Raw genomic sequence first — 108,140 nt, 5'->3', positions numbered from 1 at the left:
AGAAGCGCAGCTGCTTTTTGCATCCGGCGGCTGGCGTCCGGGCCTTTGCCGTCGGTCGCATGACTGCCGCTGTCGCTGCCGCCTGACCAGGCATGGCAGGCGCCGTGCATGCCACGTCCAGATCCGTGCTTAGCTGACGGTCTTGAAGAAGCGCAGCTGCTTTTTGCATCCGGCGGCTGGCGTCCGGGCCTTTGCCGTCGGTCGCATGACTGCCGCTGTCGCTACCGCCTGACCAGGCATGGCTGGCGCCGTGCATGCCACGTCCAGATCAGTGCTTAGCTGACGGTCTTGAAGAAGCGCAGCTGCTTTTTGCATCCGGCGGCTGGCGTCCGGGCCTTTGCCGTCGGTCGCATGACTGCCGCTGTCGCTGCCGCCTGACCAGGCATGGCTGGCGCCGTGCATGCCACGTCCAGATCAGTGCTTAGCTGACGGTCTTGAAGAAGCGCAGCATCTCGCGGCTGGCGTCCGGTCCCTTGCCGTCGGTATAACTGCCACTGTCGCTGCCGCCGGACCAGGCGTGGCCGGCGCCGTGGATGACCCAGTATTCCCCCAGGGGCGAGCCATCCGCCTGGCTGTGCGTGGTGCGCGTGTAGCGGTGGCCATTCGGCACGCTGCCGTCGACGGAGTCGGCCTTGGCAGCCTTGCCGCCCGCCTGGCTGCGCACGCCCTGGGCGATCAGTTCATCGCCATTGCGCAGGTTGACGGTGGTGTCGCGGTCGCCGTGGAAGACGATGATGGGCACGCCGCCGGCAGGCGCCTGGCGCTTCGGATTGGGCATGGCGCCGCCCTTCATGGCCGCCAGCGCCGACGGCAAGTCCTGCGCCGAGGCGAAGGGCAGGCCCGAATGCACGCCCACGGCGGCAAACAGTTCCGGGTACAGGGTGCCGACGATGACGGCCATGGCGCCGCCCGCCGACAGGCCGGCGACGAACACTTCGCGTTCATTGACCGGGTATTCGTCGATGACTTGCTGGGCGATGCCGGCGATCAGCGACGGCTCTCCCTGGTCGCGCTGCTGGTCGAGGGCATTGAACCAGTTCCAGCAGCGCGAGCTGTTGGCACCCTGCGTTTGCGCCGGGTAGACGACAAAACACTCTTTTTCTTCGGCCAGCGCATTCATCTGCGTGCCGGCGGCGAAATCGTCCGGGTTTTGCGTGCAGCCGTGCAGCATGACGACCAGCGGCATGGCCTGGCCATGGTAGCTGCTGGGGATATACAGCTTGTACGCGCGCGTGCCCGCATGGTTACGGTACACGCCGTCGATGAACTGCGCACCGGCCGGTATGTCCACCGGCGTGGCGGCCGGCGTATTGAAGCCGGGCGGGTGGAAGTTCGGCAGTTCGAAGCTGGGCATGTCGAAGCTGTGCTGGCCCAGGCCGGCTGGCACGCCCAGGCGCGCCATGAAATCCTGCGCAAATTCCTGCGCCGCCTGCGCCGGCGTGGCGGGCGTTTCTGGCGCGGCGGCCGGCTGCGGCTGCGCTCCCGCTGCTGGCGGTGGATTAATGTCGCGCATGGGTGGCGGTTGCGTGGCCGCGGCTGGCGGCGTCAGGCCGGCGGCGGAGAGTGCCTGCTGAATGGCTTCGGTGGCGGCGGCAGGACCGCTGCCCATCAGATTACGGGTTGCGGCGCGCATCTGCGCCAACATGTCTTGAGCTAGTTTCATGACCATCCTTAACGGTGCCGCGCATCGGCCGGGTCATCGCCGCGAACCGGTGCGCTAGTGAATTCGCCCTGCGAGCGCCGTCTTGACGACGGTGCTGGCGTGCAGGGCACCTAATACGAAGATCGACTCGATGGTGGCCAGTGCCAGTTCCACGGAGACGTCGCTGGCGATGCTGGCCAGTCCCAGTACCTGGATCTGCAGGCGCTGGCCGGCTGCCTGGATCGCTTCCAGGTCGGCGCGCGAATAATGCTGCATCCCCAATACCAGGCTTTTACGGGCGACGGTTTGTTTCACCACGTCGGCGTGCGTATTGAGTTGATTGCGTATGGCCGTACGGATCAGATCCGTGCGGTTGGAATAAAATCCTTCCTGGACCAGCAGATCGATCTGCCCCAGGTCGATCAAGCCCAGATTGATCGTGATTTTTTCTGATTCCCCAATTTTGGGCTTGTTGTCTTGCTTGGCCATAAGTCTCCAAAAACTCCATGTGGCATCCAATTGCCATCTACATGGATGGTAGTATAGTTCTGAAACATCCCAAGTCAAGCAAGAATTGGCCTGATCAGGCTGTAGGAGGGGCACCCGCAGAATGAAAACGCGGCCTAAAATAAATTTGCGGCAAATGCTTTTTTCATCATATTTTTTATTAAAAAATATAGCTAAAGAAATATTGCAGGGCGATGCGATCGACGCGCCGGCGTCGTTTCGCGGCATAATGCATGCCTGTACAGTCACTGTTGCCGCTCCATGATGGTCGATACCTCGCCTGCTGTTCCCCTTCCCTTGCCGTCGCAGGTACCGTCGCCGTGCGTCAGTCTGTGCAAGATGAACCGCAACAGCGGCTTGTGCGAAGGCTGCCTGCGCACGCTCGACGAGATCATCGCCTGGAGCAAGGCCGACGACGACTTCAAGCGCGCCGTCTGGGCCGAATTGCCGGGCCGCGAATCCCTGCTCGATTTCGAACCCGATTATTGAGGAAGCCCATGCCGCGATCGCCAGCGCTGTTCCCCGATGCGGTCCAGGTATTCGAGCGCGGCTGGCTGTCGTCGAATAACATCCTGTTTCAGGGCCGGGATGACACGGCGCTGATCGACAGCGGTTATGTCACGCACGCGCCGCAAACCCTGGCCCTGTTGCGCCACAGCCTGGCCGGCCGTCCGCTGGACCGCCTCTTCAACACCCATCTGCATTCGGACCATTGCGGCGGCAACGCGCTGCTGCAGGCTACATACGGCTGCCGCACGGCCATTCCCGTCTCGGAAGCGCAGAAGGTGCGCGCCTGGGACGTGGACGCGCTCAGCTTCCAGGCCACGGGCCAGCAATGCCCGCGCTTCGGCTTCGACGCCACCGTCTCGCCTGGCGACACGTTGACGCTGGGCGACATGGCCTGGCAGGCGCTGGGCGCACCGGGCCATGACCCGCACTCGCTGATTTTTTACTGCGCCGAAGAGGGCATCCTCATTTCCGCCGACGCCCTGTGGGAAAACGGCTTCGGCGTGATCTTCCCCGAACTCGATGGCGGTTCGGGCTTTCCTGAAGCGCGCGCCACCCTGGACCTGATCGCCAGCCTCGACGTGCGCGTCGTCATTCCCGGCCATGGGCGGCCATTCGAGGATGCCGCCGGTGCCCTGCAGCGCGCCTATTCGCGCCTCGATTACCTGTCGTCCGACCCCGTGCGCAATGCGCAGAATGCGGTGAAAGTGCTGCTGAAGTTCCTGCTGCTGGAACGCCAGCGCATCGCCGTCGTCGAGGTGCCGGCCCTGCTGCGCGGCATGCCCATCTTCGAGGAAGCCAACCGGCGCTTCCTGCGCCAGGAAGCGGCCGCGCTGGCCGAGTGGGCCATTTCCCAATTGATAAGGGCCACAGCCGCACGTGTCGAGGGTGAGTACTTGCTGAATGAAGGTTGACGCAGCGCCGGATTAAATTCAGCACGATCGTACTTTTTCTGCACTATAATCAGCGTTCAGTGTTTTTTACGTCCGATCAACTTTCCAGCGAGTCCGCCATGGCATTGCCTGTTGCGTTGCAAAACCTTTCCTTACCCGTTATCGCGTCGCCGATGTTCATCGCCAGCGGCCCGGCCCTCGTCGCGGCGCAGTGCAAGGCCGGCATCGTCGGTTCCTTCCCGGCCCTGAATGCGCGTCCCGCCGAGCTGCTTGACACCTGGCTCACCGAGCTACAGGCCGAGCTGGCCGCCTTCCAGGCCGCCAATCCCGATAAAAAAGTGGGGCCGATCGCCGTCAACCAGATCGTGCATCAGTCGAATGACCGCCTGGCGCACGACGTGGCCGTGTGCGTGAAACACCAGATTCCCATCATTATTTCCTCGCTGCGCGCGCCGCCGAAGGAAATGCTCGACGCTATCCACAGCTATGGCGGCATCGTGCTGCATGACGTGATTTCGATCCGCCACGCGAAAAAGGCGCTGGAAGCGGGCGTCGATGGCCTGATCCTGGTAGCCACGGGCGCCGGTGGCCATGCGGGTACCCTGTCGCCGTTCGCGCTGGTGGGCGAAGTGCGCAAATTCTTCGACGGTCCGCTGGCGCTGTCCGGTTCCATCGCCACGGGCGACGCCGTGCTGGCCGCGCAAGCCATGGGCGCGGACTTCGCCTATATCGGCTCGCGCTGGCTGGCGACCAAGGAATCGAACGTCAGCGACGGCTACCGCGACGCCATCGTCGAATCCGCGGCCTCGGACATCGTCTACACCAACCTGTTTACTGGCGTGCACGGCAATTATCTGAAGAAATCGATCGTCGCGGCCGGACTCGATCCGGAAGCCTTGCCCGAAGCGGACAAGAGTTCGATGAATTTCGGCTCGGGCAGCGCCAAGGCCTGGCGCGACATATGGGGTGCGGGCCAGGGCGTGGGCTTGATGGATGACGTGCCGAGCGTGGCAGAGATGGTGGCGCGCCTGAAGGCCGAATATGAGGCGGCGCGCGCGCGCCTGAAGCTGTAAACGTAAATGCCGGGGTCTGGCCCCGGCATGTCGTTATCACTCCTGCTTCAGATCCTCGGGCTTGATGGCCCATAGGCCCGGCAGGTTGCGCCAGTAGCCATAGGCGTCCATGCCGAAGCCGACGACGAAGCGGTTCGGGATGACCAAACCGACGATATCGGCTTGTACAGGTTTCTTCTTGCCGATGGCCTTGTCCGCAAACACGGCCAGGATCACTTCGGAGGCGCCCATGTCCAGCAGGCGCTGCTTGACGTGCGCCAGGGTTTCGCCTTCGTCCAGGATATCGTCGAGCACGATCACGGTGCGGCCCGATACATTCGAGCGGGGGATGACTTTCCACACCACTTCGCCGCCCTTGTCGTCGTCGCCGTAGCGGCTGACGTGGATGTAGTCGAATTCGAGCGGGAAGCTCAGTTGCGGCAGCAGGTTGCCCGTAAACACGACGGCGCCGCCCATCACGCCCAGCACCAGCGGGAACTCTTTCGAGTCGTCGGCGTTGAAGCGCGTGTTGAGCACATCGGCCATGCGCGTGATCGACGCCTGCACGGTATCTTGGTCGAACAGCAGCTCCGCGTTCTTGATCAGGTCACGGGCACGGTTGTGATGAAATTCTTGCATGGACTCTTGCATGGCGATGAATGGGGCTGATGATGAATGCGGGTATTATCCCGCAAATCGGCCTTATTTGTAATCGCGCATGTCGTCGATGATTTTCCCATCCTGCGCCAGGCTGCCCACGGCCACCAGCACGACGTCTCCCCGCAGCTTGGTCAGTTCGCGTATCGACCCGATGATGGCCTCCGTGCCGCTGGCGTCATGGGGATCGTCGACTTCGCAATGCAAAGTCATCTCGTCGTTGGCCATGCGCCCGGACACCACCAGCCGTGCCTTCCTGATCTGCGGATGGCGGCGCGCGATCTCATGTACCTGCGACGGGTGCACGAACATGGCGCGCACCTTGGTGGTCTGGTCGGCGCGCCCCATCCAGCCCTTGATGCGCGTATTCGTACGCCCGCATGGCGAATCCGGCGCGCCCGTCAGCACGGCCGACAAGTCTCCCGTGGCAAAGCGGATCAGCGGATAGTCGGCATTGAAGACAGTGACGACGACCTCGCCCACTTCGCCCGGCGCGACGGGCGTGCCGCTGCCCGGATGGACGATTTCCAGCAGCACGTTCTCGTCGATGACCATGCCCGGATTGAGCTTGCCATTGCTCGCCGTTTCATAGGCGATGCTGCCGATGTCGGCCGAGGCATAGGTTTGGAACACATGCGGCACGCCGTTCTCGGCAAACCAGTTGCGCAGGGATTCAGGCAAGGCTTCGGCGCCCATCACGGCCTTGGTGACGCTGCTGATGTCGGCGCCCATCTCGCGCGCCTTCTCGATGATCAGTTTCAGGAATGACGGCGTGCCGATATACGTGTCCGGCTTCAGATCCATCATCGCTTGCACCTGCATTTCCGTCTGGCCGATGCCGGCCGGGATGACGGTACAGCCGATGCGCGCGGCACCGCCTTCGACCATGAAGGCGGCCGGCGTGAAGTGGTAAGAAAAACAGTTTTGCAGCAGGCCGCCGGCGCGCACGCCGGCGGCGTACATGGGTCGCGCGAAGCGCCACCAGTCGGGCCCTCGGCCTTCCGGGTCGAAGATGGGACCGGGCGAAACAAACACGCGCGACAGGGCGTTCTTCGGCGTCGTGTTCAAACCGCCGAACGGCAGGGCATCGTGCTGCAATTGCTTGAGGTCGGACTTGCGCGTCACGGGCAGTTGCGCCAGCGCCGCGCGGCTGGTGATGCTGGCCGCGTCGATGCCATCGAGGATGCGGGCCCAGCCCGGCGCACTTTTCGCGCGCGCGATCAGCTGCGGCAGGGCGGCCATCAATTCGCGTTCGCGTGCATCGGGGGCGCGCGTTTCCAGACTGTCGAGCGTATCGGTCATGTCAGTCATTCTCCAATTGTCAGTGCATGTTGATTCGCACGCCTGGCCATCAGGACCGCCGGGCGCGTTGCTGCCAAGGGTTTTGATGGATCAGGCCAGCCAGCGCTTGCGGCGGCGGTAGAACTTCATGTCGCGGAAGCTCTTGCGCCCGGCGCTGGACACGCCCAGGTAAAACTCCTTGACGTCTTCATTGCTGGCCAGTTCCTGGGCTTGCCCTTCCATCACGACCCGTCCGTTTTCCAGGATGTAGCCGAAGTCGGCGTAGCGCAGGGCCACGTTGGTGTTCTGCTCGGCCAGCAGGAACGACACGTTTTCCTTGTGGTTCAGGTCCTTGACGATGCCGAAGATCTCTTCGACGATCTGCGGCGCGATGCCCATCGACGGTTCGTCAAGCAGGATCATCGAGGGCTTGGCCATCAGCGCGCGGCCGATGGCGCACATCTGCTGCTCGCCGCCCGAGGTATAGCCGGCCTGGCTGCTGCGCCGCGTCTTGAGGCGCGGGAAATAGTGGTACACCTTCTCCAGCGCCTCCTTCAATTCGCCACGCGACAGGCTGCGCGTGTAGGCGCCCGTCAGCAGATTTTCCTCGATCGTCAGGTGGCCGAAGCAGTGGCGTCCCTCCATCACCTGCGACAGGCCCCGCTTCACCAGCTCATTCGGCGTTAATTGGTCCACGCGCTCGCCCTTGAACTGGACTTCGCCCTTGGTGACGTCGCCCCGTTCGCCGCGCAGCAGGGTCGAGATGGTCTTCAGGGTGGTCGACTTGCCGGCGCCGTTCGCGCCCAAGAGGGCCACGATCTTGCCCTGCGGCACTTGCAGCGACACGCCTTTCAGGACCAGGATCACGTGGTCGTAGATGACTTCGATATTGTTCACCGACAGGTAGGGCGGCGGTGCCTCCGCCCGGGGTGGCGATTGCGTGGCAGTGTGGGTCATGGCTGCTTCTTAAAAATGTTCAATACGGGACCGGCGCGTGGCGCCGGTCCGGTTCTTCCCGCCTAAGGCATTACTTCATGCATGCCGGCGTGATCTTCTTCTCTTCCGCGTATTTGTTCGACGATTCCTCGACGAGCTTGCGTACCAGGGCCTTGTCGCCGACGATCCACTTCGGCGTGATGGCGGTCCACTTCTTGCCATCCCACTGCTGCACCTTCACGGCGCCCGAACCTTCATGGTCGTCGCAACTGGTTTTCACGGTGGGGAACATGCCCAGCGCGCCCACGGCCTTCTGGCGCGCATCGTCGACGTTCAGGTTTTCCAGGCCCCAGCGCATCTGTTCGCCCGTGATCGGCTTGCCCTTGCCGAATTTTTCCTGCGCCGTGCGGATCGCTTCCACCCACAGGATGCCGGCCGTCACGCCACGCATGTGGTAGACGGAACCGATGCGCGACTGGTCGGCCAGGTTGCCCTTGCCGGATGCGTAGAGCTTCTTGCGGATATCGTCCAGCACGGGGTAGTTGCCCGGCGTGTTGAACGTCATCGCCGTGTAGCCCTTGGCCGCGTCGCCCGATGGAATCGTGTCTTCCTCGGAGCCGGCCCACCAGACGCCCAGCATCTTGTCGCGCGGGAAGCCGTTGCGCTGCGCCGTCTTGATGGCCACGGAATTCATCACGCCCCAGCCCCACAGGATCACGTGGTCCGGCTTGGCCTGGCGGATCTGCAGCCATTGCGACTGCTGTTCGCTGCCTGGCGGCGCGACGGGAATTTTCACCAGTTCAAAGCCGTACTGTTTCGACAGCGCTTCGAGCACGGGCAGCGGCTCCTTGCCGAAGGCCGAATCGTGGTACAGGTGGACGATTTTTTTCCCTTTCAGCTTGTCCATGCCGCCATCCTTGTCGCCCAGGTACTTGATCATGGCGGCGGCCTGGCTCCAGTAGCTGGAGATCAGCGGATAGACATACGGGAAGACCTTGCCGTTGGCGGCGTCCGAGCGGCCGTAGCCGATCATCGTCATGGGGATCTTGTCCTGTGCCACGCGGTCGAGGATGCCGTAGGCGACGCCCGTGGACAGGGTTTCCACCAGGGTGGCGCCGCCCTGCTTGGTTTTCAGGCGCTCATAGCACTCGACGCCGCGCGACGGGTTGTACTCGGTTTCGCACTCTTCCCAGCTGATCTTCACGCCATTCACGCCGCCGGCCTGGTTGACCAGGTTGAAGTAGTCGATGATGCCGCCGTAGAAGCCGGAACCGCCGGCCGCGTACGGGCCCACGCGGTAGGACGGCAGGGCGATGTACTGTTCCTTGTCCTGCGCTTGCGCGCTGCCGGCCATGGTGAGTGCGGCACTGGCGATGGCGGCGGCCAGCATGAGCGATTGGATGTGTTTCATTGTGTCTCCTCTTGTTTTATTTGGTTTTCAACAGAACCGACATCTGACTGCAAGGTACAAATTCTTAATGCGGGAAAGGCCACAAACGCAGTTTCTCTTTCGCGATCTGCCACAGCCTGGCCAGGCCATGCGGCTCGACGATCAGGAAGAAGATGATCAGCGCGCCGAACACCATCAATTCCAGGTTCGACGCCACGCTGGTGGGCAGTGCCAGGCCATGCGCGATGGTGTTCAGGAAGACGGGCAGCAGCACGATGAAGGCCGCGCCGAGGAAGGAACCGAGGATCGAACCGACGCCGCCGATGATGATCATGAACAGGATGCGGAAGGACAGGTCCAGGTTGTACGCTTCCGGTTCCACCGTGCCCAGGTAGGCGTACGCATACAGGGCGCCGGCCACGCCGCAGTAGAACGAGCTGACGGCAAACGCCAGCAGCTTGGTGCGCATCAGGCGGAAACCGATCACCTCGGCCGCCATGTCCATGTCGCGCACGGCCATCCACGAGCGGCCCACGTTCGAGCGGATCATGTTCTTGGCCAGCAGCGCCATGCCGGCCACGATGGCCAGCACCAGCAGGTATTTGCTTTGCGGCGTGTCGAACTGATAGCCGAGGATGCTCATCTTCTGCACCGTGATCACGCCCGAGGAACTGTGGTTGGTCAGGTAGGGGATCTTGGTCAGGCACCAGACGACGAAGAACTGCGTCGCCAGCGTGGACGCGGCCAGGTAGAAGCCGCGGATGCGCAATGACGGCAGGCCGAAGGCGATGCCCACCATGGCCGCGCACAGGCCGCAGAGGATGAATGACACGAGCAGCGGCAAGCCGGGCAGGCGCGCCATGAAGTTATACGAAGCGAACGCGCCGACGGCCATGAAGGCGGCCGTGCCCAGCGACAGCTGGCCCGCGTAGCCCGTCAGGATGTTCAGGCCCAGCGCCGCCAGGGCGAAGATCAGGAAGGGAATCAGGATCGCCGACAGCATGTAGGGCGAGGCGAAAGATGGCAGGAGGAAGACGGCGACGAGCAGCGTGGCCGTCAGCGCCAGGCGGTCTTGCCGGATCGGGAAGATCTGGTTGTCACCCTGGTAGCTGGTCTTGAATTGTCCTGCTTCACGGTAAATCATGGCGTGTCCTTTGCGGTGGAGCGATTGCGTTGTGCGTGGTATGCGTAGTGCGGCGCGGCGTCAGATGCGCCGGATGATGCGTTCGCCGAACAGGCCCTCCGGGCGCACCAGCAGGAACAGCAGGGCCAGCACGTACGGGAACCAGCCTTCGATGCCGCCGCCCACCATCGGGCCGAGGTAGACTTCGGCCAGCTTTTCCGACGCGCCGATGATCAGGCCACCGACGATGGCGCCGGGCACCGAGGTAAAGCCGCCGAGGATCAGCACGGGCAGCGCTTTCAAGGCGATGAAGGTGAGGGCGAACTGCACCCCGTTGCGCGCGCCCCACAGCAGGCCGGCCACCATGGCCACCAGGCCCGCCACGCCCCACACCACGGCCCAGATGCGCTGCAGCGGAATGCCCACGGCCAGCGCCGCCTGGTGGTCGTCGGCGACGGCGCGCAGGGCGCGCCCCACCTTGGTCTTCGAGAACAGCAGGGCCAGGCAAATCACCAGCAGGGCGCAGATGCCGGCCGCCACCACGTCGAACTGCGAGACGATGATGTTGAAATGGTCCATCAGGAAGGGCATCGGCACGTCTTCGATGGGCAGGTCCAGCTTGTGCACCTGCGAGCCCCACATCAGCTGCGCCAGGCCTTCGATGAAGAAGGTCAGGCCGATGGTGGCCATGAAGAGCGTGATCTCGGGCTGGTTGACGAGGGGCCGCAGGACCACTTTTTCAATCGCCATGCCCAGAACGATCATGGTGACCATCGTCAGCGGGATGGCCAGCCACAAGGACAGGCCGAATTTGTCCATGATGCCGACGCAGGTGAGGGCGGCGAAGAACACCATCGCGCCCTGCGCGAAGTTGAACACGCCCGAGGCCTTGTAGATCAGGACGAAGCCGATCGCCACCAGCGCGTACATGACACCCGACAGCAGGCCGCCGATCAGCACTTCAAAGAAAAAATTGATATTCATTACTATCCCTTGTCTGGTGCTAGTGCGCGACACCCAAATACGCGTTGATGACATCCTGGTTGCTGCGCACCTCGTCGGGCGTGCCGTCGCCGATCTTCCTGCCGTAGTCGAGCACCACCACGCGGTCGGAGATATCCATCACCACGCCCATGTCGTGCTCGATCAGCACGATGGTCGTGCCCAGTTGGTCGTTGACGTCGAGGATGAAGCGGCACATGTCCTGTTTTTCTTCCACGTTCATGCCGGCCATCGGTTCGTCCAGCAGCAGGATTTCCGGTTCGGCCGCCAGCGCGCGACCCAGCTCCACGCGCTTTTGCAAGCCGTAGGGCAGGCGTCCCACGGGCGTCTTGCGGATGGCCTGGATTTCCAGGAAGTCGATGATTTCCTCGGCCTTCTTGCGGTGTTCGATTTCCTCGCGCCGCGCGGGTCCCCAGTACAGGGCCTGCAGCAGGAAATTCGACTTCATTTTGAGGTTGCGCCCCGTCATGATGTTGTCGAGCACCGTCATGCCCTTGAACAGGGCGATGTTCTGGAAGGTGCGCGCGATGCCGGACTTGGCGGCCGCGTAGCAATCCATGCCGCGCCGGTGTTCGCCCCGATAGATGATTTCGCCCTGCTGCGGGTGGTACACGCCGTTGATCACGTTGAGCATCGAGCTTTTGCCCGCGCCGTTCGGGCCGATGATGGCGCGGATCTCATGCTGTTTGACGTCAAAGGAGATATCGGTCAGCGCCTTCACGCCGCCGAACGAGAGCGAGATGTTCTTCAGGTCGAGGATCACGGGGCCGGTCTTGCGCGCCGTGCCGAAATGGGCGTCGGGTTCGTTCATTTGCATCGTGCTGTGCTCCATCATGCGGCCAGGCCCAGGGCCGGATACGTTTTGCTGTCCCAGATCTGCAGGTCGGCGCTGGTCGAACCTATGCGGCCATCCTCGAACTTCACCTGGGTCTCGATGTACTGCGTTGCCTTGCCCTCATACAGGGCGGCAATGAGCACCGCGTACTTTTCGGCGATGAATTTGCGGCGCACCTTGCGCGTGCGCGTCAGTTCATCGTCATCGGGATCGAGTTCCTTGTGCAGTACCAGGAAGCGGTGCACCTGCGTGCGGTCCATCAGCGGGTCGGCCGCCAGTTCCGCGTTCATTTGCTCGATGCAGTCGCGGATCAGGCCATACGTTTCGGCGCGGGCGGCCAGGTCGGTGTAGCCGGAATAGGCGATGCCGCGCCGTTCGGACCAGTTGCCCACGGCTTCGATGTCGATGTTGATGAAGGCGCACACCTGGTCGCGTGCATGGCCGAAGGCCACCACCTCCTTGATGAAGGGGAAGAACTTGAGCTTGTTTTCGATGTAGTTGGGCGCGAAGATGGCGCCGCAATTCATCTTGCCAACATCGGCCGCGCGGTCGATGATTTTCAGGTGGCCTTCGCCGTCGAACACCCCGGCGTCGCCCGTATGGAAATAGCCGTCGCTGTCGATCACTTCGGCGGTGGCATCGGGACGCTTGAAGTAGCCGCTCATGGTGGCCGGCGACTTCACCAGCACTTCGCCATTGGCCGCCAGCTTGACTTCCACGCCCGGCGCGGGCAAGCCTACGCTGTCGAACTTGATATTGCCGTCCGGTTGCAGGCACACATAGGCGCAGGTTTCGGTGGAGCCGTACAGCTGCTTGAGGTTGACGCCGATGGAACGGTAGAAGCGGAACAGGTCGGGGCCGATGGCGGCACCGGCCGTGTAGGCGACGCGCACGCGCGTCAGCCCCAGCACGTTTTTCAAGGGACCGTAGACGAGGACTTCACCGAGCTTGTAGCTGAGGCGATCGGCCAGCGGCACGGGCTTGCCATCCAAGATTTGCGCGCCGCAGCGCTTGGCCACGTCCATGAAATGGCTGAACATGCGGCGCTTGATGCTGCTCGCGTCTTCCATGCGTATCATCACGCTGGTGAGCATGTTCTCGAACACGCGTGGCGGCGCAAAGTAGCAGGTGGGGCCGATTTCGCGCATGTCGATCATCACGGTGTCGCCCGATTCGGGGCAGTTGACGGTGAAGCCGGCCACCATGGCCTGCGCCAGCGAAAACAGGCAGTCGCCTACCCACGCCATGGGCAGGTAGGAGAGGATGTCTTCATCGTCGGTGAGCTTGTCGAAGGCAACGCAGCCTTCGCCCGCGGCCAGCAGCGCCGCGTGGCTCTGGCACACGCCCTTCGGCTTGCCCGTGGTGCCCGAGGTGTACAGGATGACGGCCGAATCGCTGCCTAGGCCAGCCTCCACGGACGCCTCAAAAAAACCGGGGTGTTCGCGGTCGTAGCTGCGGCCCAGCGCCTGCAGGGCGGCGAAGGACAGCAGTTCCGGCTGGCGGTAGTGGCGCATGCCACGCTCGTCGTCATAGGCGATATGGGCCATGTGCGGATACAGCGCTTTCAGTTCGAGCAGCTTGTCGACCTGCTCCTGGTCTTCGACGATGGCGTACTGGATCTGCGCATCCTGCAGCACGTAGGCCATGTCGGCGGCCGGCGCGTCCTGGTACAGCGGCACGGGCACGCCGCCCAGGCTTTGCGCGGCCAGCATGGCCCAGTACAAGCGGGGGCGGTTGTCGCCGATGATGGCCAGGTTCATGCCGCGCCGAAAGCCGATGGCGGCCAGGCCGCAGGCCAGTGCGCGCACTTCGTCATTCACCTCGGACCAGGTCCAGGTCTGCCAGATACCCAGGTATTTTTCGCGAAAGGCGGGCTTGTCTGATCGTACTGTCCCGTGTTGCAATAAGCGCCGCGGAAAAGTCGGCATTGCTGCTGTGGTATGTGTCTGCACCAGTGTCTCCCTGTTGCTTGTCTCAGGCCCCACCTCGTTGGATGGCGCTCTGTGTTTTTTATGTGTAAGGCGTTTGTGCAATGATAGTAGCTTGCGTTAGTTTGCCGAGTTGTCTTTTCGGGGACATTTACCCACTTTTCGATGGTGCATCGCACAATGACCAACCCTGATATCAGCCTCAAGGATGCCGTGCGCGCGGCCCACTGGGCGCAGCTGCTCGACCCCGTTCAACTGGCGCGGGTCGAGGCGGATGTGTTTGAAACCTTCGTGCCGAAAGGCGGCTTTGTCTGCCGCAAGGGCGAGCCGGTGGACAACTGGATCGGCGTCATCAGCGGCATGGTGAAAATGAATAATTTTTCCGCCTCCGGCAAGGCCATGACCTTCATCGGCGTGCCGCCCGGCAGCTGGTTCGGCGAAGGTTCATTGCTGAAGAATGAAATCCGCAAATACGACACCATGGCCCTGCGCGACACGCGCGTGGCGCGCCTGCCCGGCGCGACCTTCCACTGGCTGCTGGAAACGAGCTTGCCATTCACGCGCTTTTTGCTGATGCAGCTCAACGAGCGCCTGGGCCAGTTCATCGGCATGGTGGAAAACGAGCGCCTGCTGGACTTGAACACGCGCGTGGCGCGCTGCCTGGCGTCGATGTTCAACTCGCATCTGTACCCGGGCGTGGACACGCTGGTGCAGCTGTCGCAGGAGGAGATCGGCCTGCTGTCCGGCTCTTCGCGCCAGCGCGCCAACCAGGCCTTGCAGGTGCTGGAAAAGAAGGGCTTGCTGCGCCTCGATTACGGCGGCATCCGCGTGCTGGACCTCGATGGCTTGCGCCGCTATGAAGCCGATGATGGCGAATGAGGCCGCGCCGCCGGAACGCCCTGCAAGCGCCGGGCTAATCGCGGTATCATAGGCGCTTCCCAGCACCGCACCTTTTCGCCGCCATGCAGACATCCGTTCAGAGTACCCCCGCCTCCCGTTTGACCGAGCTGCGCGCCGCCATGCGCGCGCAGAGGATCGATGCGCTGATCGTGCCTTCGGCCGACCCGCACCTGTCCGAATACCTGCCGGCGCGCTGGCAGGGCCGCCAGTGGCTGTCCGGCTTCACGGGTTCCGTCGGCACCCTGGTCGTCACGCAGGATTTCGCCGGCGTATGGACCGATGGCCGCTACTGGGAACAGGCGGAAGACGAACTGACCGGCAGCGGCATCGTGCTGAAGAAAATCCCGTCCGGCGCCAGCGTGCTGTATATCGACTGGCTGGGCGAGACCATGCAGCCGGGGCAGACGGTGGCCGTCGACGGCACCGTGCTGGGCCTGGCCAATGCGCGCCTGCTGCAGCAGGCGCTGGGCGCGCAAGTGACTCTGCGCACGGACCTCGACGTGCTGCACGCCGTGTGGCCGGAGCGTCCGGCCATGCCTGCCGCGCCCGTGTACGAGCACGCGGCCGCGTATCCGGCCCTGTCGCGTACGCAGAAACTGGCGGCCCTGCGCGCCAGCATGGCGGGCCACGGCGCCAGCCACCACGTCATTTCCACGCTCGACGACATCGCGTATCTGTTCAACCTGCGCGGTGCCGACGTGCATTACAACCCCGTTTTCCTCGCGCATGCGCTGGTGGGGCCCGAGCGTACTACTTTATTCGTCGCCGACGGTAAAGTGCCTGCGGCCCTGCGCGCCACCCTGGAAGAGCAGGGCGTGGACGTGGCCGCGTATGACCGCGCGGCCGCCGCGCTGGCCGCCTTGCCGGCCGGCGCCACCTTGCTGCTCGACCCGCGCCGCATCACCTTTGGCACGCGCCAGGCCGTGGCCGACGGCGTGCGCGTGGTGGAAGCCATCAATCCCACCACGTTTGCCAAGTCGCGCAAGACGGACAGCGAAGCGGCCCATGTGCGCGCCGCCATGGAGCAGGATGGCGCCGCCCTGTGCGAATTTTTCAGCTGGCTCGATGCCACCCTGGCCGACCCGCAGCGGGCGCCGCTGACGGAAATCGGCGTCGACGAGCACCTGACGGCCGCGCGCGCGCGGCGCAGCGGCTTTGTCAGCCCCAGTTTCGGCACCATCGCCGGCTTCAATGCGCATGGCGCCATCATGCATTACCACGCCCATGCGGGCAGCGAGGCGACCATCGAGGGCGACGGCCTGCTGCTGATCGATTCCGGCGGCCAGTACCTGGGCGGCACCACGGACATCACGCGCGTGGTCCCCGTCGGCACGATCACGGCCGAACACCGGCGCGATTTCACGCTGGTCCTGCGCAGCATGATCGCCCTGTCGCGCGCGCAGTTCCCGCGCGGCGTGAAGTCGCCCATGCTGGACTCGATTGCCCGCGCGCCGCTGTGGGCCGAAGGCATCGACTTTGGCCATGGCACGGGGCACGGCGTGGGCTTCTTTTTGAACGTGCATGAAGGTCCGCAGTCGATTTCGCAGTCCGCCATGCCGGAGCCGCAGACGGCGATGGAGATCGGCATGATCACTTCCGTCGAGCCGGGCATCTACCGCCCGGGACAGTGGGGCATCCGCATCGAGAACCTGGTGCTGAACGTGCCGGCGGAGACGACGCCATTCGGCGAATTTTTGCGCTTCGAGACCTTGACCCTGTGCCCGATCGACACGCGCTGTGTCGAGCGCAGCCTGCTGCGCGACGACGAGGCGGCCTGGCTGAACGAATATCACGCCACCGTGCACGCGCGCCTGGCGCCGCTGCTTTCCGGCGACGCGCTGGCGTGGCTGGAACAGCGCACGGGAGCCATCTGATGCGCTCAACCCGCGCCACCTCCGCCATCGAGCGGCTCAAGGAACGCACCGGCAACCGCCTCTACACGATGGCGCGCACGGGCGATGAACTGTTCTTCCTCACGGAAGGTCCCGGTTTGCCGCCTCTGTGCCCGCCGCTGGAGCTGGACGCCTTCGTCGCGTTCGTGAACGGCCTGGGGCCGCAAAAGGCGCGCCGCGTCAGCAAGCTCGATGTGGCGTTTGAAAAGCAGCTGACGAAAAAGCCCCAGGACTAAATGCCGACCATTGACTTCCTGCGCGCCTACTGGTCGCCGTCCGAGCTGGCGACGAATGGCGTGATCCTGCTGAACCTGCTGGGCGCGCTGTTGCTGGGGCTCTTGGTGGGCTACGAGCGCTCGTACCATGGGCGCGCGGCCGGCATGCGTACCTACAGCCTCGTCTGCATGGCCTCGGCCGCGCTGACGGTGCTGGGTGGTTATCCCGAATTCTGGTACGGCGGCCACGGCGCCGTCGTCGGCGGCGACCCCACGCGCATCGTGCAGGGCATCGTCACCGGGGTCGGCTTCCTCGGCGCCGGCGTCATCATGCGCGAGGGGTTCAACATCAGCGGCTTGACGACGGCCGCCTCGATCTGGGCCTCTTCCGTGATCGGCATCATGGTGGGCATCGGCTTCTATCTGTCGGCCATGGGCCTGGCCTTCCTGTGCGCGATGGCGATGATTTTTCTGTCAAAATTGGAAAACTGGCTGCCGTCGCGCCACGCCGTGGCCATCACCATGCGTTTCAAGCGCGACTTCATCCCCCGTGAAGATGCGCTGCGGCGCATGGCGGCCAAGCGCGGCTACGATATCGCCAGCGGTTCGCTGACCATCGGCAGCACGGACGGCATGCAGGAATGGCGCTTCGTCGCCATCGCGCACGGCAAGAACACGGGCGCCAGCCTGTCGGCCATGTCGGCCGAACTGGCCGCCTTCGACGGCATCGCCGGCTTCCAGCTGTCGCATGCCCGCAATTAACCGGACGTCAACAGAATGAACATGGATGCGCAGGCCCAAGACGTACTCGATTTCTGGTTTCTGCCGCCGGATCACCCCGGCCATGGCCAGGCGCGCGCAGCGTGGTTTCGCAAGGACGACGCTTTCGACGCGCAGATACGCGAGCGCTTCGGCGCGCTGATCGATGCCGCCATCGCTGGCGGCTTGCGCGCATGGGAGGCGACGCCGCCTGGCGCGCTGGCGCGCATCATCGTGCTCGATCAATTCACGCGCAATGTGTATCGCGGCACACCGCGCGCGTTTGCCGGCGACAGCCAGGCGCTGGCGCTGGCCGTGTCCATGACTGCGCAAGGTCTTGACCGGCAACTGCCGCCGATGCTGCGCGCTTTCGTGTGCCTGCCGTTCGAGCACGCGGAAGACCTGGCCATGCAGGCGCGCGCCGTCGAGCTGTTCCAGCTGCTGTCGCAGGCGCAGCCCGGTTTCGAGAGCATGCTCGACTACGCCCAGCGCCACCAGGAAGTGATCGCCCGCTTCGGCCGCTTCCCCCACCGTAACGCCATCCTGGGCCGCGCTTCCTCGCCACAAGAGGTGGAATTCCTGCGCCAGCCGGGTTCGAGCTTCTAGCGCATCGCCATGCATGTGACCTTGAATATCATCGGCGCCGGCCACGTGGGCCGCGTGCTGGGACGCCTGTTCGCGCAGCTGGACGGCACGAACGGTGGCCGTATCCTGGTGCAGGATGTGCTGACGCGCTCGATGGCGTCGGCGCGCTTGGCCGTGGACTTTATCGGCGCCGGCACGCCCGTCGACAGCTACGCGGCCTTGCGCCATGCCGACGTCACCATGCTGGCCGTCTCCGACGACCAGATCGGCCCCGCTTGCGCGGCGCTGGTGGCCGAAGGACGCCAGGCGGGCGCCATCGTCTTCCACTGCAGCGGCGCGCTGGCGTCGAACGTGCTGCTGGCGGCCACGCAGGCGGGCGCCTCGGTGGCCAGTGCGCATCCGATCCGCAGCTTCGCCGACCCGGCCCAGGTGGCGGCTACGTTCGACGGCACCTTTTGCGGCGTCGAAGGCGATCCGCTGGCGCTGGCCTTCCTGACGCCAGCCTTGATCGCCATCGGCGCGCGCCCCGTACCCATCGATCCGGCCGCCAAGACGCTGTATCACGCGGCCGCCGTGTTCGCCAGCAATTACCTGGTGACGGTGCTCGATGCGGCCCTGCGCGCCTACCAGGCGGCGGGTATTCCCGAGCCCGTGGCGCGCCAACTGGCGCAGCCGCTGGTGACGGAAGCGGTGGCGAACGTGTTTCGCCTGGGCGCCGCGCCGGCGCTGTCCGGCCCCATCGCGCGTGGCGACGATGCTACCGTGCAACGCCAGTTGCAAGCGGTGCAGCAGTGGGATGCCGCCACGGGTGAACTCTACCGTTCCCTGGTGGCGCCCACGCAGGACCTGGCCCGGCGCAAGCGCGGGGAATGACTCAGGCGGCGTGCACGCCGTTGCGGCCGCCTTGTTTGGCCTGGTACAGGGCGCTGTCGGCGCGGGAAAAGAACGCCGATTCGCTTTCGTCGGGCCGGTATTCGGCTACGCCCAGGCTGATCGTCACGGGCAGCTGCGGCTCGGGCAAGCTGAAATCGTGGCGTTCGACGGCGGCGCGCAGGTTTTCAGCGACTTCCACGGCCTGTGCCAGGTTGCAGTTGTTCAGCAGCACGAGGTATTCCTCGCCGCCCCAGCGCGTGATGACGTCGCTCTCGCGCACGGTGGCGCGCGCCACGTCGGCCACGCCGCAAATGACCTTGTCGCCCCACAGATGGCCATGGGTATCGTTCACGCGCTTGAAGAAATCGATGTCGAAGAGGATGGCTGACATGGGCTGCGCATTGCGTTTGGACAATAACATGGCGCGCTGGAACAGCAGTTCCAGCGATTGGCGGTTCAACAGGCCCGTCAGCGCATCCGTCGAGGCGATGCGCTCGATGCGGCGCTGGTAGCGGTTCACCGTCAGCAGGGTCAGCAGCAACACCAGCAGGGTGACGCCGAAGCTGATGGCCAGGTTCAGGATGAACACGCCCTGCAGCGACTTGACCTCGTCGCTGACGTTCTGTTCGACGACGAGGTACCAGCCCAGCTCGGGAATGAAACGCGAGTTGACGAGGATTTGCGCGCGCCCCAGCTGGTAGGACAGATGCGTCGGCTCGCTTTGGTGGTTGACGATCTGGTCGGCGATGGAATTGACGCCAGGCAACTGATGGATGTTGCCGTGACCGTCGCGCATGGTCTTGCCCGATAGCACCAGGGTACCGGCGGCATCGACAAAATAAATGTTGCGGTGGAAACGCGCCTGGTAGCGGTCGATGATGCGGCTCATGGTGTCCAGGGTCAGGCCGATGCCCGTGGCGCCGATGAACTGGCCGTCGTAGTCGACCACGCGGTGGTTGATGAAAATGGTCATGCTGTCGCGGTTGGCCATGTCCACGTCGACATTCGTTTCGTAGTCGCTGTTTTCCATGGCGCGCACACGGTAGTACCAGATGTCGCGCGTCGCCTCCGGGCTGACGGATTTCAGCGTGCCTTCGGCGTAATAATATTTGCCGCTCTTGTCCGAGACGAGAAAGCTGGTGATGGCACCGTATTTCTTCTTCACTTCGGCCAGGTAGCGCACGATCTGCGCCGGGCTGCCTTCCCCGGCGAGTATCCAGTCGCGCACGAAGGTGTCGTGCGCCATCAGCGAGGAGATGAAGACGGGACGCAGCATGTCCTTCTGGATCTCGGAATAGATGTTGTCGCCCGTCAGGGGCAAGGTCTGGTCGGCGATGCCGTGCTCGATGGCCTTGCGCGACGCCAGGTAGCTGGCCAGGCTGGTGGCCATGAAGCCCGCCCCGAGGATCAGGGTCAGGAGAATGAGCAGGCGGTACTTGATCGACAGAAGACGCATGGGGACGAGGGTAGGCGGGCCAGGGGCGCGCGGATCCTGGCCCAGGCCGCCAAGCCGGGGACAATCTCTGCGCAAGCCAAAAGTATGCAGCAGGGTTGATATTGATGCAATGATAACTAGCTTTCCTGGCAATTTATGCTGGCGGACGCGACAAGATAACCACGACTTACCAAATAACAGCGCCGATTTGTCGACAAAGATGCAAATTAGCAATAAGATTTGACGAGGGGAATCATCGCGCATCCCCCTGTCTTGCTGCCCGTTTCCGGCGCAGGACGCCACGCGCAAGGAGTGTTGCATGTTATTTTTAAAGAGTACGTCCGTCAGCAAGGCGCCCGGCATCTATGAAGTCGATATCGCCGCCAAGCCACCCGGCAAGACCTTCGGCGTGTTCCTCGCCACCGACCCCGACCACCCGCCGCATGCCTTGCTGGGCCAGCTGAAGGCACTCGGCTACGAGAACACCTACAGCTCGCCGTATCTGCACAAGGACCAGGGCAAGGTGCTGGACCTGCATTTCCAGAAAGACGGCACGGATATCTTCAAGGGCTGGAAGACGGACGAATGCACGCACAACCTGGCGGCCATCACGGCCCTGTTCCAGGAGCACGGCATTGCCATCGCCCCGCGCGTCATGTCGATGGCGGAAGCCTACGCCTGAGCGTCGATCAAAACCTGCCGCGCGTCGGTATAGGCGGCCTGCGATGCTCGCCGCCTCGGCGGCCCCGTACAACGTTCGGTTGCGCTTCCCAGCCACCTCTCCCTTGCACTCGCTACGGTGTTGTTTGGCGTTTCAAGTAGCGTCAACCCGTTTCCACGCCGATGTGGTACAGCGCCCACGGGCAACTGGCGAACCGTTCGGCCAGGGGCAGGGCGGCGGTGGCCGCCATGCGGTCCGCATCGTAGATCGCCCATAGCGGACCCAGGCCGCCGAGCGCCATCGGCTGGCCGTCGAGGTGGGTGGCGACAATGACATGTTGCGCACGCGCCTGTGCCACGGTCAGCGCCGCCGCATAGCCGTCCACGGCGCGCAGCAGCAGGCGCGTCGCCCCGTCCTCCGGCGCGCCGGCCGCCTTCAGCACGTCTTCCAGCAACGGCCCGCGCAGCGCATGCGCCTTGCCGTCATATTCCAGGGTGGGCCGGATGGTGCGCGCCGGCAAGGCCGTCAGCGCCGCGAAGTCGAACGCCCGCGCCCGCTCAAAGCTGACCTTTTGCTTGTGCATCATCTGGTCGCGCACGGCATCGAATGGACCACGGTTGGGCTTGGCTATGCTGCCCGTGACGGTCAGCAGGGCCGGTCCGCGCAGGGCCGCCGGCGCCGCGCGGGCGATGGCCGGCAGCGTGGCCGCCGTCACGGCAGCGGCAAGAAACTGGCGTTTGTGCATGCACTTCTCCTCGTCGGCTGACTAGCCTTAATTCCCTTAAGTCTATCTTAAGTTCGCTCAACAGGGCGCATCTTGTGGTTATTGTCAGTTTGGAATGTCGACTTACATCTTGTCACAGTTCTTACGGAATGGAGAAAGACGTAGCTTTTTGTGGCTGTTATTGTGTAGTCATCGCACTTCGCTGAACTGCGAATCACGGCACTTCAACTAATTGAAAGAGAGAACATGATGAAAAAGAAAATCCTGTTTGCAATGATCGCTTCCGTTACCGCATTGACCGGCATGAGCGCCGCGCACGCTGAAGGCGCCTACGTGGGTGCCGGCATTACCGGCAACCGCTACAATTTTGATGTTCCTGGCGCCACCAGCGCCGACAACCACAGCGGCTACAAGGCTGGCGGCAAGGTGTTCGCCGGCTATGACTTCGACAAGACCTGGGCAGTCGAAGGCGGCTACGCTGATTTCGGCAGCAAGGATTACAGCTATGTCACCGGCGCCGGCAACGGTTCCGTGAAAAGCGATTCGCACGGCTACTACCTGGCCGGCAAGGCCACCATGCCCGTGACCGACAAGGTGGGCGTGTTCGGCAAGCTGGGCGTGGCCCGCGTCGACAATAGCCTGAGCGGCACGGGCCTGTCGAGCGGCGTAACGGGCGAGAACAAGACGGGCGTGTACGCCTCCCTCGGCGCCCAGTATGCGATCAACGAGAAAGTCTCGCTGACGGCGGAAGTGGAACACTTCGGCAAGAGCGCCGACCAGGGCCACAAGGCGACCGGCATCGCGCTGGGCGCACGCTACAACTTCTAAAAACCTACTGCCCGGCACGCTTTGCGGCCTCCGATGCTCACTGCCTCGGCGGCCCCGTGCTATAGCACAGCTCCGCTTCTCAGCCACAATTCGTTGCCGCTCGCTACGGTTTTAAAAACTGGAAGTGTGCTGAAAAAAAAGGCAGTCACCGCGAGGTGACTGCCTTTTTGCATTGCCGGACCTATATTACGTGGTCAGCGGCTTGTAGCGGATGCGCTTCGGCTTGGCGCCTTCTTCACCCAGGCGTTTCTTCTTGTCGGCTTCGTATTCCTGATAGTTGCCGTCAAAGAAGGTCACTTGCGAGTTGCCTTCGAAAGCGAGGATGTGCGTGGCGATACGGTCGAGGAACCAGCGGTCATGGGAAATGACCATGACGCTGCCGGCAAATTCCAGCAGGGCGTCTTCCAGCGCGCGCAGGGTTTCCACGTCCAGATCGTTCGACGGTTCATCAAGCAGCAGGACGTTGCCGCCCATCAACAGGGTTTTCGCCAGGTGCAAGCGGCCGCGTTCACCGCCGGACAGGTTGCCCACCTGCTTCTGCTGGTCCGAACCCTTGAAGTTGAAGCGGCCCAGGTAGGCGCGCGACGGCATTTCGAAACGGCCCACCGTCAGCATGTCGGCGCCGCCGGACACGTCTTCAAAGACGGTCTTGTTGTCAGCGAGGCTATCGCGGTTCTGGTCGACGATGGACACGCGTGCCGTCTGGCCGATGGCCACTTCGCCGCTGTCCGGCGTTTCCTTGCCCGTGATCATCTTGAACAGGGTCGATTTACCGGCGCCGTTGGGGCCGATGATGCCGACGATGGCGCCCGGCGGCACGGTAAAGCTCAGGTTATCGATCAGCAAGCGGTCGCCGAACGCCTTCGACACGTTCTTGAACTCGATGACTTCATTGCCCAGGCGTTCGGCCACGGGAATGAAGATCTCCTGCGTTTCGTTGCGCTTCTGGTATTCGTGCTCGGACAGCTCGTTGAAGCGGGCCAGGCGGGCTTTCGACTTGGCCTGGCGCGCTTTCGGGTTCTGGCGCGACCACTCCAGTTCCTTCTGCAGCGCTTTCTGGCGCGCCGATTCCGTCGCCTCTTCCTGCTTCAGGCGCGCTTGCTTCTGGTCCAGCCAGGTCGAGTAGTTGCCCTTCCATGGAATGCCGTGGCCGCGGTCCAGTTCCAGGATCCACTCGGCCGCGTTGTCGAGGAAGTAGCGGTCATGGGTGATGGCCACGACGGTGCCGGGGAAGCGCAGCAGGAATTGTTCCAGCCAGTCCACCGATTCCGCATCCAGATGGTTGGTCGGCTCGTCGAGCAGCAGCATGTCCGGTTTCGAGAGCAGCAGCTTGCACAGCGCCACGCGGCGCTTTTCACCGCCGGACAGCACGCCGATCTTGGCGTCCCATGGCGGCAGGCGCAGCGCGTCGGCGGCCATTTCCAGCTGCAAATTCAGATTGCCGCCGTCGGAGGTCGAGATGATCGCTTCCAGGCGCGCCTGTTCCGTGGCCAGGGCGTCGAAATCGGCGTCTTCCTCGGCATACGCGGCGTACACGGCTTCCAGCTTGGCTTGCGCTTCAAATACTTCGCCCAGGCCCGATTCGACTTCCTGGCGCACGGTCTTTTCCGGGTCCAGCTGCGGTTCCTGCGGCAGGTAGCCGATGTTCAGGCCCGGCATCGGCACGGCTTCGCCCTGGATGTCGGTGTCGATGCCTGCCATGATTTTCAGCAGGGTCGATTTGCCGGAGCCGTTCAGGCCCAGCACGCCGATCTTCGCGCCTGGGAAGAAGGACAGGGAAATATCTTTCAGAATCTGGCGCTTGGGCGGGACGATTTTGCCCACGCGATTCATGGTGTAGACGTAATTTGCCATTAGAAATCTCGGGTGATATACAAAGACGGACAGGATACGGTAAACGCCCGCTTCCGGCCAGCGCTGCGCGCTGCCGGGCCGGGCAAAGAGGCGATTACGCCGCCAGGCGGGTGCGGCGGCCGTTCCACAGCCCTTCGGCCGCATACAGGGCCAGCGCCGTCCAGATGACGAGGAAGCCCAGCATGCGCTCGGGCGTGAACGATTCGTGGAAGACCCAGACGCCGATCAGCAGCTGGCCCGTGGGCGCGATGTATTGCAGCAGGCCCAGCACGGCCAGCGGCAGGCGGCGCGCGCCGGCCGCGAACAGCAGCAGGGGGATGGCCGTGATGGGGCCGGATGCCAGCAGCAGGGCGCGCGTGGCGGTGGAATCCGTATTGACGAAGCCGCTCTGGCCCTGCCAGCCCAGCCACAGCATGTAGGCCAGCGCCAGGGGGAACAGGATCAGGGTTTCGAACGACAGCCCTTCCAGCGCGCCCAGCGCGGCCGTCTTGCGCAGCAAGCCATAGCCGCCGAAGGTGGCCGCCAGCAGCAGGGCGATCCACGGCACCTGACCCGCCTGCCAGGTGAGCCAGGCCACGCCGCAGGCGGCCAGGGCGATGGCCAGCCACTGCAGGCGGCGCAGGCGCTCGTGCAGCAGCAAAAAGCCCAGCATGACGTTGATCAGGGGCGTAATGAAGTAGCCGAGGCTGGCGTCGACCACGTGGCCATTCTTGACGGCCCAGATATAGATGAACCAGTTGGCGGAGAGCAGAAATGCGCTGGCAACGAAGCTGGCCACCACTTTCGGCTGGCTCCTCAGGCTGCCCAGCCAGCGCCACTGGCGGCGCACGGTGAGCACGATGCCCAGGAACAACAGCGACCAGACCATGCGGTGGGCCAGGATTTCCTGCGGTGCAATTTCGCCGATGGCATGGAAATACAGGGGAAACAGGCCCCAGCACAGGAAGGCGAGGGAGGCGTACAACATGCCTGGATTCATGATGGCGTTCGCTCCGGAGTAGACAGTCTGTCATTATCGCTGAAAACACACGGGGCTGCCCGGCGCCGCTGGCGAGGCGTAGAATGGCAACAAATCAACGGCCGCACGCGCGCGCAAGCGGGCGCCGCGGCATAAAACAACGACCTTGGGGCAGCCCGGAACCATGCAAAAATACTCTTGCTATTTGCTAATACCTATCATATTGTGCGATGCAACAAAACAAAAACGGGTGCAATCTTGACGTCGGAACACAAAAAAAGCAGCCTGGTCGGCTTGACACTGGCTGCTGTGGGCATCGTCTATGGCGATATCGGCACCAGTCCCCTGTACACCCTGAAAACGGTCTTCGACCCGACCCACGGCCTGTCCGTCACGCATAACAACTTGCTGGGCATCGTCTCGCTGATCTTCTGGGGCCTGACCCTGATCGTCTCCCTCAAGTACGTGACCCTGGTGCTGCGCGCCGACAACCGCGGCGAGGGCGGCATCATGGCCCTGATGGCGCTGGTGCTGTCGTCCGTCAGCAAGTCGTCGCGCTGGCACGTGCCGCTGATGGTGATCGGCGTGTTCGGCGCCACCCTGTTCTATGGCGACAGCGTGATCACGCCGGCCATATCCGTGCTGTCGGCCATCGAGGGCCTGGAAGTGGCCACGCCCGCCTTCAGCCCCTACGTCGTGTGGCTGACGATCGCCGTGCTGGTGGGGCTGTATTCCGTGCAGTCGCACGGCACGGCCGGCATCGGCCGCTTCTTCGCCCCCATCATGCTGATCTGGTTTATCGCGCTGGCCTGCATGGGCGTGGTCAACATCATCAAGTCGCCGGCCATCCTGGCCGCCGTCAATCCCCTGCACGCGGTGGCTTTCCTGCTGGACAATGGCCGCATCGCCTTCCTGTCGCTGGGCGCCGTGGTGCTGGCGCTGACGGGCGCCGAGGCGCTGTACGCCGACATGGGCCACTTCGGCAAGAAGCCCATCCGCATGGCCTGGTTCCTGATCGCCTTTCCCGCGCTGGCCTTGAATTACCTGGGCCAGGGCGGCCTGCTGCTGGCGCATCCGGAAGCCATTTCCAATCCGTTCTACCAGCAGCTGGGCGCCTGGAGCGTGTATCCGCTGGTGATTTTGTCGACCATGGCCACCGTGATCGCTTCGCAGGCCACCATTTCCGGCACCTTCTCGATGACCAAGCAAGCCATCGCGCTGGGCTTCTTGCCGCGCATGCGCGTGCGTCACACGTCGGAAAGCGAAATCGGCCAGATCTACATCCCCGCCGTCAACTGGCTGCAGCTGGCCGTCGTGCTGATGGCCGTCGTCGGCTTCGGTTCCTCGGAAAAGCTGGCCGCCGCCTACGGCATTGCGGTGACGGCCACCATGCTGGCGACCACCATCCTGACCTTCTTCGTCATCCGCTACCGCTGGAAGATGAATTTGCTGCTGTGCTGGGCCGCCACGGGCTTCTTCCTGATCATCGACGTCAACCTGTTCTCGGCCAGCGCCCTGAAACTGTTCCACGGCGGCTGGTTCCCGCTGCTGCTGGGCGCCATCCTGTTCATCGTCATGCTGACCTGGAAGCGGGGCCGCCAACTGGTGTTCCAGAACCTGGAAAAGCACGCGATCCCGCTCGACGACTTCCTCTCGTCGCTGTTCATCGCGCCGCCGCTGCGCGTGCCCGGCACGGCCATCTTCCTGCGCGGCGAAACGGATGGCGTGCCGCATGCGCTGCTGCATAACTTGTTGCACAACAAGGTGTTGCATGAAAGAGTCATTTTCCTTACCGTCTACATGCATGAAGAGCCGTGGGTGGCGCCGTCCGAGCGCGTGCGCGTGGTGGACCTGGGCCATCAGTGCTATCAGGTCAACGTGCACTATGGCTTCAAGGACGAACCCGACATTCCGGATGCGCTGGCGCAATGCGCGCAGCAGGGACTGGACTTCGAGATGATGGAAACGTCGTTCTTCATCGCCCGCCAGACCATCATTTCGACGCCGGGTGCCGGCATGATGCCGTGGCGCGAACACCTGTTCGTCACCATGTCGCGCAATGCGCGCACGGCGGCCGACTATTATCAGATCCCCAGCAACCGGGTCATCGAACTGGGCACGCAGGTGGAAATCTGAGCGGCGGGGCGCGGCGAAATGGTTGTTTTGTCAATGTTGTATTGATACACCATTTACCGCCGTGCTTACGTCTGCTTACAAATGGGCTGCGCGACTCCTGTTAAACTCCAGCCCGTACCGGTCCGCACCGTACGGGCCCCAGTCACACTCCAATATTTAAAGGGAAACCATGAAATCGGTATTTCAATTGATCGCCACGCTCGCTTGCGCCGTGGCACTGACCGCCTGCGGCGCCGCCGCAAACACCGAGAAGCCGGTCGTGCTCGATCCGAATACGCAGGTGAAGGAACTGACCATTACCGATACCGTGGTCGGCACCGGCGTGGCAGCGGCGGCGGGAGATACCCTGACGGTGACGTACACGGGCTGGCTGTATGACGCGAGCAAGCCGGGCAACAAGGGCACGCAGTTCGATGCGACCGCAGCGAACGTCGGCTTTACTTTCCCGCTGGGCATCGGCCGGGTCATCCTGGGCTGGGACCGCGGCCTGGTCGGCATGCAGGTGGGCGGCACGCGCACCCTGGCCATTCCCTATGACCTCGGCTATGGCACGGCGGGCAGCCTGCCGAAGATTCCCGGCTACGCCGGCTTGCTGTTCGAGGTCAAGCTGATCGGCGTGACGAAAAAGTAAGCGTGCAAGGCGGCTGACGAAAGGGCGATTCCACGGAATCGCCCTTTTTGCTTTGGGGGCAGGATTGCCCCTTCAGGCCGGCGCCAGTTCCTGGAAGTAATACGTGGCGCCGCCCAGGTCGGCCGGCGCGTCATATTGCAGCACCTGCGTGCGGCGCAGGGCGACCGGGGCGCTGAAGGCGGGGCCATCGTAGACGAAGGTGTGGAACTCGCCATTTTCGCCGCAGGCGTCGACGCCGGGCGGCAGGTCGGCCAGGAAGGCGGCGTCGAACTCGCGCCCGCAGAATTCACGCGGCAGGTGCCGGCCATTGATGCACACGACGATGGCCTTGAAGCCGGCGGCGAGAAATTCGTCCACCAGCGCGCGCCGCGCTTCTCCCCACAGGGGCAAATGGGCCGTCAGGCCGGCCGCGGCGCAGACTTTTTCTTCCCAGTCGCGGTGCGGCTGCAGGTCGATGTCGCCAAAGATGGCGTGGCCTATGCCCTCGGCCTTCGCCGCGCGTAACGTGGCGATGAACTGTGCTTCATAGCTGGCCCAGCTGGCGTGATAGCGCTGCAGGCGCGCGCCCAGGCTGGCGGCCTGGGCTTCGAGCAGCTCGGGCGGCACGCCGTGCGAGCGCGACTTGCGGCCGTCTTCATCCATGGCCGTGACCAGCAGCGGCACGGCCATGCCGGCGTTGCGCGCGCGCCACAGCGCCAGGCAGGAATCCTTGCCGCCGCTCCAGGAAATCAGGGCCGTCGTCATGCGGCTGTCTCCACCGCGCGCAGCATGTCGACGTGCTGTATGCCGTCTTCATCGTAGGGCGCGCTGACGGTGACGAAGCCGAAGGACTGGTAGAAGTGCTCCAGGTATTGCTGCGCGCCGATGCGGATGGCGTGGCCCGGGTGCTGGCGCTCGGCGCGCGCGATGCCCTCAAGCAGCAGCTGCTTGCCCGCGCCCGTGCTGCGCGCCTCGGGCGCCGTCAGCACGCGGCCCAGCGACATTTCCACATACTTGGCGCCCGGCGCCAGCACGCGCAGGTAGGCCGCCAGCCGGCGCTGGCCATCGGCCGTTTGCCAGCCCAGCAAGTGCATGGCGTGCTGGTCGTGTCCGTCCAGGTCCGGATACAGGCATTGCTGCTCCAGCACGAACACGCGCTGGCGCAAGGCCAGCACCTGGTACAAGTCGTGGGGGCCGAGTTCGTCGAACGTGTTCCATTGCCAGCTGATCATGGGTCATCCTTGATTGAGAGTGGCCGTGATTTTACCGGCTTCACGCCGCCGGCGTGGGATAGCGCTGCGCATACCACTGCTTCAGGTGCTCGATGCAGCGTGTCACGCGGGGCGCCACCAGCTGGCGCGACGGGTAGATGGCAAACAGCGCCAGGCTGGGGCGCTCGATGTCGGGGAACAGCTCGACCAGGGCGCCGCTGGCCAGTTCTTCGCGGCAGACGAAGGTGGGCAGGATGCCGATGCCCAGTCCCCGCAGGATCAGGCTGCGCATGAACAGCGTGTTGTTGGTGCGGACCCAGTTCGGCACTTCGATGTCGCTGTGCGGCCCCGCATGGCGCAACGGCCAGCGGCTGCCGAACAGGGCGTGGCTGTAGATGAAGCAGCGCTGGCGCGTCAGGTCCATGGGGTCCTGCAGGGGGCCGTGGCGCTCCAGGTAGGCGGGCGCGCAGCAGATGTGCAGGCGGTAGTCGTGGATATGCCGCGCCACGTAGCTCGAATCCGTGAGCGCCGTGGTGACGCGAAAGCCCAGGTCGTAGTTGGCGGCCGCCAGGTCCACGTATTCATCCTTCAGGTCGACGTCGAGGCGCAGCGCTGGCCAGTCGGCCATGAAGTCGGCGAGGCCCTCGGCCAGCTCGCCCACGCCCAGAGACAAGGGCGCGTTGATGCGCAGGCGGCCCGTCACGTGGGCCGTGGAATGGGCCACCATGTCCTCGGCCTGCGCCAGCTCGTCGAGCAGCTTGCGGCAGTGCTCGAGGTAGGCGGCGCCCGTTTCCGTCAGGGCCAGCTGGCGCGTGGTGCGCGTCATCAGGCGCCCGCCCAGTTCCTGCTCCAGCTGGCCGACGCGCCGGCTCACGTAGGACGCGGACAGGTCCAGTTCATCGGCCGCGCGGCGAAAGCTGCCCAGCTCGGCCACGCGGCGAAACAGCTGCATCGCCTGCAATTTATCCATGTCGCTCCCATTCAGCGTCTGTATTCAGACCTATTACGCATCAGTCTTCTGCATTATTCATCATTTTTCTGTATTTTGATTCGGAATATGCTGGTGTCCTCTCTACAGAAAGGCCACACCATGAAAAAATTACTTCTCAGCAGCCTGCTGCTCGCCGCCTTTTCCACCGCCCAGGCGGCCGACGTCCTCGTCGTGCTGTCCGACGCCAACCACCTCGACCTGCGCGACGGCAAGGTCTTCCCGACGGGTTTCTATCTGAATGAACTGATGCAGCCCGTGAAGCAGCTGCTCGACGCGGGCCACACGGTGACGTTCGCCACGCCGCAGGGCCAGGCGCCGACCCTGGATGCCAGCTCGGATACGGATGCCTATTTTGGCGGCGACGCGGCCGCGCATGCGGCGCACAAGGCGCTGCTGGAGCGGCTGGCGCTGACGGTGCCGGGCCGCTCGCCCGTGATCAGCCTGAAACGGGTGGAACAGATCGGCTATGGCCACTACGCGGCAGTGCTGGTGCCGGGCGGCCACGCGCCCATGCAGGATCTGTTGAAGGATGCCAGCCTGGGCGCGCTGCTGCGCCAGTTCCACGCGGACGGCAAGCCGACGGCGCTGCTGTGCCACGGTCCCATCGCCCTGCTGTCGGCCCTGCCGCAGGCGCAGGCATTCACGGCCGCGCTGGAAGCGGGCCGCACGCCCGCCAAGCCGGCGGACTGGATCTACAGCGGCTACCGCATGACGGTGATCAGCAACGAGGAGGAGCAGGCGGCGCAGGGCGCGCTGAAGGGCGGATTGATGAAGTTCTATCCGCAGTCGGGCTTGCAGGCGGCCGGCGCGCACTATGTGCAGAACCAGGCGCCGTGGACGAGCAACGTGGTGGTCGACCGCGAACTGATCACGGGACAGAATCCCGCCTCGGCGCCGGCCCTGGCGCAGCAGCTGCTGCGGGCGCTGCGCTGAAGCAAACATCCCCGGCGGCGCCAGGTGGCGTGGCCGGGGATTCCAACGCGCGCGGTGCCGCGTTGTTTACGCCATTACACGATCGTCAGGGTGACGTCGATGTTGCCGCGCGTGGCGTTCGAGTACGGGCAGACGATGTGGGCGGCGGCGACCAGCGCTTCGGCGGCGGCGCGCTCCATGCCCGGCAGCGAGATCTTCAGTTCCACTTCGATGCCGAAGCCCGTCTCGATGGCGCCGATGCCGACGTTGCCTTCGATGGACAGGTCCGCCGGCACGGCGATCTTGTCGCGGCCGGCGACGAATTTCATGGCGCCGATGAAGCAGGCCGAGTAGCCGGCGGCGAACAGTTGTTCCGGATTGGTGCCGACGGCGCCATTGCCGCCCAGTTCTTTCGGCGTGGTCAGTTTCACGTCCAGCACATTGTCGGACGAGACGGCACGGCCTTCGCGGCCTCCGGTGGCGGTGGCTTGAGCGCGGTACAGGACTTGTTTGATCGACATGATGGTGTTCCTCGGTGAGTTAAATAGTTAACGACTAAATAGTGTGCTACTTGTTTCATGGGCGGATTGCCCCGGGAGCCCGTCTGAAGAAGCGCATCCGGCGTCCATGTGTGCAATATATATCGCGCGCTATTTAATTGCAAGCTATTTTATTTGTGGGCGGCGCCTGTTGATGCGTTATTTTCTTGTCTTTGTCGCCAGGATTGCCCTTCCGTCGCATAATGGCCACCGCTGCCGGGGCCCATGGTTATGCTGGGTTCCACTTCACACCCCAGGGAAAAAATCATGACCAGCTTCTTTTTCATTCTCCGCCTCACCTTGGCCACGATGATCACCTACATCATCGCCACTGCCATCCTGGTCGAGAACTTCCTGCGCCATGTTTTCGGCCATACCGAAGGCTTCTTTGTCATCGTCGGCGCGCTGCTGGCCTGTGCCGTCATCACGAATGCGTTTTCGCACGTGCGCCGCGTGCGGCTGATCGCCGGCACCGTCAATGCCGGCACCCTGTCGAGCCGCCAGCGGCGCCAGATCGAGATACCGTTCGAGGCGGGCGAAGCGTTCGACATGATCGACGCGGCCATCCGCGAACTGCCGGGCAGCGAAGTGGTCGAAAGCGCGCGCGACAGCCTGCAGGTGCAGGCCCGCGTGCGCCGCGCGGCGCCCTACACGGACACGGGCTTGCCGCGCATGCGGGTGCTGGGCTTCCTGGAGCCGCGGCCGAACCAGATCCTCGCCACCGTCACGCCGAATGGCGAGGCGGGCAGCGTGACCCTGATCTGCGAGCCGGCGCGCAATGCCTGGACGGACTGGTTCCTCGTCGACCATGGCGGCAACCTGGAAAATGCGGAAGCGGTGACGCGGGCGCTGACCCGCCGGGTGGCGCAGCGGCGCCGCGGCGAGCAGGCCGAGGCGCGCCAGACGGTGACGGAAAAGGAACTCACGGTGGCCAAGCTGAGCCTGCTGCATGCGCAGGTGGAGCCGCACTTCCTGTACAACACCCTGGCCAGCGCGCAGCTGCTCACGCGCAGCGACCCGGCGCGCGCCGATGAAATGCTGGGCAACCTGATCCTGTACCTGCGCCACTCGCTGCCGCGCACGGAGCAAGCCATGTCGACCCTGGGCACGGAACTGGAGCGGGCGCGCGCCTACCTCGATATTCTGAAGATCCGCATGGGTGCGCGCCTGAACCTGCAGATTGAGGTACCGCAATACCTGCGCCAGGTGGAACTGCCGCCCATGATGCTGCAAACCCTGGTGGAAAACGCCATCAAGCATGGCCTGGAGCCGAAGAGCGGCGGCGGCACCATCTGGATCATGGCGCGCAGCGGCAACGGTACCGTGATCGTCACGGTGGCCGACGACGGCAAGGGCTTCAGCGACGATGGCGCCGGCACGGGCATCGGCCTGCGCAATGTGCGCGAGCGCCTGCGCCTGACCTACGGCAATGCCGCCGCGTTTGCCATCGTCGCCAATTTCCCCGATGGCGTGACGGCCACCATCACGGTGCCGGACAGCACGGCGCAAGGAGTATCGTATGCATCCGCCTGAAATGACCTGCGTCATCGCCGAAGATGAAACCCTGCTGCGCGATGCGCTGGTGGCGATGCTGGGTGAACTGTGGCCCTGCTTGCGCATCGTCGCCGCCTGCGACGACGGCGGCACGGCCCTGGAAGCCATCGCCACCCTGCGGCCCGACGTGGCATTTCTGGACATCCGCATGCCGGGCCTGACGGGTCTGGAAGTGGCGGCCGGCGCCCTGGCCGCCAGCCCCGGCACGCAGGTGGTCTTCGTCACGGCCTACGACCAGTATGCGATCGACGCCTTCGACCAGGGCGCCGTCGATTACCTGTTGAAACCCATCGCCCGCGAGCGCCTGCAGGCGACCCTGCAGCGCGTGCAGGCGCGGGCCGGCAAGGGGCTGACGCAGGATGGCGCGCTGGCCGGCCTGCTGCAACGCCTGACGAGCGCCCTGCCGGCGGCGGCCAAGTCGCCGCCGCTGGTGTGGCTGACGGCCAGCAGCGGCAAGGATACGCGGCTGATCATGGTGGACGACATCGCCTATTTTCAGTCCGATACCAAGTACACGGCCGTCATGACGGCGGAAGGCGAGGCGCTGCTGCGCAAGCCGATCCGCGAACTGCTCGACGTGCTCGATCCCGCCATCTTCAAGCAGATCCACCGCTCCACCATCGTCAACATGAAGGCGGTGGCCGCCGTCACGCGCGACGAAGTGGGGCGCGGCACCCTGCGCCTGAAGACGCGCCCGGAAACCCTGGCCGTGAGCCAGCCGTTCATGAGTTTGTTTCGCAATATGTAGCCCCGGCGTCAGGCGCTCGACGCCGCTGACGCAGCATGCACCGTCAAGCTGGACGGGAGACCCGGCGTTCCCGTCTGCCTTCAGTATCACCTCCCGTCTGGATATCTGCGTGCCCCAGCCCGTGCGCCGCATGGATGCCTATCGAATTGCAAGCGTTTGCCGACACTCTCGGCGACAGGGGGAAATCTGCCCTGACTGAATAAAATTACAATTACGATAACATTCATCGCGACGGGTTGCCGTCACTGTTGCTCCCTGCCTGTATAACGCCCGACCAATATACGAGGAAACCATGAAAAAATATCTGTTGTCTGCCGTGCTAAGTCTCGCCGGACTATCTCCTGCTCATGCGGAACCGAACGAATGGTATTTCACCTATCGTGGCTTTGTCGACGCGGCCACCGGCGTGTTCAATCCCGAGATGGTGCTCCAGGGGGTATTCGTCGGGGAGGACCGTAATGCCGATGGGGTGGTTACGCTCGAGGAGCTGAGCTATTTCGAATCCCAAGGCCGCCGGTTTTTGCCGAAGGTAGCAAATCCGGGCGGGTCGGGATGCGGTGGCTACTATCTCTCGTGCAACGTGTATAACTTCAGTTATGCGCTGACGGGACAACTTGACTATACCGTCGGCACCCATGGGGCGGACGAATTTTATAACCACTGGTGGTTCAGCGATACCGTGACCGGCAGCCACTTCAGCCAAGGGTCAGGAGACATATTCCATGAGGAAAGTTGGGTAAGCCGCTATAACTGGTCCGACAAGACGACCTTCAATATCGTCATGTTTGGCGTTCCTGAGCCAACGGCCGCGTTGATGCTGCCCGCAGGCTTGGCCCTCATGTACTGGGTGCGCGCACGCCGTCGCACACTTTTCGCTTAGTCTTGTTTTCTCTACCGGATATCCCGGCGCTCAGCCGGGTCATCCGGTATTGCCGCAACGGGGCAGGAGTGTGCCGCTTGCCTTACTCTGCCGTTTCGTAGCCTTCGAGGACGTTGACGACATTGATGCCCAGTTCTTTCACCGCATAACCCCCTTCGAGGATGAAGGCGGTGGGCAGGTTCAAATGCGCCAGGCGCTCGCCCACGCGCAGGTAGTCGCCGCTTTGCAGGGTGAAGTGCGAGAGGGGATCACCAGCAAAGGTGTCCACGCCGAGCGAGACCACCAGCGCGTCGGGCGCGTACATGGTGATGCGCAGGCAGGCCGTCTCCAGCGCGGCGAACCAGCTGGCTGTGGAGCTGCCGGCCGGCAGCGGCAGGTTGACGTTGTAGCCGAGTCCCGTGCCGCTGCCCGTTTCATCGGCGTGGCCCAGGTAGAACGGGTATTCGTTGCGCGGGTCGGCGTGGATGGAGGCGAACAGCACGTCGTCGCGTCCGTAAAAGATGCTCTGCGTGCCGTTGCCGTGGTGGTAGTCGATGTCGAGGATGGCCACCTTGCGGGCGCCGTCGTCGAGCAGGTGCTGCGCGGCCAGGGCCGCGTTGTTCAGGTAGCAGTAGCCGCCAAAGAAATCGCTGCCCGCGTGGTGGCCCGGTGGCCGCGTCAGGGCGAACGTGGCGCGCTCGCCCAGGCGCAGCGCGTGCGCCGCATTGACGGCGCAGTCGGCGCCCGTCTTGGCCGCCGTCCACGTGCCGGCCGTCAGCGGCGTGCCATTGTCCATCGAGTACAGGCCCAGGCGGGCCGTGAAATTTTCCGGTTCGATGTCGTGGCGCAGGGTACGCACGGGCCACACGGACGGCAGGGCATCCTTGCCCGCGTTGTCGGGATCGAGCGCCAGCCAGTCGTGCCAGGCGTGGCGCAGGAAGTGCAGGTAGCGGGGCGTGTGGATGCGTTCCAGCGATGTGAGCGGCACGCCGTGCGGCGTGACGATGCGGCCCAGGTTGCGCCGTCCCAGTTCGGCCACCACCATGTCGGCCCGCTCCGGCGTCTCGAAGCAGGGCACCATGGCGCCGCGAAACCATTCGAAGCGGCCCCGGTGCTGGCCGTGCAATTCATTGTAGAAGGTCAGCATGGGGGCGTTTTGCGCAAGGTCAGGTGTGCGAACACAGGGTGCTGGCGCGGTAGGCGGCGACGAAGTCGTCGAAGCTGCCGGCGGGTGCCGTTTCCATGGCGCGCTGCTCGGCCAGCGAGCTTTCCGCCAGCGCGTCGAAATACGCGCTTTGCTCGGGTGTGGGCGGATGCGCGCGGAACCAGGCGGCGTGGCGCTCGCTCTGGCGCAGGCCGAAGGCGGCAAACGAGCCGCCGTTGGCGCGCAGCTCGGCCAGTACCTTGGCCGATGGCGTCGCGTCCGGGTCTGCCAGTTTACGGGCTTGCGCCGCCAGGCTGTCCGCATGCGCCGTGCCGCCAATGCGCGCGTCCAGCAATGCCGCCACGGGCGCGATGCGCGCCAGCAATTCCTCGCCCCACGCTTGCAAGCCGATCTCTTCGCCGTCGCGGCGCAGGCTCAGGCCAGGCGTGCGGCCTTCCTTCACGGTGCGGGCGAAATTGTTGGTGTAGCAGGCGCTCTGCTCGGCCGAGATGGGGCCGCTGTCGTCGAGCGCGCAGAACAGCAAAAACGCGTCGAGGAAGCGGCCCGTCTCCAGGCTGATGCCGACCGGCTCGAACGGGTCGACGTCCATGCAGCGCACTTCGATGTATTGCACGCCGCGCAGGCACAGGGCCTGGATCGGGCGCTCGCCCGTGCGGATCACGCGCTTCGGGCGGATGGTCGAATAGTACTCATTTTCGATCTGCAGCACGTTGGTGGACAGCTGGATCCACTCGCCATCTTTTTTAGTGCCCAGCGCTGCGTACGGCGGATACGGGTCGTTGACGGCGTGCGTGAGGGCGTTGACGTAGTCGTCCAGGCTGTTCTCGTGCGGACGCAGGCCCGACTGGGCATCGTTCTGGTAGCCCAGGTCGCTCATGCGCAGGCTGGTGGCGTAGGGCAGGAACAGGGTGTCGTCGGACAGGGTCTCGAGCTTGTGCGCGCGGCCGCGCAGGAAGCCGCTGGACAAGGCCGGCGAGGCGCCGAACAGGTACATCAGGAGCCAGCTGTAGCGGCGGAAATTGCGGATCGTCGCCAGGTAGCTTTCCGACTGCACATCCTTGGCCGTGGCCGTCGCGTGCGCGGCGCTGGCGCGGGTGTCCGGCTGGCTGGCCAGCACTTGCCACAGCTGCTCGTCGAGCGAATAGTTGTAGTGGATGCCGGCGATGCATTGCATGGCTTTGCCATAGCGCAAGGCCAGGCCGCGCCGGTAGACGTGCTTGAGCATGCCCATGTTCGACGTGCCATAGTTGGCGATCGCGATGTCCGCTTCCGGCGGCAGCTGGCACGGCATCGACTGGCTCCACAGCAGTTCGTCGCCGAGGCGGCTGTAGGCGTGGCGGTGCACGGTGTCCAGCTTGTCCAGGGTGGTGGCGATGTCGGCCTCGGCCGGCGTGATGAATTCGAGCAGCGCTTCGGCGTAGTCGGTGGTGATCTCGGGGTGCGTCAGCGCCGAGCCCAGGACGGCGGGGTGGGGCGTGGAAGCCAGATGGCCGGCGGCGTCGACGCGCAGGGTTTCACGCTCGATGCCGCGCAAGCCGCCCAGCAGCGCGCGGTTGGCATCTTCGGTCAGCAATGCCAGGCGGCGAGTCAACAGGTTGGGCAATTTGAGCTTCCTTTCTTGTGCAGCAGATAAATAATTTGTGCTGAGATTAACCGAATTTTGGCAAATGCGTCGGCGCCGGCCCAAAAAACGCCGCGTCGCCAGCGTCCGCCCCGGGGAGCGGGGGCGGCGCTTCGGTCAGGAATTCGCTTGATATTTTAACAAACTGAGGGGGGATCTGGCGCGTCGCTGGATCAAGCGCCGCGCACAGGAAGCGGGTCAGCCCAGGCGGGCGCCGCTGACCCGTTCGATGCCGGCCAGGTCGCGCCAGCTTTGCACCTTGGCGTAGCCGGCGTCGGCCAGCAAGGCGCGCACGGAGGCCGCCTGGTCGTAGCCGTGTTCCATCAGCAGCCAGGCGCCGGCCGCCAGGTGGCGCGCGGCGCCGGCGACGATGGTGCGCAGGGCCGACAGGCCGTCCGCGTGGTCCGTCAGCGCGCCCGTGGGCTCGAAGCGCAAATCGCCTTCTGCCAGGTGGCGGTCGCCGCTGGCGATGTAGGGGGGATTGGAGACGATCAGGTCGAACTTTTCCGTGCCCAGCGCCTCGAACCAGTCGCTGGCCATGAAGGTGATGTTGACGCCGTTGGCGCTGGCATTGCGGCGCGCCACGGCCAGGGCCGCGCTGCTCACGTCCAGGGCCGTGACGACGGCGTCGGGCCGCGTGTGCGCCAGGGCGACGGCGATGGCGCCGCTGCCCGTGCCCATGTCGAGCACCCGTCCGCCCGGCGGCAGGCGCTCGAGCGCCAGTTCCACCAGCACTTCCGTGTCGGGACGGGGGATCAGCACGGCGTCGTTCACTTCAAAGGGCAGGCCGAAGAATTCGCGCTGGCCGACGATGTAGGCGATCGGTTCGCCCTGCAGGCGGCGCGCCAGCAAGCCTGACAGGCGCTCCGCTTCGCTGCTAGTAAGGACTCGCTCCGATTGCGTGATGAGGCCCACGCGCGACAGGCCCAGCGCGTGGCCCAGCAGGATGCGGTTGTCGAGCGGGTCGAGCAGCGGACGGATTTGCAGGGCGCCGATAGTGCTGCCGGCGGGAATCAAGGTTTCTGGCATGGTGCTTTCAATTATTTCTGACGGCGCAGCAAGGTCCACAGCAGGCCGATGGCAAAAATGGCGAACCAGGCGAATGCCCATTGCGGGATCGACAGGCCGAAGAACGGCTCGCCGGCGTTTTCGCAGGCGCCGTACGATTCAAACATGAAGGGCATGAGCTCGGCCGTGAAGACCTTGTTCAGCGCCGTTTCCACGGGATCGATGCCGCACGAGAAGCCGGGATGGGCCAGCACGTACAAATGCTTGGCGCCCACGCCCAGGCCGCCCAGGGCGGCCAGCAGGCCGACACCGGCGCCGATGGTTGGCTTGTTCGCCGCCGCGCCCGCGAGGCAGGCGATGGCGATGGCGAGGAAGAGGTAGCGCTGGATCACGCACAGCGGGCACGGCGCCATGTTCATGGCATGCTGCAAATACATGGCCACGCCCAGCATCAGGAAACACAGGGCGGCGATCAACAGGAGGACGGTGCGTGAATTTTTCATGGGCGACACGGTGAGGTGGATGGAATCGAGCTACGCATTCTCGCACAAGGCCGGATTTTTGTTGCTTAGCCGCTACTTAAACCCTTGATCTGGCTGGGCGCTGTAAAAAGTGTTCAGGGCAAGGCGCAGCGCCGCAGGCAGTACGAAGGTACGGCCAGGCGATGCAACGCCGCCCTGGACGCTTTTTAATCGCCCAGCGCTGCTAAAAGCTCCGCCTGGTGCTCTGCCGCCAGCGCATTCGTCAGTTCCGTCAAATCGCCGTCCATGATGAAGTCCAGTTTATATAGCGTCAGGTTGATGCGGTGGTCCGTCAGGCGGCCTTGCGGGAAGTTATACGTGCGGATGCGCTCGCTGCGGTCGCCCGAGCCGATCAGGCTCTTGCGCGTGGCCGCTTCCTTCGACTGCTGTTCGCGCAGCTGCACGTCCTTGATGCGGGCGGCCAGCACTTTCATGGCTTGCGCCTTGTTCTTGTGCTGGCTGCGGTCATCCTGGCATTCCACCACGATGCCGGTCGGCAAGTGGGTGATGCGCACGGCCGAATCCGTCTTGTTGATGTGCTGTCCGCCCGCGCCCGAGGCGCGGTAGGTGTCGATGCGCAGGTCGGCCGGGTTGATGTTGACGTCTTCCACCTCGTCCGCTTCCGGCATCACGGCCACCGTGCAGGCGGACGTGTGGATGCGGCCCTGCGTTTCCGTGGCCGGCACGCGCTGCACGCGGTGGCCGCCCGACTCGAATTTCAGCTTGGAATACGCGCCATTGCCGACGACGCGCACGATCACTTCGCGGTAGCCGCCCAGGTCGGAGTCGGACGAGGACACCAGTTCCACCTGCCAGCGGTTGCGCTCGGCAAAGCGCGTGTACATGCGCAGCAGGTCGCCGGCGAACAGGGCCGATTCGTCGCCGCCCGTGCCGGCGCGAATTTCCAGGAAGATATTGCGCTCGTCATTGACGTCCTTCGGCAGCAGCATGGTCTGCAATTCGCGTTCCAGCTGCGCCATGGTGGCTTTCGCCGCCTCGATCTCTTCCTGGGCGAAGTCCTTCATGTCCGGGTCGGCCAGCATTTCTTGCGCTGTCGCAATATCGTTGCCCGCTTCCTGGTAGGAACGGTACAGGGCCACGAGCGGGCCCAGCTCGGCGTGCTCGCGCGTCATCTTGCGGTAGCTGTCCATGTTCGACGTGGCGTCGGGATGCATCAGCAGTTCGTCGAGTTCGACCAGGCGGTTCGCCAGTTGATCGAGTTTGGCCAGCATGGATGGTTTCATAGCGGTTCGCGGTAAAAGAGGGTGTATAGGGTGCGGCGCGCCCGGCGGGCGGGCAGGGGCGGCCGCGCGCGGGCGGCCAGCGGGGCTGCGCTAACGGCGGGGACGGAACAGTTTCGGCAGCAGGGTGGCCAGCTGCTTGCGCTCGTCGCCTTGCGCGTGGTGCAGCGCCTGCTGCGGGCCGTGCAGGAACTTGGCCGTCAAGCCTTTCGACAGCGCTTCGAGGACGGCATCGATGTCGGCGCCCTTGGCCAGCATCTTGCGCGCCCGTTCCACTTCCATCAGGCGCAGCGCTTCGCTGTTTTCATGCAGATGCTGGATGACGGGCACCATGGCGCGGTCGTCGACCCAGCTCATGAAGGATTGCACGCGCGTCTCGATGATGGATTCGGCTTGCGCCACGGCCGCCTGCCGGCTTTCCAGGCCCGTTTGCACGACCTTGCCCAGGTCGTCGACCGTGTACAGGAAGACGTCGTTCAAACGGCCCACTTCCGCTTCGATGTCGCGCGGCACGGCCAGGTCGACCATGAACATGGGCTTGTGGCGGCGCGCCTTGATGGCGCGCTCGACCAGGCCCAGGCCCAGCAGCGGCAAGGACGACGCCGTGCACGAGATGACGATGTCGAAGCGGTGCAGCTGTTCCGGCAGCTCGGCCAGGCGGATGGCCGTGCCGTTGAAGCGGTGCGCGAGTTCCTCGCCGCGTTCCATGGTGCGGTTGGCAATCGTGATGCTTTTCGGATTTTGTGCGGCAAAGTGCGTGGCGCACAGCTCGATCATTTCGCCGGCGCCGATGAACAGCACGTTCTGTTCGGCGATCTTGTCGAAGATGCGCTGCGACAGGCGCACGGCAGCGGCCGCCATGGAGACGCTGTGGGCGCCGATTTCCGTGCTGCTGCGCACTTCCTTGGCGACGGAGAAGCTGCGCTGGAACAACTGGTGCAGATAGGTGCCCAGGCCGCCCGCCTCGTCGGCCGTGCGGATGGCATCCTTGATCTGCCCCAGGATCTGCGTTTCGCCCAGCACCATCGAGTCGAGCCCGGAGGCGACGCGGAAGGTGTGGCGCACGGCATCGTGCTGCGGCAGCATATAGAGATGGGGGCGCAACTCGCTGTAGTTCAGCTGGTGATAGTCGGCGAGGAAATGCGCGCCCGCGTCGAGCGGGTTCGGCACGTGGCTGGCCGCATACAATTCCGTGCGGTTGCAGGTCGACAGGATGGCCGCTTCGTCGTTGTCGCGCAGGTCGATGCGCTGGAACCAGGTGCGCGCCGCCATCACCGCCTGGCCCAGATGCTCAGGCGCGAACGCCAGCTGTTCGCGGAGCGACACTGGTGCGGTGGTGTGATTGAGGCCGACGGCGAGCAGTTGCATTTCAGGGCTGTTGGGAATTCTTATGCCGACATTATAGCGCTTTGTGCCCGCTCTTTGAGCAGCTCGCCTGTTTTCCTCCTGGCGCGCGGGCGTCACCCCCCCAGTTTTTCCAGGCGATAACCGTAACTGTAGACGGGCACGAGGCGGTAGCCGTGTTCCGGTTTTAGCTGCAACTTGTTGCGCACGCGCGAGACGTGGGTATCCATGGTGCGCGACGGCAGGGCCGTATCGCGCTGCCACACGGCTTCATGGATGTAGGCGCGCGACAGGGGCCGGCCCAGGTTGCGGAAGAACAGCAGCGCCAGGGCGAATTCCTTGTGCGTCACGTCCAGCACTTCGCCATCGCGCAGCAGGCGGCCGGGGCGGGTTTCAAATGTGTAATGGCCGAATTGCAACTGTTCGGCGCCGTTCTGGCTCGGATAGGCCACGCGCAGCAGCGCCTGGGTGCGCAGGGTCAGCTCGCTGCGCCGCAGGGGCTTGATCATGTAGTCGTCGGCGCCGGCCGTCATGCCCGCCACCACGTCGTCCTCGCCGGAGCTGTTGGTCATAAACAACACGGGCGCCTTGGGCGCCAGTTTTTCGCGTGCGCGGCGCAGCACTTCGGCGCCATCGAGGTCGCTGACATGCCAGTCGAGGATGAGCATGTCGCAACTGTCCTTGCGCAGCTGGCCCAGCATTTCCTTGCCACTCTGAAACTCGTGGCAAGCGTGGCCGGCGGCGGTGAGCACCTGGCAGATCAGTTCTGCCTGACTATGGTCGCTATCGAGTACGGCAATTCGCATGATTGGCTGAAGTGTGTAGCAACAAACAGACGGTCTGTTCTGCTTATCGTAATGTTAAGGAATGCTCAAGTGAAATATAACAGAGATTGCAACTGTGTCCAGTGAAATCGGCGGGCACATTCTTTACGTTACACTTGTTCATCTACCCCCTACCAGCGGAGAAATGGCAATGGCAGACAAGAGCAGCACCGATTGGACCCTGATACCGGGCAGCCGTGCCGAAATCGAGCAAGTGCGCGAGCGTTGCCGGCGCCTGGTGCAGCGGCGCGCCATGATGTCGGCCGGTGCCTCGGCCATTCCCATTCCCGGCATCGACCTGATGTCGGACGTGGGCCTGTTTTCCATGCTGATCAACGATATCAACCACGAATTCGGCCTCACGCCCGAGCAGATCGAGCGCCTCAACCCGCAGTTCAAGCTGATGGCCTACCGCGCGGCGGTGGGCATGGGCGGCATGCTGGTAGGAAAATTGGTGTCGCGCGAACTGATACTCCAACTGCTCAAGCGCAGTGGCGTCAAGATTGCCACCAAGCAGGTGGCGCGCTTCGTGCCGTTTGCCGGCCAGGCGGTGGCGGCGGCGATCGGCTATGCCGTATTCCGCCAGATCGGCAACCAGCACGTGAATGCCTGCGCCGCGGTGGCGCAGGAGTTGCTCACGGTGCGGCCGGATTAGCCTGGAGCGCCCGTCCCGGGCGTGGCCAGGAGGGGCGAAAGGCATCAGGCGTCAGGCAAGACCACGTTGACGTCGAGTACTTCCAGGTTGCCCTGGCGGTCCAGCGAAATCTTGATGTCGTCGGCGTTGACCTTGGTGTACTTGGAAATGACGGCGATCAGTTCCTTGTGCAGGGCGGGCAGGAAATCCGGACCATCGCGTCCGCTGCGTTCGCGGGCGATGATGATCTGCAGGCGTTCCTTGGCCGCGGTGGCCGTCTTCGGCTTGGGGGGGAACAGGAAAGAAAGCAAGGCCATATCACTTCGCCCCAAAAATGCGCTGGAGTAATCCAGGCTTTTCATAGTTGGTAAAGCGCAACTCGACATCTTCGCCGAGGAAACGCGAGACCACGTCTTCATAGGCTTGCGCCACGTCCGTGCCCTTGAAATGGATGGCCGGATTGCCCTGGTTCGAGGCGGCCAGCACCTGCTCCGATTCGGGAATGATGCCTACCAGCGGGATGCGCAGGATTTCCTGCACGTCCTGGTAGGACAGCATTTCATCCGATTCCACGCGTTTCGGCGAGTAGCGGGTGATCAAGAGGTGTTCCTTGACGGGTTCGCCGCCCGTCTGCGCGCGGCGCGACTTGGCTTGCAGGATGCCGAGGATGCGGTCCGAATCGCGCACGGACGATACTTCCGGGTTGGTGACGATGATGGCTTCGTCGGCAAATGTCAGCGCCATCAGCGCGCCATGCTCGATGCCGGCCGGCGAATCGCAGATGATGAACTCGAAACCCATGTTGATCAGGTCGTTCAACACGCGTTCCACGCCTTCTTCCGACAGGGCGTCCTTGTCGCGCGTCTGCGAGGCGGGCAGGATGAACAGGTTGTCGCAGTGCTTGTCCTTGATCAAGGCCTGGTTCAGGGTCGCCTCTTTATTGATCACATTGATCAGGTCGTAGACGACGCGGCGCTCGCAACCCATGATCAGGTCGAGGTTGCGCAGGCCCACGTCGAAGTCGAGCACGGCTGTCTTGTGGCCGCGCATGGCCAGGCCAGTGGAAAAACTGGCGCTAGAGGTCGTCTTGCCGACACCGCCCTTGCCGGACGTCACAACAATAATTCTTGCCACAAATAATCCTTTTCAGATATCTCTTGAATTGTGCAGCTTAAGAGCGGTTCACGGGAGTGACCGGATTGACAGAGTGTATATCGATTCTGTCTCCAGCCAAACGAATTTGCGCGGGTCCGCGCGCCATTTCCGGGGGGAAACCATCCTCGAACGTGCGGTACACGCCGGCGATCGAGACCAGTTCCGGTTCCATGGCCAGCGCGAAGATGCGCGCCTGGGCATTGCCCGAGGCGCCGGCCAGCGCGCGGCCGTACAGCGAGGAATACACGTGGATGCTGCCGTCGGCGATGATTTCGGCGCCATTGTTGACGACGGCCGTGATGATCAGGTCGCAGCCGCGCGCATAGATGCGCTGGCCGGCCCGCACGGGCGTGTCGACCACCATCACCTGCGCTTCGGCGCCGGACTGGGCGGCGGCCGTCGGGCCATCCTTGGGCGGCGCATCGTCGCGCGTCTTGCCGCTGTCCAGGCTCAGGCCTTGCGCCAGGATGGCCTCGTGCATCTCGGCCGGCGCATTGCGCACGGCCACGGCATTCAAGCGGTATTTTTTCAGCAGGGCCACCAGCGCGGCCCAGTCGACGGGCGTGCTGCCGGACGGCAGGGCGGCCACGTCCAGCACGGCCAGGTCGTCCTCGAAAAAGTCCGCTACGCCTCCTGTCATGTCGTGCAAGGCGGCATCGAGTGCCTGCGTATCGGCGCTATGCAGGATGGCGGAGACAGCGACGACGGTGGAAATCTTGATTTCAATAGGCTTCTGCGACGGGCTTTTGGACATAAACATTTAATCAAGGTGAAACTGCGGCAGGCCAGATGTTCCGTACGGCAACAATGGTAGCAGTAAATTTCTTGCATTCTACTGCAAAAAAATCGGCATCAGGGGCCTGGCGCGTGCTATTCCGCAGGGCAACACCTACTTCCTGTCAAAAAAAACGGGCGGCGCCCCGAAAGCAGCCGAGAATGCGCCCTGACGGCGCTGTCCCTGGATCAAGCGGCGCCCATCTGCTGCGCCATCTCCACCCTAGATTGCTTGTGATAACATTAACAATGAAGCAACTGCACCTTATCTGGCGGGGGAAAGTCCTCGCAAGAAATCATCGCTTGAAATGGAAGGTTTAGCTTCTGCAGGCACAACAATAAATGCATGGCTTTGCACGATGAAAAAGAATATGTTCGGATTTTTATTTGTTTTAATTTTCATATCCCTACTTTTACTCCAGGAGAACTATAGAGCGCCATCGACGAAGCATTTCTATCTTGCGCTCAAAATACAGGGGACATCACTGCACAAGTATATTGTTGATTGTGGAGGCGCAAGCGGTGGGGTGATTGCGGAAACATGCCTGCTCAGCGGCGAACCGGATGTCGGCGAAATCGATGCGGCATTAAAGAATACCCAATGGAGGGATTTTTCTGACAACAGGGATGCCCTGTCTTATTACCGCGGGTGGTGCAAGGAGCATGCCCGCATATATCTCGGTCGAGGAAAAAAAGGCTGGCAAATCACCTACTTATTTGACATGGCTTTTCAATGTCCTGGCTGAAGTTGCTATAAGAACAGTATGTGCATGGGAGAAAACGGGGGCGGCTGCGGCAGTGCAGGCGCCCCCGTTTTTTCCATGGCACTATTGGCGCAGCTGTCAGGGCGGTACTGCTGCGCTTAGCCGGCGCGCATCTGCTTTGCCGCCGCCACCATATTGCGCAAGGCCGCTTCCGTTTCCGCCCAGCCCCGCGTCTTCAGGCCGCAGTCCGGATTCACCCATAAATGGGCCGGCGGGATGACGGCGCTGGCCTTTTGCAGCAGGCGCACCATGTCGACGGTCGTGGGAATGCGCGGCGAGTGGATGTCGTACACGCCGGGGCCGATCTCGTTCGGGTACTGGAAGTCGCCAAAGCCCGCCAGCAGTTCCATGTCCGAGCGGCTCGTCTCGATGGTGATCACGTCCGCATCCATGGCGGCGATCTGCGGCAGGATGTCGTTGAACTGCGCATAGCACATGTGCGTGTGGATCTGCGTCGTGTCGCTGACGACGGAGGCGGCGATGCGGAAGGCGCGCGTGGCCCAGTCCAGGTAGGCGTCCCACTGGCCGCGGCGCAGGGGCAAGCCTTCGCGGATGGCCGGCTCGTCGATCTGGATGATGCCGATGCCGGCCGTTTCCAGGTCTTCCACCTCGTCGCGGATGGCCAGGGCCAGCTGCAGCGCCGTCCTGGCGCGGGGCTGGTCGTCGCGCACGAACGACCATTGCAGGATGGTGACGGGGCCCGTCAGCATGCCTTTCATGGGTTTGCGCGTCAGGCTTTGCGCGTGTACCGTCCAGGCGACCGTCATGGCGGCCGGGCGCTACACGTCGCCGTAGAGGATGGGCGGCTTGACGCAGCGCGAACCGTACGATTGCACCCAGCCCAGGCGGGTAAACACGAAGCCATCGAGCTGTTCGCCGAAGTATTCCACCATGTCGTTGCGCTCCGCCTCGCCATGCACGAGCACGTCCAGGCCCAGCGCTTCCTGGCGGCCCACGGCGTGGGCGATCTCGGCGCGCATCTGTCGTGCGTAGTCGGCGGTGGCCAGTTCGCCCCGCTTGTGGCTGGCGCGGGCGGCGCGGATGGCCGCCGTTTGCGGGAAGGAGCCGATGGTGGTCGTGGGGAAAGCGGGCAGTTGCAGGCGGGCGCGCTGCACGGCCTGGCGCTGGGGGAAGCTGGAATCGCGGCGGTCGGCGGTGGGCGACAGCGCCTGCAGGCGCTGCGCCACGGGCGCCCGGTGCACGCGGGCGCTGGCGCGGCGACCGGCGATGGCCAGGCGCGAAACGGCCAGGCCCGCCGTGTCGGGCTGGCCGGTGAGCGCCCCCTTCAGCAGGGAAAGTTCTTCCAGCTTTTCCGTGGCAAACGCCAGCCAGCTCCGGATTTCCCCGTCGAGCACCGTTTCCCCTTCCAGGCTGAACGGCACGTGCAGCAAAGAGCACGACGGCGCCAGCCACAGGTGGCCGTTGCGCCTGGCCGCCAGCGGTTGCAGCACGGCCAGGGCCGCGTCGAGGTCGGTGCGCCAGACATTGCGCCCATCGACGATGCCGATCGACAAGACTTTATGCGCGGGCAGCCAGTCCGTGACGCTGACCAGTTCGTGCGGCGCGCGGATGCCGTCCACGTGCAGGCCGGCCACGGGCAGGCGGCAAGCCAGGCTGAGGTTTTCTTCCAGCGGCGAGAAATACGTGGCCAGCAGGATATTCACGCCCACCTGGTTCAGCTGCCAGTAGGTGCTTTCAAAGGCGTTGCGCCACGCGCTGGGCAAGTCCAGGCCCAGGATGGGCTCGTCGACCTGCACCCAGGCCACGCCCTGCCGCTTCAGCCGGTCGAGCAGGGCGCCGTACACGGGCAGCAATTGTTCCAGCAGGGCCAGGCGGTCGAAACCAGGCGTCTTTTCCTTGCCCAGCCACAGGAAGGTGAGGGGACCGATGAGGGCCGCCTTGACCCGGTGGCCCAGCGCCTGCGCCTCGGCCACTTCGTCGAACAGGCGCTCGCAAGCCAGCGAGAAGCGCGTCAGCGGCGACCATTCGGGCACCAGGTAATGGTAATTCGTGTCAAACCACTTGGTCATTTCCAGCGCGTGGTCGCTGGCGTCCTGCGCAGGGTGGCCGTGGCTGCAGCCGGCGTGGGCTGTGTGCGTGTCCGCGCCGCGCGCCATGGTGAAGTAGCGCGACAGGGGCGATTGCTGCGCATCCAACTGGAAACGGGCCGGTTCGCAGCCCAGCAGCTGGATATGGCTGGCCACCTGGTCGTAAAAGGCGAAGTCGCCCACGGTGACGTAGTCGAGGCCGGCGTCGCGCTGCTGCGCCCAGTGGCGTGCGCGCAATTGTTGCCCCGTGGCTTCCAATGCCGCCTCGGACAGGTCGCCGCGCCAGTGGCTTTCCAGCGCCGATTTCAGTTCGCGCGCGGCGCCGATGCGGGGAAAACCAAGAATATGCGTGTGGATGGTCATGATGTCATCGAGATTTAATGTGGATGCGCTAGAGTGTGCGGCAATCTGGTCTATAATCAAAACGAAACATTTTGCCGAATAACATGAAAATAATTCACGTCCATCTCTTCCTGCCCCGATGCTAGAAATCCGCCACCTGCGCACCCTGAGTGCCTTGCGTTCGTCCGGCAGCCTGGTGCGCGCCGCGCAGCTGCTCAACCTGACCCAGTCGGCGCTGTCGCACCAGATCCGCCTGCTGGAAGAGCGCTATCACGCGCCCTTGTTCGAGCGCAAGTCCATGCCCATCGCCTTCACGGCCACGGGCAGCCGCCTGCTGGAGCTGGCCGACAAGCTCTTGCCCGAGATCGAGCTGGCCGAGCGCGACGTGGCGCGCCTGTCGCAGGGCGACAAGGGGCAGTTGCGCGTGGCGCTGGAATGCCATACCTGTTTCGACTGGCTCATGCCTGTCATGGATGCGTTCCGCCAGCGCTGGCCGGAAGTGGAGATCGATCTGGTGTCCGGCTTTCACAGCGAGCCGGCGGACTTGCTGCGCTCGGGCGAGGCGGATCTCGTGATCGGCTCGCCGTACGGCCCCGATTTCACCGTGTTTCCCCTGTTCCGCTTTGAAATGCTGGTGGTGATGGCGCAGAAGCACCGGCTGCAGGCGCAGCGGCGGCTGGCGGCGGCCGACTTCACGGGCGAGACGCTGATCACCTATCCCGTGCCGGAAGAGCGCATCGACCTGATCCGTGAAGTGCTGCGCCCCGCCGGCATCCAGTTCGAGCGCCGCACGGCGGAATTGACGGTGGCCGTGCTGCAGCTGGTGGCGAGCCGGCGCGGCATCGCCGCCTTGCCGAACTGGGCCATCAAGAATTACGTGGATTACGATTATGTGGTGGCGCGCCCCGTGGGCGAGCACGGCTTGTGGAGCGACCTGTATGTGTCCGTGCCCGACCACCTGCAGGACAAGGCGTATGTGCGCGATTTCGTCAGCGTGATACGGGAACAGTGCGCCGCTACGCTCGATGGTATCAAGTTGCTGTCCTGAGCCACGCGAGTCGGCAACAAACCAACAGAAAAGCTTGATAAATATCAAGGTTTAGCAAGGAACCGCCGCTTACAGTGGAGTACTGTGCGGCGCAACATGGCACCGCCTTCAAATTGGGGAGGAACGAAATGTTTTCATTTTCCGAGCAATGGGCACTGGCCGGCAAGGCCGTGGTGGAAGCGCAATGGATCAGTGCGCAGGCGTATGCGCAGGCGGCGTTCGACAGCGGCGCCAGCGTGCTCGACTTGCAGATCGATGCGGCCCGCACGGCGCTGGCTGCCGCTACGGTAGCGGGCAATCAGCTGCTGTCGGCGAAAGACCCGCAAGCCTTGCTGCAATTGTCGCGCACGCAGTCGCAGCTGGCCATGGAACGCATCGGTGCCTATGGCCGTCAGGCAAAGGATGTTGCTCAAGAAACCCAGGAGAAATTTGCCAGCGTGACAAAGGGTGAGTTTGCTGCATCGCGTCAAAAAATGGATGAGCTATTGCAGGTGGTAAAGCAAACCCCCGTACCCCTGATTATTCCCTTCAATAATTTTCTAAAAACCCCTTTCGGCGCTGCCGATGAAGGGTATGATAAAAATAAACACACGCGTCCGGCAAGCCGGACGTAAGCGCGTCGCGGCCCGGGCTGCGGCTATCCGCCGCGCCAGGCCGCCCGCCGCCACCGCAGGGCAGGCAGACATCGTTGCCGCCTGCGGTGCGGCGCTGGAACTGTGGCACCTGCCACGCTAGAATGAAACACAGCCTGCTGTGTCTTCGCGGATTCATTGGATTGTTTTAGCACCTTGACCTTGGCCCTCGTGGCCTGCATATCGGAGAAATAAATGGATGATGTCGTAATCGTGGCCGCCGGCCGTACCGCAGTCGGCAAATTCGGTGGCAGTCTGGCCAAGATTCCTGCGTCCGAACTGGGCGCACATGTAATCAAGGGCTTGCTGGCGCAAACCGGCATCGACCCGAACCTGATCGGCGAAGCCATCCTGGGCCAGGTGCTGACGGCTGCCGTCGGCCAGAACGCCGCGCGCCAGGCCGTCATCAAGGCCGGCTTGCCGAGCAGCATACCTGCTTTCACCATCAATAAAGTCTGCGGCAGCGGCCTGAAGGCCACGCACCTGGCGGCGCAGGCGATCAAGTGCGGCGACGCCAACATCATCATCGCCGGCGGCCAGGAAAACATGAGCGCCTCGCCGCACGCGATGAACGGTTCGCGCGACGGTTTCCGCATGGGCGACTTCAAGATGATCGACACCATGATCGTCGACGGCCTGTGGGACGTGTACAACCAGTACCACATGGGCATCACGGCGGAAAACGTCGCCAAGAAATACGAAGTGACGCGCGCCGAGCAGGATGAATTCGCCCTGCAGTCGCAGCTGAAGGCGGAAGCGGCGCACAAGGCGGGCAAGTTCAAGGATGAAATCCTGCCGCTGGAAATCACCAGCAAGAAAGGCACCGTCGTCTTCGACAGCGACGAATACATCAAGCCTGGTTCGACCCTGGAATCGCTGGCCGGCCTGCGCCCCGCGTTTGCCAAGGACGGTACCGTCACGGCGGGCAATGCTTCCGGCCTGAACGACGGCGCCGCCGCCGTCATCATGATGTCCGCCTCGCAAGCGAAGGAACTGGGCTTGAAGCCGCTGGCACGCATCAAGGCCTACGCCTCGTCGGGCCTGGACCCGGCCGTCATGGGCATGGGCCCCGTCTCGGCCTCGCGCCTGTGCCTGAAAAAGGCCGGCTGGACGCATGAAGAACTGGACTTGATGGAAATTAATGAAGCGTTTGCCGCGCAGGCGATTGCCGTCAACAAGGAAATGGGCTGGGATACCAGCAAGATCAACGTGAACGGCGGCGCGATTGCCATCGGCCACCCGATCGGCGCGTCCGGCGCGCGCATCCTGGTCACCCTGATCCACGAAATGATACGCCGCGACGCCAAGAAAGGCCTGGCCGCACTGTGCATCGGCGGCGGCATGGGCGTGGCCCTGGCCATCGAACGCGACTAAGTAGCTGGCACCGCCCCCAAGCTACGGCGCGGCGCGCTTTGCGGCCTGCGATGCTCGCCGTGTTGAAACACGGTTGCGCTTCTTAGCCACAAATCATCGCCGCTCGCTACGCTTGGGTACGGTGCGGTACGCCGCTGTAATTCTCGGCGGAACTGGGTTGCTTTCGCAAAATAATTAACTTTTTAGCAATAGAACGACACTGAGGGGATGAAAATGGCAAGAGTTGCATTGGTAACTGGTGGCATGGGCGGTCTGGGCGAAGCGGTGTGTTTCAAGCTGGCGGCGCTCGGCTATCGCGTGGTGACGACCTATTCCCCGGGCAATCCGAAGGTCGCCGACTGGCTGGCGACGACGAAGGACATGGGTTATGACTTCAAGGCCTATCCGTGCGACGTGGCCGACTACGATTCGGCCGCCGCCTGCGTGGCGGCCGTGGAAAAGGACATCGGTCCCGTCGACGTGCTGGTGAATAACGCCGGCATCACGCGCGACATGACGTTCAAGAAGATGGACAAGACGAACTGGGATGCCGTGATGAGCACCAACCTCGATTCCGTCTTCAACATGACCAAGCCCGTCTGCGACGGCATGGTGGAACGGGGCTGGGGCCGCATCATCAACATCTCGTCCGTGAACGGCCAGAAGGGCGCCTTCGGCCAGACCAACTATTCGGCCGCGAAGGCGGGCATGCACGGCTTCACCAAGTCGCTGGCGCTGGAAGTGGCGCGCAAGAACGTCACCGTCAACACCATCTCGCCCGGCTACATCGGCACCAAGATGGTCATGGCGATTCCACAGGAAGTGCTCGACAGCAAAATTATCCCGCAAATTCCGATGGCGCGCCTGGGCAAGCCGGAAGAAGTGGCCGGCCTGGTGGCCTACCTGGCTTCCGATGAAGCGGCGTTCGTCACGGGCGCCAACATCTCCATCAACGGCGGCCAGCACATGTCGTAAGCGTTGTTGAGGTAAAACAAAAAGACAGCTGCGGCTGTCTTTTTTATGCCGGCAAGCAAAACGGGAAAAGCGCGCGCCATGCCTTAGAATCGGCGCTTTCCCTTTCCTTTCTGCCATGCCTCCTGTTCCCGCCCTGCGCCGCGCCAGCCTGGCCGCCGTGCTCTTCCTGGCCGCCGCCGCGGCACAGGCCAGTGTCGCGTTTCACGTCACGGTCGATACCGACAGGGTCATCAAGCCGGGCGCGAGCAGCAGCCTGCCCGCCACGGCTAGCACCGGCAGCGACGTCGTGCTGGGGCCGCACGGCATCCGCGTGCGCGAAGGCCAGCAGCTGTCCGTGCTCGACTTTGCCGCGCGCCGGCGCTACGTCATCGACACGGCGGCGGCGACCTATGACGCCTATTCCCTGTTCGACACCGTCGGCTTCCGCGCTGCCGAGCTGCGGCAGCGGCAAGGCATCGCCGGCGCCCTGCAGGCCGGCGGCGTGGCGCTGCAGGCGACGCCGCCCGTGTACGAGGAACAGGCATTATCCGTGTCGGCCGGCCGGCGGCGCGGCCCGCTGCTGCCGAACGTGCTCGATGGCGCCGTGCTGTGGTCGCTGGACAAGCAGCCCCTGCTGCGCCTCGGCATCGCCGGCACGCCCGTCAGCGACGACGACGCCCGGGCCTTTGCCCAGTTCCTGCGTTACACCTGGGGCGGCCATCCGCTGGTGCTGGCCATGCTGGCCGGTGGCAAGCAGATTCCAGCCGACTTCACCCTGCATTATCAGGATGTGGCCGGCAGTGTCACGCGCCGCTTCCGCGTGAGCCAGGTGCGCACCGATGCGCCTGACGACTTTTCCCTCGCCGCCTACCGGCCGCGCCCGGTGGCGGCCGGCGCCCCCGAACTGGAGCGCGTGCTGGCGCAGGCGGCCCGCCTGGCGCCGCTTGATGCGCAGCTGCACCTGGCGCTGCGGGCGGAAGCGGAGCGGCTTTTTGCCGCCCAGCAACCGTTCCAGGCCTTCTTGCTGATGTTGGAAGATAACCTGTCGACGGGGGCGCTGGTGGACCAGCTGTCGCGCGAACAGCGGCTGGCGCTGGAAACGTGCGAACCCGCGCACCAGTTGCTGCGCGCGCTGTCGGCCAAGGACCAGGACGCCATCGGGGCGGGGCTGGCGAGCGTGCAAGCCCTGCGCGCCCAGGCGGGCGGGCAGCAGCCCGTGCTGCAAGTGTTCGAAGCCAACCTGCGCGGCAAGCTGGGACAGTGGCCCGCAGCGACGGCCCTGTACCTGCAGGTGCTGCAGGCCCGGCCCCGCCTGACGGGCGCGTACAAGGATCTGGGCGACGCCCTGTATGCGCAATTCGACATGCCCAACGCCTGGCGCAGCTGGGACGCGGGCCGGGCGCTGGTGCCCGCGCACCGCCTGTTTGCTGGCGTGAACCGGCTGGAACAGGGCTTGCTGCGCGACTATCCGGCCTTCTTCGACGGCGGCGTGGCCGCTGCTCAGCCCAGCACCAGCCGTCCGGCCAGCAGCACGAAGACGGTGGGCAGCACGAACTTGCCGTAAGGCGAGGGTTTGCCGCGCAGGCGGCGCGCCAGGCGGGCCGCGGCGATGGCGTACACGGCATCGAACAGCAGGCCCACCAGCACGAGGATGGCGCCCAGGCGCAGGTATTGCATGCCGACACTCTGCGTGCCGACGACGAATTGCGGCAGGAACATGCTGCAAAACAGCAGGGCCTTGGGATTGAGCAAGTTGGTCAGGAAGCCCCGCACCAGGCTGGCGCGGGCGCTGTGGGCCGTGGCAGGCGCCGCCGCTTCCGGCGCCGTCTTGTGCGACAGGGCCGACTGCAGCAGGCGCAGGGCCAGGTACAGCAGATAGGCGGCGCCTGCCCATTTCACCCATTGCAGCGCTTGTGGATGCGTCACCATCAGCGCGGCCAGGCCCGCGCCCGACAGCGCCACGTGCACGGCGCGCGCACCGGCGATGCCCAGCGCCGTCACCAGCGCCGTCGCCACGCCGCGCGCGGCGCCCGTGGCCAGCACCAGCGCCATGTCGGGGCCAGGCAATAAAAACGCGCCGGCCAATGCCAGCAGGTACATCAGGAAGGTAGAATCAGACATGGCGCGGCTCGGTAACGGCGTAGAGTAAGGGCGGGAGCAACGGCGTGTGCCGCCTGCTCGCCGGGCCCCATTATGTTCTTGCTGAGATGAAATGTGCTTGCTTTTCCTGCCTCCCATGCCCTAGTATTCGGGTAGATTCCACTCCTATAAAAACAAAAATTAGATGAAAATTTCAGAAGTTAGCCTCGATGCCACCGATTTGCAGATTCTGCGGCTGTTGCAGGATGAAGGACGGCTGTCCAACGCGCGCCTGGCCGAGCGCTTGAAGCTCAGTGAAACCCCCGTCTGGCGCCGTTTGCGCCGCCTGGAAGAGGAGGGCTTCATCACCGGCTACCAGGCTTTGCTCAACCGCAAGAAGCTGGGTATCGGCCTCGTTGCCTTCGTGCGCGTCGTGTTTGCCAACCATGGCGGCGAGCAGCCGTCGCAGTTCGAGCATGCCATCGCCACGATTCCCGAGATTTTGTCCTGCCACAATGTGGCGGGCGAAGCCGATTATTTCCTGCAAGTGGTGGCGCGCGACCTGGAAGCGTATGGCGAATTCGTCTCGACGGTCTTGCGCCGCCTGCCCGGCGTGGCGGAGATCCAGTCCAGCCTGTCGATGCGCGAAATCAAGTCGTCGAACCGCCTGCCCCTGCTGCTGGCCTGAGGCGACGGGGGCGCACTATAATTGGGGCAGTTGCCAGGCAAGGCTGCCTGGCGGACTGCCCGAACCCTGACCGCTCACGAGGACCGCCATGCCAGACTCCCTGTCGCCCCTGTTTCCCGCCCTGACGCCGAACCGGCACGGCATGCTGGCCGTCGATGACCTGCACACCATCTATTGGGAAGAGTGCGGCAACCCCGACGGCATCCCCGTGCTGTTCCTGCATGGCGGCCCCGGCGCGGGCCTGTCGCCGCAGCACCGCCGCTTCTTCGACCCCCTGCGCTACCGCGTGATCCTGTTCGACCAGCGCGGCGCCGGCAAGTCCACGCCGCTGGGCGAATGGCGCAACAACACGACGCAGCTGCTGATCGCCGACATCGAACGCCTGCGCGCCCAGTTCGGCATCGACCAGTGGCTGGTGTTCGGCGGCTCGTGGGGCTCGACCCTGGCGCTGGCGTACGGCCAGGCGCACCCGGCAGCCTGTCTCGGTTTCGTGCTGCGCGGTATTTTCTTGTGCACGCAGGCGGAAATCGACTGGTTCATCGACGGCGTGCGCTGGTTTTATCCGGAGCTGCACGCGGAATTCGCCGCCCTCATCCCGCCCGAGGAACGGGGCGACCTGCTGGCGGCCTATGCGAAACGCATCCTCAGCAGCGATCCCGCCGTGTACTGGCCGGCCGCGCGCGCCTGGAGCCGCTTCGAGGGCCGCCGCGTGTACCTGATGCCGCAGCCGGACGATGCGCCGAACGACGCGCTGGACCTGGGCGTGGGCCGGCTCGAATCGCATTACATGGCCAACCTGGGTTTCTTCGAGGAAGACCAGCTGATACGCAACATGGCACGCATCGCGCACTTGCCGGCAGTCATCGTTCAAGGGCGCTACGACGCCATCTGCCCGCCCCTGTCGGCGTATCGCCTGCAGCAGGCCTGGCCCGGCGCGCAGCTGGAAATGATCCCCGATGCGGGCCATGGCGCGTTGGAGCACGGCATCGCCTCGGCGCTGGTGCGCGCCACCGAGCGTTTCGTGCCGGGGCGCGGCTTCGCATGAAAGGCCACCATGCCTGGCGGCAAAGTGGCCAGCCGGCATGTGCCACCTGCTACACTATGGCCTGTACTGGCGCCACGGTCGGGCGCCGGTGTGAACCCACGACTTTTTATCCATGAACATACAGATCGGCGACATCGGCCATATCATCCAGCTGGCGATCGCGCCGGTTTTCCTGTTGACCGGTATCGGCACCATGCTGGTGGTGCTGACCAACCGCCTGGGGCGCATCATCGACCGCACGCGCGTGCTGGAAGACCGGCTCGACATCGGCTACAACGATTTCTATATGGATGAGCTAGATACCCTGTATAAGCGCACCCATCTGATCAATTATTCGATTTCCCTCAGCACGGCCTGCGGTTTCTTCGTCTGTGTCATCATCGCCATGCTGTTTTTGGGCGATATACTGAACCTGACCCTGGACAAGTACATCGCCGCCTTCTTCGTGCTGGCCGTGCTGTGCCTGATCGGCTGTTTTATTTATTTATTGCGCGAAATTTACCTGGCCGCCACGGCCCAGCGCATCCGGCGCCACATCCGCCCGCCCCGTTGAGCGGCCGCGCCGGTTTACCCTACTATTGAAGAACGAGTCACGTATGCACGATTACCAACGCCCTCCCACCCTGCACCGCTACGGCCAGCGCAGCGAACTCGAACTGGCGCTGAGCCTGGGCCAGTTCCGCCTGACGCCGGCGGGCAATTGCCTGACCCTCAGCTTTTCCCAGGTGTGGGACAAGAAACTGTTCGATGTGTTCGCCCCTGCCGACGCCTGTTTGATCATCCACAATACGGAAGAATTCGGCGAGCGCCTGCACCGCGCCGTGCAGCGCACCCTGCCCAGTTGGGCCGGCATCGACGGCGTCGTCGAATACGGCCAGCGCGCCGCCCTGGGCGCCGCCTTCACCAAGACGCGCGCCGAAGCGGTTGAACAGGAATGGCTGTTCGCCTGGCGCTCGATGCAGCCGCAGGCCAGCCTCAATCCCGTCACGGTAAAGCTGGGCAGCCTGGAAAACTTCGCGGAAATCCGCGACCGCGACACGTATCTGGCTTGATTTATCCGGCCTTGTCGGCGTGCTGGCTGTCGATGCGTGCCAGCACGGCCGCCATCATGCGCTCGATATCGCCGCGTATCATGGCCGTGCCCAGCATGCCGGGCACGTAAAAGCCCGGCATCAGCCGGCTGGAAAAGACGATGCGCGTGCCGCCCGTCTCGGGCACGGGATACAGGTTCCAGCGCGATTCGTAGTGCCGCATGTCGCCGGAAATGAGGTCGATGTCGATGGCCGTGGGCGGCGTTTCCAGGGCCCGCACCACCAGGTGGATGGCGTGGTTCATGAACAGGAAGCGCGCCATGCCCTGCTGTTCGATGATGACTTCGTTGCCGTTGCGCGACAGCACGCGGCAGGAACTGAGGTCGGGCACGAATTCGCTCATGCGTTCGTAGGTGGTGAGGGTCTTCCACACGGAGGCCGGCGGCGCCAGCACGCTGCCGCTGGCATCGACTTCATACATGCGCTGCCCGTCGACCTCGATGCGCTTGACGTCGACCTTCAGCTTGTCCAGGCGGGGCGCCTGCGCCTGCGCCGAGACGGCCACCGGGGTGGCGACGGCGCACAGCATCAGCAGGCAGAGAAAGAGTCGCGTCATGGCACCTAGCCTACGGGAAACTTGCGCCCGGCACAAGCTGCGCGCGCCAGCAGCCCCCGCGCGCAGGCCGATTTAGAACCCCCGGTCTAGAGAAAGTCGCTGCGGCGGCCCGCAATGCTTGTTACCGTACGGCTTGCATACCACCTTCTATCGGACCGATCACCATGACTGCCTATCCCCACCTGCTGGCCCCGCTCGACCTGGGCTTCACCACCTTACGCAACCGCGTCATCATGGGGTCCATGCATACGGGGCTGGAAGACCGTTTTTATCATTATGGCAAGCTGGCCGCGTTTTACCGCGAGCGGGCACGGGGCGGCGTGGGGCTGATCGTCACGGGCGGCATCTCGCCGAACCGCCAGGGCTGGCTGCTGCCGTTTGGCGGCACCCTGAACTTCCTCGGCGACGTGCCGAACCACCGCAAGGTGACGCGCGCCGTGCACGAAGAGGGCGGCAAGATCGTCATGCAGATCCTGCATGCGGGCCGCTATGGCTACCAGCCCTTCGTCGTCTCGGCGTCGGCCAAGAAATCGCCGATCTCGCCCTTCCGCCCCCGTCCCCTGACGGAACGGGGCATAGAGCGCACCATCTGCGACTACGTGCGCTGCGCGCGCCTGGCGCGCAAGGCTGGCTATGACGGCATCGAAGTGATGGGCAGCGAAGGATACTTATTGAATCAGTTCCTGTGCGCGCGCACGAATCTGCGCCAGGACCGCTGGGGCGGCAGCATCGAGAACCGCATGCGCCTGCCCGTGGAGATCGTGCGCCGCATCCGCGCCGCCGTCGGCCCCGACTTCATCATCATGTACCGCCATTCGCTGCTCGACCTGGTCGAGGGCGGCAATACCTGGGACGACGTGGTGACGGTGGCCAAGGCCCTGGAACAGGCGGGCGTGACGATCCTCAACACGGGCTACGGCTGGCATGAAGCAAGAGTCCCCACCATCGTCACTTCCGTGCCGCGCGCCGCCTTTGCGAGCGTGGCGGGCCGGCTGCGCCGCGAAGTGACGATTCCCGTGGTGGCTTCGAACCGCATCAACATGCCGCACGAGGCCAACGCCATCCTGGAGCGGGGCGACTGCGACCTGGTGTCGATGGCGCGGCCCTTCCTGGCCGACCCTGACTTCGTCGCCAAGGCGGCCGCGGGCCGCGCCGACGAGATCAATACCTGTATCGGCTGCAACCAGGCGTGCCTGGACCACACCTTTGCCAACCAGCGGGCCAGCTGCCTCGTCAACCCGCGCGCCTGCCATGAAACGGAACTCGTCTACGTGAAAAAGGCCGTGCCGCGCCGCGTGGCCGTCGTCGGCGCGGGGCCGGCGGGCCTGTCCGCCGCCACCGTGGCGGCCGAATGCGGGCACCAGGTGACCCTGTTCGACAGCAGCGACAGCGTGGGCGGCCAGTTCAAGGTGGCCATGCAGATACCGGGCAAGGAAGAATTCACGGAAACCATCCGCTATTTTGCCCGCCGCATCGCCTTGTCGCAGATCAAGCTGCGCCTGGGCCAGCGCGTCACGCGCGAGCAGTTGCTGGCCGGCGGCTATGACGACGTCATCATCGCCACCGGCATCAAGGTGCGCATGCCGGCCATTCCCGGCATCGACCACCCGAAAGTGCTGTCCTACCTGGATGTGCTGCAGGAGAAGAAGCCTGTCGGCGCGCGCGTGGCCATCATCGGCGCGGGCGGCATCGGCTTTGACGTGGGCGAATATTTACTGCACGACCCGGCGCACCCGCTGCCCCAGCCCGTGGCCACGTGGGCGGGCGAGTGGGGCGTGGACCTGGACGCGGCCACGGGCGGCGGCCTGGTGCCGCCCGTGGCGTCGACGCCCGTGCGGCAGATTTTCCTGCTGCAGCGCAAGACATCGAAGGTGGGGGCGGGCCTGGGCAAGACGTCGGGCTGGGTGCACCGGGCGGCGCTGGCGAGGAACGGCGTGGCCATGCTGGCCGGCGTGAGCTATGACAGGATCGACGACCAGGGCCTGCACATCACCGTGGGCGGCGAGCAGCGCCTGCTGGCCGTGGACAACGTCGTCATCTGCGCGGGCCAGGACAGCCTGACGGAACTCATGCCGGAAACGGACAAGGATGGCAAGCCCCTGCAGGCGGGCGGTCCCCGCTTCCATAAAATCGGCGGCGCCGCGCTGGCGGCGGAGCTCGATGCCAAGCGGGCGATACGGGAAGGGGCGGAGCTAGCCGCCAGTTTGTAAAAAGAAGGCTATGTCACCATCAAGTGTGGGAACGCTCCCAACGTTGCCTTCAATAAGGTTTCTGGCGAGCGGATGCGCCCGGCATCGAGTATCCAGCGCCATCCCAGGTAGTTCGGCAGGTAGCGCGTGGCCACGCCGTGAAAGGGCCGCAGCCATTCCCGCAGGCGGCTGTGATAGGCGTTGACGTTCTGCACGTGGACGGCGCCCCGCACGCGGATGCCGGCGCGCAAGTTGACGGTATGGTGGCTGATGCCCGCAGCGCGCGCGAAGGCCCGGTAAGCAGCATGGCCGTCCGTTACCAGCAAGACATCCTTGTCGATGACGGGAGACAAACAGTCGTGCAACTGCGCCGTGGTCAGTGCGCCTTGTCCTGTGACGAAAGCCAGGGTCTGTCCCGTGCGGTCGCGCGCCACGAGGATGCAGACTTGCTCACTAGAAATGCCGCGCTGGCGGGCATGGCCGCCCCGGCGACGCGCCGGACGCATCAGATGCCGCGCACCCTTTTGCGATTCCAGCACATACAGTTCGTCGGCCTCGGCGATGCCATGCAGGCAATGCGGCCGGTCCGTTTTTGCCAGGGCTAAAAACCGGTGGCGCCAGCGGAAGGTGGTGTTGCGGTGCACGCCCAGCTGGCGCGCTGCCTGGCGCACGGAATCGGATGCCAGCAGGCAATCGGCATACGCCAGCCAGCGTCCCTTGTGGCGCAAGCGGGCCAGCGGCGTGCCGGTGAGCGCATTGAAGGTGCGCCCGCACGGTACGCAGCGGTAGCGCTGCAGCCCGTGGGCGTGGCCATGGCGGTGACAGTGTGTGGATTGGCAGGCGGGGCAGTGCAAACGCTGCCGGGCCACGCTTTCGACCAATGCCACGGCGGCATCCGGCGATGCGGCGCCATGCAGCAAGGCGATACCCGCCAGACGCTGGCGTTGACTCAGATTGGCAAACTGGGCAATAAAACGTTTCCATTCTGCGGCTTGCATGAGGTGCTCCCATCTGGCTGGTCCACTCGGTTAGACCTCAGCCATACTGTGAGTTCCCCTACTTGTCGAGGACAGAGCCAAAAAGAAAGCCTGCCGGCTGGGTGGCGGGCAGGCTTGTTGTACGGAAAGGGCGCTGGCGCTGGATTAATGCCCGCCATGCCCCTTCCTGGCCGCATCAAAACTCTGCAGCACGTGTTCGGCCATGCCATTGGCCAGTTCGTGTTCGCCGATGAAGACCTTGCCGGCGTTTTCCGCGCGCAGCAATTCCGCCTCTTCCTCGCTGTGCGTGCGCACCACCGTCATGATGGTGGGGTTGAGCGCGCGCGCCGTCTCGATCATGGCGCGCACGTGGAAGGTGTCCGGCGTGGCGATGACGAGCATGGTGGCATGCGTGATGTGCGCCTGGATCAAGACGGCCGGTTCGCCCGCATTGCCGGCCACGGCCGGGATGCCCTGCTTGCGCAACTGGTCGACGATTTCGCGGTTTTCCTCGGCTACGACGAAGTGGATGCCCCGCTCCATCAGGGCGGCGGCGATGCGCCGGCCCACGCGGCCATAGCCGACGAGGACGATCTGCCCCGACAGCTTTTCCTGCGGCACCGTCATCGGCAGCTCGGCCAGCGGGTCGGTGGTGCGCTCGAACTTGCGCGCGAAATCGCTGTTGCCGATCACGCGCAGCAGCGGCTTGGCCATGCTGAAGACGAGCGGGTTGAGGGCGATGGAGAGGATGGCGCCGGCCAGGATCAGGCTTTGCCCTTCCTGCGGCATCAGGCCCAGCGACAGGCCCAGGGCGGCCAGGATGAACGAGAATTCACCGATCTGCGCCAGGCTGGCCGAGACGATGATGGCCGTCTTGGGCGGATAGCGCAGGGCCATCACCAGCAGGAAGGCGGCGATCGACTTGCCGAAGATAATGATGGCGCACACGGCCAGCACCTGCAGGGGCTTGTCGATGAGGATGGTCGGCTCGAACAGCATGCCGACGGAGACGAAGAACAGCACGGCAAAGGCGTCGCGCAGGGGCAGGGACTCTTCCGCGGCGCGGTGGCTCAGTTCGGACTCGCGCAGCACCATGCCGGCGAAGAAGGCGCCCAGCGCGAAGGACACGCCGAACAGCTTGGTCGACGCGTAGGCGATGCCGACGGCGGCGGCGATCACGCACAGGGTGAACAGTTCGCGCGAACCGGTGCGCGCCACCTGCCACAGGATCCACGGGAACAGCTTGCGGCCGACGACCAGCATGAAGATGATGAAACCGGCCACTTGTCCCAAGGTCACGGCCAGGGTGTGCCACAGGCTGACGGCCTCGGCATCGGGCGCGGCCTTGCCGCCCAGCACACTGGCAAACGCCGGCAGCAGCACGAGCACCAGCACGGTGACGAGGTCTTCCACCACCAGCCAGCCGACGGCGATGCGGCCATTGAGCGAATCGAGGATGCCCCGTTCTTCCAGCGCGCGCAGCAGCACCACGGTACTGGCCACGGACAGGGCCAGGCCGAAGATCAGTCCGCCGCCGAGGCTCCAGCCCCACCAGTGGGCCAGGCCCATGCCCATCGCCGTGGCGACGGCGATCTGCAGGATGGCGCCAGGCAGGGCGATCTTGCGCACGTCCCATAAATCCTCGATGGAAAAGTGCAGGCCGACGCCGAACATCATCAGCATCACCCCGATTTCCGCCAATTGCCCGGCTATTTCCGCATCCGCTACAAAACCGGGCGTGGCCGGTCCGATGATGATGCCGGCGGCCAGATAGCCGACCAGGGCCGGCAGTTTCAGGCGCGCGGCAATGAAGCCGAAGATGAGGCCGAACCCGAGGGCGGCGGCGATGGTGGTGATCAGACTGATGTCATGGGGCATGCGGGGTGGGTTCCTTATGGCAGCGTGCGGATGGAAAAAGATGTTGCTCAGGGGCTAAGTATAAACGCAACAAAGCTGCGGCTGGAACTATCCTGCCGCTTTTTTTGTAAAAAACTTGTGCCACATCTTCGTCCAGGTAGCCGCGAATTGATGCCAATTCACCATGAACTGCGCCTAATTCAATGAATCAGGCGATTCTATGCCGATGCGCTCAGACCTTGCGCACGATCACGCAGCCGATGGAATAGCCGGCGCCGAACGAGCAGATGACGCCCGTGGCACCCGCCGCCATGTCATCCTGATATTTATGGAAGGCGATGATGGAACCGGCCGACGATGTATTCGCGTAGGTGTCGAGGATGACGGGCGCTTGGTTCTCTTGCGCGTCGCGGCCCAGGATCAGGCGCGCGATCAGCAGATTCATGTTCAGGTTAGCCTGGTGCAGCCAGTAGCGGGAGACTTGCGCCACTTCCACGCCGGCCTTGGCCAAGGTCGCCTTGATCATCTCGGCCGCCATCGGGCACACTTCCTTGAAGACCTTGCGGCCTTGCTGGCGGAACAATTTGTCGGCCTTGCCCACGCCGGACTCGTCAAAACGGTTGAGGAAGCCGAAATTGTTGCGGATGGCGTTAGAGAAGCGCGTTTTGAGTTCCGTGCCGATGATCTCGAACTGGTGCGTGGAGACGGCCGTGTCTTTCGCTTCCACGATGATGGCCGTGCAGGCGTCGCCGAAAATGAAATGGCTGTCGCGGTCGCGCCAGTTCAGGTGGCCGCTGGTGATTTCGGGATTCAAGACCAGCACGGCGCGCGCCTGGCCGCTTTGCACGGCGGCCACGGCTTGCTGGATGCCGAAGGTGGCCGACGAGCACGCTACGTTCATGTCAAAACCATAGCCATCGATGCCCAGCGCATCCTGCACTTCTACGGCCATAGCCGGGTAGGCGCGCTGCATGTTGCTGCAGGCGACGAGCACCATGTCGATGTCGGCCGGCGTGCGGCCGGCGCGCGCCAGCGCGTCGCGGGCGGCGGCGACGGCCATTTCCGCCTGCAGGGACAGTTCGTCATCGCCCCGTTCCGGGATGCGCGAGACCATGCGGGCCGGATCGAGGATGCCGTCCTTTTCCATGACGAAGCGCGACTTGATGCCGGACGCCTTTTCGATGAAGGCCACGCTCGACAGTTCCAGCGCCGTCACCGTGCCCGCGGCGATCGCGTCGGCATTGTCGGCATTGAACTTTTCCGCGTAGGCGTTGAAGCAGGCGACCAGTTCTTCGTTGGAGATCGAAAATGGCGGCGTGTACAGGCCGGTACCGCTGATGACGACTTGTTTCATGGTTAAACTTTCAAATTTGGCAATCGGCGCGATGCCGATAAGTGAAGCAAATTTTACACAAACGTGCTCGACTGTAGAGAGTTTCGTGTTGCGGGGGAGGGCGATGTGTGGCGCAAGACGGATTTTTGTCGCGTGGACGGGATAACGGGGGCATGGCGCCCCCGCTGGATGGAGTCAGACCCGGCGGGTCTGCCCTCGCATTGCCTACTTTTTCTGTTCTTTCTTGACGTCGGCCTGCACCACCACCGGTTCCGCCTTGGCCAGCTGCACCGGCAAGCCTTTCAGGTGGTTCAGCGCCTGGTGCAGCTGGAAATCGTCCTTGCTGCCGAATTCCAGCGGCTTGCGGGTTTTTTCCAGGGCGATGATGCGCAGCTGCTCTTCCATTTCGTCATTGACGGGGGCGGCGGCCTTGGCGCTTTCCGGGTCGCGGTCGTTGCTCAGGTGCTTGGTCAGGTCCGCTTCGCGGATGCGCAAGCCGTTCAAGCCGTCACCGTCCGCGTTTTCATCGACGAGCAGGTCGGGCACGATGCCCTTGGCCTGGATCGAGCGGCCGTTCGGCGTGTAGTAGCGGGCCGTCGTCAGCTTCACGGCCGTGTCGGCCGTCAGCTGGCGGATGGTTTGCACGGAGCCCTTGCCGAAGGTTTGCGTGCCGATGATGGTGGCGCGCTTGTAGTCCTGCAGGGCGCCGGCGACGATTTCCGAGGCCGAGGCCGAACCCGTGTTGACGAGCACCACCAGCGGCACTTGCTTGATGGCGGCTGGTAATTTCGCCAGGGCATCGCCTTCCGAGCGGAAGGTATAGTATTCGGCGCGGCCGTAGAACACCTGTTTCGAGTCCGGCAGCTGGCCATTCGTCGAGACGATGGGCGAGTCCTTCGGCAAAAAGGCGGCCGAGACGCCGATGGCGCCCTGCAGCACGCCACCCGGATCGTTGCGCAGGTCGAGCACCATGCCCTTGATGTGCGGGTCCTGCTTGTACAGCGCCGTGATCTGCGCGGCCATGTCGTCGACGGTCGGTTCCTGGAATTGCGACACGCGCAGCCAGGCGTAGCCCGGCTCGATCATGCGGGACTTGACGCTCTTTTGATGGATTTCCTCGCGCGTGATGACGAAGGACAAGGGTTGCGGTTCATCCTTGCGGGCGATGGTCAGCGACACCTTGGTGCCCGGTTCGCCGCGCATGCGCTTGACGTTGTCGTCCAGGTTGACGCCCTTGACGGGCTGGCCATCGAGGCGGGTGATCAGGTCGCCGGCCTTGATGCCGGCGCGGTAGGCGGGCGAATCCTCGATGGGCGAGACGATCTTGATGTAGCCGTCTTCGCTCAGGCCAATTTCGATGCCCAGGCCGACGAACTTGCCTTCGGAACCTTCGCGCAGCTCGGCATAGGCTTTCTTGTCCAGGTAGGCGGAATGGGGGTCGAGCGAGGCGACCATGCCGGCAATGGCTTCCTCCAGCAGTTTCTTGTCTTCCACCGGCTCGACGTAGTCGGACTTGATGAGGCCAAACACATCGGCCAGCTGGCGCAATTCTTCCAGGGGCAGCGGCGGTTCGACGGTTTTTTGCGCCATCGCCGAAAATTGCAGCGACACGGCGACGCCGGCCACCACGCCCAGGCCGATCAAGCCGGTATTTTTGAGTTTGCCCATCATTGCACCTTTGCAGCGGTAGTGTCTTGCACCAGCGCCAGTCCCCGTGGAGCGGCGCTTTCCTGAAAGTATAGACCTGAATCCCGGCCGGCGTGGGCCGGGCGGGGAAAAAGCGTGCCTTGGCACAGTCTAGACGGGGAATGGCGTGCGCCAGCTTGCCATGTGTTGCTGTTTTGTATGCGATGTATAGTTAGTCTTGAGGGGAGTAAGCATTTGTAAGAGTCGAAAAAAAGCGTGTGCGGCGGGCCTATAGTGAATTCGCATTCTCGACCCGAAGTGGTTTTGCCTGCGTCTTCGGACGCAGGCTTTTTTTTTAGCCGGAGTTCCCATGACATCGTTGACCTTTCCCCCCGCCCTGCGCCGCCTCGGCCTGGCTTTCCTGCTGGGCACCAGCGCCTTGACCGCTTCGGCCGTGCCGATCGCCGAAATGCGCCTGGAGGACTTGCTGCCCATGGCGCCCGACTTCAAGACGGAATTGAAACTCAATGCGAATCAGACCATCTTGTGGCAGCAAGTGGAAGGAAAAACCCGCCAGCTCTTGCGCGAACGCAAGGCGCGCCGCGAGCGCCTGCAGGCGAGCGTGACGCAGGGCTTGCAGGCGCCCCGCCTGGAACTGCGCGACCTGGTGGGCGGACTGGACAATGAAAGCACCGTGAGCCTGGCCGAGGAAAAGCAGGTGCGCGAATGGTGGCTGAGCGTGAACGATGCCCTCGACGAGCAGCAGCGCCAGATGGTGGCCCAGTTCATCGCCGGCCAGATGGCGCGCGTGATGGATGCGGCCGTGCCGCACGGCGAGCCGCGCAGCGCGCCGGCCGGCGAGCACGGCGGGCGCAAGGGGGGCAAGGGCGGCATGGGCATGAACGTGGGCAGCGGCGGCGCCAGCATGAATATGCCTGGCAACTGAGGCCGTGTAACTGCTTGGCTGGCCGGCAAGGATGCGCGGCCAGCGGGCGGAACGGGGCTTGCGGCGCAAAGTGTTGTAATCCTGGCCACGGAATTGTTGCGGAATTGTCGTGCAAATGTATCGTAAAGTAAAAAAATCGCTGTGTCGCCGCCTGGGTCCCGCGCCGCGGGCGGCCGCGCCGGTCCTGGCCGCGCGCGCTGACGGCCGCCATTTCCGGGCGAAGATGGCGCGAGGCGCAGCACACGGGGGCGCCGGCAGGTGGCCGACTTTCAGGCGCATTCAGGGGGTAACCGAGTCTTGACGGGGCTGGCGGCGCGCGCGGACGGCGCCGGCGCCGGGGCGGCGGGGATGGTCAAGCCTTATGTTGCCGTGCTACATTCCTGAAGCGCCTGGCGCGGCGGGCTCTTCATATGAGGCACTCCGCCAGAGGCTACCCGCCTGATCTCTTTGACATGCCCCATAAGGACAATCCGTGAACCGATACCTCTTAAGCAGTCTGACCCTGTCCCTGTTGGCTGCGTTTGCCAACGCCGCCGAGCCCGCATCCGCCGCCGCCGCGCCGACCGTCGCTCCCAGCGCCGCGCCTGCCGCCGCCGGTGCCGTCTCCGGCATCGACGTGCAATACATCGATCCTGCCGTGCGCGTGCAGGACGATTTCTTCACCCATCTGAACGGCAAGTGGCTGGCCACGACCGAGATCCCGGCCGACAAATCGAGCTGGGGTTCCTTCGCCAAGCTGCGCGACGACACGACGCCACAGTTGCGCGGCATCATCGAAGCCACGCAGCAGGACAAGAACAAGAAAGCCGGGTCGGAAGCGCAGAAAATCGGCGACCTGTACGCCAGCTACATGGATGAAGCCAAGCTGGAGTCGCTGGGCGTGAAGCCGCTGGCAGGCGAACTGAACCGTATCCGCTCGCTGCGCGACAAGAAGGGCGTGCCGGCCCTGATCGCCCACCTGAGCCAGACGGGCGTCGCCACGCCGTACGCCGTGTACGTGGGCCAGGATGCGCGCGCCTCGACCAAATATGCCGCCTACGTGAGCCAGAGCGGCCTGGGCATGCCGGACCGCGACTATTACCTGGAAGCCAAGCAGGCGGGCGTGAAGGAAAAATACCAGGCGCACGTGGAAAAAATGCTGTCCATGGCCGGTGACAAGAACGCCGCCGCCCACGCCAAGGCCGTGGTCGCCCTGGAAACGTCGCTGGCCGAAGTGCAATGGACCAAGGTCGAGAACCGCGACCCCGTCAAGCGCTACAACAAGACGGACATCGCCAAGCTCAACGACCTGACCCCCGGCTACGACCTGAAGTCGGGCCTCGCGGCCCTGGGCATCGCCAACAAGGTCGATTACGTCATCGTCAACCAGCCGAGCTACCTGGCTGGCTACAACAAGGTGCTGGCCGCCACCGACCTGGACACCCTGAAAGCGTATTTCGAATGGCATTTGCTGCGCAGCTACGCCAGCTACCTGTCGAAAAACTTCGTCGACGAGAGCTTTGCCTTCTACGGCACGGTGCTCAGCGGCGTGACGCAGAACCAGCCGCGCTGGAAGCGTGGCGTGGGCGCCGTCGATGGCGTGCTGGGCGAAGCCGTCGGTAAACTGTACGTGGCGCAATATTTCCCGCCTGAGCGCAAGGCGCACATGCAGGAACTGGTGAAAAACGTGCTGGCCGCCTACAAGGACAGCATCGACACCCTGGACTGGATGAGCCCGGAAACCAAGAAGGAAGCGCAAGCCAAGCTGGCCAAGTTCACGCCGAAGATCGCCTATCCGAACGTGTGGCGCGACTACTCGAAGCTGCAGATCGTGCAGGGTGACCTGGTGGGCAACATGATGCGCGCCGCCAATTTTGGCTCCGCCCGCAACGTGGCCAAGCTGGGCAAGCCGATCGACCGCGAAGAGTGGGGCATGACGCCGCAGACGGTGAACGCGTATTACAGCTCGACGATGAATGAAATCGTCTTCCCCGCCTCCATCCTGCAGCCGCCGTTCTTCGACGCCAATGCGGACGATGCCGTCAACTATGGCGCCATCGGCGCCGTCATCGGCCATGAAATCAGCCATGGCTTCGACGACAAGGGCAGCCAGTCCGATGGCGACGGCAACCTGCGCGACTGGTGGACGCCGGCCGACCGCAAGAATTTCGCCGCCAAGGCCGACGCGCTGACCAAGCAATATGACGGCTATAGCCCATTGCCTGGCTACAACGTCAACGGCGCGCTGACCCTGGGCGAAAACATCGCCGACAACTCGGGCGTGGCGATTGCCTACAAGGCGTACAAGATCTCGCTGGGCGGCAAGCCGGCCCCCGTGCTCGATGGCCTGACGGGCGACCAGCGCTTCTACATGGGCTTTGGCCAGGTGTGGCGCAGCAAGATGCGCGAAGCGCAGCAAATCGTGCAGATCAAGACCGACCCGCATTCGCCGGGCCAGTACCGCGCCAACGGCACCATGGTCAACCAGCCTGCCTTCTATGAGGCATTTGGCGTGAAACCGGGCGACAAGATGTACGTTGCCCCGGAAAACCGCGTCATCATCTGGTAAGCGCTTGCGCGGCTGCGTGAAAAACGTACGACTGTAGCAACAAAAAAGGCCACCTTGCGTGGTCTTTTTTGCATTCGGGCCAAAGTTTTTTCTGTCGTTTCGGCCGGTATGCTACAGTCAAAAACCGGGCCAGAAGCCTTGGGCGTTCTGACCCTGATATTCCACACCATACAATATTGAGGATTACCGTGAATCGTTATTTGTTAAGTGCATTGACCCTGAGCTTGCTGGCCAGCGTATCCGGCATGGCGGGCGCCGCTGATACCGCCAAGAAAGAAGCGGTCGCCACCACGGCCGCCGCGCCCGCGGCGCTGACTTCCGGCATCGCCATCGAATACATCAACCCCGCCGTGCGCGCGCAGGATGACCTGTTCCAGCACCTGAACGGCAAATGGCTGGCGGAAACCGTCATTCCTGCCGACAAGTCGAGCTGGGGCAGCTTCGCCAAGCTGGCCGACGATACGCAAACGCAGCTGCGCGGCATCGTCGAGGGCGCGGCCGCCGACAAGGCCCGCGCGGCCGGCTCGAATGCCCAGAAGATCGGTGACTTCTATAACAGCTTCATGGACGAAGCCAAGCTGGAAAGCCTGGGCCTGACCCCTCTGAACGGGGAACTGGCGAAGATCGCCGCCCTGCAGGACAAGGCGGAATTGCCGATCGTGATCGCCCACTTCAGCAAGCTGGGCGTGACCTCGCCCTACGACTTCGGCATCCACCAGGACGCCAAGGATTCCACCAAATACGTGGCCGACATCGTGCAAAGCGGCCTGGGCCTGCCTGACCGCGACTATTACCTGGAAGCAGGCAAGGCCGACACGCGCGCCAAGTACCTGGCCCACGTGGAGAAAATGCTGAGCCTGGCTGGCGACGCGAATGCCGCGGCCAACGCCAAGGCCATCCTGGCGCTGGAAACGGAGCTGGCCAAGGCGCAATGGAGCAATGTGCAGAACCGCGACCCCGTCAAGACCTACAACAAGGTGGACCTGGCGAAACTGGCCGACGTCGCGCCGGGCTACGACTGGGCCCGCTACCTGAAGGACACGGGCATCGCAGGCAAGGTCAATTACGTGATCGTCAGCCAGCCCAGCTACCTGAAGGGTTTTGCCGAGATCGCCAACAAGACGCCGCTGGAAACGTGGAAAGCGTATTTCCAATGGCACTTGCTGCACGCCAACGCCGGTTACCTGTCGAAAGCGTATGTCGATGAAAACTTTGCCTTCTATGGCACCACCCTGACGGGCGTGACGGAAATGCGTCCGCGCTGGAAACGCGGCGTGGGCGCCGTCGAAGGCGCACTGGGCGAAGCCGTGGGCCAGCTGTACGTGGAACAGTATTTCCCGGCCGAGCGCAAGGTGCGCATGGAAGCGCTGGTGAAAAACCTGATGACGGCCTACAAGCAAAGCATCGACAAGCTGGACTGGATGAGCCCCGTCACCAAGAAACAGGCGCAGATCAAGCTGGCCAAGTTCACCACCAAGATCGGCTATCCGAACAAATGGCGCGATTACTCGGGCCTGACGGTGGCGCCGGACGACCTGGTGGGCAACATCCAGCGTTCGCATTTGCTGAACTACAACCGTGAACTCAATAAGCTGGGCCAGCCGATCGACCGCGACGAGTGGGGCATGACGCCACAGACCGTCAACGCCTATTACAACCCCGAGCTGAACGAAATCGTCTTCCCGGCCGCCATCCTGCAAGCGCCGTTCTTCGACGCCAAGGCGGACGACGCCGTCAACTACGGCGCCATCGGCGGCGTGATCGGCCATGAAATCAGCCACGGCTTCGACGACCAGGGCGCCCAGTACGACGGAGACGGCAACCTGCGCGACTGGTGGACCAAGGCCGACCACAAGAACTTCGCCAAGAAAACCAAGCAGTTGGTGGCGCAGTACAACAGCTTCAGCCCCGTGCCGGGCCATTTCGTCAATGGCGAACTGACCCTGGGCGAGAACATCGCTGACAACTCCGGCGTGGCCATCGCTTATAAGGCGTACAAATTGTCGCTGAACGGCAAGAAAGCCCCCGTCATCGACGGCTTCACGGGCGAGCAACGCTTCTACGCGGGCTTTGCCCAGGTATGGCGCATGAAGATGCGCGAAGCGCAGCAACTCGTGCTGCTGAAGACGGACCCGCACTCGCCAGGCCAGTTCCGCGCCAACGGCACCATGCGCAACCAGCCAGGCTTCTATCAAGCCTTCGACGTGAAACCGGGCGACAAGATGTACCTGCCGCCAAAAGACCGCGTCATCATGTGGTAAGACGGTTGTTGACAGCGTAAGTTGCCGCCGCCCCGCGCAAGCCGGGCGGCTTTTTCATGCCGTTTGATCTGGCGCAAGCGGCAGTCCTCCGGGCCGGCGTCGCCGACCGCGCCGTGCGGCAATGCCGTCCCTTGCGTCTGCGTCTGCGCCAGGCGAAAAAAAACCGCCCAACGGGGCGGTTCCTTGCTGCTGCGATGCGCTTACTTGGCAGGCTCTGCCGCATGGGCGGAGGCGCCGCCAGCGGCTGCGGCAGGCGCCGGCACTTCCGGTTCCTTGAACTTGCCGCCCGAGGCGTTGGCCATGTAGACGACGGCGCGCGCCACTTCCACGTCGTCGAGGTCGGGATTGCCGCCCTTGGCCGGCATGGCGCGCAAGCCTTCGATGGCGTGTTTCAGGACCGTATCGTAACCCTGGGCCAGGCGGGCCGACCAGCTGCCCGCATCGCCAAATTTGGGCGCGCCGGCCACGCCGGCGCCATGGCAGGCCACGCAGGTGGCCGTGTAGACAGCTTCGCCGCCTTGCAGCACTTTCGGACCGCTGGCATCCTTGAAGGTGTAGCCCGCATTGGCTACCGGACTCAGGCGCTCGGCGATGGCTTCCGGCGACTGGCTGTCCGAGCCGGCGCCCGTCAGTTTTTGGGTGGTGACAAATTGCACCAGCAAGATGATGCCGATGACGGTGATGAGGAAGAAGCCAGCTACGGCGGCAAGCAATTGTTTAGGCGTTTTGATCGCTGATTGTTGTTCGTTATGTGCGTCGCTCATGATGTCCTTAGTCCAGATTCGAAACTGATGGCCGTGTAAGGTAGCATTTTTACATGCCTGGATGTAAACCTTTATGAAACCCACAATTATAGGCACAAAAATTGAGCAGTGACATGCAATTGCCGGCGATACGACAGTTTCCGTAGACGTAGGTAAAGAAAAACGGTATCCTTCGCATCACTTCAGAAATTCCCCCTACGCGGCTGTAGCTCAGTGGATAGAGTATTGGCCTCCGAAGCCAAGGGTCGTGGGTTCGATCCCCGCCAGCCGCACCAGACAAATCAAGCCTTGTGTTTTCTCCCGTCAGCGTCAGTATGATTGCGACGTGTGACGTCATGGCCGCGCAAGTCGCTGCGCAGCCACCCTGTTCAGCAGCGAATATTATTTCAGCAGTTTCAGCAAGGCCTGTGCCGCCGCCTCCGACGAGGCCGGATTCTGGCCGGTGATCAAGATGCCGTCCGTCAGCACATACGCGGCCCAGTCGGCGCCTTTCGAGTAGATGCCGCCGTTTTCCTTGAGCATGTCTTCCACCAGGAAGGGGACGACTTTCGTCAGGCCCACGGCCTCTTCTTCCGTATTCGTGAAACCCGTCACTTTCTTGCCTTTCACCAGGGGCTGGCCATCGCTGCCCTTGACGTGGCGCAAGACGCCAGGGGCGTGGCAGACGGCGGCGACGGGCTTGCCGGCCGCGTGCAGCGCTGCGATGAGGGCGATCGAATCCTGGTCTTCGGCCAGATCCCACAGGGGGCCGTGGCCGCCCGGGTAGAACACGGCGTCGTAGTCGGCCGCCTTCACCGTGGCGAGGGGGACCGTGGCGGCCAGCGCGGCTTGCGCGGCCGGGTCGGCCTTGAAGCGGGCCGTGGCGGCCGTCTGCGATTCGGGCGCGTCGCTCTTCGGGTCCAGCGGCGGCTGGCCGCCCTTGGGCGATGCCAGGGTGAGCTTGGCGCCCGCGTCTTTCAGCACGTAATACGGCGCGGCGAATTCTTCCAGCCAGAAGCCGGTCTTGTGGCCCGTGTCGCCCAGTTGGTCGTGCGAGGTCAATACCATTAAAACGTTCATGCGGACTCCTGTGCAAGCGGTGGATGGAATGGCAGTTGCCACGCTGTCAGCTTAGTCCTGTTCGCGTTTTCATGCTGCACGCCAGCGCTGCCACTTTTTTGGGCATGGCCAGGTGAAACCTGCCCGTGACGCCCCTGCCGTTGTCGGTTTACAACCTTCCCCGTCCTCCCGGAGCCGATATCGAAATTGATATCAAAACTGTGGAAAAATTGATTGGAGAGATTATCGTCCAGCCCCTAAGATAAACGCCGAGCATGCGTCCGACATGCAAGCAGCAGAAAAAATATCAATACAATATCTGGAGATGCATGATGTCGAACGCCCCCGGCCCGCTCGCGGCCACTTCCCCTCGTCCCTACACCTTGAAGGCAGTCGTTGCGGCACTGGCCGGTATCGGCTTGCTCAGCTCCGCCTCGGTCTGGGCGCAGGCGACGGCGACCGCTGACGCTGGCGCTGAACCGGCGGCCGAAGTGTCCGTGGTAACGGTCAGCGGCGTGCGCCGCTCGGCGCAAAATTCCCAGCAGATCAAGATGCGTTCGGACCAGGTGATCGATTCCATCGTGGCCGATGATATCGGCAAATTCCCCGACAACAACGTGGCCGAGACCCTGGCCCGCGTGTCCGGCATCCAGATCCGCCGCGATTCGGGCGAGGCCAGCGCCGTCATGATCCGCGGCTTGCGCGACGTCACGACCCTGCTCAACGGCCGCGAACTGTTCACCACCACGGGCCGCTACGTCAACCTGGCCGATATTCCCGCCACCATGCTGCAGCGCGTGGACGTCTACAAGTCGCAGGGCGCCGACCAGGTGGAAGGGGGCGTGGCCGGCATCATCAACGTGCGCACCAACCGGCCCTTCGATTTCAAGGAATTCACGGCCAGCGTGAATACGCGCGCCGTCTACAGCGACAAATCGAAAGCCACGGACCCGAACGTGAGCGGCATGGTGTCGAACCGCTGGAAGACGGGCGTCGGCGACGTGGGCGCGCTGTTCGGCTTGTCGCAGCAGCAACAGCGTTACCATGAAGAACGCGCGTTCAACACGGCGCCCGTGGACAAGAGCTATTTTTCGCCGGGCCTGACGGCGCCGGACCAGGTGGGTTTGCTGCCGATCAAGGGCGACCGCCGCCGCACGACCGCCAATGGCGTGCTGCAATGGCGGCCGAATGCCGACGTGGAACTGTATGCGGAAGGCATGGCCACGCGCTTCCTGCTCGATTCGGAATCCGATTATTTCGTCGGCCTGCCATGGTGGGGAACGCCCGTGTCCGCTACCAGGATTCCCGGCACCGACCAGCTGCAAACCCTGACTTCCACCAACGTCAACACCATCATGTCGACGCAGGCAAACAAGAGCGAGTCGAAGACGCACCAGTTTGCCGTGGGCGGCTTGTGGGAAATCAATCCGGAATGGCGTTTCACGTCGGAACTGGCCAGCACCAGGAGCACGTTCAACTGGCGCAACCCCATCCTCGACGCCATCACGCAGGTGCCGAACGCCACCATCAACACGAATCTGAACGGCACGCTGAACGTCGATTACACGGGCATCGACCTGAAAGACCCGTCGAACTACTACCTGAAGGGCTTTTTCGACCGCTACGGCCGCGATGAAGGCAGCTCGAACGACTTGCGCGCCGACCTGGCCTACACGCCCGGTGCCGGCGGCTTCTTCAAGGAAATCAGCGTCGGCCTGCGCGGCGTGAAGCGCGAAGCGCAATCGATCAAGAGCTTTGAAGGCAACGCGGAAGCACCGGACGTGTCCGGCGCCGCGTTCCCGTTCAGCCGCCAGAGCGTGACGTCGATTCCGGGCCTCAATTGCCTGTCGGAACCGATGTCCAGCGGCGGCCCCAACTATGGCTTGAGCCAGTGGTACACGCCGTGCGCCAGCTTCCTGCTCAATCACACGGGCACCCTGCGCGAAGCCATCACGGGCAGCAGCGCGGCGCGCGCCATGGACCCGGGCTCGTTCTTCAAGGATACGGAAAAAACCTATTCCATCTATACCAAGGCGAAGATCGCCTTCAAGCTGGGCGCCTACCCCGTCGACGGCACCGTGGGCGTGCGCGTCGTGCGCACCGAGCAAAGCCTGCAGGGCAACAGTTCGCAGGATGGCGTGTACACGCCCGTCATCAGCGACACGGCCAGCACGGACGTGCTGCCGAGCGTGGCGTTAAAAATCAAGCTGCGCGCCGACCTGATCGGCCGTTTCGCGGCGGGCCGCACCATCAGCCGTCCCGGCTTTGCCCAGCTCAATCCGGGCGTGGCCCTCGTGAACTCGACGGAAACGGTGAAAGCGACGGGCGCGGGCGGCAATCCGGATCTGAAACCGGTGACGGGCGACAATATTGACGCGGCACTGGAGTGGTATTTCGCGCCCGCCGGCTCCGTCAACGCCACCGTCTTCCACCACAAGTTCGACGGCTATATCCAGCAGCGCATCTCCAGCGAAACCATCGGCGGCAAGGTCTACGACGTGGACCGCCCGTACAACACGGCCGCCGGCAAGCTGCAGGGCCTGGAAATCGGCTACCAGCAGTTCTATGACGGCTTGCCCGGCATCTTGAGCGGCCTGGGCTTGCAGGCGAACGGCACCTACATGAGCGGCACGACCGACGACGAGACGGGCAGCCATGCCATCACGGGCGTGTCGCGCTATGCCTACAACCTGGTCGTGCTGTACGAGAAAGACGCGTGGTCGGGCCGCCTGGCCTACAACTGGCGCTCGAAATTCATCGACAGCTACAACCAGGGCGGCCCCGGCCTGGACTTGAAAGTGGCGGCCACGGCCCAGCTGGACGGCTCGCTGTCGTACAAGCTCAACGACCAGTTCACCTTGACCCTGGACGGAAATAACTTGCTTGATACCAAGTTCAAGGATTACTGGAATGAGCAGGGCGTGTATGCGCGCGATACGCGCCGCTATGACCGCACAGTAGGGTTATCGCTGCGCTGGAAGATGTAAAACGTCCATGGCTGCGTTGCCTTGCCTCGCCGTACTCCTCGTACTGTCTTCGGCAACGCGCCTTGCCCTGAACGTTTTACATGAGTGAAAAAAGCAGTATCCAAGGGCGTTGCCATGGTTTCGGCCGGCAACGCTCCTTGCGTTGTAAATCAGGCAGTCAGGCACGATTCATCATCAAAAGAATGGACGGAAAGCATGGAGACGCAAAAATTATCTACCGTTGAAAAGGTCGGCTTCGGCGCCGGCGACATGGCGCTCAATGTCGTCATCTCGTCGATGATGCTGATCATTACCTTTTTCTATACCGATATCTATGGCTTGAAAACCACCGACCTGGCCCTGCTGTTCGTGGCCGTGAAAGTGGTGGGCGCCATCGCCGACCTGGTCATGGGGCAGATCACCGACCGTTACAGCTTTGCCTCGGGCCGCTACCGTCCCTACCTGCTGTGGCTAGCCATACCGTTCGGCGTCAGCGTCTTCTTTGTGTTCACCACGCCGGAATGGGGCTATGACGCCAAGCTCATCTGGGCGTATTCGACGTACATTTTGATGACCATCATGACGGCCGGCGTGGGCATCCCGTATATTTCATTGATCAGCGGCTTGACCAGCGACCCGCATGAACGCCTGTCGGCCAACGGCTACCGGCTGTTCTTCGCCAAGATCGGCGCCTTCATGGTGACCATCGTCGTGCCCATCCTGTCGCAGCGCTGGGGCGGCGGCAATCCGGCCGTGGGCTACCAGGCGGCCATGGCCGTGATGGCCGTGATGGGCGTGGCTCTGTTCCTGTTCTGCTATTTCACCACTACCGAGCGCGTCGTCCACGTGGTGGAAAAACAGTCCTTGATGGCGCAGCTGCGCGTACTGCTGAAAAACGACCAGTGGCTGGTGCTGTGCGGCGTGTGCGTCACGGGCACGGTGGGCTACGTGGTGCGCGGTTCCGTCGCCATCTATTACGCGAAATACTACCTGGGCGGCGACACGGAAACCGTGGCCGCCTTCCTCACCACGGGCGTGGTGGCCGCCATCCTGGCCATGGTCGCCTCGACGTGGATCACCAAGTTCTATTGCAAGGTGAAACTGTTCCGCTACACGCAGATCGGCGTCGCCCTGATCAGCCTGGCGATCTACTTTTTTGTGAAGCCCAGCGATACCGTGCTGGCCTTCGCCCTGTATTTCCTGCTGTCCTTCGTGGTGGACTTGCATGCGCCCGTGTTCTGGTCGGCCATCGCCGAAACCATTGATTACGGCCAGGTCAAGACGGGCAAGCGCGTCTCCGGCTTCGCCTTCGGCGGCATTTCCGTCTGCCAGAAGGCGGGCATGGCCGTGGCGGGCTTTTTGGTGGGCATGCTGCTGTCGTATTTCGACTACCAGCCCAACCATGAGCAGACGCAATTCGCCCTGAACGGCATCGCCCTGATGCTGTCGGTCATCCCCGGCTTCTTCCACTTGCTGATGGGGCTGCTGATGTTCAAGTACCGCATCAGCGATGACTATTACCGAGGCGTAAAAGTGGAAATGCACAAGCGCGGTTTTGTGGCTGCGTAAGAATCATTGAATGGAGTAAGCAACATGGCAGACATCTTGAAACCGCTGATCGAACAACGTGCCGATCCGCACATCTACCGCCACAGCGACGGCTATTATTACTTTACGGCTTCGGTGCCCCAGTACGACCGCATCGAACTGCGCCGCGCCGACAGCATCGCCGGGCTGGCTGAGGCGCCCACCGTCGACGTGTGGCACAAGCCGGAGACGGGCCCGTACAGCGAACTGGTGTGGGCGCCGGAACTGCACTTCAACCAGGGCGCCTGGTATGTGTATTTCGCCGCCGCGCCCAGCCGCGAAATCAAGCATAAACTGTTCCAGCACCGCATGTATGCGATCCGTAATACGAATGCGAATCCGCTGGAAGGCGAATGGGAATTCATGGGATCGATCGACACGGGCATCGACACCTTTTGCCTGGACGCCACCACCTTCGAGCACGACGGCCAGCTGTACTACCTGTGGGCGCAGAAGGATGTCGCCATCGAGGGCAATTCCAACCTGTACATCGCGCCCATGGCCACGCCGTGGCAGCTGGCCGGCCCGCCCGTGATGTTGAGCAAGCCGGAATTCGACTGGGAAATCCGTGGCTTCTGGGTCAACGAAGGACCGTCCGTGCTGAAACGCAACGGCAAGATCTTCATCAGCTATTCGGCCAGTGCCACGGATGAAAACTACGCCATGGGCTTGCTGTGGGCGGATGCCTCCGCCGACCTGCTCGATCCCGCCGCGTGGACGAAGTCGCCCGAGCCCGTGTTTGCCACCTGCTACGAGCACGGCATCTACGGCCCCGGCCACAACAGTTTTACCACGGCCGACGATGGGGATAATGTGTTGCTGGTGTACCATGCCCGCACCTACACGGAAATCGTTGGCGATCCCCTGTGGAACCCGGACCGCCATACCTTTGTGAAGCCGCTGCGCTGGGATGCGCAAGGCATGCCCGTGTTTGGCAGTTCATCGACCCTGTAATCCCTGGAAGAGCGCCCATGACCCCTGTTGCCGCCGCATCTGCTACCCCCGCCACCGTCACCCAGGCGCCCTTCGGCGTCTTGCCCGACGGCGACCACGTCACCGTGTTTACCCTGACGAACCGCCAGGGCATGCAAGTGAAGGTGCTCGATTTTGGCGCCGTCATCAACGAAATCCACGTGCCGGACCGCGACGGCGTGTTTGCCGACGTGGTGCTCGGTTTCGAGCGCATCGAGCCGTATCTGCACAATAGCGCTTTCCTGGGCGCCGTCATCGGGCGCTACGGCAACCGCATCGCCGAGGGACGCTTCCACCTCGACGGCAAGGATTACCAGCTGGCCGTGAATAACGCGCCGAACCACTTGCACGGTGGCAACCAGGGCTTTCACCAGGTCATGTGGCAGGCCGAGCCGTTCACCAAGGACGACGCCGTGGGCGTGACGTTTACGCGCAGCAGCCCGGACGGCGAAGATGGCTATCCGGGCCAGCTGGACGTGACCCTCATCTACGAACTGGACGACGACAACGCCCTGAGCCTGCGCTATCACGCCGTGACGGACCAGGCCACGCCCGTCAACCTGACCAACCACAGCTATTTCAACCTGGCGGGGCAGGGGCATATCCTCGGCCACGAACTGTCCATCAACGCGGACCGCTACCTGCCCGTCGACGCCGGTTCCATTCCCACGGGCGAGCTGGCGGACGTGGCCGGCACGCCATTCGACCTGCGCCAACCCACCGTCATCGGCGACAGCATCGACTTGCCGCACGAGCAGATCCGCATCGGCCGGGGCTATGACCATAACTTTGTGCTGAATCAAAAGCCGGGCCAGCTGCTGAACCTGGCCGCCACCGTGCGCGATCCCGCCTCGGGCCGCAGCATGCAGGTGTACACGCAGGAGCCGGGCCTCCAGTTTTATTCCGGCAATTTCCTCGACAGCAGCCAGTACGGCAAGCTGCGCGCCATCAGCTACCGCAGCGCGCTGTGCCTGGAAACCCAGCATTTCCCCGATGCGCCGAACCAGGCGCAGTTCCCCAGCACCATCCTGCGCCCGGGCGAGGAATACCGGACGGAAACCGTGTACCGCTTTTCCGCCGAGTAAGCGCACCAGCCAAAATCGCCCACGCCCTGCCGCCACGTGCCCGCAGGGCGTTTTCATTGGTGCATGCCGATATCGTTTTCGATATCGAAACGCATTAAAAATTGATTGGAAAGGCATGGCAGGATTCTTTAGTATTCCAACATCGCTGCCCGGGCCGACGACCTTAGATCCGGCATGGCACAACCAGGAGAATGGCATGTCTGAGACAAAAAAGAAGGTAGCCCTGCGCTCGGCCGAGTGGTTCGGCTCGCAGGACAAGAACGGCTTCATGTACCGCAGCTGGATGAAAAACCAGGGCATACCCGACCACGAATTTCACGGCAAGCCCATCATCGGCATCTGCAATACCTGGTCTGAACTGACGCCCTGCAACGCGCATTTCCGCCAGCTGGCCGAACACGTCAAGCGCGGCATCCTGGAAGCGGGCGGTTTCCCCGTGGAATTCCCCGTCTTCTCGAACGGCGAATCGAATCTGCGCCCGACAGCCATGCTGACGCGCAACCTGGCGTCGATGGACGTGGAAGAATCGATCCGCGGCAACCCGATGGACGCCGTCGTGCTGCTGGTCGGCTGCGACAAGACGACGCCGGCATTGCTGATGGGCGCGGCCAGCGTCGACATTCCCACCATCGTCGTCAGCGGCGGCCCCATGCTGAACGGCAAGCTGAACGGCAAGGACATCGGTTCCGGCACGGCCGTATGGCAGTTGCACGAGCAGATGAAGGCGGGATCGATCACCCTGCACCAGTTCATGTCGGCCGAATCGGGCATGTCGCGCTCGGCAGGCACCTGCAACACCATGGGCACGGCCTCGACCATGGCCAGCATGGCCGAAGCGCTGGGCACCTCGCTGCCGCACAATGCGGCCATTCCCGCCGTCGATTCGCGCCGCTACGTGCTGGCCCACATGTCGGGCATCCGCATCGTTGAAATGGTGCACGAAGACCTGCGCCTGTCGAAAGTGCTGACGCGCGAAGCATTCCAGAACGCCATCAAGGTCAACGCCGCCATCGGCGGCTCGACCAATGCCGTGATCCATTTGAAAGCCATTGCCGGGCGCATCGGCGTGCCCCTGGAACTGGAAGACTGGACGAAAACGGGCCGCGGCACGCCGACCATCGTCGACTTGCTGCCGTCGGGCCGTTTCCTGATGGAAGAGTTTTACTATGCGGGCGGCTTGCCGGCTGTGATACGCCGCCTGGGCGAGGGCGATCTGCTGCCGCACAAGCATGCCTTGACCGTCAACGGCAAGTCGATCTGGGACAACTGCGTCGACGCGCCCATCTACAACGATGAAGTGGTGCGCACGCTGGACAACCCGCTGCTGGCCGATGGCGGCATCTGCGTGTTGCGCGGCAACCTGGCGCCACGCGGCGCCGTGCTCAAACCGTCGGCCGCCTCGCCGCATCTGATGCAGCACCGGGGCAAGGCCGTCGTGTTTGAAGACTTTGAACATTACAAGGCGCGCATCGTTGATCCGGATCTCGACGTCGATGCCAATTCCGTGCTGGTGATGAAAAACTGCGGCCCGAAAGGCTATCCGGGCATGGCGGAAGTGGGCAACATGGGCCTGCCGCCGAAACTGCTGGCGCAGGGCATCACCGACATGGTGCGCATTTCGGATGCGCGCATGAGCGGCACCGCCTACGGCACCGTCGTGCTGCACGTGGCGCCGGAAGCCATGGCGGGCGGCCCGCTGGGCATCGTGCGCGATGGCGACATGATCGCCCTCGATTGCCACGCCGGCAGCCTGAACATCGACATCAGCGACGCGGAAATCGCCGAGCGCCTGGCGAAGCGCGAACTGGGCAGCGCGCCGGGACCGAAGAGCGGCTACCAGCAGCTGTACATCGAACACGTGTTGCAGGCCGACGAAGGCTGCGATTTCGACTTCCTGGTCGGCAATCGCGGTTCCGCCGTGCCGCGCCACTCACATTAAGCGGAGAATCCCATGCTGTTGCTGCAATTTACGAATGAACATGGCGGCCGCCTCGTCGGCCTGCTGCAAGACGACCAGATCCGCGTCATCGAAGGCTACAACACGACCTATGCGCTGGCGCAAGACGCCATCCGCAAGAAGGTCGGCCTCGCTGAGCTGGTGGACGCCAGCGTCGGCAATACCACGCACTTGTATGCGGACGTGGCCGCCAGCGGCCGCCTGCTGGCGCCGCTCGACCATGCGGACGAGGCGCACTGCTATGTGACGGGCACGGGCCTGACCCATCTGGGCAGCGCCGGCGCGCGCGACGCCATGCACAAGAAGATCGGCGGCGACGCCGAGTCCCTGAGCGACTCCATGAAAATGTTCCGCCTGGGCGTGGAAGGCGGCAAGCCTGAAGCAGATACGGCGGGCGCCCAGCCCGAGTGGTTCTACAAGGGCGACGGCTCCATCGTGCGCGCCAGCGGCCAGCCGCTGCGCATGCCGGACTTTGCCCTCGATGGCGGGGAAGAGCCGGAAATCGCCGGCCTGTACGTAATCGGCGACGACGGCCAGCCCTACCGGGTCGGCTACGCCATCGGCAATGAATTCTCGGACCACGTGACGGAACGCCAGAACTATCTGTACCTGGCCCACTCGAAGCTGCGCATGTGCAGCGTCGGCCCGGCCCTGCTGGTGGGCGAATTGCCCGCGCACATAGACGGCACCTCGCGCGTGCTCGATGCGGCTGGCAATGTGCGCTGGGAAAAGGCCTTCGTCAGCGGCGAAGACAATATGTCGCACACGATTGCCAACCTGGAACATCATCACTTCAAGTATCCGCTGTTCAAGCGCCCTGGCGACGTGCACGTGCACTTCTTCGGCACGGCCACCCTGAGCTTTGCCGATGGCGTGAGCGTGGCGCCGGGCGAAACCTTTGAAATCGAAGCGCCGGCCTTTGGCCCCGCCCTGCGCAACCGCCTCGATGTTTTCCCAACCGCATTTGCGAAAGTGAGCACATTATGAGTTTCAATATCACCGGTGAGGCATTGATCGGCGGCGTCGCCGTCAAGGGCAATGGCGGCTCCTTCGAAGCGTGGGACCCGGCCGCGCGCGCGCACATCGCACCCGCCTTCCACATGGTTGACGTAGCGCAAATCGACGCAGCCTGCCGTCTGGCGCAAGCCGCGTTCGACCCGTTTCGCGCCACCACGGATGCGGAACGCGCCGACTTTTTGGACACCATCGCTGCGCAAATCGGCGAGCTGGGCGACGAGCTGATCGTGCGCGCCATGACGGAAAGCGGCTTGCCGCGCGCGCGCCTGGAAGGCGAACGCGGCCGTACTGTCGGTCAGTTGAAACTGTTCGCCGGCCTGCTGCGCGAGGGTTCCTGGACCGATGCGCGCATCGACAGCCCGCTGCCCGACCGCGTGCCGCCCCGTCCTGATTTGCGCTTGCGCATGATCGGCCTGGGCCCCGTCGCCGTGTTTGCAGCCAGTAACTTCCCGCTGGCCTTCTCCGTGGCCGGCGGCGATACGGCCTCGGCCCTGGCGGCCGGCTGCCCCGTCGTCCTGAAGGCCCACTCGGCCCACCCGGGCACCTCCGAGCTGGTGGCGCGCGCCATCGTCAAGGCGATCGCCCTCTGCAAGCTGCCGGCCGGCGTATTCGCCCTGCTGACGGGCACGGGCAACGGCATCGGCCAGGCTTTGGTCGCCCATCCGGCCATCCAGGCTGTCGGCTTTACGGGGTCGCGTTCGGGCGGCATCGCCCTGATGAAGGTGGCGGCGGAACGTCCGCAGCCGATCCCCGTGTATGCGGAAATGAGCAGCATCAACCCCGTGTTTGTGCTGCCGCAAGCCCTGGCCGCCCGTGGCGCGGCGATCGCCAGCGGCTTTGCCGCGTCGCTGACGATGGGCGTGGGCCAGTTCTGCACCAATCCCGGCCTCGTGCTGGGTTTGGAAGGCGCCGACTTCACGGCGTTTGCGGCCGCCGCCGCCGAAGCGCTGGCGCCGGCACCGGCCGCCACCATGCTGACGGCCGGCATTGCCAGCAGCTATGCCAAGGGCGTCGCCGCCCTGGCGCAGCATGCTGACGTGACGCCGCTGGTGCAAAACACGGGCGAAGAAGGCAAGGGCGCCGCCGCCCTGTTCATCACCTCGGGCGAGGCGTTTTTGGCCAAGCACGATTTGCGCGACGAAGTCTTCGGCCCCGCCTCCCTGCTGGTGGCCTGCCGTGACATGGAGCAAATGCTGGCGATCACGGAAAGCCTGGAAGGCCAGCTGACGGCCACCCTGCAGATGGATGCCGGCGACGTGGACAATGCGCGCCGCTTGCTGCCCGTGCTGGAACGCCGCGTGGGCCGCATCCTGGCCAACGGTTTCCCGACCGGCGTGGAAGTATCGACGGCCATGGTGCACGGCGGCCCGTTCCCGGCCACGTCCGATGGCCGCAGCACGTCGGTGGGCACGGCCGCCATCAACCGCTTCCTGCGCCCCGTGTCCTACCAGAATCTGGCGCAGGACTTGCTGCCGGAGTCGCTGCGCGACGATAATCCGCTGGGCATCTGGCGCCGCAAGGATGGCGTGCTGGGCAAGGACTAAAAACCTGCTGCGCGGCGGGGCCGATGGCCTTGCCGCGCCAGTGTGTGTTGTACCTAAAAAAATAAACAGGTGGAGACGAGTATGAAGCAATTGGCGAAATATGGCAGCTTGCAGGGCAAGCGCGTGTTCATCACGGGCGGCGGCAGCGGCATCGGCGAATCTTTGGTGGCGGAGTTTGCCGCCCAGGGCGCCCTGGTGGCGTTTGTCGATATTGCCGTGGACGCCAGCGAGGCCCTGTGCCGCCGCCTGGCTGAAGCTGGTCTGGCGGCGCCACTGTTCCGCCATTGCGACATCACGGATATTGCCTCCCTGCAAGCCGTCATGGCCGAGCTGGCCGCCAAGATGGGCGACTTCGATATCCTCGTCAACAATGCCGCCAACGACCAGCGCCACCAGGCGCAGGACGTCACCCTGGACTACTGGAACGAGCGCATTGCGATCAATCAACGTCCCATGTTTTTTACCTGCCAGGCCGTCTTCGAAGGCATGAAGCGCCAGGGCGGCGGTTCCATCATCAACGTCAGCTCGATCTCGTGGCACATGAAGTCGGGCGGCTACCCCGTGTATGCCACCACCAAGGCAGCCGTCGTGGGCCTGACGCGGGGCCTGGCGCGCGATTATGGCGCGCACAATATCCGCGTCAACACCGTCACGCCCGGCTGGGTCATGACGCAGCGCCAGATCGACCTGTGGGTTGATGAGGCGGCGGAAGCGGAGATCAAGAAAAGCCAGTGCCTGCCGAATAAACTGATGCCGCAGGACATCGCCGCCATGGTGCTGTTCCTCGCATCGGACGACGGCGCGATGTGCACCTCCCAGGAATTCATCGTCGACGCCGGCTGGGTCTGACAAAACGTCCAGGGCGTTGTTGCAGGGGCGGTAGTCATCGTATTGATGTACTAGCGTACTGTCTTCGACCCTGCGCCTGGCCCTGGGCGTTTTGTCGGGCGCGGGCCTTTCCGCAGCCATACCTCCTTTGCAGCACCGCTCTTGCCGCCCCAACCCCGCGGCGGGAGAGGCATCGCCACGTCTGGAAGCTGAACATGAAATGTCTCGTTTGCAGCATCGCCCTCGTCTTCGCCAGCGCCGCCAGTGCGCAAGCCATGCAAGCACCTTTATCGAGTCCTGACGGCAGCCTGCAGGTCAAGGTCGCGCCGGGTCCTGCCGGCAGCGTCACCTATGCCGTGCAGCGCGCCGGCGTGCCCGTCATCCTGCCATCGGCGCTGGGCCTGCAATTTGCCGGCCTGGACCTGTCCCGCAAGCTGACCCTGGGCGCCGCCTCGCCGGTCACGCCCGTGGCCGAGCGCTACACCATGGCCACGGGCAAGCGCAGGGTCGTCGATTACGCGGCCAACGAGCAGCGCTTCACGGTGAGCAATGCGCAGGGGCAGGCCATGGACGTGGTGTTCCGCGTCTCCAACGATGGCGTGGCCTTGCGCTACGTGCTGGGCCAGGTGCCGGACGGGGCCGGCGCCATGCTGCGGGAAGGCACGGCGTTCAGCTTTGCACCCGCCACGCGGGCCTGGCTGCAGCCGATGCAGGTGGCGCAGACGGGCTGGATGCACACGAATCCTGCCTACGAAGAACATTACCGCATGGATATCCCCGTGGGCACGCCGTCGCCGCTGGCGGCCGGCTGGGTCTTTCCGGCCCTGTTCCGGTCGGGCGATACCTGGGTGGCGCTGACGGAAGCGGACATGGATGGCCGCTTCCACGCTTCGCGCCTGCAGGCGCAGTCCAGGGGCGGCGTCTACCGCATCGGCGCGCCGATGGCGGCCGAAGTGGCGCCCGGTGGCGCCTTGCTGGCGCAGGCGGCCACGGGCTTGCGTTCGCCGTGGCGCGTGCTGGCCATCGGCAGCCTGGCCACTGTCATGGACAGCACCCTGGGCACGGACCTGGCCGCGCCCGCCATCGCCTTCGACGGGGCCAAGGTACGGCCCGGCCACGCGGCCTGGAGCTGGGGCCTGCTGAAGGACGACGCCACCGTGTACGCGGTGCAGAAACAGTTCATCGATTACGCGGCCGACATGCGCTGGGACTACGTGCTTGTCGATGCGGACTGGGACCGCCAGATCGGCTACGCGAAAATGGCCGAACTGGCCGCGTACGCGGCGACGAAAAACGTGGGCCTGTTCCTCTGGTACAACTCCTCAGGCAGCTGGAACAAGACCACGTATTCCCCCAAGGGCAAGCTGCTGACCCACGCGCAGCGCCAACAGGAATTTGCGCGCCTGGCCGGCATGGGCATCAAGGGCATCAAGGTGGATTTCTTTGCCGGCGATGGCCAGTCGATGATGGCCTATTATCTGGGCATCCTGAACGATGCGGCGCAACACGGCTTGCTGGTCAATTTCCATGGCGCCACCTTGCCACGGGGCTGGGCCCGCACCTATCCGAACCTGATGACGGCCGAAGCCGTCAAGGGACTGGAATTTACCACTTTTGAACAGCGCGACCAGGATGCCATGCCCGCCCATGCGGCCATGCTGCCCTTCGCGCGCAACCTGTTCGATCCCATGGATTTCACGCCCATGGTGTTGGGCGACGTGCCCAACATCCGCCGCGCCACGCGCAACGGTTTTGAACTGGCGCTGTCCGTGCTGTTCCTGTCGGGCGTGCAGAACTTTGCCGAAGTGCCGGCCGGCATGGCCAGCGTGCCGGCCTATGTGAAAACGTTCTTGCAGGAACTGCCGCGCAGCTGGGATGACAGCCGCTTCCTCGGTGGCGTGCCCGGCCAGTACCTGATGCTGGCGCGCCAGGCAGGCGAGCGCTGGTACGTGGCCGGCATCAATGCCCAGGCCAGCGCGCAGACCTTCACCGTGGACTTGTCCTTCCTGGAAGGCAAGCGCGGCGCCCTCATCACGGATGGCGCCAGCGAGCGCGCATTCAGCCAGCAGGAAATTGCGGCCGGCAAGGCCGTCATCACGATCAAGCCGCACGGCGGCTTTGTAGCCATTTTTAATTAAAACAACAGGAGACAGCATGAAACTCGTCAACACCAGCATCCTGGCCTTGAGCCTGGCCATCGGCAGCGCCTTCGCCGCCCCCGTGAATGTCACCATCGACGTGGCCAAGCCCGGTCCCGTGATCAACAAGAATGTGTACGGGCAGTTCGCCGAACACCTGGGCACGGGCATCTACGAGGGCATGTGGGTGGGCCCGGAATCCCCCATTCCGAATACCAAGGGCTGGCGCAACGACGTGCTGGGCGCGCTGAAACAGCTGCACGTGCCGCTGGTGCGCTGGCCGGGCGGCTGCTTTGCCGATGAGTACCACTGGAAGGATGGCATCGGCGCGCGCGACCAGCGCCCGACCAAGGTCAATACCAACTGGGGCGGCGTGGAAGAGTCGAATGCCGTCGGCACGCACGAATTCTTCGACCTGGCCGAGCTCTTGGGCGCGCAGACCTATATCAACGGCAACCTCGGTTCCGGCACGCCGCAGGAAATGTCCGAATGGCTGGAATACATGACCTCGGACAGCAAATCGACCCTGGCCGAACTGCGCCGCAAGAATGGCCGCGCCCAGCCGTACAAGGTCGATTACTTCGGCATCGGCAACGAAGCCTGGGGCTGCGGCGGCAATATGCGCCCGCAGTACTACACCGACCTGTACAAGCACTACCACACCTTCATGAAGACGCCGGAAAGCGCGCGGCCGAAATTCATCGCCAGCGGCGGCAATGACGACGACACCAGCTGGTCCGACACCCTGAGCCGCGAAATCAAGCCGAACATGATGGACGCCATCAGTTTCCATTACTACACGGTGCCGACGGGCGTGTGGGAAAAGAAGGGCGCGGCCACGGGCTTTGGCGAAAACGAGTGGATTTCCACCCTGAGCCGCACCCTGCGCATCGATAGCTTGATCAAGAACAATCTCGCTGCCATCGACAAGAACGATCCGTCGAAAAAGACGGGCTTGTACGTCGATGAGTGGGGCACCTGGTACGACGTGGAGCCGGGCACGAACACGGGCTTCTTGTTCCAGCAAAACAGCTTGCGCGATGCGCTCGTCGCGGCCCTGAACTTCAATATCTTCCATGCCCACGCGGACAGGGTGCGCATGACGAATATCGCGCAAATGGTCAACGTGCTGCAGGCCATGATCATCACGGACAAGGACAAATATTTCGTCACGCCGACGTATCATGCGTTTGAAATGTACGTGCCGTTCCAGGATGCCACGTCCTTGCCGGTTGCCATCGCCGGCAATGGCAAGTACAGCCTGGGCAAGGTCAGCATTCCCGAAGTGAGCGCCTCGGCCGCCCGCGCCAAGGATGGCAAGGTGTACTTGTCCTTGGTCAACACCAATCCGCACAAGGCCGTCGACGTCAACGTGGCGCTGGCCGGCAAGCAAGTGGCCAGCGTGAATGGCCGCGTGCTGACCGCAGGCAAGATGGATGCCGTCAACAGCTTTGCGCAACCGCAAGCCGTGCAGCCGGTGGCGTTCAATGCCAAGGCGCAAGGCGGCAAGCTGACCGTGTCGGTGCCCGCCAAGGCCGTCGTGGTGGTCGCCGTGGAATAAGCCGCCAGCTTCCTGCTGTCTACTCTGTGCCGGCGCGGGAGCTTTCCTGCGCCGGCCAGCCGCATCGTGCTGCACGTTGTAGAGAAAGTATTCCATGAACAGAAGAGAAGCTGTACTGGCGCTCGGTAGCGCCATGGCCCTGGCCGCCTGTGGCGGCGGTGCTTCGTCCGGGGGCGCGCCTGTCGTCTCCGTCACGCCGCCCGTCGTGCCCCCGGTCGTCCCGCCCGTCGTCACGCCGCCCGTACAGGGCGCCGTCACCTTTAGCAATGCCTCCGTGCATGACCCGTCCGTCATCAAGGTGGCCGATACCTATTATGTCTTCGGTTCGCACCTGGCGGCCGCCAAGTCCACGGACCTGATGAACTGGACGAAGATTGCCGACGGCGTCAACGCCGGCAATCCCCTGTTCAATAATGTCGTGGGTGCCTTGGCCGACACCTTTGCCTGGTCGCAAGTGACCGGACTGTGGGCGCCCGACGTGATCCAGCTCGACAATGGCAAGTTCGCCATGTACTACAACAGCTGCAAGGGCGACTCGCCCCGTTCCGCCATGGGCCTGGCCCTGGCCGACAAGGTGGAAGGCCCCTATGTGAACCAGCGGATTTTCCTCAAGTCCGGCATGTGGGGCCAGCTCAGCGAGGATGGCGTGAGCATCTACGATGCGCTGACGCAGCCGAACGTGGTCGACCCGAACACCTTCCGCGATGCCACGGGCAAGCTGTGGATGATCTATGGCTCGTATTCGGGCGGCATCTTCATCCTGGCCATGGACCCGGCCACGGGCTTGCCCGTCGCGGGGCAGGGCTATGGCAAGCATGTGATCGGCGGCAACCATAGCCGCATCGAGGGCGCGTACGTGCTGTACAGTCCGCAAACGCAGTATTACTACCTGTTCACCTCGTTTGGCGGCCTGGACGCGAACGGCGCCTACAATATGCGCGTGGCCCGCTCGCGCAACCCGGACGGCCCCTATGTGGATGCGAAGGGCAAGGACATGCGGCAAGTCAAGTCGAATCCCGCCTTGCCCCTGTTCGACGACGCGTCCATCGCGCCGTTCGGCCAGAAGCTGATGGGCAACCATCAATTCGCGCTGGCGGCGGGCGAAACGGGCACGCCGCCGGGGTATGTGTCTCCAGGACACAATTCGGCGTATTACGATAGCGCCACGCAGCAGTATTTCCTCCTCTTCCACACGCGCTTCCCGAACACGGGCGAGCTGCACGAACTGCGCGTGCACGAGCTGTTCATCAATGGCGATGGCTGGCTGGTGGCGGCGCCGTTCCGCTACGTGCCCTTGAGCAAGAGCGTCACGCCGCTGGCGGCGCAGGTGGCGGCCGCGGAGGTGGCGGGCAGCTATCAACTGATCAACCATGGCAAGGATATTTCCACGGCGCTCAAGCTGTCGCAAAATATCGCGCTGCTGGCCAATGGGACGGTCAGCGGGGCGCAGACGGGCACGTGGCAGCACCAGGGCAACAACTTGCTCGCCATCACCCTGGCGTCCGGCGGCCTGTTCAATGGCGTGCTGTCGCGCCAGTGGCATGCCAATGCGAATGCCTTCGTCGTCACGTTCACGGCGCAGTCCATCGACGGCGTGTCGCTGTGGGGCGCCCGCACGGGCACATAAAGTAACAATCAAGGAGAACCATGATGCACACGCTTAAGCGCGGCCTGGCCGCCGTTACCGCCACCTTGCTGGCGCTGTCCTGCCATGCCGCGCAATTGAGCGTGCACGACCCCGTGATGGCCAAGGAAGGCGACACGTATTATTTGTACAGCACGGGTCCCGGCATCACCTTCTACAGCTCGAAGAACATGGTGGACTGGCAGCCGGAAGGGCGCGTCTTCGCGGGCCAGCCGACCTGGGCGAAGACGGCCGCGCCCTCGTTTGACGACCACATCTGGGCGCCCGACGTACAGTTCCATGACGGCAAATATTACCTGTACTACTCCGTGTCCGGCTTCGGCAAGAATACCTCGGGCATCGGCGTCACCGTCAACACCACCTTGAATCCCCGCTCGCCCGACTACCGCTGGGTCGACCAGGGCATGCTGCTGCAATCGGTGCCCGAGCGCGACGAGTGGAATGCCATCGATTCGAACATCATCACCGACAAGCAGGGCACGCCGTGGATGGCCTTCGGCTCGTTCTGGAACGGCATCAAGCTGGTGAAACTCAACGCGGACTGGAAAACTATTGCGGAACCGCAAGAGTGGCACTCCTTGGCGCGCCGCGTACCGCTGCCGCCGCGCGCGGGCGAATTCAAGCCCGCGCCCGAGGAAATCGAGGCGCCGTTCATCTTCCAGCGCGGCGACGAGTATTTCCTCTTCGTTTCCTGGGGCCTGTGTTGCCAGAAGGAAAAAAGCACCTATCACCTGGCCGTGGGGCGCGCCAAGAGCGTGACGGGGCCGTACCTGGACAGGGATGGCCGCGACATGGCGCAGGGCGGCGGCACGGTGGTCTTGAAAGGCGACAAGGATTGGCAGGGCCTGGGCCACAACAGCGCCTACACCTTCGACGGCAAGGATTACCTGGTGCTGCACGCCTACGAGACGGCGGATAACTATTTGCAGAAGCTCAAGATCCTGCCCATGACGTGGGACAAGGAGGGCTGGCCGCAGGTGGACCCGCGCGACTTGAACCGCTACCGGAGCCGCGAATTGCCCGCCGCTACCGCCAAACCGTAAGGACGCATCGTGAAAAAAACCCTGTTGACGCTGGCGCTGGCCGCCGGCGGCCTGGCCACGCCGCTGCTCCAGGCGGCCCAGCTGTTTCCCCTCTCGGCCGTGCGCCTCGGTGCGGGACCGTTTCTCGACGCACAGACGACGGACTTGCAGTATTTGATGTCGTTTGACCCGGACAAATTGCTGGCGCCGTTCCGCCGCGAGGCGGGCCTGCCGCAGATCCAGCCCAGCTATGGCAACTGGGAAGCGACGGGCCTGGACGGCCACATGGGCGGGCATTACCTGTCGGCGCTGGCGCTGATGGTGGCGTCCACGGGCGACGCGCAGGCGCGCGAACGCCTCGACTACATGCTGGCGCAGCTGAAGCAATGCCAGGACGCGAATGGCAATGGCTACCTGGGCGGCATTCCCGATGGCAGCGCCGCCTGGCAAGCCGTGGCCCGTGGCGAGCTACAGGCCGACACCTTTTCCGTCAACGGTCGTTGGGTGCCGTGGTACAACCTGCACAAGGTATTTGCCGGCTTGCGCGACGCCTACCAGTACACCGGCAATGTCGAGGCGAAAACCATGCTGGTGGCCTTGTCGGACTGGGCCGTGAAACTGTCGGCCTCGCTCACCGACGCACAGATGCAAGCCATGCTGCGCGCCGAGCACGGCGGCATGAACGAAGTGCTGGCCGACGTCTACGCGATGACGGGCGAGCAGCGCTACCTGGACCTGGCCGTGCGCTTCTCGCACCAGGCGGTCTTGCAGCCGCTGGCGGCCCGCCAGGACAAGCTGACGGGTCTGCATGCGAATACGCAAATCCCGAAAGTCATCGGCTTCGAGCGCATCGGCGCACTGACGGGCCGGCGCGACTGGCAGCAGGCGGCGCAATTCTTTTGGCAAACCGTGCACGACAAGCGCACGGTGGCCATCGGCGGCAACAGCGTCAAGGAGCACTTCCACGACGAACACGACTTTAGCTCGATGGTGGAGGAAGTCGAGGGGCCGGAAACCTGCAATACCTACAATATGCTCAAGCTCACGCAGCAGCTGTTCCGCCGCGACGAGCAGGTCCAATACGCGGATTACTACGAGCGCGCCCTGTATAACCACATCCTCTCGTCGCAGCGCCCCGGCACGGGCGGCTTCGTGTATTTCACGCCCATACGCCCGAATCACTACCGCGTGTATTCGCAAGTGGACAAGGGCATGTGGTGCTGCGTGGGTTCCGGCATCGAAAGCCAGGCCAAGTATGGCGAGTTCATCTACGCGCACGACGGCGACGCCCTGTACGTGAACCTGTTCATGGCCTCCACCCTGGATTGGAGAGAGCAGGGCGTGACGATTACCCAGAGCACGCAGTTCCCTGACCGCGACACGACGCGCATCACCGTGCAGGGTACTAAGACGTTCAGCCTGAAAATCCGCTACCCGCAGTGGGTAGCCAAGGGCAAGCTGCGCGTCAAGCTCAACGGCAAGGCCCTGCGCGTGGCTGGCGTGCCCGGCGAGTACGTGACGATCACGCGCGCCTGGAAGAGCGGCGACAAGGTCGACGTGACCCTGCCGATGACGACGCGCCTGGAGCAGATGCCGGACCAGTCGAACTACTATGCCGTGCTGCACGGCCCCATCGTGCTGGCCGCGAAGACGCAGCCGTTCGCCAATGAACAACTGAACTATTTTGCCGACGACACGCGCATGGGCCATATCGCCCAAGGGCAAGTGTGTCCGCTGGAATCGTCACCGCTGTTCGTCAGCGACGAGCAGGATTTCATGCGGAGAATCAAACCCGTGAAGGGCCAGGCGCTGACCTTCACGGCGCCTGGCTTGATCCAGGGCAAGGATGCGGCCACCTTGCGGCTGATTCCCTTCTTCCGCCTGCACGACTCGCGCTACATGCTGTACTGGCCCGTGTCCACGCCCGCCAGGCTGGCGCAGCTGCAGGAAAGCACGCGCCAGGCGCAAGCCGAGCGCCTGGCCCTCGATGCGCAGACCATCGATCAGGTGGCGCCCGGGCAGCAGCAGCCGGAATCCGACCACAACTTCCAGGCCGAGGGCGGAGAGAATGGCGTCAACAAGGGCAGGCACTGGCGCCATGCGACGGGCTGGTTCAGCTATGAGCTCAGCGACCCGAAGAGCGAAGCGGCAACCTTGCGCCTGACCCTGTCCACGCTCGATGCGGGCAGGACCTTCGACGTGCTGGTCAATGGCACGCCGCTGCAGACGGTGGCCGTGGCGGCCGATGCGCCGCAGGAATTGCACACGCTCGATATCGCCATTCCCCAGGCCCTCGTGGCGGCGGCGAAGGGCAAGCTCAGCGTGAAATTTGTCGCCGGCAAGGATAGCGTGGCCGGCGGCCTGTACGGGCTGCGCCTGCTGCGCTGACAGGAAAGCACGCCCGGGGAAGGCCACGGCAGCCGTCAAGCGATACGCAAATCGGTATCGCAAGCGAAAAAGAATTGATTGGATGGCTATGTTGCTTTCTCCTACCATGGGTTCATAAAAAACCGCCCATCCGGCATCCGGCTGTGATGGTATTCCAATAAAAAAACTGGAGACAAGAATGACCTTGAGCCGCCGCACCCTCCTCGCCAGCGCCATGCTGCTGGCCGCTTCCGCCGCCACCTTCGCCACGCCTTCCGCGTTTGCCGCCAAACCCCTCGTCATGGGTTTTTCGCAGGTAGGCGCCGAGAGCGAATGGCGCACCGCCAATACCGTCTCCATCAAAGATGCTGCCAAGAAAGATGGCGTCACCCTGAAATTTGCCGATGCGCAGCAAAAGCAGGAAAACCAGGTCAAGGCCCTGCGCTCCTTCATCGCGCAAAAGGTCGACGTCATCGCCTTCTCGCCCGTCGTCGAGTCGGGCTGGGACACGGTCTTGCGCGAAGCCAAGGCTGCCAAGATTCCCGTCATCCTGACGGACCGCGCCGTCAACGTGGCGGATAAATCGCTGTACGTGACCTTCATCGGTTCCGACTTCGTGGAAGAGGGCCGCCGCGCCGGCCAGTGGCTGCTCGATTACGCCAAGAAAACCCCGGATGCCACACTGAACATCGTCGAACTGCAGGGCACGGTCGGCTCCGCGCCCGCCATCGACCGCAAGGCGGGCTTCCAGGAAGTGATCGGCAAGAATCCGAAGATGAAGATCATCCGTTCGCAAACGGGCGACTTTACGCGCGCCAAGGGCAAGGAAGTGATGGAAGCGTTCCTGAAGGCGGAAGGCAAGAAGATCAACGTGCTGTACGCCCACAATGACGACATGGCCATCGGCGCCATCCAGGCCATCGAAGAAGCGGGCATGAAGCCGGGCAAGGACATCATCATCATCTCCATCGATGGCGTGAAAGGCGCGTTTGAAGCCATGATCGCCGGCAAGCTGAACGTCACCGTGGAATGCAGCCCATTGCTTGGCCCGCAACTGATGTCCATCGCCCGCGACGTGGTGGCCGGCAAGCCCGTGCCGGCGCGCATCACGACGGTGGAGAACGTGTTCCCTGCCGAGGTGGCCGCCAAGGAATTTCCGAACCGTAAATACTAAGCTTGCCGCATGATGAACACGCAAGCGCATCACACTGCCGCGCCAGCTCCCTTGCTGGAGTTGCGCGGCATCAGCAAAGCCTTTCCCGGCGTCAAAGCACTCAGCGATGTCGCCCTGCGCCTGTATCCGGGCGAAGTGCACACCCTGATGGGGCAGAACGGCGCCGGAAAGTCGACCCTGATCAAGGTGCTGACGGGCGTGTACACGCCCGACAGCGGCCAGATCCTGTTTGACGGCACGCCCATCGCCCCCGCCTCCACCTCGGATGCGCAGGCGCTCGGTATCAGCACCGTGTACCAGGAAGTCAATCTGTGCCCGAACCTGTCGGTGGCAGAGAACATCTTTATTGGCCGCTATCCGCGCCGCTTCGGGGCCATCGACTGGCGTGCCATGCAGCAGCAGGCGCGTGCCTTGCTGCAGCAATTGCAGATCGATATCGATGTCACGGCACAACTGTCCAGCTTTCCGCTGGCCATCCAGCAAATGGTGGCCATTTCGCGCGCGCTGAATATTTCGGCCCGCGTGCTGATCCTCGACGAACCCACGTCCAGCCTGGACGAGGCGGAAGTCCATCTGCTGTTTTCCGTGCTGCGCCGCCTGCGCGCGCAGGGCATGGCGATCCTGTTCGTGACGCACTTCCTCGACCAGACCTATGCCATTTCCGACCGCATCACGGTCATGCGCAACGGCGAGCGCGAGGGCGAATATGCGTGCAGTGAACTGTCGCGCCTGGCGCTGGTGAACAAGATGATCGGCGTGGCGGCCGACACGCAGGAACAGGCGTTTGATCTGGCGCAAGAAGCGGGCGCGGCCAGCTTCGGCCCGACCGTGCTGGAAGCGCAGGGCCTCGGCCGCAAGGGCGCCCTGCTGCCCATGGATTTCCACATCCGCCAGGGTGAGTTGCTGGGCCTGGCCGGCTTGCTCGGTTCGGGCCGCACGGAACTGGCGCGATTGCTGTTTGGCGCCGACAAGGCGGACTCGGGCACGATCACCATGCAGGGCCAGCCGCGCCACTTCCACGTGCCGCGCGACGCCATCGCCGCCGACATCGGTTTCTGCTCGGAAGACCGCAAGCACGAGGGCGCGATCCTGTCGCTGTCCGTGCGCGAAAACATCATCCTGGCCTTGCAAGCCCGCACGGGCTTGCTGCGCGCCATCCCCTTCAAACGCCAGCAGGCGCTGGCCGATGAATACGTGAAGGCGCTGGGCATCAAGACGGCCAGCATCGAAACGCCCATCGGCAGCCTGTCCGGCGGCAACCAGCAGAAGGCCCTGCTGGCGCGCTGGCTGGTGACGTCGCCCGCCATGCTGATCCTCGACGAACCGACGCGCGGCATCGACGTGCGCGCCAAGCAGGAAATCATGAGCTATGTCAGCAAGCTGTGCCGCAAGGGCATGGCCATCCTGTTCATTTCGTCCGAACTGCCCGAGGTGCTGCGCTGCAGCGACCGCATTGTCGTCATGCGCGACCGCAAGGCTTGCGGCGATTATGCGCGCGGCGAGCTTGATGACAGTTCCGTGCTGCAAGTGATTGCCGGAGAGACCGCATGAGCATGACCACTTCGTCGCCCGCCGCCCCTGCGGCCCGGGCGGCTGCCACCACGGATTCTTCCATTGTGCATACCGTTTTACACCACCCCCTGAGCCGGCCCCTGGCCGCGCTGTTGCTGCTGTTGCTGGTGGCCTTCTGCGCCATCCCCGGCTTTTTCCACCTGGAAATCCGCGATGGCCATTTGTACGGCAGCGTGATCGATATCGTCAACCGCGCCGCCCCGCTGATGCTGGCGGCCCTGGGCATGACCCTGGTGATCGCCACGCGCGGCATCGACATTTCCGTGGGCGCCGTCGTGGCCCTGTCCGGCACCGTGGCCGCCATGCTGATCGGCGGCACCCTCGTGATGGACAACGGCGTGCCCACCTACGTGAGCAACATCCCCATGGGCTGGGCCCTGGCGGCGGCCCTGGGCGCGGCCCTGCTGTGCGGCGCCTGGAATGGCGTGCTGGTGGCGGGCCTGGGCTTGCAGCCCATCGTCGCCACCTTGATCCTGATGGTGGCGGGAAGGGGCCTGGCGCAATTGCTGACGGATGGCCAGATCGTCACCGTCTACTATCAGCCCTTCTTCTTCATCGGCAGCGGCTATTTGTTCGGTTTGCCCTTTTCCCTGTTCCTCGTCGCCGCCGTCTTCCTCATCACGGCCGTGCTGATGCGGAAAACCGCTTTGGGCCTGTTCATCCAGGCCGTCGGCATCAACCCCGTCGCCGCGCGCCTGGCGGGCATCCGGACGGCGACATTGATTTTCTTTGTCTACGTGTTTTGCGCCGCCTGCGCGGGCTTGTCGGGGCTGATGATCAGCTCGAACATCAAGAGCGCGGACGCGAACAATGCGGGCCTGATGCTGGAACTCGACGCCATCCTGGCCGTGACCCTGGGCGGCACGTCCCTGGCCGGCGGCAAGTTCAGCCTGGTGGGCAGCATGATCGGCGCCCTCATCATCCAGACCCTGACCTACACCATCTATTCGCTGGGCGTGCCGCCGGAAGTGAACATGGTCGTCAAGTCCGTCGTCGTGTTCCTCGTCTGCCTGTCGCAATCGTCGGAATTCAAGCAATTGCTGCATCGGAGAAAAGCATGAAGGGCTTGCTGCACACCCCGTATTTCACCTCGCTCGTCACGGTCCTGCTGCTGGTGGTGATGCTGGGCCTGGGCGGCGCCGCCTATCCGGGCCTGCTGTCCACGCAAGTGATCTTTAACCTCTTGATCGATAACGCCTTTTTGCTGGTGATCGCCGTCGGCATGACCTTCGTCATCGTTTCCGGCGGCATCGATCTGTCCGTCGGTTCCGTGCTGGCCCTGTCGACCATGATCGCCGCCTGGCTGCTCAACGTGGCGCACTGGCCGCCGAGCCTAGTGATCGCCACCGTGCTGGCGCTGGGCGCCGTATTCGGCGCCGGCATGGGCGCGCTGATCCATTATTTCAAGCTGCAGCCCTTCATCGTCACCCTGGCCGGCATGTTTCTGGCGCGCGGTTTGTGCTATTTGATCAGCATCAATTCCATCACCATAGCCGATCCGCTGTTCGTCGCCATGTCGCAGACGCAATTGGGCTTCCTCGGCGGTTTTGTGTCGCCCGGCGTGGTGATCGCCGTGGCGACCCTGCTGCTGGCCATCTGGCTGGCGCACGCCACGCCGTTCGGCCGCGCCGTGTATGCGATCGGCGGCAACGAGCAGTCGGCCCTGATGATGGGGCTGCCCGTGGGCCGCACCAAGGTGCTGATCTATGCCTTCAGCGGCTTTTGCGCGTCGCTGGGCGGCGTGCTGTTTTCGTTCTACATGCTGTCCGGCTATGGCTTGCATGCGCAAGGCACGGAACTGGACGCCATTGCCGCCGTCGTCATCGGCGGCACCCTGCTCAGCGGCGGCTACGGCTACGTGGCGGGCGCCTTGTCCGGCGTGCTCGTGCTGGGCACCATCCAGACCCTGATCGCCTTCGATGGCACGCTCAGCTCGTGGTGGACCAAGATCGTCATCGGCGGCCTGCTGTTCGTCTTTTGCGTCGTGCAAAGACTGATGGCCATGGGCCAGAAACATACCAACGGGAGTTAATCTGATGTTCAAGCAACACACACGTGCCGCCATCGGCATGGCGGCGGCGCTCGCCTGCGCCCCATTCGGCGCGCAGGCGGCCAACCCCATCGTGAAAAATATCTACACGGGCGATCCGGCCGCCCTGGTCGACAATGGCCGCGTCTACCTGTACGTGGGCCACGATGAAGCGAGCGCCACGGATACGGATTACCGCATGAACGAGTGGCGCGTGTATTCCTCCTGCGACATGGCCAACTGGACGGACCACGGCTCGCCCGTGCGTTACTCGACCTTCGCCTGGGCCGGCAAGGATGCGTGGGCGGGCGATATCGTCAAGCGCGGCGGCAAATACTATTTTTACTCCACCGTCGACCACAAGACCATCCCCGGCAAGGCCATCGGCGTGGCCGTCTCTGACAGCCCGACCGGTCCCTTCGTCGACGCGCGCGGCAGCGCCCTGATCACGAACGACATGACGAAACAGACGGCGATCCCGTGGGACGACATCGACCCGGCCGTCTTCATCGATACGGATGGGCAAGCCTATCTTTACTGGGGCAACACGGTCTTGAAGTACGCCAAGCTCAAGGCCAACATGACGGAGCTGGACGGCCCGATTTTGACCTTCGGCATGGATGCGTTCACGGAAGCGGCCTATATGCACAAGCATGCGGGCACCTACTATTTGTCGTACTCGCGCAACTTCCCAGAAGAAACGGCGTATTCGACGGGTCCCACGCCGACGGGGCCGTGGCATTTCCGCGGCACTATCATGGACAAGAATGCCGTGGTGAAAACCATTCACCAGGCCATCATCGAATTCAACGGCAAGTCCTACATCTTCTATCACAACGACAAATTGCCCGGCGGCGGCGAGTACCGCCGTTCCGTGGCCGTGGAAGAGCTGAAGTACAAACCGGACGGCACCATCGAGTTCATCCACCAGACGCAGCAGGGTCCGGCCGCCAATCCCAGCGCCGCCTGCAAGGCTTCCTGAGCGCCCGTTGATCATGCACAAAAAGGAGACAAACCGATATCTATAATATCGATATTAGCCAGAAACTGATATCGATCATGATATGATTTATTCATGGATACCCTCAACCCCAACTGGTTCTTGCGAGCCCGCCTGAAGACGCGGCAACTGCTGCTGCTGATCGCCCTGGACGAGCAGCGCAACATCCACCGCGCGGCGGAAGAATTGCACATGACGCAGCCGGCCGCGTCCAAGCAAATCAAGGACCTGGAAGAGATGCTGGACGTGCGCCTGTTCGACAGGTTGCCGCGCGGCATGGAGCCGACCATCTACGGCGAGACCATGATACGCCACGCGCGCATGGCCCTGACGAGCCTGTCGCTGGCGCATGACGACATCGTGGCCCTCAAATCAGGCTTGACGGGCCAGGTGGAAGTGGGCGTCATCATGACGCCGGCCATGGCCTTGCTGCCGCGCGCGATCGCCCGCATCAAGCAGCAGGCGCCGCTGATGCGCATCGGCGTGCACCTGGAGCACAGCAATACGCTGATGGACATGCTGCAGCATGGCACCCTGGACTTCATGATCGGCCGCATCCTGGAAAAGGAAAGCAGCGCCGGCCTCATCTACGAGGAATTGACGGAAGAGCCGGCCAGCGCCGTGGCGCGCAATGGCCATCCTTTGCTGTCGCGCAAGAATCTGCAATTGAAGGACCTGGCGGCCCAGCCGTGGATACTGCCGCCGCAAGGCAGCATCCTGCGCCACCGCTTCGACATGATGTTCCGCCGCGCCAGCCTGGAACCGCCCGTGGACGTGGTCGACACGACGGCCTTGCTCTTGATCACGTCCTTGCTGCAGCAGACGGATTCCCTGCACGTGATGCCGACGGAAGTGGCGCATTACTATGAATCGCTGAACGTGCTGAGCATCTTGCCCATCGAATTGCCGTGCAAGATGGATGCCTTCGGCATCATCCGCCAGCAGGATCATCTGCTGTCGCCGGGGGCGGATATGTTGTTAAAAGCGGTACGCGCCACGGCTGCGGACATGTATTGACGATCACCGAATAAAACGTCCATGGCGTTGTTGCCGTGCCTTGTCGTACATTCGTACTGCCTGCGGCACGGCGCCTAGCCCTGAACATTTTCTTCGGCGCCGTCACCAACTTCGGCGATTTTTACTGCGAACACCTGGGCCATATGCTTACTCCGGCACTTCAAAGAAAAACAGCTGCACCAATCGGCCATTTTCCGGCGTGTCGCCAAACACATTGCTGATTGAGTGGAAATAATGGCCCTTGTAGACGATCAGGCGGTTGTGGCGCATCGGCACTTCCAGCAGGGCTTGCCAACTGTCGCGCTGTTCCTGTAAGTCGTTGAATTTCTGCACTTTACTGTTCGGCAGCCAGCGTTTCTGGAAATCCTTGAAGCTGGCGTAGCCGCCCGCCTTCACGTCCGCCTCGGGCAGTCGCCGGTACCAGCCGCTGGGCTGGTGGCGCCAGAACGTGGTGCCGCCCTGGCACTGTTCGGGCGGGTTCAAATACAGCACGCCCGCATAGAAATTGAAATTGTTGCCCGTCTCATTGTCCACGTGGATATCCGTGCGCGCCATCGCGTCCGCATAGCTGAGGCGATACGAACCGTTGTCGGGCGAGATGAAGCGGATGGGGCGGCCCAGCGCCGTGGCGATGCGCTCCATGATGGCCTGGCTGGGCTGGCCCGCCGTCTGGCTGCCCGGATAGTTCTGTCCCGCATAGCGCTGCTGCTCGAATGGCAAAGCCAGCGCCTGGGCGCGCCAGGCGGCCGGGTCGGGCAGGAAGTCGTCGATGATGTGCAGGTCGGTTTCACGGATAAAATCGTGTATGTCATCTGCGACATTGAGCGGCGTCAACGTTTCGGCGTATTCCGCTTGCGGGTTGGCAAAGCCGATGCGGTACGTCTGCGCCAGCGCCGGATGCAGGGCCAGGGCTTGCGCATAGCGGGCCAGGGCCCGTTCCTGCTGTCCCGTGCGGTAATACAGCTCGGCCAGGCCTTGCAGGGTTTGCCAGCGCTGCGGGCGCAGGGCGTGGGCACGCTCCAGTTCGGCGATGGTCTCCATCAGCCGCTGTTTCCCCAGCAGCAATTCGGCATGAAGAATCGCGAAATCGTGTTCGTGCGGCGCCAGCCGCGCCGCCGTGGCGTAGCTGGCCAGCGCCGCCTCGCTGTCCGTGCCGCGCAGGACGTTGCCCAGGTTGTAGTGGAACAGGGCGTTGTCCGGCTGCTGCCTGAGCGACAGTTTCAACAGGCCGAGGCCGATGGTGCCCTGGCCCAGTTCCAGCATCGCCAGGCCCTGGAAATGCTGCGCTTCGGCCAGGGCCGGGTCCTGTTTATACGCGGCCTGGTAAGCGTTGATCGCCTCGATCAGCTTGCCCTGCTGCTGCAGTTGCCGGCCCTTGGCCAGTTGTTGTTCCGCCAGTGTCTGTTCGCCCATGTCACGATCCCGATGCAATGTGGCGAACAGTGTAACCGAGCTCGTTCTACAGCGCCTGGCTGACGGGAATTTCCTGCCCGTTCAGCTTGATCGCCACCTTGACGATCTGCGCCTTGACCTGGTTGCTGGCCATGTCCGCTTCCTGGGCGTAGGCATACACGATGATGGCGAAATCCTTGTAACCGCTGCGCGCCGCCTCGATCTTGCGCGCCGCGTCCTGGTCCACCTTCAGCAAGGAATAACCGTCGCCGTTGGTAAATGCCAGCTTGTAGTCGCCGTTGTCGTACATGTAGTAATACGTGCCCGCTTCGGCGAACTTGGCGGGGAAGGCGGCCTTGTCCATGACGTACGGCGACAGCGCGCCCTGGCCATTGATCTGGTAGCGCAAATAGCGTTTCGTCTTGGCTTCATTGACCTTGGCGTCGATCTGCGGCTTCAGGGCGTCGAGCACTTCCTGCTTGCGGAAGGCGTCGTTGCTGCCCGCATATTCGCGCGAGACGCGCTGCGCCACGGCCGCATAGTCGGGCGGCACGCCGGACAGGGCGATGTAGCTGTACATCAACTGGTTGCCGCTGGTGATGTCGACATAGCTGGAGGTGGGCGTGGCCGGGTCCGCCTGCGGCAGGCTGGCGGCCGCCGCTTTGACTTGCGCCTTGGCAGCCATGTCGGCCACGCTGGTGGCGGGCGCCGAGGCCGCAGGCGTTGCATTCTCGGAGGTCTTGCCGCAGGCGGACAGCAGGATGGCGATGGCGAGCAGGGCGGGCAGGGTACGGTGCATGATATTTCCTTCAAAGTAAGTGGAAAGTAAGTGGAGAGTGGGTGACTTAGCCGATGGTTTTGCGCTTGTATTCGCCTACGCCGTAAGCGGCCAGGACGATGGAAGACGCCAGCACCAGGTAAAAGCCGATGCCGAACGAGAGTCCCTGCCACACTTGGCCCAGCATTTCGCTGGCCATCTGTTCGGCCATGCGGGCCGCGCGGCTGCCCATGATGCCGCCCATGGTGTTGCCCGCGTCGCTGACGGCGCCCTTGATCTTGATGAACAGCAAGCTGCTGTGGAGGACGATGAACAGCAGCGGCGCGCACTTGCCCAGCGCCGCTTTCGGGTGGCGGCTAACCATGGTGGCACAGCAGGCGGCAATGGCCAGCAGGAAGAAGAATTGGGCCGAGGTAAAACCGCTGCCGCCATCGCGGGCAAAGCTTTCCAGGCTGTCCGCAGACAGGCCCAGCAGCTGCCAATAGGTGCGCGAGACGGAGGCGAACAAACGGATGCCGATGGTGTTGAAGATGAAGGCGCCGGCGATCAGCATGCCAAGAGCCCCCAGCACCTTGACGCCGAGCGCCGAGACGGCCCGGCCCCACAGTTGCTGGCCCTTGTCGCGCGCCAGCTTGGCGGCGCCGGCCATGTCTTCCTGCGCCAGTTGCTGGGCGGGAATGGCCGTGACAGTGGCGAGGCCGCCGGCGGCGTCGAAGCGCACGTCGACGACGGCGTTGATGGCGGGCGCCACGTCCGAGCGCCAGTGCGTGGCCACGTCGAAGGCATGCTGGATGCCGGCCACGCTGACGGAACCCTGTCCGCTCGGTTGGTAGGCGAGGATACGGCCCCGTTGGCCGGTGGTAATGGTTGCTGCCGGGCTGGATGTGTGCATAAGATTTCCCTGGTCACTGTCATGCTGTATTGCATGTACCCACGGATAACGGGGGCAGTTCAGGGAAATCCAAAATTATTTGAAATTATTTTTTCGGCGGCTGTAATACGTCCTTGGCGGCGCCTTGGTAATCCTTCATCAAGCCCATGAAGGCATCCTGCAGATGGCGGGCCGCATCCTGCGGCGGCGCGCCCGTGCGCCGCGCCAGGTCGAATTTGTAGGCGTGGGCGGGGCTGTAGCCGGCCTGCGAGGCGGCGTCCAGCAGCACGCCCGCCCGTTTCAATGACGCCGGGTCGCCCTTGACCATCAGCAATTCGGCCAGATAGGTCTGTGCGATAGGAAAGTCTTTCGCGGCCGCCTTTTCCAGCCACTGCATGCCCGCCTTCGGCTGTTTCACACCAGCATCACCGCCGCCGATACCGTAGCCGAGCGCCGTCAGCGCCACCAGGTCGCCGCCCCGCGCGCGTTTTTCCAGCTGCTGGCGGGGAAACGGCCGTGCCGCGATCTGCATGCGGATTTCATAGTTGATGTCTTGCAATACATTGCCTGGCCAGACTTTTGCGCCCGGGACGGCGGGCGACGTCGCTGGCGCCGGCGCCGGGAGGGGGGCGCGCATGCCGTTGTTGCCGGAAGCCAGCACGCCCGGCGCCGGCGGGTTGACGCCCTTGCCGCTGCCCATGTTCAGCACCAGGCGGGCTGACGTTTCGCCGAACGACACGCGGGGCTTTTGCACGTCGTGCGTCATGGCCGCCACCCGCGCCGCCACCTGCGAGAACAGCTCGCCCATGGACAGGCCCGGCGCGTCCAGCGCGTCGAGCAGGGCGCTCGTGTAGGGGCTGTTGCGCGAATCGGGCGACCAGAAATCACGCGCCAGGGCGCCGGGACCGGCCGAATAGGCTATCACCACGCCCCGTGGCGCCTGCGTGTCGGCAAAGCCGTGGCTGGCCGCATTGCCGCCGGGCAGCGCCACGGCGCCGCCGCGCGTATATTCCTGGCGGCATGCGTCGAGGATGAGCACGGCGCCGCGCGCGCCCGTGCGCTGCAGGTCGCCCGCCAGGCTGGAGACGGACACGCCCTGCGCGGCGATGGCGGACGCGCTCAGCGCATTCATGTTGGCGCCCAGCGGCAGCACATAATTGGCTTCGCCCGCCTGCGCGCCGTGGCCCGCGTAAAACACGAGGGCGAGATCGGCGCCCCGTGCCTGGGTGGAAAACTCGGCCGACGCCTTTTGCAGCTGCGCCGCCGTGACGTCCGTGCGCAGCAGCACTTCAAAGCCCAGGCGGCGCAGGCGCTCGGCCATGGCGCGCGCATCGTTCACGGGGTTTAGCAACGGCTGCGGATAGGCCGCATTGCCGATCACCAGCGCCATGCGCTTGCCGGGCGCGCTGGCGGCGTTGCCCGCCACGGCCGTCGCGGCGGCCAGTGCGAAGTTGCTGTTCAGCAAAAAGAAGAGGGTCAACAACAGGGCAAATAGGCGGCGCATCGGTGTCTGGTGGAATTGTCGTTGAAGTAACAAAAGTTAGCGATTTCCAGTTTGATATGAGAAAATTGCTTAAATGCATTTTACCTTACTGACAAGTTTCTCTTGTCTGGCAGCGCATTGCTTGTTTGCCGGTGCGCAGTGCCGCCGGCCAGTGGCGCGTGCCGCCCAACCCACGATCGGACCGGCTTTGCAATCGGAACAATTTGAACGGATTCATGATTTCTGGACCCGCCGCCAGCAGCTGACACAAGGCGAACTAGGCGAGTTTTACCAGCGCGTGATCGCCGCGCTGACGCCGTGCCGCCCGCGCGAGGCGGCCTCGCTGGGCGATACCCTGGCCGACTTGCGCCACCAGTTTTTCATCGAAAAAGTCTTGCACGGCGACAGCGATGCCGCGCCGCACCACGTCGGCGCCCTGTTTTTGTACTTCAAGCGCTTCGTCATCGACCAGCTGCGCAAGTTGCGCGATGACGAGGACGCCGACGCGCAGGAGGGCTGCGACTTGCAGGCGCCCGACGCCTATGCCGCGCCGCTGCGCGACTACCAGCTCACGCCGCAGCAGGTGCGCGCCGAAGCCGACGTCTTCATCGCCACCTTGCCGCGCGACTTGATCTTGCTGCTGCGCCACTGCGGCTGCGGCGGCATGCCCGTCAAGGAGCTGGCAGAACAGATCGCCTCCGCCCACTACCACGGCGGCAAGCTGGGCCTCGTGCACCGGCAGAAGGGCGATCGCCTCAGCGCCGGGCGCCAGGTGGTCGAGCCGGCCCACCGCGCCACCCTGCTGGGCAGCTGGGTCTTGACCCTGCTCAAGCTGCGCGTGGGCGACAGCCTGGGCGCGGGCGACCTGCAGGCGGCGCAAATAGTTTTGGATATTTTATGCGCGGCCGCGTTATCCCTGCACATGGACCCCGTGTCCACCTCCCCCGACACTGATGAAAGGCCACCGGCATGAATGCATTGACGCCCCCGCTGGCCATCGTGGCCGCGCGCCTGCCGTCGCCGCCGTCTTCCGCCGAACTGCTGGATGCGGATATCAGCGGCGAGACCCCCGACTGGCGCGGCATTGCCGTGCCGGCACACCTGCTGCAACGCTTTGCGCGCCGCAGCGACGCGGCGCCGCTGGCCGCGCGGCCCATTGCGGGCGGACAGGTGCACCTCTTGGCGCGTTGCCCCGGCTTCGGCGCCGTGCTGCTCGATGCCTGGGACAGCACGCGGCAGCGCTGGCGCGGCTGGCTCGTCACGCCCGACACGGCGTATGCGGATGCCTGCGGTCTGGTGGTCGAGGAGCGCGACGCCCCCGCCGATCCCCGCGCCGGCCTGGTGCTGTGCGACATGCCGCTGGCCCTGGCCGTGACGGACCTGGGCGCCTGCATCGGCGTGTTCAGCCAGGAGCGCCTGCAGGCGGCGCGCTGGCTGGAAGCACATGGCCGCGCCAATGCCGCGGCTGCTGCGCCCGGCGTCATCGCCCGCGTGGCCTTGCCTGGCGACGATTACGCCTTGACGGGCACGCCCCTGTCGAGCGAGCTGGGCAAGGATGGCCGCGTGGCCTACCGGCAATTGCTGCGCCAGGGGCTGCAGCAGCTGCAGATCGCGTCGGCCGATGCCGTCGCCCCCGTATCGAAGCCGGTGCGGGCGGCCAATGCCAGCCGCTGGCTGAAGGTCATCACGGCCGTGGCCGCCAGCGTGATGGTGGTGCAGTCGGCGTGGCTGTTCCTGCCGAAAGACCAGGCTGTCGTCGGTAATGCGGAGTTCCGCAGCGGCAGCGGCGTCGAGACGGGCGTGCGCACGCGCGTGCTGTTCCGCGCCGACGCGACGGAAGCGGAGCTGCGCACCTGGCTGCAGCGCGAGCAGCTGGAAATCGTCGCTGGTCCGGACACGCTCGGCGCCTTCACCTTGCTGTCGCGCAACCGCCAGAAAGTCTTGCCGCCGCCCGGACCGGGCAATCCGCTGGCCGTCATCAATCCCTGACCCGAAATAAGAGAAAGTTATCCAGCATGACAACGTATAAGAGTTTTGTATCCGCGCACTGGCGCAAGCTGATGGCCGGCGTGGCCGCCGGCGTCCTGTTGACGGGTTGCGCCATGACGCCGAATGGCCGCGGCGGCGTGATGGTGGGCCTCGATACGGCCGAGCTGTTCGGCACGCCGATCTCCACCTTCTGCCTGCGCGACGGCACGGAGGGCACCTTGCGCAAGGACCCGCAGGGCAAGTATTCGATCAAGCTGTCGCAGGCCTTCCGCGTCGTGCCGCTGGCCAACGCCGTCACGGCCCGCGTGGCGCGCGTGGAAAACGTGGGCGAGCGCACGGTCGTGATCGTGGAAACCCAGGAGCGCAGCTGCGCCTACCGCTATGAAGTGCTGGCCTTCCAGGGCACGGACGTGCTGCAATGGACGGTGGGCAATTGCAAGGACCGCCCCCGCGTGGAGCTGGCGGCCGACGGCAAATCCCTCAATATCGACTTCCCCAATTACAACCAGCTGTCGCGCATGATCTACACGGACAGCCGCCTGCTCAACGCCAGCGTGCCCGTGCCGCCCGGCGTCGATACGCGCGCCCAGCCGTTTGCCGACGATGCCTTGCGCGCCACCGGCCCCGCCATCGCCACCGTGCCGGGCAGCGATGCCGGCAGCGGCCGCGTGATTCCCGCGCCGCCGGCCGCCGCCGCCCCGGCGCCCGCCGCCAAGCCCGCCC

General features: G+C 63.8%; 95 protein-coding genes, 1 tRNA gene and 1 pseudogene. 55 read left to right on the top strand and 42 right to left on the bottom strand.

Annotation, left to right across the window (positions count from 1 at the left end; all coding sequences use genetic code 11):
* Positions 1-129: 129 nt before the first annotated feature.
* The 3 genes from AC07VL_RS14505 to AC07VL_RS14495 are packed head-to-tail and all read right to left on the bottom strand — an operon-like array spanning position 130 to position 2,131.
* Entirely contained in the window at positions 130-402 is a 273-nt protein-coding gene (locus AC07VL_RS14505) for a hypothetical protein (protein ID WP_494806494.1), read from the bottom strand.
* Positions 403-421: 19 nt separating this feature from the next.
* Positions 422-1,663, bottom strand: a complete 1,242-nt coding sequence (locus tag AC07VL_RS14500) for an extracellular catalytic domain type 1 short-chain-length polyhydroxyalkanoate depolymerase (protein ID WP_494806493.1) — start codon at positions 1,661-1,663, stop codon at positions 422-424.
* Between the two features lie 54 nt (positions 1,664-1,717).
* Entirely contained in the window at positions 1,718-2,131 is a 414-nt protein-coding gene (locus AC07VL_RS14495) for a CopG family transcriptional regulator (protein ID WP_290602010.1), read from the bottom strand.
* 279 nt (positions 2,132-2,410) lie between these two features.
* Between AC07VL_RS14495 and AC07VL_RS14490 the strand changes: the two genes are divergently transcribed.
* The 3 genes from AC07VL_RS14490 to AC07VL_RS14480 all read left to right on the top strand — a co-directional run bounded on the left by AC07VL_RS14490 (position 2,411) and on the right by AC07VL_RS14480 (position 4,622).
* Positions 2,411-2,638: a DUF1289 domain-containing protein gene (locus AC07VL_RS14490; RefSeq protein WP_494806492.1), complete on the top strand. Its 228-nt coding sequence runs from the start codon at positions 2,411-2,413 to the stop codon at positions 2,636-2,638.
* 8 nt (positions 2,639-2,646) lie between these two features.
* The gene (locus AC07VL_RS14485; protein WP_494806491.1) at positions 2,647-3,570 is read left to right on the top strand and encodes an MBL fold metallo-hydrolase; all 924 of its coding nucleotides are present in this window, start codon (positions 2,647-2,649) and stop codon (positions 3,568-3,570) included.
* Between the two features lie 98 nt (positions 3,571-3,668).
* Positions 3,669-4,622, top strand: a complete 954-nt coding sequence (locus AC07VL_RS14480; RefSeq protein WP_494806490.1) for an NAD(P)H-dependent flavin oxidoreductase — start codon at positions 3,669-3,671, stop codon at positions 4,620-4,622.
* Positions 4,623-4,658: 36 nt separating this feature from the next.
* Here the strand turns inward: AC07VL_RS14480 and AC07VL_RS14475 are convergent, their stop codons facing one another.
* The 8 genes from AC07VL_RS14475 to AC07VL_RS14440 all read right to left on the bottom strand — a co-directional run bounded on the left by AC07VL_RS14475 (position 4,659) and on the right by AC07VL_RS14440 (position 13,753).
* Positions 4,659-5,240 carry a hypoxanthine-guanine phosphoribosyltransferase gene (locus AC07VL_RS14475; RefSeq protein ID WP_290602017.1) on the bottom strand — a complete coding sequence of 194 codons (582 nt, stop codon included), beginning with the start codon at positions 5,238-5,240 and terminating at the stop codon, positions 4,659-4,661.
* A gap of 63 nt (positions 5,241-5,303) precedes the next feature.
* Entirely contained in the window at positions 5,304-6,560 is a 1,257-nt protein-coding gene (locus tag AC07VL_RS14470; RefSeq protein WP_494806642.1) for a phenylacetate--CoA ligase family protein, read from the bottom strand.
* Between the two features lie 90 nt (positions 6,561-6,650).
* Positions 6,651-7,496: an ABC transporter ATP-binding protein gene (locus AC07VL_RS14465; RefSeq protein ID WP_494806489.1), complete on the bottom strand. Its 846-nt coding sequence runs from the start codon at positions 7,494-7,496 to the stop codon at positions 6,651-6,653.
* 70 nt (positions 7,497-7,566) lie between these two features.
* Positions 7,567-8,886: an ABC transporter substrate-binding protein gene (locus AC07VL_RS14460; protein ID WP_290602022.1), complete on the bottom strand. Its 1,320-nt coding sequence runs from the start codon at positions 8,884-8,886 to the stop codon at positions 7,567-7,569.
* 64 nt (positions 8,887-8,950) lie between these two features.
* Positions 8,951-10,009 carry a branched-chain amino acid ABC transporter permease gene (locus AC07VL_RS14455; protein WP_494806488.1) on the bottom strand — a complete coding sequence of 353 codons (1,059 nt, stop codon included), beginning with the start codon at positions 10,007-10,009 and terminating at the stop codon, positions 8,951-8,953.
* Between the two features lie 60 nt (positions 10,010-10,069).
* Positions 10,070-10,966: a branched-chain amino acid ABC transporter permease gene (locus AC07VL_RS14450; RefSeq protein WP_494806641.1), complete on the bottom strand. Its 897-nt coding sequence runs from the start codon at positions 10,964-10,966 to the stop codon at positions 10,070-10,072.
* A gap of 25 nt (positions 10,967-10,991) precedes the next feature.
* Positions 10,992-11,807, bottom strand: coding sequence for an ABC transporter ATP-binding protein (locus AC07VL_RS14445; RefSeq protein WP_494806487.1), 816 nt, complete (start codon positions 11,805-11,807; stop codon positions 10,992-10,994).
* 14 nt (positions 11,808-11,821) lie between these two features.
* Positions 11,822-13,753 carry an AMP-binding protein gene (locus tag AC07VL_RS14440; RefSeq protein WP_494806486.1) on the bottom strand — a complete coding sequence of 644 codons (1,932 nt, stop codon included), beginning with the start codon at positions 13,751-13,753 and terminating at the stop codon, positions 11,822-11,824.
* 180 nt (positions 13,754-13,933) lie between these two features.
* Between AC07VL_RS14440 and AC07VL_RS14435 the strand changes: the two genes are divergently transcribed.
* The 6 genes from AC07VL_RS14435 to AC07VL_RS14410 all read left to right on the top strand — a co-directional run bounded on the left by AC07VL_RS14435 (position 13,934) and on the right by AC07VL_RS14410 (position 18,977).
* Positions 13,934-14,632, top strand: coding sequence for a Crp/Fnr family transcriptional regulator (locus AC07VL_RS14435; RefSeq protein ID WP_290602027.1), 699 nt, complete (start codon positions 13,934-13,936; stop codon positions 14,630-14,632).
* Between the two features lie 83 nt (positions 14,633-14,715).
* Complete coding sequence (locus tag AC07VL_RS14430) at positions 14,716-16,527, top strand: aminopeptidase P family protein (RefSeq protein WP_494806485.1); 1,812 nt, start codon at positions 14,716-14,718, stop codon at positions 16,525-16,527.
* Positions 16,527-16,781, top strand: coding sequence for a hypothetical protein (locus AC07VL_RS14425; RefSeq protein ID WP_046681889.1), 255 nt, complete (start codon positions 16,527-16,529; stop codon positions 16,779-16,781). Before AC07VL_RS14430 ends, AC07VL_RS14425 begins: the two co-directional genes overlap by 1 nt.
* On the top strand, positions 16,782-17,522 hold the full coding sequence (locus AC07VL_RS14420) for an MgtC/SapB family protein (protein ID WP_290602032.1): 741 nt from the start codon (positions 16,782-16,784) through the stop codon (positions 17,520-17,522).
* 15 nt (positions 17,523-17,537) lie between these two features.
* Positions 17,538-18,125 carry a DUF924 family protein gene (locus AC07VL_RS14415; RefSeq protein ID WP_494806484.1) on the top strand — a complete coding sequence of 196 codons (588 nt, stop codon included), beginning with the start codon at positions 17,538-17,540 and terminating at the stop codon, positions 18,123-18,125.
* Positions 18,126-18,134: 9 nt separating this feature from the next.
* Positions 18,135-18,977 carry a Rossmann-like and DUF2520 domain-containing protein gene (locus AC07VL_RS14410; RefSeq protein WP_494806483.1) on the top strand — a complete coding sequence of 281 codons (843 nt, stop codon included), beginning with the start codon at positions 18,135-18,137 and terminating at the stop codon, positions 18,975-18,977.
* A 1-nt stretch (position 18,978) separates the two neighbouring features.
* Here AC07VL_RS14410 and AC07VL_RS14405 read toward each other — a convergent pair whose 3' ends face one another.
* Positions 18,979-20,433 (bottom strand): sensor domain-containing diguanylate cyclase, encoded by a 1,455-nt coding sequence (locus tag AC07VL_RS14405; protein WP_494806482.1) that lies wholly within the window; start codon positions 20,431-20,433, stop codon positions 18,979-18,981.
* Positions 20,434-20,731: 298 nt separating this feature from the next.
* Here AC07VL_RS14405 and AC07VL_RS14400 point away from each other — a divergent pair, with 298 nt between their 5' ends.
* Complete coding sequence (locus AC07VL_RS14400; RefSeq protein ID WP_290602038.1) at positions 20,732-21,094, top strand: hypothetical protein; 363 nt, start codon at positions 20,732-20,734, stop codon at positions 21,092-21,094.
* Between the two features lie 142 nt (positions 21,095-21,236).
* Here the strand turns inward: AC07VL_RS14400 and AC07VL_RS14395 are convergent, their stop codons facing one another.
* A complete protein-coding gene (locus AC07VL_RS14395; RefSeq protein WP_494806481.1) occupies positions 21,237-21,818 on the bottom strand; it encodes a putative pterin-binding protein in 582 nt (193 codons plus the stop codon).
* Between the two features lie 225 nt (positions 21,819-22,043).
* Between AC07VL_RS14395 and AC07VL_RS14390 the strand changes: the two genes are divergently transcribed.
* Positions 22,044-22,625 (top strand): porin family protein, encoded by a 582-nt coding sequence (locus AC07VL_RS14390; RefSeq protein ID WP_494806480.1) that lies wholly within the window; start codon positions 22,044-22,046, stop codon positions 22,623-22,625.
* A 186-nt stretch (positions 22,626-22,811) separates the two neighbouring features.
* Here the strand turns inward: AC07VL_RS14390 and ettA are convergent, their stop codons facing one another.
* Positions 22,812-24,479, bottom strand: coding sequence for an energy-dependent translational throttle protein EttA (ettA, locus tag AC07VL_RS14385; RefSeq protein WP_076564859.1), 1,668 nt, complete (start codon positions 24,477-24,479; stop codon positions 22,812-22,814).
* A 94-nt stretch (positions 24,480-24,573) separates the two neighbouring features.
* Complete coding sequence (rarD, locus tag AC07VL_RS14380) at positions 24,574-25,458, bottom strand: EamA family transporter RarD (protein WP_494806479.1); 885 nt, start codon at positions 25,456-25,458, stop codon at positions 24,574-24,576.
* Between the two features lie 237 nt (positions 25,459-25,695).
* Here rarD and AC07VL_RS14375 point away from each other — a divergent pair, with 237 nt between their 5' ends.
* Positions 25,696-27,573 (top strand): potassium transporter Kup, encoded by a 1,878-nt coding sequence (locus AC07VL_RS14375; protein ID WP_494806478.1) that lies wholly within the window; start codon positions 25,696-25,698, stop codon positions 27,571-27,573.
* 169 nt (positions 27,574-27,742) lie between these two features.
* The gene (locus AC07VL_RS14370; RefSeq protein WP_290602047.1) at positions 27,743-28,204 is read left to right on the top strand and encodes an FKBP-type peptidyl-prolyl cis-trans isomerase; all 462 of its coding nucleotides are present in this window, start codon (positions 27,743-27,745) and stop codon (positions 28,202-28,204) included.
* Between the two features lie 72 nt (positions 28,205-28,276).
* Here AC07VL_RS14370 and AC07VL_RS14365 read toward each other — a convergent pair whose 3' ends face one another.
* The 3 genes from AC07VL_RS14365 to AC07VL_RS14355 are packed head-to-tail and all read right to left on the bottom strand — an operon-like array spanning position 28,277 to position 30,364.
* Positions 28,277-28,948 (bottom strand): Dph6-related ATP pyrophosphatase, encoded by a 672-nt coding sequence (locus AC07VL_RS14365; protein ID WP_494806477.1) that lies wholly within the window; start codon positions 28,946-28,948, stop codon positions 28,277-28,279.
* The gene (locus AC07VL_RS14360; protein WP_494806476.1) at positions 28,945-29,415 is read right to left on the bottom strand and encodes a GNAT family N-acetyltransferase; all 471 of its coding nucleotides are present in this window, start codon (positions 29,413-29,415) and stop codon (positions 28,945-28,947) included. The genes AC07VL_RS14365 and AC07VL_RS14360 overlap by 4 nt, the downstream gene beginning before the upstream one ends.
* A 40-nt stretch (positions 29,416-29,455) precedes the next feature.
* A complete protein-coding gene (locus AC07VL_RS14355) occupies positions 29,456-30,364 on the bottom strand; it encodes a LysR family transcriptional regulator (RefSeq protein WP_494806475.1) in 909 nt (302 codons plus the stop codon).
* Between the two features lie 120 nt (positions 30,365-30,484).
* On the opposite strand from AC07VL_RS14355, the gene AC07VL_RS14350 reads away from it, so the two are divergent.
* Positions 30,485-31,318 carry a type 1 glutamine amidotransferase domain-containing protein gene (locus AC07VL_RS14350; protein ID WP_494806474.1) on the top strand — a complete coding sequence of 278 codons (834 nt, stop codon included), beginning with the start codon at positions 30,485-30,487 and terminating at the stop codon, positions 31,316-31,318.
* Positions 31,319-31,392: 74 nt separating this feature from the next.
* On the opposite strand, the gene AC07VL_RS14345 is transcribed toward AC07VL_RS14350, so the two are convergent.
* Positions 31,393-31,818, bottom strand: coding sequence for an organic hydroperoxide resistance protein (locus AC07VL_RS14345; RefSeq protein ID WP_494806473.1), 426 nt, complete (start codon positions 31,816-31,818; stop codon positions 31,393-31,395).
* Positions 31,819-32,103: 285 nt separating this feature from the next.
* Between AC07VL_RS14345 and AC07VL_RS14340 the strand changes: the two genes are divergently transcribed.
* From AC07VL_RS14340 to AC07VL_RS14330, 3 genes are all read left to right on the top strand, one after another.
* Positions 32,104-33,369 (top strand): histidine kinase, encoded by a 1,266-nt coding sequence (locus AC07VL_RS14340; RefSeq protein ID WP_494806472.1) that lies wholly within the window; start codon positions 32,104-32,106, stop codon positions 33,367-33,369.
* Entirely contained in the window at positions 33,356-34,138 is a 783-nt protein-coding gene (locus tag AC07VL_RS14335) for a LytR/AlgR family response regulator transcription factor (protein ID WP_494806471.1), read from the top strand. The genes AC07VL_RS14340 and AC07VL_RS14335 overlap by 14 nt, the downstream gene beginning before the upstream one ends.
* Positions 34,139-34,430: 292 nt before the next feature.
* Positions 34,431-35,018, top strand: coding sequence for a PEP-CTERM sorting domain-containing protein (locus AC07VL_RS14330; RefSeq protein ID WP_494806470.1), 588 nt, complete (start codon positions 34,431-34,433; stop codon positions 35,016-35,018).
* Between the two features lie 82 nt (positions 35,019-35,100).
* On the opposite strand, the gene AC07VL_RS14325 is transcribed toward AC07VL_RS14330, so the two are convergent.
* The 7 genes from AC07VL_RS14325 to AC07VL_RS14295 all read right to left on the bottom strand — a co-directional run bounded on the left by AC07VL_RS14325 (position 35,101) and on the right by AC07VL_RS14295 (position 42,703).
* Complete coding sequence (locus tag AC07VL_RS14325) at positions 35,101-36,144, bottom strand: histone deacetylase family protein (protein ID WP_494806469.1); 1,044 nt, start codon at positions 36,142-36,144, stop codon at positions 35,101-35,103.
* Between the two features lie 19 nt (positions 36,145-36,163).
* Complete coding sequence (gene gshA, locus AC07VL_RS14320) at positions 36,164-37,765, bottom strand: glutamate--cysteine ligase (protein WP_494806468.1); 1,602 nt, start codon at positions 37,763-37,765, stop codon at positions 36,164-36,166.
* A 216-nt stretch (positions 37,766-37,981) separates the two neighbouring features.
* Positions 37,982-38,812 (bottom strand): peptide chain release factor N(5)-glutamine methyltransferase, encoded by an 831-nt coding sequence (prmC, locus tag AC07VL_RS14315; RefSeq protein ID WP_494806467.1) that lies wholly within the window; start codon positions 38,810-38,812, stop codon positions 37,982-37,984.
* An 11-nt stretch (positions 38,813-38,823) separates the two neighbouring features.
* Positions 38,824-39,294: a disulfide bond formation protein B gene (locus tag AC07VL_RS14310; RefSeq protein WP_494806466.1), complete on the bottom strand. Its 471-nt coding sequence runs from the start codon at positions 39,292-39,294 to the stop codon at positions 38,824-38,826.
* A gap of 185 nt (positions 39,295-39,479) precedes the next feature.
* Positions 39,480-40,556, bottom strand: a complete 1,077-nt coding sequence (gene prfA / locus AC07VL_RS14305) for a peptide chain release factor 1 (RefSeq protein WP_076564880.1) — start codon at positions 40,554-40,556, stop codon at positions 39,480-39,482.
* 90 nt (positions 40,557-40,646) lie between these two features.
* Positions 40,647-41,921 (bottom strand): glutamyl-tRNA reductase, encoded by a 1,275-nt coding sequence (gene hemA / locus AC07VL_RS14300; protein WP_494806465.1) that lies wholly within the window; start codon positions 41,919-41,921, stop codon positions 40,647-40,649.
* Positions 41,922-42,013: 92 nt separating this feature from the next.
* Positions 42,014-42,703 carry a response regulator transcription factor gene (locus tag AC07VL_RS14295; protein ID WP_290602069.1) on the bottom strand — a complete coding sequence of 230 codons (690 nt, stop codon included), beginning with the start codon at positions 42,701-42,703 and terminating at the stop codon, positions 42,014-42,016.
* Positions 42,704-42,872: 169 nt separating this feature from the next.
* Between AC07VL_RS14295 and AC07VL_RS14290 the strand changes: the two genes are divergently transcribed.
* Complete coding sequence (locus AC07VL_RS14290) at positions 42,873-43,376, top strand: hypothetical protein (protein ID WP_290602070.1); 504 nt, start codon at positions 42,873-42,875, stop codon at positions 43,374-43,376.
* A 44-nt stretch (positions 43,377-43,420) separates the two neighbouring features.
* Here AC07VL_RS14290 and minE read toward each other — a convergent pair whose 3' ends face one another.
* Genes minE through minC form a run of 3 tightly spaced genes read right to left on the bottom strand, consistent with a single transcriptional unit; the run spans position 43,421 to position 45,264 of the window.
* On the bottom strand, positions 43,421-43,672 hold the full coding sequence (minE, locus tag AC07VL_RS14285; protein ID WP_034752886.1) for a cell division topological specificity factor MinE: 252 nt from the start codon (positions 43,670-43,672) through the stop codon (positions 43,421-43,423).
* 1 nt (position 43,673) lies between these two features.
* Positions 43,674-44,489 carry a septum site-determining protein MinD gene (gene minD / locus AC07VL_RS14280; RefSeq protein WP_071325832.1) on the bottom strand — a complete coding sequence of 272 codons (816 nt, stop codon included), beginning with the start codon at positions 44,487-44,489 and terminating at the stop codon, positions 43,674-43,676.
* A 37-nt stretch (positions 44,490-44,526) separates the two neighbouring features.
* Positions 44,527-45,264 carry a septum site-determining protein MinC gene (minC, locus tag AC07VL_RS14275; protein ID WP_290602072.1) on the bottom strand — a complete coding sequence of 246 codons (738 nt, stop codon included), beginning with the start codon at positions 45,262-45,264 and terminating at the stop codon, positions 44,527-44,529.
* 379 nt (positions 45,265-45,643) lie between these two features.
* Here minC and AC07VL_RS14270 point away from each other — a divergent pair, with 379 nt between their 5' ends.
* Positions 45,644-46,030, top strand: a complete 387-nt coding sequence (locus tag AC07VL_RS14270) for a hypothetical protein (protein WP_494806464.1) — start codon at positions 45,644-45,646, stop codon at positions 46,028-46,030.
* A 116-nt stretch (positions 46,031-46,146) separates the two neighbouring features.
* On the opposite strand, the pseudogene metE reads toward AC07VL_RS14270, so the two are convergent.
* Positions 46,147-48,459 (bottom strand): annotated as a pseudogene (gene metE, locus AC07VL_RS14265) (5-methyltetrahydropteroyltriglutamate--homocysteine S-methyltransferase).
* A 118-nt stretch (positions 48,460-48,577) separates the two neighbouring features.
* Here metE and AC07VL_RS14260 point away from each other — a divergent pair.
* The 5 genes from AC07VL_RS14260 to AC07VL_RS14240 all read left to right on the top strand — a co-directional run bounded on the left by AC07VL_RS14260 (position 48,578) and on the right by AC07VL_RS14240 (position 53,989).
* On the top strand, positions 48,578-49,486 hold the full coding sequence (locus tag AC07VL_RS14260; RefSeq protein ID WP_494806463.1) for a LysR family transcriptional regulator: 909 nt from the start codon (positions 48,578-48,580) through the stop codon (positions 49,484-49,486).
* A 74-nt stretch (positions 49,487-49,560) separates the two neighbouring features.
* Complete coding sequence (gene phaP / locus AC07VL_RS14255; protein ID WP_494806462.1) at positions 49,561-50,100, top strand: TIGR01841 family phasin; 540 nt, start codon at positions 49,561-49,563, stop codon at positions 50,098-50,100.
* Positions 50,101-50,313: 213 nt separating this feature from the next.
* The gene (locus tag AC07VL_RS14250) at positions 50,314-51,492 is read left to right on the top strand and encodes an acetyl-CoA C-acetyltransferase (protein WP_131374678.1); all 1,179 of its coding nucleotides are present in this window, start codon (positions 50,314-50,316) and stop codon (positions 51,490-51,492) included.
* A 213-nt stretch (positions 51,493-51,705) separates the two neighbouring features.
* On the top strand, positions 51,706-52,446 hold the full coding sequence (gene phbB / locus AC07VL_RS14245; RefSeq protein WP_086144442.1) for an acetoacetyl-CoA reductase: 741 nt from the start codon (positions 51,706-51,708) through the stop codon (positions 52,444-52,446).
* 115 nt (positions 52,447-52,561) lie between these two features.
* Positions 52,562-53,989, top strand: a complete 1,428-nt coding sequence (locus AC07VL_RS14240) for a hypothetical protein (protein WP_494806461.1) — start codon at positions 52,562-52,564, stop codon at positions 53,987-53,989.
* Here AC07VL_RS14240 and AC07VL_RS14235 read toward each other — a convergent pair.
* On the bottom strand, positions 53,926-54,546 hold the full coding sequence (locus AC07VL_RS14235) for a LysE family translocator (protein ID WP_494806460.1): 621 nt from the start codon (positions 54,544-54,546) through the stop codon (positions 53,926-53,928). The two genes, AC07VL_RS14240 and AC07VL_RS14235, sit on opposite strands and share 64 nt — an antisense overlap.
* A gap of 163 nt (positions 54,547-54,709) precedes the next feature.
* On the opposite strand from AC07VL_RS14235, the gene AC07VL_RS14230 reads away from it, so the two are divergent.
* From AC07VL_RS14230 to AC07VL_RS14215, 4 genes are all read left to right on the top strand, one after another.
* Positions 54,710-55,192: an Lrp/AsnC family transcriptional regulator gene (locus AC07VL_RS14230; protein WP_494806459.1), complete on the top strand. Its 483-nt coding sequence runs from the start codon at positions 54,710-54,712 to the stop codon at positions 55,190-55,192.
* 88 nt (positions 55,193-55,280) lie between these two features.
* The gene (gene pip / locus AC07VL_RS14225; RefSeq protein ID WP_494806458.1) at positions 55,281-56,237 is read left to right on the top strand and encodes a prolyl aminopeptidase; all 957 of its coding nucleotides are present in this window, start codon (positions 55,281-55,283) and stop codon (positions 56,235-56,237) included.
* A gap of 112 nt (positions 56,238-56,349) precedes the next feature.
* Positions 56,350-56,790, top strand: a complete 441-nt coding sequence (locus AC07VL_RS14220; RefSeq protein WP_290602082.1) for a DUF2721 domain-containing protein — start codon at positions 56,350-56,352, stop codon at positions 56,788-56,790.
* Positions 56,791-56,833: 43 nt separating this feature from the next.
* Positions 56,834-57,289, top strand: coding sequence for a hypothetical protein (locus AC07VL_RS14215; protein WP_494806457.1), 456 nt, complete (start codon positions 56,834-56,836; stop codon positions 57,287-57,289).
* A gap of 1 nt (position 57,290) precedes the next feature.
* Here the strand turns inward: AC07VL_RS14215 and AC07VL_RS14210 are convergent, their stop codons facing one another.
* Positions 57,291-57,884, bottom strand: coding sequence for an SRPBCC family protein (locus AC07VL_RS14210; RefSeq protein WP_494806456.1), 594 nt, complete (start codon positions 57,882-57,884; stop codon positions 57,291-57,293).
* Between the two features lie 164 nt (positions 57,885-58,048).
* On the opposite strand from AC07VL_RS14210, the gene AC07VL_RS14205 reads away from it, so the two are divergent.
* On the top strand, positions 58,049-60,094 hold the full coding sequence (locus AC07VL_RS14205; protein ID WP_494806455.1) for a 2,4-dienoyl-CoA reductase FMN-binding domain-containing protein: 2,046 nt from the start codon (positions 58,049-58,051) through the stop codon (positions 60,092-60,094).
* A gap of 8 nt (positions 60,095-60,102) precedes the next feature.
* On the opposite strand, the gene AC07VL_RS14200 is transcribed toward AC07VL_RS14205, so the two are convergent.
* From AC07VL_RS14200 to AC07VL_RS14185, 4 genes are all read right to left on the bottom strand, one after another.
* Positions 60,103-61,071 carry an IS1595 family transposase gene (locus tag AC07VL_RS14200; RefSeq protein ID WP_494806454.1) on the bottom strand — a complete coding sequence of 323 codons (969 nt, stop codon included), beginning with the start codon at positions 61,069-61,071 and terminating at the stop codon, positions 60,103-60,105.
* Positions 61,072-61,215: 144 nt separating this feature from the next.
* Positions 61,216-62,928 carry a cation:proton antiporter domain-containing protein gene (locus tag AC07VL_RS14195; protein WP_494806453.1) on the bottom strand — a complete coding sequence of 571 codons (1,713 nt, stop codon included), beginning with the start codon at positions 62,926-62,928 and terminating at the stop codon, positions 61,216-61,218.
* A 211-nt stretch (positions 62,929-63,139) separates the two neighbouring features.
* Positions 63,140-64,261 (bottom strand): beta-ketoacyl-ACP synthase III, encoded by a 1,122-nt coding sequence (locus AC07VL_RS14190; RefSeq protein ID WP_494806452.1) that lies wholly within the window; start codon positions 64,259-64,261, stop codon positions 63,140-63,142.
* 204 nt (positions 64,262-64,465) lie between these two features.
* Positions 64,466-65,911 carry a S41 family peptidase gene (locus AC07VL_RS14185; RefSeq protein WP_494806451.1) on the bottom strand — a complete coding sequence of 482 codons (1,446 nt, stop codon included), beginning with the start codon at positions 65,909-65,911 and terminating at the stop codon, positions 64,466-64,468.
* Between the two features lie 325 nt (positions 65,912-66,236).
* Between AC07VL_RS14185 and AC07VL_RS14180 the strand changes: the two genes are divergently transcribed.
* From AC07VL_RS14180 to AC07VL_RS14170, 3 genes are all read left to right on the top strand, one after another.
* Positions 66,237-66,812 carry a hypothetical protein gene (locus AC07VL_RS14180; RefSeq protein ID WP_494806450.1) on the top strand — a complete coding sequence of 192 codons (576 nt, stop codon included), beginning with the start codon at positions 66,237-66,239 and terminating at the stop codon, positions 66,810-66,812.
* 472 nt (positions 66,813-67,284) lie between these two features.
* On the top strand, positions 67,285-69,360 hold the full coding sequence (locus AC07VL_RS14175; RefSeq protein ID WP_494806449.1) for a M13 family metallopeptidase: 2,076 nt from the start codon (positions 67,285-67,287) through the stop codon (positions 69,358-69,360).
* A 188-nt stretch (positions 69,361-69,548) separates the two neighbouring features.
* Positions 69,549-71,621, top strand: coding sequence for a M13 family metallopeptidase (locus AC07VL_RS14170; RefSeq protein WP_494806448.1), 2,073 nt, complete (start codon positions 69,549-69,551; stop codon positions 71,619-71,621).
* 200 nt (positions 71,622-71,821) lie between these two features.
* On the opposite strand, the gene AC07VL_RS14165 is transcribed toward AC07VL_RS14170, so the two are convergent.
* Complete coding sequence (locus AC07VL_RS14165) at positions 71,822-72,385, bottom strand: c-type cytochrome (RefSeq protein WP_494806447.1); 564 nt, start codon at positions 72,383-72,385, stop codon at positions 71,822-71,824.
* A 199-nt stretch (positions 72,386-72,584) separates the two neighbouring features.
* Between AC07VL_RS14165 and AC07VL_RS14160 the strand changes: the two genes are divergently transcribed.
* Positions 72,585-72,660 (top strand) — tRNA-Arg (locus AC07VL_RS14160).
* Positions 72,661-72,766: 106 nt separating this feature from the next.
* On the opposite strand, the gene AC07VL_RS14155 is transcribed toward AC07VL_RS14160, so the two are convergent.
* Positions 72,767-73,444, bottom strand: a complete 678-nt coding sequence (locus AC07VL_RS14155) for a type 1 glutamine amidotransferase domain-containing protein (RefSeq protein ID WP_494806446.1) — start codon at positions 73,442-73,444, stop codon at positions 72,767-72,769.
* A 308-nt stretch (positions 73,445-73,752) separates the two neighbouring features.
* Here AC07VL_RS14155 and AC07VL_RS14150 point away from each other — a divergent pair, with 308 nt between their 5' ends.
* The 19 genes from AC07VL_RS14150 to AC07VL_RS14060 all read left to right on the top strand — a co-directional run bounded on the left by AC07VL_RS14150 (position 73,753) and on the right by AC07VL_RS14060 (position 100,904).
* Positions 73,753-76,410, top strand: a complete 2,658-nt coding sequence (locus AC07VL_RS14150) for a TonB-dependent receptor (RefSeq protein WP_494806445.1) — start codon at positions 73,753-73,755, stop codon at positions 76,408-76,410.
* A gap of 195 nt (positions 76,411-76,605) precedes the next feature.
* Positions 76,606-77,958 (top strand): MFS transporter, encoded by a 1,353-nt coding sequence (locus AC07VL_RS14145; RefSeq protein ID WP_494806444.1) that lies wholly within the window; start codon positions 76,606-76,608, stop codon positions 77,956-77,958.
* Positions 77,959-77,982: 24 nt separating this feature from the next.
* The gene (locus tag AC07VL_RS14140) at positions 77,983-78,930 is read left to right on the top strand and encodes a glycoside hydrolase family 43 protein (protein ID WP_494806443.1); all 948 of its coding nucleotides are present in this window, start codon (positions 77,983-77,985) and stop codon (positions 78,928-78,930) included.
* A gap of 17 nt (positions 78,931-78,947) precedes the next feature.
* Positions 78,948-80,033 (top strand): aldose epimerase family protein, encoded by a 1,086-nt coding sequence (locus tag AC07VL_RS14135; protein ID WP_494806442.1) that lies wholly within the window; start codon positions 78,948-78,950, stop codon positions 80,031-80,033.
* A gap of 196 nt (positions 80,034-80,229) precedes the next feature.
* A complete protein-coding gene (locus AC07VL_RS14130) occupies positions 80,230-81,972 on the top strand; it encodes an IlvD/Edd family dehydratase (protein WP_494806441.1) in 1,743 nt (580 codons plus the stop codon).
* Positions 81,973-81,984: 12 nt separating this feature from the next.
* Positions 81,985-82,977 carry an AraD1 family protein gene (araD1, locus tag AC07VL_RS14125; RefSeq protein WP_494806440.1) on the top strand — a complete coding sequence of 331 codons (993 nt, stop codon included), beginning with the start codon at positions 81,985-81,987 and terminating at the stop codon, positions 82,975-82,977.
* Positions 82,974-84,551 (top strand): aldehyde dehydrogenase (NADP(+)), encoded by a 1,578-nt coding sequence (locus AC07VL_RS14120; protein WP_494806439.1) that lies wholly within the window; start codon positions 82,974-82,976, stop codon positions 84,549-84,551. The genes araD1 and AC07VL_RS14120 overlap by 4 nt, the downstream gene beginning before the upstream one ends.
* Positions 84,552-84,632: 81 nt before the next feature.
* Positions 84,633-85,400 (top strand): SDR family NAD(P)-dependent oxidoreductase, encoded by a 768-nt coding sequence (locus tag AC07VL_RS14115; RefSeq protein ID WP_494806438.1) that lies wholly within the window; start codon positions 84,633-84,635, stop codon positions 85,398-85,400.
* Between the two features lie 194 nt (positions 85,401-85,594).
* Complete coding sequence (locus AC07VL_RS14110; protein ID WP_494806437.1) at positions 85,595-87,517, top strand: glycoside hydrolase family 97 protein; 1,923 nt, start codon at positions 85,595-85,597, stop codon at positions 87,515-87,517.
* 16 nt (positions 87,518-87,533) lie between these two features.
* On the top strand, positions 87,534-89,078 hold the full coding sequence (locus tag AC07VL_RS14105) for an alpha-N-arabinofuranosidase (protein ID WP_494806436.1): 1,545 nt from the start codon (positions 87,534-87,536) through the stop codon (positions 89,076-89,078).
* A gap of 94 nt (positions 89,079-89,172) precedes the next feature.
* Positions 89,173-90,705: a glycoside hydrolase family 43 protein gene (locus AC07VL_RS14100; RefSeq protein WP_494806435.1), complete on the top strand. Its 1,533-nt coding sequence runs from the start codon at positions 89,173-89,175 to the stop codon at positions 90,703-90,705.
* Positions 90,706-90,725: 20 nt separating this feature from the next.
* Positions 90,726-91,766 (top strand): arabinan endo-1,5-alpha-L-arabinosidase, encoded by a 1,041-nt coding sequence (locus tag AC07VL_RS14095; RefSeq protein WP_494806434.1) that lies wholly within the window; start codon positions 90,726-90,728, stop codon positions 91,764-91,766.
* A gap of 9 nt (positions 91,767-91,775) precedes the next feature.
* Positions 91,776-94,133, top strand: a complete 2,358-nt coding sequence (locus AC07VL_RS14090; protein WP_494806433.1) for a beta-L-arabinofuranosidase domain-containing protein — start codon at positions 91,776-91,778, stop codon at positions 94,131-94,133.
* A gap of 178 nt (positions 94,134-94,311) precedes the next feature.
* Entirely contained in the window at positions 94,312-95,286 is a 975-nt protein-coding gene (locus AC07VL_RS14085; RefSeq protein WP_494806432.1) for an ABC transporter substrate-binding protein, read from the top strand.
* A gap of 9 nt (positions 95,287-95,295) precedes the next feature.
* Positions 95,296-96,837 carry a sugar ABC transporter ATP-binding protein gene (locus tag AC07VL_RS14080; RefSeq protein ID WP_494806431.1) on the top strand — a complete coding sequence of 514 codons (1,542 nt, stop codon included), beginning with the start codon at positions 95,296-95,298 and terminating at the stop codon, positions 96,835-96,837.
* Positions 96,834-97,919, top strand: a complete 1,086-nt coding sequence (locus AC07VL_RS14075; protein ID WP_494806430.1) for an ABC transporter permease — start codon at positions 96,834-96,836, stop codon at positions 97,917-97,919. The genes AC07VL_RS14080 and AC07VL_RS14075 overlap by 4 nt, the downstream gene beginning before the upstream one ends.
* A complete protein-coding gene (gene yjfF, locus AC07VL_RS14070) occupies positions 97,916-98,890 on the top strand; it encodes a galactofuranose ABC transporter, permease protein YjfF (RefSeq protein WP_494806429.1) in 975 nt (324 codons plus the stop codon). The genes AC07VL_RS14075 and yjfF overlap by 4 nt, the downstream gene beginning before the upstream one ends.
* A 4-nt stretch (positions 98,891-98,894) precedes the next feature.
* Positions 98,895-99,869 carry a glycoside hydrolase family 43 protein gene (locus AC07VL_RS14065; protein ID WP_494806428.1) on the top strand — a complete coding sequence of 325 codons (975 nt, stop codon included), beginning with the start codon at positions 98,895-98,897 and terminating at the stop codon, positions 99,867-99,869.
* Between the two features lie 93 nt (positions 99,870-99,962).
* The gene (locus AC07VL_RS14060) at positions 99,963-100,904 is read left to right on the top strand and encodes a LysR family transcriptional regulator (RefSeq protein WP_070219038.1); all 942 of its coding nucleotides are present in this window, start codon (positions 99,963-99,965) and stop codon (positions 100,902-100,904) included.
* Between the two features lie 147 nt (positions 100,905-101,051).
* Here the strand turns inward: AC07VL_RS14060 and AC07VL_RS14055 are convergent, their stop codons facing one another.
* The 4 genes from AC07VL_RS14055 to AC07VL_RS14040 all read right to left on the bottom strand — a co-directional run bounded on the left by AC07VL_RS14055 (position 101,052) and on the right by AC07VL_RS14040 (position 105,449).
* Positions 101,052-102,317 carry a DUF6445 family protein gene (locus tag AC07VL_RS14055; protein ID WP_494806427.1) on the bottom strand — a complete coding sequence of 422 codons (1,266 nt, stop codon included), beginning with the start codon at positions 102,315-102,317 and terminating at the stop codon, positions 101,052-101,054.
* A gap of 46 nt (positions 102,318-102,363) precedes the next feature.
* Positions 102,364-103,095, bottom strand: a complete 732-nt coding sequence (locus tag AC07VL_RS14050; protein ID WP_494806426.1) for a hypothetical protein — start codon at positions 103,093-103,095, stop codon at positions 102,364-102,366.
* Positions 103,096-103,141: 46 nt separating this feature from the next.
* Positions 103,142-103,966, bottom strand: coding sequence for a hypothetical protein (locus tag AC07VL_RS14045; protein WP_494806425.1), 825 nt, complete (start codon positions 103,964-103,966; stop codon positions 103,142-103,144).
* A gap of 85 nt (positions 103,967-104,051) precedes the next feature.
* A complete protein-coding gene (locus AC07VL_RS14040) occupies positions 104,052-105,449 on the bottom strand; it encodes a caspase family protein (RefSeq protein WP_494806424.1) in 1,398 nt (465 codons plus the stop codon).
* A gap of 187 nt (positions 105,450-105,636) precedes the next feature.
* Between AC07VL_RS14040 and AC07VL_RS14035 the strand changes: the two genes are divergently transcribed.
* The 3 genes from AC07VL_RS14035 to AC07VL_RS14025 all read left to right on the top strand — a co-directional run.
* Positions 105,637-106,401 carry a hypothetical protein gene (locus tag AC07VL_RS14035; protein WP_494806423.1) on the top strand — a complete coding sequence of 255 codons (765 nt, stop codon included), beginning with the start codon at positions 105,637-105,639 and terminating at the stop codon, positions 106,399-106,401.
* Positions 106,398-107,417, top strand: coding sequence for a hypothetical protein (locus AC07VL_RS14030; RefSeq protein ID WP_494806422.1), 1,020 nt, complete (start codon positions 106,398-106,400; stop codon positions 107,415-107,417). The genes AC07VL_RS14035 and AC07VL_RS14030 overlap by 4 nt, the downstream gene beginning before the upstream one ends.
* A gap of 26 nt (positions 107,418-107,443) precedes the next feature.
* A partial coding sequence (locus tag AC07VL_RS14025; RefSeq protein WP_494806421.1) for a hypothetical protein occupies positions 107,444-108,140 on the top strand: 697 nt, incomplete at its 3' end.

This window comes from Janthinobacterium sp. GW821-FHT03C08 (genome assembly GCF_059420905.1).
The sequence above is the reverse complement of the archived record's forward strand: the minus strand, read 5'-3'. Positions and strand labels throughout refer to the sequence as shown.

Bases quoted from the DNA above. Each gene is read 5' to 3' on its own strand.
- AC07VL_RS14130 (WP_494806441.1), top strand. From the start codon at position 80,230: ATGTCTGAGACAAAAAAGAAGGTAGCCCTGCGCTCGGCCGAGTGGTTC.
- AC07VL_RS14080 (WP_494806431.1), top strand. From the start codon at position 95,296: ATGATGAACACGCAAGCGCATCACACTGCCGCGCCAGCTCCCTTGCTG.
- AC07VL_RS14150 (WP_494806445.1), top strand. From the start codon at position 73,753: ATGATGTCGAACGCCCCCGGCCCGCTCGCGGCCACTTCCCCTCGTCCC.
- AC07VL_RS14240 (WP_494806461.1), top strand. From the start codon at position 52,562: ATGCCTCCTGTTCCCGCCCTGCGCCGCGCCAGCCTGGCCGCCGTGCTC.
- prmC (WP_494806467.1), bottom strand. From the start codon at position 38,812: ATGCCAGAAACCTTGATTCCCGCCGGCAGCACTATCGGCGCCCTGCAA.
- AC07VL_RS14360 (WP_494806476.1), bottom strand. From the start codon at position 29,415: ATGATCAGCTGGCAATGGAACACGTTCGACGAACTCGGCCCCCACGAC.
- AC07VL_RS14500 (WP_494806493.1), bottom strand. From the start codon at position 1,663: ATGAAACTAGCTCAAGACATGTTGGCGCAGATGCGCGCCGCAACCCGT.
- AC07VL_RS14310 (WP_494806466.1), bottom strand. From the start codon at position 39,294: ATGAAAAATTCACGCACCGTCCTCCTGTTGATCGCCGCCCTGTGTTTC.
- AC07VL_RS14050 (WP_494806426.1), bottom strand. From the start codon at position 103,095: ATGCACCGTACCCTGCCCGCCCTGCTCGCCATCGCCATCCTGCTGTCC.
- AC07VL_RS14465 (WP_494806489.1), bottom strand. From the start codon at position 7,496: ATGACCCACACTGCCACGCAATCGCCACCCCGGGCGGAGGCACCGCCG.
- AC07VL_RS14420 (WP_290602032.1), top strand. From the start codon at position 16,782: ATGCCGACCATTGACTTCCTGCGCGCCTACTGGTCGCCGTCCGAGCTG.
- AC07VL_RS14455 (WP_494806488.1), bottom strand. From the start codon at position 10,009: ATGATTTACCGTGAAGCAGGACAATTCAAGACCAGCTACCAGGGTGAC.
- AC07VL_RS14395 (WP_494806481.1), bottom strand. From the start codon at position 21,818: ATGCACAAACGCCAGTTTCTTGCCGCTGCCGTGACGGCGGCCACGCTG.
- AC07VL_RS14410 (WP_494806483.1), top strand. From the start codon at position 18,135: ATGCATGTGACCTTGAATATCATCGGCGCCGGCCACGTGGGCCGCGTG.
- AC07VL_RS14440 (WP_494806486.1), bottom strand. From the start codon at position 13,753: ATGCCGACTTTTCCGCGGCGCTTATTGCAACACGGGACAGTACGATCA.
- AC07VL_RS14100 (WP_494806435.1), top strand. From the start codon at position 89,173: ATGAACAGAAGAGAAGCTGTACTGGCGCTCGGTAGCGCCATGGCCCTG.
- AC07VL_RS14200 (WP_494806454.1), bottom strand. From the start codon at position 61,071: ATGCAAGCCGCAGAATGGAAACGTTTTATTGCCCAGTTTGCCAATCTG.
- minE (WP_034752886.1), bottom strand. From the start codon at position 43,672: ATGGCCTTGCTTTCTTTCCTGTTCCCCCCCAAGCCGAAGACGGCCACC.
- AC07VL_RS14460 (WP_290602022.1), bottom strand. From the start codon at position 8,886: ATGAAACACATCCAATCGCTCATGCTGGCCGCCGCCATCGCCAGTGCC.
- AC07VL_RS14430 (WP_494806485.1), top strand. From the start codon at position 14,716: ATGCAGACATCCGTTCAGAGTACCCCCGCCTCCCGTTTGACCGAGCTG.
- AC07VL_RS14475 (WP_290602017.1), bottom strand. From the start codon at position 5,240: ATGCAAGAATTTCATCACAACCGTGCCCGTGACCTGATCAAGAACGCG.
- AC07VL_RS14350 (WP_494806474.1), top strand. From the start codon at position 30,485: ATGAAAAAATTACTTCTCAGCAGCCTGCTGCTCGCCGCCTTTTCCACC.
- AC07VL_RS14115 (WP_494806438.1), top strand. From the start codon at position 84,633: ATGAAGCAATTGGCGAAATATGGCAGCTTGCAGGGCAAGCGCGTGTTC.
- AC07VL_RS14060 (WP_070219038.1), top strand. From the start codon at position 99,963: ATGGATACCCTCAACCCCAACTGGTTCTTGCGAGCCCGCCTGAAGACG.
- AC07VL_RS14490 (WP_494806492.1), top strand. From the start codon at position 2,411: ATGATGGTCGATACCTCGCCTGCTGTTCCCCTTCCCTTGCCGTCGCAG.
- AC07VL_RS14470 (WP_494806642.1), bottom strand. From the start codon at position 6,560: ATGACCGATACGCTCGACAGTCTGGAAACGCGCGCCCCCGATGCACGC.
- AC07VL_RS14045 (WP_494806425.1), bottom strand. From the start codon at position 103,966: ATGCACACATCCAGCCCGGCAGCAACCATTACCACCGGCCAACGGGGC.
- AC07VL_RS14435 (WP_290602027.1), top strand. From the start codon at position 13,934: ATGACCAACCCTGATATCAGCCTCAAGGATGCCGTGCGCGCGGCCCAC.
- AC07VL_RS14095 (WP_494806434.1), top strand. From the start codon at position 90,726: ATGATGCACACGCTTAAGCGCGGCCTGGCCGCCGTTACCGCCACCTTG.
- AC07VL_RS14185 (WP_494806451.1), bottom strand. From the start codon at position 65,911: ATGATGGGCAAACTCAAAAATACCGGCTTGATCGGCCTGGGCGTGGTG.
- AC07VL_RS14235 (WP_494806460.1), bottom strand. From the start codon at position 54,546: ATGTCTGATTCTACCTTCCTGATGTACCTGCTGGCATTGGCCGGCGCG.
- AC07VL_RS14030 (WP_494806422.1), top strand. From the start codon at position 106,398: ATGAATGCATTGACGCCCCCGCTGGCCATCGTGGCCGCGCGCCTGCCG.
- AC07VL_RS14155 (WP_494806446.1), bottom strand. From the start codon at position 73,444: ATGAACGTTTTAATGGTATTGACCTCGCACGACCAACTGGGCGACACG.
- AC07VL_RS14145 (WP_494806444.1), top strand. From the start codon at position 76,606: ATGGAGACGCAAAAATTATCTACCGTTGAAAAGGTCGGCTTCGGCGCC.
- AC07VL_RS14040 (WP_494806424.1), bottom strand. From the start codon at position 105,449: ATGCGCCGCCTATTTGCCCTGTTGTTGACCCTCTTCTTTTTGCTGAAC.
- AC07VL_RS14415 (WP_494806484.1), top strand. From the start codon at position 17,538: ATGAACATGGATGCGCAGGCCCAAGACGTACTCGATTTCTGGTTTCTG.
- rarD (WP_494806479.1), bottom strand. From the start codon at position 25,458: ATGAATCCAGGCATGTTGTACGCCTCCCTCGCCTTCCTGTGCTGGGGC.
- AC07VL_RS14205 (WP_494806455.1), top strand. From the start codon at position 58,049: ATGACTGCCTATCCCCACCTGCTGGCCCCGCTCGACCTGGGCTTCACC.
- AC07VL_RS14505 (WP_494806494.1), bottom strand. From the start codon at position 402: ATGCACGGCGCCAGCCATGCCTGGTCAGGCGGCAGCGACAGCGGCAGT.
- AC07VL_RS14110 (WP_494806437.1), top strand. From the start codon at position 85,595: ATGAAATGTCTCGTTTGCAGCATCGCCCTCGTCTTCGCCAGCGCCGCC.
- AC07VL_RS14195 (WP_494806453.1), bottom strand. From the start codon at position 62,928: ATGCCCCATGACATCAGTCTGATCACCACCATCGCCGCCGCCCTCGGG.
- pip (WP_494806458.1), top strand. From the start codon at position 55,281: ATGCCAGACTCCCTGTCGCCCCTGTTTCCCGCCCTGACGCCGAACCGG.
- AC07VL_RS14290 (WP_290602070.1), top strand. From the start codon at position 42,873: ATGGCAGACAAGAGCAGCACCGATTGGACCCTGATACCGGGCAGCCGT.
- minC (WP_290602072.1), bottom strand. From the start codon at position 45,264: ATGTCCAAAAGCCCGTCGCAGAAGCCTATTGAAATCAAGATTTCCACC.
- AC07VL_RS14335 (WP_494806471.1), top strand. From the start codon at position 33,356: ATGCATCCGCCTGAAATGACCTGCGTCATCGCCGAAGATGAAACCCTG.
- ettA (WP_076564859.1), bottom strand. From the start codon at position 24,479: ATGGCAAATTACGTCTACACCATGAATCGCGTGGGCAAAATCGTCCCG.
- AC07VL_RS14215 (WP_494806457.1), top strand. From the start codon at position 56,834: ATGCACGATTACCAACGCCCTCCCACCCTGCACCGCTACGGCCAGCGC.
- AC07VL_RS14140 (WP_494806443.1), top strand. From the start codon at position 77,983: ATGGCAGACATCTTGAAACCGCTGATCGAACAACGTGCCGATCCGCAC.
- AC07VL_RS14055 (WP_494806427.1), bottom strand. From the start codon at position 102,317: ATGGGCGAACAGACACTGGCGGAACAACAACTGGCCAAGGGCCGGCAA.
- AC07VL_RS14190 (WP_494806452.1), bottom strand. From the start codon at position 64,261: ATGAAACAAGTCGTCATCAGCGGTACCGGCCTGTACACGCCGCCATTT.
- AC07VL_RS14085 (WP_494806432.1), top strand. From the start codon at position 94,312: ATGACCTTGAGCCGCCGCACCCTCCTCGCCAGCGCCATGCTGCTGGCC.
- AC07VL_RS14425 (WP_046681889.1), top strand. From the start codon at position 16,527: ATGCGCTCAACCCGCGCCACCTCCGCCATCGAGCGGCTCAAGGAACGC.
- AC07VL_RS14250 (WP_131374678.1), top strand. From the start codon at position 50,314: ATGGATGATGTCGTAATCGTGGCCGCCGGCCGTACCGCAGTCGGCAAA.
- AC07VL_RS14370 (WP_290602047.1), top strand. From the start codon at position 27,743: ATGAAATCGGTATTTCAATTGATCGCCACGCTCGCTTGCGCCGTGGCA.
- AC07VL_RS14400 (WP_290602038.1), top strand. From the start codon at position 20,732: ATGTTATTTTTAAAGAGTACGTCCGTCAGCAAGGCGCCCGGCATCTAT.
- phbB (WP_086144442.1), top strand. From the start codon at position 51,706: ATGGCAAGAGTTGCATTGGTAACTGGTGGCATGGGCGGTCTGGGCGAA.
- AC07VL_RS14270 (WP_494806464.1), top strand. From the start codon at position 45,644: ATGAAAAAGAATATGTTCGGATTTTTATTTGTTTTAATTTTCATATCC.
- AC07VL_RS14345 (WP_494806473.1), bottom strand. From the start codon at position 31,818: ATGTCGATCAAACAAGTCCTGTACCGCGCTCAAGCCACCGCCACCGGA.
- AC07VL_RS14180 (WP_494806450.1), top strand. From the start codon at position 66,237: ATGACATCGTTGACCTTTCCCCCCGCCCTGCGCCGCCTCGGCCTGGCT.
- AC07VL_RS14165 (WP_494806447.1), bottom strand. From the start codon at position 72,385: ATGAGCGACGCACATAACGAACAACAATCAGCGATCAAAACGCCTAAA.
- AC07VL_RS14355 (WP_494806475.1), bottom strand. From the start codon at position 30,364: ATGGATAAATTGCAGGCGATGCAGCTGTTTCGCCGCGTGGCCGAGCTG.
- AC07VL_RS14065 (WP_494806428.1), top strand. From the start codon at position 98,895: ATGTTCAAGCAACACACACGTGCCGCCATCGGCATGGCGGCGGCGCTC.
- AC07VL_RS14390 (WP_494806480.1), top strand. From the start codon at position 22,044: ATGATGAAAAAGAAAATCCTGTTTGCAATGATCGCTTCCGTTACCGCA.
- AC07VL_RS14405 (WP_494806482.1), bottom strand. From the start codon at position 20,433: ATGCGTCTTCTGTCGATCAAGTACCGCCTGCTCATTCTCCTGACCCTG.
- AC07VL_RS14365 (WP_494806477.1), bottom strand. From the start codon at position 28,948: ATGACGACGGCCCTGATTTCCTGGAGCGGCGGCAAGGATTCCTGCCTG.
- AC07VL_RS14220 (WP_290602082.1), top strand. From the start codon at position 56,350: ATGAACATACAGATCGGCGACATCGGCCATATCATCCAGCTGGCGATC.
- hemA (WP_494806465.1), bottom strand. From the start codon at position 41,921: ATGCAACTGCTCGCCGTCGGCCTCAATCACACCACCGCACCAGTGTCG.
- AC07VL_RS14135 (WP_494806442.1), top strand. From the start codon at position 78,948: ATGACCCCTGTTGCCGCCGCATCTGCTACCCCCGCCACCGTCACCCAG.
- yjfF (WP_494806429.1), top strand. From the start codon at position 97,916: ATGAAGGGCTTGCTGCACACCCCGTATTTCACCTCGCTCGTCACGGTC.
- AC07VL_RS14340 (WP_494806472.1), top strand. From the start codon at position 32,104: ATGACCAGCTTCTTTTTCATTCTCCGCCTCACCTTGGCCACGATGATC.
- AC07VL_RS14330 (WP_494806470.1), top strand. From the start codon at position 34,431: ATGAAAAAATATCTGTTGTCTGCCGTGCTAAGTCTCGCCGGACTATCT.
- AC07VL_RS14485 (WP_494806491.1), top strand. From the start codon at position 2,647: ATGCCGCGATCGCCAGCGCTGTTCCCCGATGCGGTCCAGGTATTCGAG.
- AC07VL_RS14445 (WP_494806487.1), bottom strand. From the start codon at position 11,807: ATGCAAATGAACGAACCCGACGCCCATTTCGGCACGGCGCGCAAGACC.
- araD1 (WP_494806440.1), top strand. From the start codon at position 81,985: ATGCTGTTGCTGCAATTTACGAATGAACATGGCGGCCGCCTCGTCGGC.
- AC07VL_RS14210 (WP_494806456.1), bottom strand. From the start codon at position 57,884: ATGACGCGACTCTTTCTCTGCCTGCTGATGCTGTGCGCCGTCGCCACC.
- AC07VL_RS14230 (WP_494806459.1), top strand. From the start codon at position 54,710: ATGAAAATTTCAGAAGTTAGCCTCGATGCCACCGATTTGCAGATTCTG.
- AC07VL_RS14260 (WP_494806463.1), top strand. From the start codon at position 48,578: ATGCTAGAAATCCGCCACCTGCGCACCCTGAGTGCCTTGCGTTCGTCC.
- AC07VL_RS14325 (WP_494806469.1), bottom strand. From the start codon at position 36,144: ATGCTGACCTTCTACAATGAATTGCACGGCCAGCACCGGGGCCGCTTC.
- prfA (WP_076564880.1), bottom strand. From the start codon at position 40,556: ATGAAACCATCCATGCTGGCCAAACTCGATCAACTGGCGAACCGCCTG.
- AC07VL_RS14105 (WP_494806436.1), top strand. From the start codon at position 87,534: ATGAAACTCGTCAACACCAGCATCCTGGCCTTGAGCCTGGCCATCGGC.
- AC07VL_RS14495 (WP_290602010.1), bottom strand. From the start codon at position 2,131: ATGGCCAAGCAAGACAACAAGCCCAAAATTGGGGAATCAGAAAAAATC.
- AC07VL_RS14120 (WP_494806439.1), top strand. From the start codon at position 82,974: ATGAGTTTCAATATCACCGGTGAGGCATTGATCGGCGGCGTCGCCGTC.
- AC07VL_RS14295 (WP_290602069.1), bottom strand. From the start codon at position 42,703: ATGCGAATTGCCGTACTCGATAGCGACCATAGTCAGGCAGAACTGATC.
- AC07VL_RS14075 (WP_494806430.1), top strand. From the start codon at position 96,834: ATGAGCATGACCACTTCGTCGCCCGCCGCCCCTGCGGCCCGGGCGGCT.
- AC07VL_RS14480 (WP_494806490.1), top strand. From the start codon at position 3,669: ATGGCATTGCCTGTTGCGTTGCAAAACCTTTCCTTACCCGTTATCGCG.